The sequence below is a fragment of the Sulfitobacter sp. M22 genome (genome assembly GCF_021736025.1).
GTDB lineage: Bacteria > Pseudomonadota > Alphaproteobacteria > Rhodobacterales > Rhodobacteraceae > Sulfitobacter > Sulfitobacter litoralis.
In genome coordinates, this window is sequence record NZ_WMEC01000001.1 from 1,983,395 (window position 1) to 2,095,771 (window position 112,377).

At 59.8% G+C, this 112,377-nt stretch carries 114 protein-coding genes and 2 tRNA genes (2 of these 116 only partly in view); 57 read left to right on the plus strand and 59 right to left on the minus strand.

Going from position 1 to position 112,377, the window contains the following annotated elements; translation table 11 throughout:
- The 3 genes from GLP52_RS09735 to GLP52_RS09745 form a co-directional block, all read left to right on the plus strand.
- On the plus strand, nt 1–24 hold the 3' portion of the coding sequence (locus GLP52_RS09735) for a flavin reductase family protein (protein ID WP_237272288.1). Its footprint begins 1,029 nt before the window's first position; only the last 24 of its 1,053 coding nucleotides appear in the window; its start codon lies off the left edge, out of view; the stop codon is at nt 22–24.
- A gap of 14 nt (nt 25–38) precedes the next feature.
- Nucleotides 39–2,093, plus strand: coding sequence for an NADH:flavin oxidoreductase (locus tag GLP52_RS09740; protein ID WP_237272289.1), 2,055 nt, complete (start codon nt 39–41; stop codon nt 2,091–2,093).
- 202 nt (nt 2,094–2,295) lie between these two features.
- Entirely contained in the window at nt 2,296–2,610 is a 315-nt protein-coding gene (locus GLP52_RS09745; RefSeq protein ID WP_237273523.1) for a hypothetical protein, read from the plus strand.
- 333 nt (nt 2,611–2,943) lie between these two features.
- Here the strand turns inward: GLP52_RS09745 and GLP52_RS09750 are convergent.
- The 3 genes from GLP52_RS09750 to GLP52_RS09760 all read right to left on the minus strand — a co-directional run bounded on the left by GLP52_RS09750 (nt 2,944) and on the right by GLP52_RS09760 (nt 4,618).
- A tRNA-Ser gene (locus GLP52_RS09750) sits at nt 2,944–3,033 on the minus strand.
- 236 nt (nt 3,034–3,269) lie between these two features.
- Nucleotides 3,270–4,367 (minus strand): redox-regulated ATPase YchF, encoded by a 1,098-nt coding sequence (gene ychF, locus GLP52_RS09755; protein WP_237272291.1) that lies wholly within the window; start codon nt 4,365–4,367, stop codon nt 3,270–3,272.
- Between the two features lie 59 nt (nt 4,368–4,426).
- Complete coding sequence (locus GLP52_RS09760; protein WP_093731313.1) at nt 4,427–4,618, minus strand: hypothetical protein; 192 nt, start codon at nt 4,616–4,618, stop codon at nt 4,427–4,429.
- 177 nt (nt 4,619–4,795) lie between these two features.
- On the opposite strand from GLP52_RS09760, the gene trpA reads away from it, so the two are divergent.
- The 8 genes from trpA to GLP52_RS09800 all read left to right on the plus strand — a co-directional run bounded on the left by trpA (nt 4,796) and on the right by GLP52_RS09800 (nt 11,834).
- Nucleotides 4,796–5,587, plus strand: a complete 792-nt coding sequence (gene trpA / locus GLP52_RS09765; RefSeq protein WP_093731314.1) for a tryptophan synthase subunit alpha — start codon at nt 4,796–4,798, stop codon at nt 5,585–5,587.
- Nucleotides 5,588–5,684: 97 nt separating this feature from the next.
- On the plus strand, nt 5,685–6,851 hold the full coding sequence (locus tag GLP52_RS09770; RefSeq protein ID WP_237272292.1) for an alpha-hydroxy acid oxidase: 1,167 nt from the start codon (nt 5,685–5,687) through the stop codon (nt 6,849–6,851).
- A gap of 225 nt (nt 6,852–7,076) precedes the next feature.
- Entirely contained in the window at nt 7,077–7,721 is a 645-nt protein-coding gene (locus tag GLP52_RS09775) for a 50S ribosomal protein L25/general stress protein Ctc (RefSeq protein WP_093731316.1), read from the plus strand.
- 152 nt (nt 7,722–7,873) lie between these two features.
- The gene (pth, locus tag GLP52_RS09780) at nt 7,874–8,596 is read left to right on the plus strand and encodes an aminoacyl-tRNA hydrolase (RefSeq protein ID WP_093731317.1); all 723 of its coding nucleotides are present in this window, start codon (nt 7,874–7,876) and stop codon (nt 8,594–8,596) included.
- A complete protein-coding gene (locus GLP52_RS09785; protein WP_093731318.1) occupies nt 8,593–9,627 on the plus strand; it encodes a DUF2332 domain-containing protein in 1,035 nt (344 codons plus the stop codon). Before pth ends, GLP52_RS09785 begins: the two co-directional genes overlap by 4 nt.
- Nucleotides 9,628–9,694: 67 nt before the next feature.
- Nucleotides 9,695–10,867, plus strand: a complete 1,173-nt coding sequence (locus GLP52_RS09790; RefSeq protein ID WP_237272293.1) for a serine hydrolase domain-containing protein — start codon at nt 9,695–9,697, stop codon at nt 10,865–10,867.
- Nucleotides 10,864–11,253 (plus strand): DUF2237 family protein, encoded by a 390-nt coding sequence (locus tag GLP52_RS09795; protein WP_237272294.1) that lies wholly within the window; start codon nt 10,864–10,866, stop codon nt 11,251–11,253. The genes GLP52_RS09790 and GLP52_RS09795 overlap by 4 nt, the downstream gene beginning before the upstream one ends.
- Entirely contained in the window at nt 11,253–11,834 is a 582-nt protein-coding gene (locus GLP52_RS09800) for a DUF4893 domain-containing protein (protein WP_237272295.1), read from the plus strand. The genes GLP52_RS09795 and GLP52_RS09800 overlap by 1 nt, the downstream gene beginning before the upstream one ends.
- 75 nt (nt 11,835–11,909) lie before the next feature.
- On the opposite strand, the gene trpB is transcribed toward GLP52_RS09800, so the two are convergent.
- Nucleotides 11,910–13,136, minus strand: coding sequence for a tryptophan synthase subunit beta (gene trpB / locus GLP52_RS09805; RefSeq protein WP_237272296.1), 1,227 nt, complete (start codon nt 13,134–13,136; stop codon nt 11,910–11,912).
- Between the two features lie 159 nt (nt 13,137–13,295).
- Entirely contained in the window at nt 13,296–15,248 is a 1,953-nt protein-coding gene (locus GLP52_RS09810; RefSeq protein ID WP_093731323.1) for an AsmA family protein, read from the minus strand.
- 64 nt (nt 15,249–15,312) lie between these two features.
- Between GLP52_RS09810 and rimO the strand changes: the two genes are divergently transcribed.
- From rimO to trhA, 3 genes are all read left to right on the plus strand, one after another.
- Entirely contained in the window at nt 15,313–16,683 is a 1,371-nt protein-coding gene (rimO, locus tag GLP52_RS09815) for a 30S ribosomal protein S12 methylthiotransferase RimO (RefSeq protein WP_093731324.1), read from the plus strand.
- A gap of 215 nt (nt 16,684–16,898) precedes the next feature.
- Nucleotides 16,899–17,276 carry a hypothetical protein gene (locus tag GLP52_RS09820; RefSeq protein ID WP_237272297.1) on the plus strand — a complete coding sequence of 126 codons (378 nt, stop codon included), beginning with the start codon at nt 16,899–16,901 and terminating at the stop codon, nt 17,274–17,276.
- 124 nt (nt 17,277–17,400) lie between these two features.
- Nucleotides 17,401–18,021, plus strand: coding sequence for a PAQR family membrane homeostasis protein TrhA (trhA, locus tag GLP52_RS09825; RefSeq protein ID WP_237272298.1), 621 nt, complete (start codon nt 17,401–17,403; stop codon nt 18,019–18,021).
- Nucleotides 18,022–18,027: 6 nt separating this feature from the next.
- Here the strand turns inward: trhA and GLP52_RS09830 are convergent, their stop codons facing one another.
- Together GLP52_RS09830 and GLP52_RS09835 are read right to left on the minus strand one after the other, a co-directional pair.
- The gene (locus tag GLP52_RS09830; RefSeq protein WP_138924282.1) at nt 18,028–18,378 is read right to left on the minus strand and encodes a YigZ family protein; all 351 of its coding nucleotides are present in this window, start codon (nt 18,376–18,378) and stop codon (nt 18,028–18,030) included.
- Between the two features lie 9 nt (nt 18,379–18,387).
- Nucleotides 18,388–19,095: a M48 family metallopeptidase gene (locus tag GLP52_RS09835; protein WP_093731328.1), complete on the minus strand. Its 708-nt coding sequence runs from the start codon at nt 19,093–19,095 to the stop codon at nt 18,388–18,390.
- 124 nt (nt 19,096–19,219) lie between these two features.
- Between GLP52_RS09835 and GLP52_RS09840 the strand changes: the two genes are divergently transcribed.
- From GLP52_RS09840 to GLP52_RS09895, 12 genes are all read left to right on the plus strand, one after another.
- Nucleotides 19,220–19,456, plus strand: a complete 237-nt coding sequence (locus GLP52_RS09840) for a hypothetical protein (RefSeq protein WP_093731329.1) — start codon at nt 19,220–19,222, stop codon at nt 19,454–19,456.
- A 14-nt stretch (nt 19,457–19,470) separates the two neighbouring features.
- Nucleotides 19,471–20,337: a branched-chain amino acid aminotransferase gene (locus GLP52_RS09845; RefSeq protein WP_237272299.1), complete on the plus strand. Its 867-nt coding sequence runs from the start codon at nt 19,471–19,473 to the stop codon at nt 20,335–20,337.
- A 32-nt stretch (nt 20,338–20,369) separates the two neighbouring features.
- Entirely contained in the window at nt 20,370–20,828 is a 459-nt protein-coding gene (locus GLP52_RS09850; protein ID WP_093731331.1) for a universal stress protein, read from the plus strand.
- A 98-nt stretch (nt 20,829–20,926) separates the two neighbouring features.
- Complete coding sequence (locus tag GLP52_RS09855) at nt 20,927–21,487, plus strand: NifU family protein (RefSeq protein ID WP_093731332.1); 561 nt, start codon at nt 20,927–20,929, stop codon at nt 21,485–21,487.
- A complete protein-coding gene (gene tsaB, locus GLP52_RS09860; protein ID WP_093731333.1) occupies nt 21,480–22,136 on the plus strand; it encodes a tRNA (adenosine(37)-N6)-threonylcarbamoyltransferase complex dimerization subunit type 1 TsaB in 657 nt (218 codons plus the stop codon). Before GLP52_RS09855 ends, tsaB begins: the two co-directional genes overlap by 8 nt.
- The gene (locus GLP52_RS09865) at nt 22,133–22,549 is read left to right on the plus strand and encodes a GNAT family N-acetyltransferase (protein ID WP_237272300.1); all 417 of its coding nucleotides are present in this window, start codon (nt 22,133–22,135) and stop codon (nt 22,547–22,549) included. The genes tsaB and GLP52_RS09865 overlap by 4 nt, the downstream gene beginning before the upstream one ends.
- A gap of 160 nt (nt 22,550–22,709) precedes the next feature.
- Complete coding sequence (locus GLP52_RS09870; RefSeq protein ID WP_093731335.1) at nt 22,710–23,705, plus strand: BMP family lipoprotein; 996 nt, start codon at nt 22,710–22,712, stop codon at nt 23,703–23,705.
- Nucleotides 23,706–23,707: 2 nt separating this feature from the next.
- On the plus strand, nt 23,708–25,336 hold the full coding sequence (locus GLP52_RS09875; RefSeq protein WP_093731336.1) for an ABC transporter ATP-binding protein: 1,629 nt from the start codon (nt 23,708–23,710) through the stop codon (nt 25,334–25,336).
- Between the two features lies 1 nt (nt 25,337).
- Complete coding sequence (locus tag GLP52_RS09880; protein ID WP_237272301.1) at nt 25,338–26,468, plus strand: ABC transporter permease; 1,131 nt, start codon at nt 25,338–25,340, stop codon at nt 26,466–26,468.
- Nucleotides 26,468–27,436 (plus strand): ABC transporter permease, encoded by a 969-nt coding sequence (locus GLP52_RS09885; protein WP_093731338.1) that lies wholly within the window; start codon nt 26,468–26,470, stop codon nt 27,434–27,436. Before GLP52_RS09880 ends, GLP52_RS09885 begins: the two co-directional genes overlap by 1 nt.
- A gap of 79 nt (nt 27,437–27,515) precedes the next feature.
- A complete protein-coding gene (locus GLP52_RS09890) occupies nt 27,516–28,424 on the plus strand; it encodes a sulfite exporter TauE/SafE family protein (protein WP_093731339.1) in 909 nt (302 codons plus the stop codon).
- Nucleotides 28,421–29,191 carry a TIGR02186 family protein gene (locus GLP52_RS09895; RefSeq protein WP_093731340.1) on the plus strand — a complete coding sequence of 257 codons (771 nt, stop codon included), beginning with the start codon at nt 28,421–28,423 and terminating at the stop codon, nt 29,189–29,191. The genes GLP52_RS09890 and GLP52_RS09895 overlap by 4 nt, the downstream gene beginning before the upstream one ends.
- 32 nt (nt 29,192–29,223) lie before the next feature.
- Here GLP52_RS09895 and GLP52_RS09900 read toward each other — a convergent pair whose 3' ends face one another.
- From GLP52_RS09900 to GLP52_RS09910, 3 genes are all read right to left on the minus strand, one after another.
- Entirely contained in the window at nt 29,224–30,762 is a 1,539-nt protein-coding gene (locus GLP52_RS09900; RefSeq protein ID WP_237272302.1) for an ATP-dependent DNA helicase, read from the minus strand.
- A gap of 168 nt (nt 30,763–30,930) precedes the next feature.
- Entirely contained in the window at nt 30,931–32,211 is a 1,281-nt protein-coding gene (gene ccrA / locus GLP52_RS09905) for a crotonyl-CoA carboxylase/reductase (RefSeq protein WP_093731342.1), read from the minus strand.
- 152 nt (nt 32,212–32,363) lie between these two features.
- The gene (locus GLP52_RS09910; protein ID WP_237272303.1) at nt 32,364–33,710 is read right to left on the minus strand and encodes a 1-acyl-sn-glycerol-3-phosphate acyltransferase; all 1,347 of its coding nucleotides are present in this window, start codon (nt 33,708–33,710) and stop codon (nt 32,364–32,366) included.
- A gap of 204 nt (nt 33,711–33,914) precedes the next feature.
- Between GLP52_RS09910 and GLP52_RS09915 the strand changes: the two genes are divergently transcribed.
- From GLP52_RS09915 to deoD, 3 genes are all read left to right on the plus strand, one after another.
- Entirely contained in the window at nt 33,915–35,882 is a 1,968-nt protein-coding gene (locus GLP52_RS09915; RefSeq protein ID WP_237272304.1) for a protein meaA, read from the plus strand.
- Between the two features lie 84 nt (nt 35,883–35,966).
- Nucleotides 35,967–36,281, plus strand: coding sequence for an H-NS histone family protein (locus tag GLP52_RS09920; RefSeq protein WP_093731345.1), 315 nt, complete (start codon nt 35,967–35,969; stop codon nt 36,279–36,281).
- 82 nt (nt 36,282–36,363) lie between these two features.
- Nucleotides 36,364–37,074: a purine-nucleoside phosphorylase gene (gene deoD, locus GLP52_RS09925; RefSeq protein ID WP_237272305.1), complete on the plus strand. Its 711-nt coding sequence runs from the start codon at nt 36,364–36,366 to the stop codon at nt 37,072–37,074.
- 80 nt (nt 37,075–37,154) lie between these two features.
- Here deoD and GLP52_RS09930 read toward each other — a convergent pair whose 3' ends face one another.
- The 11 genes from GLP52_RS09930 to GLP52_RS09980 all read right to left on the minus strand — a co-directional run bounded on the left by GLP52_RS09930 (nt 37,155) and on the right by GLP52_RS09980 (nt 45,854).
- Nucleotides 37,155–37,997 (minus strand): urea carboxylase-associated family protein, encoded by an 843-nt coding sequence (locus GLP52_RS09930; protein WP_237273524.1) that lies wholly within the window; start codon nt 37,995–37,997, stop codon nt 37,155–37,157.
- 51 nt (nt 37,998–38,048) lie between these two features.
- Nucleotides 38,049–38,264, minus strand: a complete 216-nt coding sequence (locus tag GLP52_RS09935) for a hypothetical protein (RefSeq protein ID WP_093731348.1) — start codon at nt 38,262–38,264, stop codon at nt 38,049–38,051.
- Between the two features lie 61 nt (nt 38,265–38,325).
- Nucleotides 38,326–39,105, minus strand: coding sequence for a succinate dehydrogenase iron-sulfur subunit (locus tag GLP52_RS09940; RefSeq protein WP_237272306.1), 780 nt, complete (start codon nt 39,103–39,105; stop codon nt 38,326–38,328).
- A gap of 53 nt (nt 39,106–39,158) precedes the next feature.
- A complete protein-coding gene (locus GLP52_RS09945; protein WP_237272307.1) occupies nt 39,159–39,974 on the minus strand; it encodes an FkbM family methyltransferase in 816 nt (271 codons plus the stop codon).
- Nucleotides 39,974–40,309 carry a hypothetical protein gene (locus GLP52_RS09950; RefSeq protein ID WP_093731351.1) on the minus strand — a complete coding sequence of 112 codons (336 nt, stop codon included), beginning with the start codon at nt 40,307–40,309 and terminating at the stop codon, nt 39,974–39,976. Before GLP52_RS09950 ends, GLP52_RS09945 begins: the two co-directional genes overlap by 1 nt.
- Before the next feature lie 83 nt (nt 40,310–40,392).
- Nucleotides 40,393–42,198 (minus strand): succinate dehydrogenase flavoprotein subunit, encoded by a 1,806-nt coding sequence (sdhA, locus tag GLP52_RS09955; protein ID WP_093731352.1) that lies wholly within the window; start codon nt 42,196–42,198, stop codon nt 40,393–40,395.
- Between the two features lie 31 nt (nt 42,199–42,229).
- Nucleotides 42,230–42,601 (minus strand): succinate dehydrogenase, hydrophobic membrane anchor protein, encoded by a 372-nt coding sequence (gene sdhD, locus GLP52_RS09960; protein WP_009826051.1) that lies wholly within the window; start codon nt 42,599–42,601, stop codon nt 42,230–42,232.
- An 11-nt stretch (nt 42,602–42,612) separates the two neighbouring features.
- Nucleotides 42,613–42,996, minus strand: coding sequence for a succinate dehydrogenase, cytochrome b556 subunit (gene sdhC, locus GLP52_RS09965; RefSeq protein WP_093731353.1), 384 nt, complete (start codon nt 42,994–42,996; stop codon nt 42,613–42,615).
- A 374-nt stretch (nt 42,997–43,370) separates the two neighbouring features.
- Complete coding sequence (gene mdh, locus GLP52_RS09970) at nt 43,371–44,333, minus strand: malate dehydrogenase (RefSeq protein ID WP_093731354.1); 963 nt, start codon at nt 44,331–44,333, stop codon at nt 43,371–43,373.
- Between the two features lie 189 nt (nt 44,334–44,522).
- Nucleotides 44,523–45,566 (minus strand): PRC-barrel domain-containing protein, encoded by a 1,044-nt coding sequence (locus tag GLP52_RS09975; RefSeq protein WP_237272308.1) that lies wholly within the window; start codon nt 45,564–45,566, stop codon nt 44,523–44,525.
- 120 nt (nt 45,567–45,686) lie between these two features.
- Nucleotides 45,687–45,854, minus strand: coding sequence for a hypothetical protein (locus tag GLP52_RS09980; protein ID WP_167354496.1), 168 nt, complete (start codon nt 45,852–45,854; stop codon nt 45,687–45,689).
- A 183-nt stretch (nt 45,855–46,037) separates the two neighbouring features.
- On the opposite strand from GLP52_RS09980, the gene GLP52_RS09985 reads away from it, so the two are divergent.
- The 13 genes from GLP52_RS09985 (at nt 46,038) to lpdA (ending at nt 59,292) form a co-directional block, all read left to right on the plus strand.
- On the plus strand, nt 46,038–46,895 hold the full coding sequence (locus GLP52_RS09985; protein ID WP_093731356.1) for an HpcH/HpaI aldolase/citrate lyase family protein: 858 nt from the start codon (nt 46,038–46,040) through the stop codon (nt 46,893–46,895).
- Nucleotides 46,896–46,900: 5 nt separating this feature from the next.
- A complete protein-coding gene (locus GLP52_RS09990; RefSeq protein WP_237272309.1) occupies nt 46,901–47,458 on the plus strand; it encodes an NnrU family protein in 558 nt (185 codons plus the stop codon).
- A gap of 18 nt (nt 47,459–47,476) precedes the next feature.
- Nucleotides 47,477–47,680, plus strand: coding sequence for a DUF1737 domain-containing protein (locus GLP52_RS09995; RefSeq protein WP_237272310.1), 204 nt, complete (start codon nt 47,477–47,479; stop codon nt 47,678–47,680).
- The gene (locus GLP52_RS10000) at nt 47,680–48,717 is read left to right on the plus strand and encodes a MaoC family dehydratase (protein WP_093731358.1); all 1,038 of its coding nucleotides are present in this window, start codon (nt 47,680–47,682) and stop codon (nt 48,715–48,717) included. Before GLP52_RS09995 ends, GLP52_RS10000 begins: the two co-directional genes overlap by 1 nt.
- Nucleotides 48,718–48,998: 281 nt before the next feature.
- The gene (gene sucC / locus GLP52_RS10005) at nt 48,999–50,192 is read left to right on the plus strand and encodes an ADP-forming succinate--CoA ligase subunit beta (protein WP_093731359.1); all 1,194 of its coding nucleotides are present in this window, start codon (nt 48,999–49,001) and stop codon (nt 50,190–50,192) included.
- A 19-nt stretch (nt 50,193–50,211) separates the two neighbouring features.
- Complete coding sequence (locus GLP52_RS10010; protein WP_093731360.1) at nt 50,212–50,745, plus strand: succinyl-CoA synthetase subunit beta; 534 nt, start codon at nt 50,212–50,214, stop codon at nt 50,743–50,745.
- A complete protein-coding gene (locus GLP52_RS10015) occupies nt 50,742–51,428 on the plus strand; it encodes a hypothetical protein (RefSeq protein ID WP_093731361.1) in 687 nt (228 codons plus the stop codon). Before GLP52_RS10010 ends, GLP52_RS10015 begins: the two co-directional genes overlap by 4 nt.
- Nucleotides 51,429–51,471: 43 nt before the next feature.
- The gene (gene sucD, locus GLP52_RS10020; RefSeq protein ID WP_093731362.1) at nt 51,472–52,359 is read left to right on the plus strand and encodes a succinate--CoA ligase subunit alpha; all 888 of its coding nucleotides are present in this window, start codon (nt 51,472–51,474) and stop codon (nt 52,357–52,359) included.
- Nucleotides 52,360–52,435: 76 nt separating this feature from the next.
- On the plus strand, nt 52,436–55,405 hold the full coding sequence (locus GLP52_RS10025) for a 2-oxoglutarate dehydrogenase E1 component (protein WP_237272311.1): 2,970 nt from the start codon (nt 52,436–52,438) through the stop codon (nt 55,403–55,405).
- Entirely contained in the window at nt 55,402–56,931 is a 1,530-nt protein-coding gene (gene odhB / locus GLP52_RS10030; RefSeq protein ID WP_237272312.1) for a 2-oxoglutarate dehydrogenase complex dihydrolipoyllysine-residue succinyltransferase, read from the plus strand. Before GLP52_RS10025 ends, odhB begins: the two co-directional genes overlap by 4 nt.
- Nucleotides 56,932–56,961: 30 nt before the next feature.
- Complete coding sequence (locus GLP52_RS10035; protein WP_093731365.1) at nt 56,962–57,348, plus strand: MAPEG family protein; 387 nt, start codon at nt 56,962–56,964, stop codon at nt 57,346–57,348.
- A gap of 12 nt (nt 57,349–57,360) precedes the next feature.
- Nucleotides 57,361–57,756 carry an MAPEG family protein gene (locus GLP52_RS10040; protein WP_093731366.1) on the plus strand — a complete coding sequence of 132 codons (396 nt, stop codon included), beginning with the start codon at nt 57,361–57,363 and terminating at the stop codon, nt 57,754–57,756.
- Nucleotides 57,757–57,903: 147 nt separating this feature from the next.
- The gene (gene lpdA, locus GLP52_RS10045; protein WP_237272313.1) at nt 57,904–59,292 is read left to right on the plus strand and encodes a dihydrolipoyl dehydrogenase; all 1,389 of its coding nucleotides are present in this window, start codon (nt 57,904–57,906) and stop codon (nt 59,290–59,292) included.
- An 83-nt stretch (nt 59,293–59,375) separates the two neighbouring features.
- Here lpdA and GLP52_RS10050 read toward each other — a convergent pair whose 3' ends face one another.
- Genes GLP52_RS10050 through GLP52_RS10060 form a run of 3 tightly spaced genes read right to left on the minus strand, consistent with a single transcriptional unit; the run spans nt 59,376 to nt 61,686 of the window.
- Complete coding sequence (locus tag GLP52_RS10050; protein WP_237272314.1) at nt 59,376–60,107, minus strand: lysophospholipid acyltransferase family protein; 732 nt, start codon at nt 60,105–60,107, stop codon at nt 59,376–59,378.
- Nucleotides 60,107–61,012, minus strand: a complete 906-nt coding sequence (locus GLP52_RS10055) for a cell division protein FtsX (RefSeq protein ID WP_093731369.1) — start codon at nt 61,010–61,012, stop codon at nt 60,107–60,109. Before GLP52_RS10055 ends, GLP52_RS10050 begins: the two co-directional genes overlap by 1 nt.
- Nucleotides 61,009–61,686 (minus strand): cell division ATP-binding protein FtsE, encoded by a 678-nt coding sequence (locus tag GLP52_RS10060; protein WP_093731631.1) that lies wholly within the window; start codon nt 61,684–61,686, stop codon nt 61,009–61,011. The genes GLP52_RS10055 and GLP52_RS10060 overlap by 4 nt, the downstream gene beginning before the upstream one ends.
- 165 nt (nt 61,687–61,851) lie before the next feature.
- On the opposite strand from GLP52_RS10060, the gene GLP52_RS10065 reads away from it, so the two are divergent.
- Nucleotides 61,852–62,706, plus strand: a complete 855-nt coding sequence (locus GLP52_RS10065; RefSeq protein ID WP_237272315.1) for a zinc-ribbon domain-containing protein — start codon at nt 61,852–61,854, stop codon at nt 62,704–62,706.
- Between the two features lie 61 nt (nt 62,707–62,767).
- Here GLP52_RS10065 and GLP52_RS10070 read toward each other — a convergent pair whose 3' ends face one another.
- The 5 genes from GLP52_RS10070 to argH all read right to left on the minus strand — a co-directional run bounded on the left by GLP52_RS10070 (nt 62,768) and on the right by argH (nt 68,571).
- Nucleotides 62,768–65,350 carry a TIGR02302 family protein gene (locus tag GLP52_RS10070; RefSeq protein ID WP_237272316.1) on the minus strand — a complete coding sequence of 861 codons (2,583 nt, stop codon included), beginning with the start codon at nt 65,348–65,350 and terminating at the stop codon, nt 62,768–62,770.
- 39 nt (nt 65,351–65,389) lie between these two features.
- Entirely contained in the window at nt 65,390–66,655 is a 1,266-nt protein-coding gene (lysA, locus tag GLP52_RS10075; protein WP_237272317.1) for a diaminopimelate decarboxylase, read from the minus strand.
- 148 nt (nt 66,656–66,803) lie between these two features.
- Nucleotides 66,804–67,007, minus strand: a complete 204-nt coding sequence (locus GLP52_RS10080; protein ID WP_237273525.1) for a hypothetical protein — start codon at nt 67,005–67,007, stop codon at nt 66,804–66,806.
- On the minus strand, nt 67,004–67,183 hold the full coding sequence (locus GLP52_RS10085; protein ID WP_093731374.1) for a hypothetical protein: 180 nt from the start codon (nt 67,181–67,183) through the stop codon (nt 67,004–67,006). The genes GLP52_RS10080 and GLP52_RS10085 overlap by 4 nt, the downstream gene beginning before the upstream one ends.
- Complete coding sequence (gene argH, locus GLP52_RS10090; RefSeq protein WP_237272319.1) at nt 67,180–68,571, minus strand: argininosuccinate lyase; 1,392 nt, start codon at nt 68,569–68,571, stop codon at nt 67,180–67,182. Before argH ends, GLP52_RS10085 begins: the two co-directional genes overlap by 4 nt.
- Before the next feature lie 22 nt (nt 68,572–68,593).
- On the opposite strand from argH, the gene GLP52_RS10095 reads away from it, so the two are divergent.
- Nucleotides 68,594–69,163, plus strand: coding sequence for a TlpA disulfide reductase family protein (locus GLP52_RS10095; protein WP_093731376.1), 570 nt, complete (start codon nt 68,594–68,596; stop codon nt 69,161–69,163).
- A 20-nt stretch (nt 69,164–69,183) separates the two neighbouring features.
- Here GLP52_RS10095 and GLP52_RS10100 read toward each other — a convergent pair whose 3' ends face one another.
- Nucleotides 69,184–70,257, minus strand: a complete 1,074-nt coding sequence (locus GLP52_RS10100) for a Hint domain-containing protein (protein WP_237272320.1) — start codon at nt 70,255–70,257, stop codon at nt 69,184–69,186.
- Nucleotides 70,258–70,363: 106 nt separating this feature from the next.
- Nucleotides 70,364–71,281, minus strand: coding sequence for a lipid A-modifier LpxR family protein (locus GLP52_RS10105; protein ID WP_237272321.1), 918 nt, complete (start codon nt 71,279–71,281; stop codon nt 70,364–70,366).
- Nucleotides 71,282–71,465: 184 nt separating this feature from the next.
- Here GLP52_RS10105 and GLP52_RS10110 point away from each other — a divergent pair, with 184 nt between their 5' ends.
- Nucleotides 71,466–71,990, plus strand: a complete 525-nt coding sequence (locus GLP52_RS10110; protein WP_237272322.1) for a winged helix DNA-binding protein — start codon at nt 71,466–71,468, stop codon at nt 71,988–71,990.
- On the opposite strand, the gene eda is transcribed toward GLP52_RS10110, so the two are convergent.
- Together eda and edd are read right to left on the minus strand one after the other, a co-directional pair.
- Nucleotides 71,987–72,634, minus strand: a complete 648-nt coding sequence (gene eda / locus GLP52_RS10115) for a bifunctional 4-hydroxy-2-oxoglutarate aldolase/2-dehydro-3-deoxy-phosphogluconate aldolase (RefSeq protein ID WP_237272323.1) — start codon at nt 72,632–72,634, stop codon at nt 71,987–71,989. The two genes, GLP52_RS10110 and eda, sit on opposite strands and share 4 nt — an antisense overlap.
- 21 nt (nt 72,635–72,655) lie before the next feature.
- The gene (edd, locus tag GLP52_RS10120) at nt 72,656–74,455 is read right to left on the minus strand and encodes a phosphogluconate dehydratase (protein ID WP_237273526.1); all 1,800 of its coding nucleotides are present in this window, start codon (nt 74,453–74,455) and stop codon (nt 72,656–72,658) included.
- Nucleotides 74,456–74,628: 173 nt separating this feature from the next.
- On the opposite strand from edd, the gene GLP52_RS10125 reads away from it, so the two are divergent.
- Together GLP52_RS10125 and nagA are read left to right on the plus strand one after the other, a co-directional pair.
- A complete protein-coding gene (locus GLP52_RS10125) occupies nt 74,629–75,516 on the plus strand; it encodes a BadF/BadG/BcrA/BcrD ATPase family protein (protein WP_237272325.1) in 888 nt (295 codons plus the stop codon).
- On the plus strand, nt 75,513–76,631 hold the full coding sequence (nagA, locus tag GLP52_RS10130; RefSeq protein ID WP_237272326.1) for an N-acetylglucosamine-6-phosphate deacetylase: 1,119 nt from the start codon (nt 75,513–75,515) through the stop codon (nt 76,629–76,631). Before GLP52_RS10125 ends, nagA begins: the two co-directional genes overlap by 4 nt.
- A 69-nt stretch (nt 76,632–76,700) precedes the next feature.
- Here the strand turns inward: nagA and GLP52_RS19505 are convergent, their stop codons facing one another.
- The 7 genes from GLP52_RS19505 to GLP52_RS10170 form a co-directional block, all read right to left on the minus strand.
- Nucleotides 76,701–77,222, minus strand: a complete 522-nt coding sequence (locus GLP52_RS19505; protein ID WP_258182285.1) for a UGSC family (seleno)protein — start codon at nt 77,220–77,222, stop codon at nt 76,701–76,703.
- Between the two features lie 24 nt (nt 77,223–77,246).
- Nucleotides 77,247–78,836, minus strand: coding sequence for a TlpA family protein disulfide reductase (locus GLP52_RS10145; protein WP_237272327.1), 1,590 nt, complete (start codon nt 78,834–78,836; stop codon nt 77,247–77,249).
- A gap of 63 nt (nt 78,837–78,899) precedes the next feature.
- A tRNA-Sec gene (locus GLP52_RS10150) sits at nt 78,900–78,994 on the minus strand.
- A gap of 41 nt (nt 78,995–79,035) precedes the next feature.
- Nucleotides 79,036–80,907 (minus strand): selenocysteine-specific translation elongation factor, encoded by a 1,872-nt coding sequence (gene selB / locus GLP52_RS10155; RefSeq protein WP_237272328.1) that lies wholly within the window; start codon nt 80,905–80,907, stop codon nt 79,036–79,038.
- Nucleotides 80,904–82,295, minus strand: coding sequence for an L-seryl-tRNA(Sec) selenium transferase (gene selA / locus GLP52_RS10160; RefSeq protein ID WP_237272329.1), 1,392 nt, complete (start codon nt 82,293–82,295; stop codon nt 80,904–80,906). Before selA ends, selB begins: the two co-directional genes overlap by 4 nt.
- 140 nt (nt 82,296–82,435) lie before the next feature.
- Nucleotides 82,436–83,362 (minus strand): MYG1 family protein, encoded by a 927-nt coding sequence (locus GLP52_RS10165; protein ID WP_093731386.1) that lies wholly within the window; start codon nt 83,360–83,362, stop codon nt 82,436–82,438.
- A 131-nt stretch (nt 83,363–83,493) separates the two neighbouring features.
- Nucleotides 83,494–83,805 (minus strand): ETC complex I subunit, encoded by a 312-nt coding sequence (locus GLP52_RS10170; protein WP_093731387.1) that lies wholly within the window; start codon nt 83,803–83,805, stop codon nt 83,494–83,496.
- A gap of 140 nt (nt 83,806–83,945) precedes the next feature.
- On the opposite strand from GLP52_RS10170, the gene GLP52_RS10175 reads away from it, so the two are divergent.
- Together GLP52_RS10175 and uvrB are read left to right on the plus strand one after the other, a co-directional pair.
- On the plus strand, nt 83,946–84,230 hold the full coding sequence (locus GLP52_RS10175; RefSeq protein ID WP_093731388.1) for an antifreeze protein: 285 nt from the start codon (nt 83,946–83,948) through the stop codon (nt 84,228–84,230).
- A gap of 99 nt (nt 84,231–84,329) precedes the next feature.
- A complete protein-coding gene (gene uvrB / locus GLP52_RS10180) occupies nt 84,330–86,546 on the plus strand; it encodes an excinuclease ABC subunit UvrB (RefSeq protein ID WP_093731389.1) in 2,217 nt (738 codons plus the stop codon).
- Nucleotides 86,547–86,555: 9 nt separating this feature from the next.
- Here uvrB and GLP52_RS10185 read toward each other — a convergent pair whose 3' ends face one another.
- The gene (locus tag GLP52_RS10185; protein ID WP_093731390.1) at nt 86,556–86,741 is read right to left on the minus strand and encodes a DUF3008 family protein; all 186 of its coding nucleotides are present in this window, start codon (nt 86,739–86,741) and stop codon (nt 86,556–86,558) included.
- A 166-nt stretch (nt 86,742–86,907) separates the two neighbouring features.
- Between GLP52_RS10185 and GLP52_RS10190 the strand changes: the two genes are divergently transcribed.
- On the plus strand, nt 86,908–87,162 hold the full coding sequence (locus tag GLP52_RS10190) for a hypothetical protein (RefSeq protein WP_093731391.1): 255 nt from the start codon (nt 86,908–86,910) through the stop codon (nt 87,160–87,162).
- Nucleotides 87,163–87,237: 75 nt separating this feature from the next.
- Here GLP52_RS10190 and GLP52_RS10195 read toward each other — a convergent pair whose 3' ends face one another.
- A complete protein-coding gene (locus tag GLP52_RS10195; RefSeq protein WP_237272330.1) occupies nt 87,238–87,516 on the minus strand; it encodes a hypothetical protein in 279 nt (92 codons plus the stop codon).
- A gap of 156 nt (nt 87,517–87,672) precedes the next feature.
- Here GLP52_RS10195 and GLP52_RS10200 point away from each other — a divergent pair, with 156 nt between their 5' ends.
- Together GLP52_RS10200 and GLP52_RS10205 are read left to right on the plus strand one after the other, a co-directional pair.
- The gene (locus tag GLP52_RS10200) at nt 87,673–87,858 is read left to right on the plus strand and encodes a PLDc N-terminal domain-containing protein (RefSeq protein WP_138924341.1); all 186 of its coding nucleotides are present in this window, start codon (nt 87,673–87,675) and stop codon (nt 87,856–87,858) included.
- 140 nt (nt 87,859–87,998) lie between these two features.
- A complete protein-coding gene (locus GLP52_RS10205; protein WP_237272331.1) occupies nt 87,999–88,670 on the plus strand; it encodes a hypothetical protein in 672 nt (223 codons plus the stop codon).
- Here the strand turns inward: GLP52_RS10205 and GLP52_RS10210 are convergent.
- From GLP52_RS10210 to GLP52_RS10220, 3 genes are all read right to left on the minus strand, one after another.
- Nucleotides 88,667–90,955: a glycosyl hydrolase family 28-related protein gene (locus tag GLP52_RS10210; protein WP_237272332.1), complete on the minus strand. Its 2,289-nt coding sequence runs from the start codon at nt 90,953–90,955 to the stop codon at nt 88,667–88,669. The genes GLP52_RS10205 and GLP52_RS10210 overlap by 4 nt on opposite strands.
- Before the next feature lie 136 nt (nt 90,956–91,091).
- Nucleotides 91,092–91,505, minus strand: a complete 414-nt coding sequence (locus tag GLP52_RS10215) for a DUF4864 domain-containing protein (RefSeq protein ID WP_093731396.1) — start codon at nt 91,503–91,505, stop codon at nt 91,092–91,094.
- 62 nt (nt 91,506–91,567) lie between these two features.
- Complete coding sequence (locus tag GLP52_RS10220) at nt 91,568–93,148, minus strand: lysine--tRNA ligase (RefSeq protein WP_237272333.1); 1,581 nt, start codon at nt 93,146–93,148, stop codon at nt 91,568–91,570.
- A 119-nt stretch (nt 93,149–93,267) separates the two neighbouring features.
- Between GLP52_RS10220 and GLP52_RS10225 the strand changes: the two genes are divergently transcribed.
- A complete protein-coding gene (locus GLP52_RS10225) occupies nt 93,268–93,690 on the plus strand; it encodes a tellurite resistance TerB family protein (RefSeq protein WP_208595998.1) in 423 nt (140 codons plus the stop codon).
- A 22-nt stretch (nt 93,691–93,712) separates the two neighbouring features.
- Here the strand turns inward: GLP52_RS10225 and dacB are convergent, their stop codons facing one another.
- The 4 genes from dacB to GLP52_RS10245 all read right to left on the minus strand — a co-directional run bounded on the left by dacB (nt 93,713) and on the right by GLP52_RS10245 (nt 98,162).
- Nucleotides 93,713–95,224, minus strand: a complete 1,512-nt coding sequence (gene dacB, locus GLP52_RS10230) for a D-alanyl-D-alanine carboxypeptidase/D-alanyl-D-alanine endopeptidase (RefSeq protein WP_237272334.1) — start codon at nt 95,222–95,224, stop codon at nt 93,713–93,715.
- Between the two features lie 225 nt (nt 95,225–95,449).
- On the minus strand, nt 95,450–96,079 hold the full coding sequence (locus tag GLP52_RS10235) for a nicotinate-nucleotide adenylyltransferase (RefSeq protein WP_093731400.1): 630 nt from the start codon (nt 96,077–96,079) through the stop codon (nt 95,450–95,452).
- A 77-nt stretch (nt 96,080–96,156) separates the two neighbouring features.
- Entirely contained in the window at nt 96,157–97,710 is a 1,554-nt protein-coding gene (locus GLP52_RS10240) for an alanine/glycine:cation symporter family protein (protein WP_093731401.1), read from the minus strand.
- Nucleotides 97,711–97,721: 11 nt separating this feature from the next.
- Nucleotides 97,722–98,162, minus strand: coding sequence for a universal stress protein (locus GLP52_RS10245; RefSeq protein ID WP_093731402.1), 441 nt, complete (start codon nt 98,160–98,162; stop codon nt 97,722–97,724).
- Nucleotides 98,163–98,538: 376 nt separating this feature from the next.
- Here GLP52_RS10245 and ettA point away from each other — a divergent pair, with 376 nt between their 5' ends.
- Entirely contained in the window at nt 98,539–100,194 is a 1,656-nt protein-coding gene (ettA, locus tag GLP52_RS10250; RefSeq protein WP_093731403.1) for an energy-dependent translational throttle protein EttA, read from the plus strand.
- A 99-nt stretch (nt 100,195–100,293) separates the two neighbouring features.
- Here the strand turns inward: ettA and GLP52_RS10255 are convergent, their stop codons facing one another.
- Nucleotides 100,294–101,253, minus strand: coding sequence for a response regulator transcription factor (locus GLP52_RS10255; RefSeq protein ID WP_093731404.1), 960 nt, complete (start codon nt 101,251–101,253; stop codon nt 100,294–100,296).
- 397 nt (nt 101,254–101,650) lie between these two features.
- On the opposite strand from GLP52_RS10255, the gene GLP52_RS10260 reads away from it, so the two are divergent.
- Both GLP52_RS10260 and GLP52_RS10265 read left to right on the plus strand, forming a co-directional pair.
- Nucleotides 101,651–101,857, plus strand: a complete 207-nt coding sequence (locus tag GLP52_RS10260) for a cold-shock protein (RefSeq protein ID WP_005851393.1) — start codon at nt 101,651–101,653, stop codon at nt 101,855–101,857.
- A gap of 136 nt (nt 101,858–101,993) precedes the next feature.
- Nucleotides 101,994–102,545, plus strand: coding sequence for a L,D-transpeptidase (locus GLP52_RS10265; protein ID WP_093731405.1), 552 nt, complete (start codon nt 101,994–101,996; stop codon nt 102,543–102,545).
- A 95-nt stretch (nt 102,546–102,640) separates the two neighbouring features.
- On the opposite strand, the gene GLP52_RS10270 is transcribed toward GLP52_RS10265, so the two are convergent.
- The 7 genes from GLP52_RS10270 to GLP52_RS10300 all read right to left on the minus strand — a co-directional run bounded on the left by GLP52_RS10270 (nt 102,641) and on the right by GLP52_RS10300 (nt 109,695).
- Nucleotides 102,641–103,630, minus strand: coding sequence for an ABC transporter substrate-binding protein (locus GLP52_RS10270; protein WP_093731406.1), 990 nt, complete (start codon nt 103,628–103,630; stop codon nt 102,641–102,643).
- Between the two features lie 36 nt (nt 103,631–103,666).
- Entirely contained in the window at nt 103,667–104,506 is an 840-nt protein-coding gene (locus GLP52_RS10275; RefSeq protein ID WP_093731407.1) for an ABC transporter permease, read from the minus strand.
- Nucleotides 104,503–105,369 (minus strand): ABC transporter permease, encoded by an 867-nt coding sequence (locus tag GLP52_RS10280; protein ID WP_009826002.1) that lies wholly within the window; start codon nt 105,367–105,369, stop codon nt 104,503–104,505. The genes GLP52_RS10275 and GLP52_RS10280 overlap by 4 nt, the downstream gene beginning before the upstream one ends.
- A 69-nt stretch (nt 105,370–105,438) precedes the next feature.
- Nucleotides 105,439–106,215, minus strand: coding sequence for an ABC transporter ATP-binding protein (locus GLP52_RS10285; protein ID WP_093731409.1), 777 nt, complete (start codon nt 106,213–106,215; stop codon nt 105,439–105,441).
- Nucleotides 106,212–106,739 carry a hypothetical protein gene (locus GLP52_RS10290; protein WP_141135294.1) on the minus strand — a complete coding sequence of 176 codons (528 nt, stop codon included), beginning with the start codon at nt 106,737–106,739 and terminating at the stop codon, nt 106,212–106,214. The genes GLP52_RS10285 and GLP52_RS10290 overlap by 4 nt, the downstream gene beginning before the upstream one ends.
- Nucleotides 106,740–106,890: 151 nt before the next feature.
- Complete coding sequence (gene hydA / locus GLP52_RS10295; RefSeq protein WP_237272335.1) at nt 106,891–108,351, minus strand: dihydropyrimidinase; 1,461 nt, start codon at nt 108,349–108,351, stop codon at nt 106,891–106,893.
- A gap of 93 nt (nt 108,352–108,444) precedes the next feature.
- Nucleotides 108,445–109,695 (minus strand): Zn-dependent hydrolase, encoded by a 1,251-nt coding sequence (locus GLP52_RS10300; RefSeq protein WP_093731412.1) that lies wholly within the window; start codon nt 109,693–109,695, stop codon nt 108,445–108,447.
- A gap of 168 nt (nt 109,696–109,863) precedes the next feature.
- On the opposite strand from GLP52_RS10300, the gene GLP52_RS10305 reads away from it, so the two are divergent.
- Nucleotides 109,864–110,499 (plus strand): TetR family transcriptional regulator C-terminal domain-containing protein, encoded by a 636-nt coding sequence (locus GLP52_RS10305; protein ID WP_237272336.1) that lies wholly within the window; start codon nt 109,864–109,866, stop codon nt 110,497–110,499.
- 15 nt (nt 110,500–110,514) lie between these two features.
- On the opposite strand, the gene preA is transcribed toward GLP52_RS10305, so the two are convergent.
- Nucleotides 110,515–111,819 carry an NAD-dependent dihydropyrimidine dehydrogenase subunit PreA gene (preA, locus tag GLP52_RS10310; protein ID WP_237272337.1) on the minus strand — a complete coding sequence of 435 codons (1,305 nt, stop codon included), beginning with the start codon at nt 111,817–111,819 and terminating at the stop codon, nt 110,515–110,517.
- 20 nt (nt 111,820–111,839) lie between these two features.
- Nucleotides 111,840–112,377 carry the 3' portion of an NAD(P)-dependent oxidoreductase gene (locus GLP52_RS10315; protein ID WP_093731415.1) on the minus strand. Its footprint extends 785 nt past the window's final position, so 538 of the gene's 1,323 nt are visible here — the last part of the coding sequence; its start codon lies off the right edge, out of view; the stop codon is at nt 111,840–111,842.

Here is a 112,377-nt window from a genome sequence, read left to right on the forward strand (position 1 = left end):
ACCGACATCATCCTCGATTGCTAAAGAAAGTCCCCGCCATGAAAGACCACGTCACCACCGACCCGCTGCTTCAGCCCTATACGCTCAAGCATCTGACGCTGAAAAATCGGGTGATGACCACAAGCCACGAACCCGCCTACCCCGAGGACGGCATGCCAAAGGCCCGCTATCGCCGCTATCACGAGGAACGGGCGAAGGGCGGGGTGGCGCTGGCAATGACCGCTGGCTCCGCTGCCGTCAGCCGCGACAGCCCGCCGGTCTTTAACAATATCCTCGCCTATCGCGACGAGGTCGTGCCTTGGATCCGCGAGCTGACCGATGCCCTGCACGAACACGGCTGCGCGGCGATGATCCAGCTGACGCATCTGGGACGCCGCACCAACTGGAACAAGGGGGATTGGCTGCCTTCGATTTCGGCAGGCCCGGACCGTGAACCCGCACATCGCGCTTTTCCCAAGATGATGGAGGATTGGGATATCGAGCGCGTGATCGAAGACTATGCGACCGCCGCCGAACGAATGCAGGCCGGTGGCATGGACGGGATCGAAATTCAGGCCTACGGCCATCTGATGGACCAGTTCTGGTCCCCGCTGTCGAACAAGCTTAGCGGCCCTTATGGCGCGGATACGATGGAAAACCGGCTTCGCTTTACGACCGATGTGCTGGACGCCGTGCGCAAACGTGTCGGGCCGGAATTTATAGTTGGCATCCGCTATACCGCCGACGAAGTTCAGGCGGGCGGCATCACCGCCGAAGAAGGAATAGAAATTTCAAAACTGCTGCGGGATACAGGACAGGTCGATTTTCTGAATGTCATTCGGGGCCGTATCCATACCGATCCGGCGATGACGGATGTCATCCCGATCCAGGGCATGCCCTCGGCGCCGCATCTGGATTTCGCCGGAGAGGTCCGGCGCGCGACGGGCATGCCGACCTTCCATGCTGCCAAGATCCAGGATGTCGCGACCGCGCGGCACGCCATCGCCTCGGGCTTGCTGGACATGGTGGGCATGACCCGCGCGCATATGGCTGACCCCCATATTGTGCGCAAGATCGAGGAGGGCCGTGAACATGATATCCGCCCTTGCGTCGGGGCGAACTACTGCCTTGACCGGATCTATCAGGGGGGCGAAGCCCTGTGCATCCATAACCCTGCGACAGGCCGGGAGCTTTCCCTGCCCCACATCATCAACCCCGCTGCCAACCGCCGCAGAATCGTTATCGTCGGTGCGGGCCCTGCGGGGTTGGAAGCCGCACGCGTCGCCAGCGCGCGCGGGCATGGGGTTGTTGTGCTCGAGGCTGCCAACCGCGCCGGCGGGCAGGTCCTTTTGACGGCGCGCACAAAGCGACGAGCCGAGATGATGCAGATCATCGACTGGCGCGTAGCACAATGCGAAGCTAGCGGCGTTGACCTGCGCTATAATCTATATGCCGAGGCAGCGGATGTGCTGGCCGAAAGCCCTGACGTCGTGATCATTGCCACCGGCGGCATGGCCAACACCACCCTCTATGAAGGGGACACGCCAGAGCACGTCGTATCGGCCTGGGATATATTATCAGGTGATGTAAAACCGGCCGGATCCCTGTTGATCTACGACGAAGCGGGCGACCACAGCGGGCTGCAAGCCGCCGAGATGGCCGTTGACGCGGGCTGTACCGTCGAAATCATGACCCCAGACCGCACCTTTGCACCCGAAGTCATGGCGATGAACCTTGTGCCCTACATGCGCAATCTGCAACGCGAAGAGGTGACTTTCACCGTCACCAAACGGCTGCGCGGGGTTCTCAAAGATGGCAACCGGCTGCGCGCGATCATCGGGACCGATTATTCCGACAAACTGGCGCAGGCGGACTACGACCAGATTGTCGTGAACTATGGCACAATGCCGCTCGATACGCTTTACCACGAGCTGCGGCCCTCCTCGTCCAATGGCGGTGCGATCGATCAAGCGTCCTTTCTGGCGATCCAACCGCAGAAAATGGTCCGCAACCCGCAAGGCGCGTTCCAGCTTTTCCGCATCGGGGACGCCGTCTCTGCCCGCAACACCCACGCGGCGATCTACGACGCGCTCCGTTTGATGACCGCCGTTTAACTCCGAGGGCGACTGGGGACGTTCATTCAGAACCCGGCCTTGGCGAAGAAGGGACCGACCGAGCCTGCGTTAAGTTTGCACAGCAGATCAATGCGACGTAGGACTGCGACAGGCTGCGTCCATTGACAGCGGCCTCGGAAATCACGCCCCGTGAAAGGCTCTGATAATGCTACCACAACGTATTAGGGATCACCTGTGCAAGATGGCACAGGACGCGCGTCCCATCACGTATCAGGCACTCGCAAAGACCCTCGAGCTGTCGCCGCCAAATACCATCCACCAACTTACGGTAGCCCTCGAATGTCTGATAGCAGAGGATGTCGCCACCGGTCGCCCCTTGATCGCAGCACTGGTGATCAGCAAAGCAAGAGGTGGATTACCGGCCCCCGGCTTTTTCGAATGCGCCAAGCGCCATGGGCGTTTTGAAGGCGATCCGTCAGGACCCGAAGCATCCGACTTTTATGCGGCTGAATTCAAGGAAGCTATCAGATTTTGGCGCTCATCATCGGCCTATTGAACGGGCTCGTGCGGACCCTACCAAGAGAAAGGCCGCTACGGCGCAGGCTAACGAAAGCAAACGATAAACGGTCGCCCAGCTCGCGTCATTTCCCGCGGACAAAAGCAGCGCAGCTATGCCGGTCAGTCGTGCCAGACGAATGCGTTTGAGCTATGTATAAAGGGGATTAAGACAGTTCCGGGATGTACCGTCCCTCGGGACAGCGCCACATATATTCGCGATAGAGCGTTGTAGAAATCCAACTCGGGGATGCATCGGCACCCAGCATCCAGGGCACCCAGCATCCAGCCAACCAGTCCCAAGTATCTGAGGTATGTCAAAAATCTGGGTTGGTGGCGGAGACGAAGGGATTCGAACCCTCGAGACCCTTCCGGGCCTACTCCCTTAGCAGGGGAGCGCCTTCGACCACTCGGCCACGTCTCCGTCGACGCGTATATCCAAGAAAACCCATGGGGCACAAGCGGTAATCTGAGAAAATAGGACGAATGTGGTTAATGCCGGATGCGGCGGCTACCGTTGCTTGTGGGTACGCGCAGGGTGATGCGCCCACATGAGCGCCCTTGGGCTCGCTGACCTGCTCAGATGGTGCGTCAGGGGCTCTGCCAGCATCGCTTCGCAAGGATTCGGCGGGCCGTTTGTGACGGGCCCGCCGGTTTGGATCAGGTGTTGAACAGAAAGTGCAGGACGTCGCCGTCTTTGACGGTATAGCTTTTGCCTTCCGCGCGCATCTTGCCGGCCTCCTTGGCGGGGCCTTCGCCGCCCAGACCAACAAAATCGTCATAGGCGATGGTTTCAGCGCGGATAAAGCCTTTTTCGAAATCACCGTGAATCACACCAGCAGCTTTGGGCGCAGAGGTGCCGGCCTTGATCGTCCAGGCGCGGGCCTCTTTCGGACCGACGGTAAAGTATGTTTCCAGGTGCAGCAGATCGTAGCCCGCGCGGATCAACCGATCGAGCCCGGCTTCCTCAAGACCCATTTCTTCAAGGAACATGCTGGCTTCTTCGGGTTCCAGCTGGCTGATTTCCTCTTCGATCTGCGCCGAGATCACGACGTGGCTGTTGCCCTGCGCCGCGGCCATCTCGCCCACTTTGGCAGACAGCGCATTGCCTTCCGCGGCCTCGGATTCGCCAACGTTGCAGACGTAAAGCACCGGCTTGGAGGTCAGCAGCTGCAACATGCGCCAGGCTTTTGCGTCGTCCGCGTCCACGTCGACGGTGCGTGCGGGATTGCCGTTTTCGATGGCTTCTTGCGCGGCGGCCAGCAGGCGGTCTTGTTGCGCGGCATCCTTGTCGTTGCCCTTGATCTTGCGGACCAGACCAGCGCGGCGTTTTTCGATGCTTTCCAGATCGGCAAGCATCAGTTCGGTATCAATGGTTTCGGCGTCGGCCACGGGGTCCACGCGCCCTTCGACGTGGGTCACGTCGCCATCCTCAAAGCACCGCAGCACATGCGCAATAGCGTCTGTTTCGCGAATATTGGCAAGGAACTGGTTGCCCAGACCTTCGCCTTTGGACGCGCCTTTGACCAGGCCTGCAATGTCGACGAAGGTCATCCGCGTGGGGATGATCTGCTTGGAGCCCGCAATCGCGGCCAATTTATCAAGGCGCGCATCCGGCACCGCAACTTCGCCGACGTTCGGTTCGATTGTGCAGAACGGAAAATTGGCCGCCTGCGCTGCCGCTGTTTTGGTCAGCGCGTTGAAGAGGGTCGACTTGCCGACATTCGGCAGACCCACGATTCCCATCTTAAAGCCCATGACAAGCATCCTTTATAAGTTGGCGTTGTCCTAGGGTTTCAGCTGACTTTACGCAAGTCTTAGCGCATCTGCCGGTCCTGCCGCGTCTGATAAATCAGGATCCACGCAAGGATGATGAACATCGGATGGGTTAACCCGCCCGAAAAGATCACAGCCGGAATCCAGATCAGGAAAACGATAATCGCCGTGAAGATCCGTCCTGTCAGCAGGATGGAAAGCGGCGGCAACAGCAGGGCGAGTACATAATTCATAGCCTGAATGTAGGCGCGGGTGACATGATTTAAAGGTCCGCGCCACGTGTAGATGTATAAAAACAGCACCTTGCCGCTAAGTTTTTCAGAAAATCCCCCTCGCACGCCCGCGGAGTTGGATTGATTTCCCGCGATATATTCGGCATTGCAGCAGGGTAACGTAAAAAGGCCGCCCTCATGACACGTATCGACGCCAAATTCGCTGACCTGAAATCCCAAGGCAAGAAAGCCTTTGTGGCCTATGTGATGGCCGGCGATCCAGACTTTGATACATCGCTCGAGATTGTGCGCGGCCTGCCCGGCGCTGGCGTCGACGTGATCGAACTGGGTCTGCCTTTCACCGACCCAATGGCCGACGGTGCTGCCATTCAGCTGGCAGGGCAACGCGCCCTTGAAGGCGGGATGACACTCGATAAGACGCTGGCACTTGCCGCAGCTTTCCGCGAAAAGGATGACACGACACCAATCGTTTTGATGGGGTACTACAATCCGATCTACTCCAAGGGCGTGGATACCTTCCTTGAAGCCGCCAAAAAGGCCGGTGTCGATGGTTTGATCGTTGTCGATCTGCCTCCCGAAGAAGACAACGAGCTCTGTCTGCCAGCACAAGCCGCCGGTATGAATTTTATCCGGCTTGCCACGCCGACCACCGATGACAAGCGTCTGCCGCGTGTTGTGCAGAACACCTCGGGCTTTGTGTATTACGTGTCGATCACCGGCATCACCGGTTCTGCCGAAGCGGATGCAGGCGATGTTGCCCCCGAAGTTGTACGCATCCAGAAAGCCAGCGGCCTGCCCGTAATTGTCGGGTTCGGTGTAAACACCCCCGCCAAGGCCGAAGCCATTGCCGGTGTCGCAGATGGCGTCGTGGTCGGATCTGCTATCGTGTCCAAAATTGCAGACGGGTTGCCTGTCGAAGACGTGCTGAGCTTTGTCAAATCGCTCGCAGATGGTGCGCATCGGGCCTAAGGCCCCTGCCCACCACCCGATGCCGGGGCTTAAAGCAATTGATTTCAACGGGCCGAATTGGTTAGATCATCTGACCAATACATAGGAAATTGCCACCATGCCCGTGATCACGACCATCGATGACCTCAAGCGCCTGCATGAACGCCGTGTGCCGCGGATGTTCTATGACTACGCGGAATCGGGCAGCTGGACAGAGCAGACTTTCCGCGAGAACACCACCGATTTTGAACAGATCCGCCTGCGCCAGCGTGTCGCCGTGGACATGAGCGGCCGCAGCACCAAGACGCAGATGATCGGGCAGGATGTGGCGATGCCCGTGGCGCTCGCCCCCGTTGGGCTGACCGGCATGCAGCACGCCGACGGAGAGATCAAAGCCGCTCGCGCCGCCGAAGCCTTTGGCGTGCCCTTTACCCTGTCGACCATGTCGATCAATTCAATCGAGGACGTGGCAGAGGCGACGACGAAACCTTTTTGGTTCCAGCTATACACCATGCGCGACGAAGACTACGTTGCGCGGCTGATCCAGCGCGCCAAGGATGCGAAATGCTCGGCCCTTGTCATCACGCTTGATCTGCAAATCCTTGGCCAGCGCCACAAGGATCTGAAGAACGGCCTCTCTGCCCCGCCCAAGCTGACCGCCAAAACGCTCGCCAATCTGGCAACCAAATGGAGCTGGGGCATCGGCATGATGGGGGCCAAGAGGCGCAGCTTTGGGAACATCGTGGGCCACGTGCACGGCGTTGACGATACCGCAGATCTTGGCGCTTGGACGGCTGAGCAGTTCGACCCGACGCTCGACTGGGACAAAATCGCCAAGCTAAAAGAACAATGGGGCGGTAAGGTTATCCTCAAGGGCATTCTGGATGCGGACGATGCACGGATGGCGCTGAAAGTCGGGGCGGATGCGATCATCGTCAGCAACCACGGCGGGCGCCAGCTGGACGGCGCGATCAGCTCCATTCGGGCGCTACCATCGATCCTCGAGGCCGTGGGCGACCAGATCGAAGTCCATCTGGACAGTGGAATTAGGTCCGGTCAGGACGTGCTCAAGGCGATGGCGATGGGGGCCAAGGGCACCTATATCGGGCGTGCCTTTATCTACGGGCTTGGCGCAATGGGTCAGGCCGGTGTTACCTCAGCGTTAGAGGTGATCCACAAGGAACTCGACCTGTCCATGGCGCTTTGCGGTGAAACCTCTGTCGCGGGGTTGGGCAAGCATAACCTGCTTATTCCAAAAGGTTTTGAAGGCGACTGGCAGCCCTGAGCCTGCGACTTGTTCGCATGATCCGACCGCCTTGGCCTTTATGTCAGGGCGGGCGGAAACCATGCGCGCAGCCCCTGCCCCGCCTCACTAGGTCGCAAACCAAAGCCAACTTGCGCAAAATCGGCGTTTTAGCCTTTCCCAAACGCCCAAACCCGTCTATACGCGCGGCTTCACGCGGACATACAGCCTTGGAGGATGTCCGCCCTAAACATATTGGAGATTACAATGGCTGGAGAGATTCCTGATCTGGAAGCTTTCGAACGCACGGGGACAGGCAAGGGCGCCGCTCGTCAAGCACGCCGCGACGGCATGGTTCCTGGTATCGTATTCGGTGGTGACCTTGATCCGCTGCCGATCAACCTGGACTTTAACAAGCTGCTGACCAAATTGCGCGCAGGCCGCTTTAAGGCGACTCTGTTCAACCTAAAGGTTGAAGGCCAAGAAGACGTCCGCGTCATCTGCCGCGACGTTCAGCGTCACGTTGTTAAAGACCTGCCAACGCACGTTGACCTGATGCGTTTGAAGCGCACCACCAAAATCAACCTCTTCATCCAGGTTGAAGTCGAAGGCGAAGAAGTCAGCCCCGGCGTGAAAAAGGGTGGCGTTCTGTCGCTGGTCCGTCCCGAAGTCGAACTGGTTGTGACCGCAGGCGATATCCCTGATCACATCACAATCGACGTTTCCGAACTGGAAATCGGCGACAGCCTCACCATCTCGAGCGTCAAGCTGCCAGACGGCTCCAAGCCGGTCATCGACCGTGACTTCGTGATTGCCCAGATCTCCGCACCTTCCGGTCTGGCGAGCCAGGACGACGAAGACGAAGATGTTGCAGCAGACGAAGTGCCCGCAACAGAAGTCAAAGAAGACTGATACGACTATATCCCTCGCGCCAACGGGTGCGGCTGGGTCGAGACGGGGTCGCCATGGGCGGCCCCGTTTTTCGTTGGGGCGTTATTTCGTTTGGTTCTGCGGTCTGTTATCTTTGGCCGACCAAACGTTTACATCTAAGATAAGGGGTCCGCATGAAACTGATCGTAGGGCTTGGCAATCCAGGCGCGAAATACGCGGGCAACCGGCATAACATCGGCTTTATGGCGCTGGACCGCATCGCGCAGGACCACGGTTTTGCCGGATGGAAAACCAAACATAACGGGCTGACGGTCGAAGGACGCTTTGGCGCGGATCGTGTGGTCTTGCTCAAGCCCGAGACGTTCATGAACAACTCCGGCCAGTCCGTGCAATCGGCCATGCGGTTTCACAAGCTTGAACCCGCGGATGTGATTGTGCTGCATGACGAAATCGACCTCGCCCCCGGCAAGGTGAAATGCAAGACTGGCGGCGGGCATGCGGGGCACAATGGCTTGCGGTCGATCCATGCGCATATCGGCCCCGACTATGACCGCGTGCGCCTTGGCGTGGGGCACCCCGGCCACAAGGATGCCGTCCCCGGCTACGTGCTGCGCGACTTTGCCAAGGCAGATCAGGACTGGCTGGATGACGTTTTGCGCGGGATCAGTGACGGTGCCGCGGAACTTGCGCGCGGCGATACGGCCAAATTCATGAACGCCGTCGCCCTACGCGTCGCCCCACCACGATCCGGTACCGGCACGAAGAAACCTGCGGTTGCGCAAGCCAACCCCCAAGCTTCAGCGCCAAAGCCCCCACAACCAGCGGCACAGCCCGAGCCTGCCGCCAAATCAGACGAGCGCAACCCGATGCAAAAGCTACTGGACCGGTTCAAATGACACTGCAAGCCGCCTTTAAAGAGCAGGCAGAGCATTGCATCGCATTGGGGTCTCCCTTCATGGGGCAGCTGATGCGCGTGCTGGCGCGTGACTGGCCCGCAGACACAGCCCTTGGCCGTAAATTCGCGGCGTTTGAGGGCGATATCGGCCCGTCGGGCGCGTCGCTTCCCCTGCGCATCGCGGGCGGGCTGCATGCGCTGGTCCTGAAACGCAAAGCGCCTGCGCTGATGGCGGTTTACCCGCCCCATAAGGCCAGCGATGCCGCTTTGTCAGAGGCCGTGCGCGACGCGATCACCACGCACGAAGCCTTCTTGCTTGATTGGACCGACAGCGCGCCGCAAACGAACGAGGTCCGCCGCTCTGCCGCACTGATCGCCGGTGCCCGCGTCGCGGCGCAGCATTTCAATCTGCCGATCCGACTGTCCGAACTGGGGGCCAGCGGCGGGCTGAACCTGATGTGGGACCAATTCGTGCTCGAGATCGAAGGGCACCGGTACGGGTCGAATATGTCAACGATCCTGCTGTCGCCTGACTGGACCGGCAAACTGCCTCCGGCGAACAACCCGCAGGTCGAAAAACGTCGCGGCGTTGATCTGAACCCGCTTGACCCGACACGGCCCGATCATCTGCTGCGGCTGATGTCCTATATCTGGGCGGACCAACCCGACCGGCTGACGCTGACCCGCACCGCGGCGTCCGTCATGACGGCGCAGGTACAACGCGGCGATGCGATTGACTGGCTGGCGCGCACCCTACCCCAATCCCCCGAAGGCTGCCTGCACCTGATTCAGCACACCGTCGCGTGGCAGTATTTCCCCAAAGAGGCGCAGGTCCGCGGCAACGCGTTGATCGAGGCCGCCGGCAAACGCGCCACGCGCAACCGCCCCCTGGCATGGCTGTCGATGGAGCAGGACGGATCCGGCCTGAAAGGGGCCGCGCTGACGCTCAGGCTCTGGCCCGGTGACATCACCCTGCCCTTGGCGCGGGTCGATTTCCACGGCCGCTGGATCGATTGGACCTACACCGGCTGACGCCAAGTTTATCTGGCACCACCGCAGCCTTCGTGCTTGGGTATCTCCGCATATCAGGGAGGATTTCATGCGCACATTCGGGAAGTGGCTGGGCCGTATTTTACTGGCTCTTGTGGTGGCTGTGGTCGTTGTCGGCCTGTGGAAACGCGAAGAGATCACGCGGCTGCTGGCGGTGAATTCGCTCTTTGCCGAAGACAAGATCGTGCATAACTTCAGCCATATGGATGACGCCTTCCTGTCCAAGCCCCTGTCGCGCGGTGATGGCCCCACGGCAGAGCTGTCCTATGGTCCCGAATACGCGCCCCCGGCCACGGTCAACGACTGGATCGAAGCCCGTGATGTGACCGCCTTGGTTGTGCTGAAAGATGGTCAGATTGTCTATGAGAACTACTTTAAAGGCACCCAGCCCGATGATCTGCGGATCAGCTGGTCTGTCGCCAAAAGCTACCTTTCCGCGCTGGTGGGTATCTTGTTGGACGAGGGGGCGATTGCATCGCTTGACGATCCCGTCACGACCTATGCGCCCAAGCTGAAAGGCACCGCCTATGACGGGGCGACGCTGCGCAACGTGCTTAACATGGCCAGCGGGGTTACCTTTGACGAAGATTACCTCGACCCGGATTCCGACATCAACAAGATGGGCCGCGCTCTCGCCCTTGGCGGAGAGCTGGACGATTTCACCGCAAGCCTGAAAGACACTTTCACCACGCCCGGCAGCCAGTGGCAGTATGTGTCGATCGACACCCATGTCATCGGCATGGTCGTTCGGGGGGCAACAGGCCGGTCCGTCACCGATCTTTTGTCGGAAAAGATCATCACCCCCATGGGTCTGGAACACGCGCCCTATTACGTGACGGACGGCGCGGGTGTCGCCTTTGTCTTGGGCGGGTTGAACCTGACGACCCGTGATTACGCCCGCATGGGGCAGATGTTCCTGCAAAACGGTCGCTACAACGGTCAGCAGATTGTACCGGCAGACTGGATCGCCGCCTCTACCGCGCCATCGGCCCCGACGGCAGAGGGGCAGATCGGCTATGGCTATCAGTGGTGGATTCCCCAAGGCGCGACAGAGGGTGAATTCATGGCCCGCGGTGTGTATGGTCAGTATATCTACATCAACCGCGCTGACGGGGTGGTGATCGCGACCAATGCCGCCGACCGCAAGTTCCGCGAGGCCGGGGTCAGCGATCAGAACATCGCCATCTTCCGCCAGATCAGCGCAGCCTTGGGGGGCACATGACACCTGACGAAAGCATCAATATTCTGGGCGGCCCGCTGGCCGTCTGTGGCAGCGACCCCGTCACGGGGTTTTTCCGCGACGGGTCGTGCAATACCTGTGCCGCCGATCAGGGCAGCCACACCGTATGCGCGATCATGACGGCGGAATTTCTGGCCTATTCCAAATATGTTGGCAATGACCTGAGCACACCGCGCCCCGAATTCGGCTTTGCAGGACTGTCGGCGGGCGATCCGTGGTGTCTTTGTGCGGGGCGTTTCTTGCAAGCGGCGGACGAGGGCTGCGCGCCAAAGGTCCATCTAGAGGCAACCCATCAGCGCGCTTTGGATATCGTGCCGCTGAACATCCTGCAGGCCCATGCCTTGCGCCCCGACGGCGGGGAAGACTGATGCTGCGCCTGACTGCTGTCTTGACCGCAGTGCTCTGCGCCGCCCCAGCCATCGCCCAAGACGCCCTGCGCCCGCAAGAGCAGCTCCGCCTCGACCCGTTCGAGGCCACGGCGGGCGATGCCCTGCTGCAAGCGTTCCAAAGCGGCAGCGCGGATGACCTGGCCGCCCTGTCGCGGGCATTGTCCGGCACGCCGCAAGTCGCCTTTGACGAGGGGCTGGCCGGCGATTGGTCCTGCCGCACGATGAAACTGGGTGGCCTGCCCGCGCTGGTGGTCTATAGCCCGTTCAAATGCCGCCTGACCTTTCAAGGCAACGGCTATCTGTTCGAAAAGCTCAGCGGGTCGCAGCGCACCACGGGGGTCATCACGCTGCGAGACGGGCGCGCGGTCTATGCTGGCGTCGGCTATGTCGCGGGAGAGGTGCCGCCCGCTTACGACGCCCTGCCACCCGGTTTTACCGGAGATGGCACCCTGCAACCCGATGTGGCGGTATTCGAACGTGTCAGCAACCAGCGGGCGCGGCTGATGTTTCCCGCGCCGGTAGTCGAAAGCGACTTTGATATCCTAGAACTGACCCGATAGGGCCTGCGCCAAAAGAAAAGGGGGCGATGCGCCGCCCCCTTCGTGATCGTCAGTGTCTAAGCTTTCGTCTGATCCTCAGACCTTCATGTCAAAACCAAGCGCCTTGGCGACGGTGAAGATATCTTTGTCGCCGCGCCCACACATGTTCATGCAGATGATGTGATCCTTGGGCAGCTCTGGCGCGATCTTCATCACATGCGCCAGCGCGTGGCTGGGTTCGAGCGCAGGAATGATCCCTTCGAGCGCGCAGCTCAGCTGGAACGCCTCAAGCGCTTCTTTATCGGTGATCGACACATATTGCGCGCGGCCAATGTCGTGCAGCCAGGAATGTTCAGGCCCGATACCGGGGTAATCCAAACCCGCCGAGATAGAGAAGCCTTCGAGGATCTGACCGTCGTCGTCCTGCAGCAGATAGGTGCGGTTGCCGTGCAGCACGCCGGGGCGGCCACCGGTCAGCGACGCGCAATGCTCCATTTTTTCGTTCACACCCTTACCGCCGGCTTCGACGCCGATGATGTTCACATCTTTGTCGTCAAGAAACGGATAGAACAGCCCCATCGCGTTCGACCCGCCGCCAATCGCCGCAATCAGCGTATCGGGCAGACGGCCTTCGGCGGCATCCATCTGTTCGCGCACTTCCTTGCCGATGATCGACTGGAAATCGCGGACCATCGCGGGATAGGGGTGCGGGCCGGCAACTGTACCGATGCAATAGAAGGTATCGCGCACGTTGGTCACCCAATCGCGCAGCGCGTCGTTCATCGCGTCTTTCAGGGTCCCACGGCCCGAGGTTACGGGGATCACTTCGGCCCCCAGCAGACGCATGCGGAACACGTTGGGGGCCTGACGTTCAACGTCATGCGCGCCCATATAGACGACGCATTGCAGACCGAACTTGGCGCAGACCGTTGCCGTCGCCACACCGTGCTGGCCCGCACCAGTTTCCGCGATGATACGTTTCTTGCCCATGCGCCGCGCCAGAATGATCTGGCCCAACACGTTATTGATTTTATGCGCGCCGGTGTGGTTCAGCTCGTCGCGCTTCATGTAAACCTTGGCACCGCCCAGATGTTCGGTCAGACGCTCTGCGAAATACAGCGGGCTGGGGCGACCGACATAATGGGTCCACAGGTCGTCCATCTCGGCCCAAAAGCTGTCGTCCGTCTTGGCCTTTTCATATTCCGCCTCGAGTTCGAGGATGAGCGGCATCAGGGTTTCCGACACAAACCGTCCCCCGAAATCGCCAAAGCGGCCATTTTCATCAGGTCCGGTCATGAAAGAGTTGAAAAGATCATTGTCCATGGAGGTGCTCCTTGCGCTTGGCGACCAGCCTTAACGCCCCCGCCGCGACAGGTAAAGACGGGGCGGGGGCGGCGACGTATCTGCGCCGCCCGCCACCTTCAAAACGCCGCGGAAAAGCGCGTATCTCGTTGACGTGTCCGATCGCCGAGGCATCCGCCCCTAGTCGAAGAGCTTGAACAAGCCACGCCGCAGCTCGTCTTCGACTTTTTGCTTCAACGCATCCTCGACCGATTGCCCGTCCTGCCGCGACACGCCAAGCTCCTCCTCAAGCTTTTCGTTCAGCTTCTGACGGGCCTTTTCTTTTTCCTTGGCAAAGTTCATGTCGACCGCCGCCTGCAAGTCTGGTTTGATTTGCGGTGCGGCCCACGGCCCGAAGATGCGCACTGGAATGGCCAGACCGCGATCGCCGTTTACCTGCAGCGCCTTGGGCGTAACGGTATAATCCAGTGTCTGTGCCCCCAACCCCACCTGCCCCGTTCCCGTGGCGGTAAAGTTAGGCAGCTGCATCAACAGGTCATCATTGCGCAGCACGCCCTGATCCATGTCGAATGTCGCAGCAAGTGAATCAAACACGGTCGTCCCGCCCTCGACATCAAAATTTCCCATGAGCGCGTCCAGATCAATGCCGTCGATATGGCCACGCCCGACATTCACCGCCCCCGATCCGCTGAGCGAGCGCATGATCGCGTTCAACGACGCGCCAGAGCCAAGAAAGGACACTTCGGCATCGCCCGTCCCATGAAACCGGCCCAGCCCAGCGGTTTGCTGCAGCAACGGCTGCATGGCGATGGATTGCGCATTCAACGCGCCTCCCACAGACAGGCCGTTGCGGTTGTTGATCACGAACTCGCCGCTGATCACACCGGCATAGGCTCTGATCTCGCGCAGTTCGGCCACCAGTCGCGACCGGTCGTTGCGCAGCAGCACACGGGTTGCACCAAGCGACAGCGTGCCCAGATCAATGCTGTCCGCCCGCAGCGCGATTTCGCCGTTAAACCCCGCCAGCGCAGAGGCATCAATCGGCGCGGTTGACCAGCCCGACGACGATGCAGGCGCAGGTGCTGCGGTGCTCGATGCCGGCGCGGGACTGCCGCTGGTGTCGCTGCGTGCAAATCCGGTCAGGTCCAGCGTGCCCACGTTGAATTGCGCGTTCACATCCGGCGTGCCGTTCAGCGTAATATCTGCCGCACCTGTCAGCGCATTGCCGCCCAGATCAGCCACCACATCGCGCAGGGCCAAACGCCGGTCCGGCGTGAGCGTCAGGTCGAGCTTTATATCTGTCGTTTTTCCCAGGCCTTGCGGCAGCGCGATGGCACCTGCCCCCAAAGCAGCAAGGAAGCGCTCTGTATTCGACGTCTTGAACCACAAGTCACCTGCAACCGCCCCGCTCAACCCCGCCCGACCGGCCAGCGTGACGCCACCGCCTTTGGTGTCCACGCGGGCGCGCAGCGGGCGGATGTCGCCGTTGAGGAGTTGGTCAAAGCGGTCAATCTTCGCCTCGATCGTCACGCGATCCGCAGCAGGGCGCAGTGCGGCCTTGATCACCGCATCGCCCGCACGTTCAGGCCAATCGAGCGACAGGTCAACGCCTGCGAAACGCACCAGATCGGCACCTTCGGCATCATAGATCAACGTCGCGTCGGTGATATCAAGCCGCTGGATCGTCAGTGGGCGCGGGCTGCGGGCGGGGGCTGAGGGCGCGGTTTCAATTGACGCGGCACCGCCGCCATCGCTGAACTGCCAGCTCGCGCGGCCGTCGCGCCGCTGCTCAAGCCGGATCGTGGGGCTTTGGGCTTCGATGTTTGTGATCTTGATCTCGCCCCGGATCAGCGCCATCGCATCGACGCCAATCGCCGCATTGGCCGCAGACAACATTGCCCCGTCTTTGGCCCAATCTGCGTTGCCGACTTCAAGCCCGCCTGCGGTCACCCCCAGCACAGGCCAGAACGTCAGGCCTACATCGCCCGTAATCGTGACCTCGCGGCCGGTCAGGTTGTGCAGTTGATCCGCCGCGATTCGCGCAATGCGATCGGCAGGCAAAAGAAACAGCGACCCCACGGCCACCGCTAAAATCAGCAACAGAATGCCAATTGCCCGAATAATCCACTTCATTGCCCGTCTCCTTGCCCGATGCGAGGCCTTTCCCAGACCCTTTGCATGGCTTATAGCGCAGTTCATGAGCACAAACCCACCAAATCTACGCCCCGATCTTGCGCCCAAGGCACAGATCAGCAATCCGTCCCGCCCCGGCCAGCCGACCATCGGCATGGTATCGCTTGGCTGCCCCAAGGCGCTTGTCGACAGCGAACGTATTTTGACGCGCCTGCGCGCCGAAGGCTACGGCGTGTCGCCCGATTATGCCGGCGCAGATGCGGTGATTGTGAACACCTGCGGGTTCCTTGATTCCGCCAAGGCCGAAAGCCTTGATGCCATCGGCGAGGCGTTGAAGGAAAACGGCAAGGTGATCGTGACCGGCTGCCTCGGGGCCGAGCCGGATTATATCCGCGAACATCACCCCCGCATTCTGGCTGTCACCGGCCCGCACCAATACGAACAGGTGCTGGACGCGGTGCATGGAGCCGTGCCGCCTTCGCCCGATCCGTTTATCGATCTGCTGCCAGCGCAAGCCGTCAGCCTGACCCCGCGCCATTACAGCTACCTGAAGATTTCAGAAGGCTGTAATCACAAGTGCAAGTTCTGCATTATCCCCGACATGCGCGGCCGCCTGCAGTCACGCCCTGCGCACGCGATCCTGCGCGAGGCGGAAAAGCTGGTGCAGAACGGCGTGAACGAGCTGCTAGTGATCTCTCAGGATACCTCGGCGTATGGCGTCGATATTAAACACGCCGAAGACCGCGGCCACCGCGCGCATATCACCGATCTGGCGCGTGATCTGGGCTCGCTCGGGGCTTGGGTGCGGCTGCATTACGTCTACCCCTACCCCCATGTGCGCAACCTGATCCCGCTGATGGCCGAAGGCTTGGTGCTGCCCTATCTCGATATTCCATTCCAGCACGCGCATCCCGATGTGCTCAAACGCATGGCCCGCCCTGCGGCTGCGGCAAAAACGCTGGATGAGATCGCCGCGTGGCGCGACACCTGCCCTGACATCACCCTGCGGTCGACATTCATCGTTGGCTACCCGGGCGAGACTGAGGCCGAATTCCAGACCCTGCTGGACTGGCTCGACGAGGCACAGCTTGATCGTGTGGGCTGCTTTCAATACGAGAACGTCGCTGGGGCGCGGTCGAACGCATTGCCGGATCACGTGCCGGACGAGATTAAGCAGGACCGCTGGAACCGCTTTATGGAGAAGGCACAGGCCATCTCTGCCGCCAAGCTGGAAGCCAAGGTTGGCCGCCGCATGGATGTAATCATCGACGAGATCGACGACGAGGCCGCCACCTGCCGCACCAAGGCCGACGCGCCAGAGATTGATGGCAACCTGTTCATCGACGAAGGCTTCGAAAACCTGAGCGTTGGCCAGATCGTGACTGTCGAAGTCGAAGAAGCCGGCGAATACGATCTTTGGGGGCGCGTGGTCTAGGCCACCGCCCTTATCCCTGCACGATTGGAACAGACGAAGCGCTTTGACGCTCCTGTTGACGTTGCTACACCCCACCTCGACAGCACCCCATATTGTGGACAGCAAACCATATCACCCTATATATAGACAGGCAGCAGCGCAGAAAGGGCGTTGCCCTTGAAAAAGCATCAACGATGTTCTATATATGTTCCAACCAGAACAAGGGGGTCCACACGATGTCCTACCAACCGCAGTTTCCCGGCATGTTCGATCCCGGCCAAGGGGCCGTACCTGCCCATACAGAAGATTCACCCCGCGATGTGCGCGCAACATTGCCGCCAACTCAAAAGCAGATGCACTATGCCGCGTCGCTGAGCCTCAAGACTGGCGCACCAGTGCCAAGACAGGCACAAAAAGACCGCGCCGCATTGTCTGAGTGGATTGATGCGCATAAGCCCAAGCCGGTCGAAGGGCCGTTTTCGCAGTACCCGTCGTCAAAGCAGGTTGCCTTTGCCGAACGCATCGCACGGCTAAAGCGGCGCGATATCCCGCAGGAGTGTTTTCGCGACAAAACGATGATGTCGCGCTGGATCGACGGGAACAAACCCCGTTGAACCGGTGGCAGGCCGGATGCTCTTTAGCGTTGCCTATACCAAGGGATAGGCCGTGATACCAAAGCACCGAAATTTAGACGGGATCAAACATTGGAATGACATAATCCAGTGCTAGATTTGTATCATGGCTTATCCGCACCCAACCCCCGACACCCTCGCTGACGGCACGATCCACGTGCTGGGTTTGGGGTTTGCCATACCCGCAACGATCTTATTGACCACCGATGTCGCGGGTCAGGGTGGGGCGCTCACACCGATACTGATCTATGCGGCCTGCTTCGTCCTATCGCTTCTGGCATCTGCCATATACCATCTTGTGCCCTTTGACCGCCCGCGTGCCCTGTTGGGGCGGATCGATCATGCGGCGATCTATTTCAAGATCGCGGGCACCTATACCCCCCTCGTCGTGTTGATCGGGACAGGTTTTGCCTATGGCATCCTCGCCGTTGTCTGGGCGCTTGCCATTATCGGTGCCATCGCCAAACTGTCGTTCTGGAGCACGGAATCAAGAGCGTCGCTGTATCTCTACCTTGGCATGGGGTGGCTGTCTGTGCTGCTGGTCTGGCCGATGTGGCAAAGCCTGCCCCCAATGGCGCTGACGTTGATTGGCGCTGGCGGGTTGATCTATTCGCTGGGGACTGTGATTTTCGCCCACCCCGGCATGCGATTTCAGAATGCGATCTGGCACAGCTTTGTATTGACCGCGTCCATCTGCTTTTTCGCAGCGATCTCTATCAGCCTGTAGCCCGCCTTAAGCTGCATCCAGATAGGCGCGCACACAGGATTGCACATGACGAAAACGGTCGCCGCCGAGATGTTTGCCGCCATACCAGCGAGTGACCACAATCAAATGATCTTTCAGACCTTCGCGCTCCAACATGCGGATGATGACCATCCCCGCACCGGATTCCCCATCATCGCCTTTTAGCGGGCCGCCGTCTGACAGCAGCACCGCCCAGGTGTTATGGGTCGCTTTGGCATAGCTTTTATCGCGCTTAAGCTCTTTCAGCGCAGCATCCACCGCGGCGCGATCAGACGCAGGGCAGCCCGACACGGCATACTTGGACCCGCGGTCCGAAAGTATCTGGCCAAGCTGCCGCATCAAGTGTGGTTACATCCCTGCCGCTGTTCGGCGCACCGTATCCAGACGCGACGCATTGGGCGGGTGCGTGCCGAGGAAACGGTCGCCGGGATCGGGGATACGGGTAAAGAATTCGGCCCCCCGCAGCGGATTATAGCCGGCACGCGCAGTAATGATGGTGCCCAAGGCATCTGCCTCAAGCTCGAAATCCTTGGAATATCGCCGCGCCCCCACCTGTGCCCCAAGTCGTTGCGCCGATTCGACCGCAGTCGGATCGCCACCGCTGAGCGTGGCAAGACCGGCAAAGATCACGGCACCGGCCACCGCGTTTTGTTGCTGGCGCGCAATATGCCCTTCGATGTGATGGGCGGCTTCGTGCCCCATGACAAAGGCAAGCTCGTCTTCGTTCCGCGCATCCGCAATCAGCGCGAGGGTAAAGGCAATAACGGGACGCCCCGCCTTGTCTTCGGTCTGATAGGCGTTGGCGGGCTGGCCCGGACGGTCGTCTACCACAATGTTGAAATCGCAGTTGACTTGCGACGTGCGCGTCCGACATTCGCGTTCCGCGACGGGTTCGACGGTGCGCAACACGCGGATAAAGCTGCGGGCCGATTCATTGGCGGAAAAGCCTGCGGGCTGTCCCTGATCAGGCTGGGTGGTGACAGGCCCCGACAGTGTTGTCGGTTCACACGCGGCGATGAATGCCACTGCGGCCAGAGCAAAACAGTATCTCAACATTACGTAACGTATCCTCAAAAGGGCACCGAATAGAACAACTACCCGTTTAACGTGGCAGCACTGATTTGAACAGACGGTGCAGTGCTGCTCTTGCATTGGACCGCCGAAAGAATACTGTGCCGGCATGTTTACGATTGAACACGAATTCGATGCCAGTGTGATCACGCTGATCGACGAAGGCAAAGCACCCTTGCGTGAAGACGTGACGGTGCAAGCTTTTGCCAGCGTCATCACAATCGAGCAGTGGGACCCGCGCACCAACTCTGTCTCCAAAATCAGCCTCTCGCCAGAGCAGCTGAATGATCTGACAGCTGCGCTGAACCTGCCCGAAGGCATCTACCGCACCGCGCCCAAGCGGTAATTAAAGGAAAGAAAATGGCCACCGGCACACATATCAAGACGTACTTCGAAGGCAGTTGGCACGAGGGCGACATCTCTGTCATCAAGGCCGCGGACCACGGCGCATGGTTGGGCACAACCGTGTTCGACGGTGCCCGCCTGTTCGACGGACTGAGCCCGGATCTGGAGGCGCATTGCGCCCGGATCAACCGGTCTGCCAAGGCGCTGATGATCACCCCCACGGTCGAGACCGACGATATGGTCGCGATGGTGCGCGAGGGTCTGAAAAGCTACCCCAAGGACGCCGCCGTCTATATCCGCCCGATGTACTGGGCGCTGGCAGGCGATGAATTGGGCATCGTGCCGCTGAAAGACGCGACCGGTTTCGCCATCAGCCTTGAACAGATCCCCATGGCCGCACCCGATGCAGCCACCACCCTCACGCGGACCCGTTTCCGGCGTCCTGTGCTCGAAGATAACGTGGTGAACGCCAAGGCGGGATGTCTGTATCCGAATAACGCGCGTATGATGGTAGAAGCGCGCGCCAAAGGGTTTGGCAACGCGCTGGTGGCCGACGCGATGGGCAATGTCGCGGAGTCGGCGTCGGCCAACGTGTTTATGGTCAAGGATGGCGAGGTTTTCACCCCGATCCCCAACGGCACGTTTCTGGCAGGTATCACACGCGCACGGCACATGGCCAACATGCGCGCCGACGGGATCAAGGTCCATGAAACCGTCCTGAGCTTTGATGATTTTCACGCCGCAGACGAGGTGTTCTTGTCCGGCAACATGATGAAGGTTACGCCGGTAAAGGCCTTTGATGACACCCAGTACAACATCGGCCCCATGACCCGCCGCGTCCGCGAAATGTATTGGGATTGGGCGGCCTCTGACCGTGGCTGACCCCGTGCCCCGCTGCTTGGCAGGAGAAATCTATGCGTAAATTTATGGTCGTGCTGGATGACAGCCGCGAATGCCTGAACGCCATGCGATTTGCCGCGATGCGGGCGTCGAACTCTGGCGGCGGCGTCGTCGTGCTGTCGGTCATCCCGCCGGATGAATTCAACCACTGGATCGGCGTGGCCGAGGTCATGCGTGACGAGGCCCGCGAACGGATCGAGGTGCATTTCGAGGTCTTTGCGAAATGGATGCGGGACCGGCTGAACGTTGAACCCACTTTGGTCATTCGCGAAGGTGTGATCGTGGACGAAATCATCAACCAGCTTGACGAAGACCCCCAAGTCGGCGTGCTGGTGCTTGGCGCGGGTACGGACAAGAAATCCGGCCCCGGTCCCTTGGTCACCCAGCTGTCGCGCAACGCAGGCTCGCTGCCGGTGCCGATCACCATCGTTCCCGGCGACATGAGCAAAGAGCGCCTAGAGATGATTACCTAAGGCGGCACGGCAGGCCTCCGCCAACTTAGAATCGTTCCAAACCTTGACTTGGCCGCGTTCAAGTCGCATATCTGCATCAACCCTTTGAGGAGCATGTGATGTTTATTCAGACCGAATCCACGCCCAACCCCGCAACGTTGAAGTTCCTGCCCGGTCAGACCGTGCTGGAAATGGGCACTGCCGATTTCCCCGCCCCCGAAGCAGCAAGCGCATCGCCCTTGGCCACGCGTTTGTTCGCCGTCGAAGGTGTAACCGGCGTGTTCTTCGGCACTGATTTCGTGACCATCACCAAGGCCGACGGGATCGAGTGGGACCACCTGAAACCCGCCCTACTTGGCGCGATCATGGAACATTTCCAATCCGGCCAGTCCGTGATGGAAAAAGGCCATGACCACGCATCAGGCCACGCAGAACACACCGGCGAAGACGGTGCGATCGTGGGCCAAATCAAGGAACTTCTGGACAGCCGCGTGCGCCCAGCTGTTGCCCAAGATGGCGGCGACATCACGTTCCACGGCTTTGAGCGCGGCGTTGTATACCTGCACATGCAAGGGGCCTGCGCGGGCTGCCCATCGTCCACATTGACGTTGAAAATGGGCATCGAAAATCTGCTGCGTCACTACATCCCCGAAGTGACCGAGGTACGCCCGGTTGCCTAAGACGCCTCTTATCCTGGCGTTTGATACATCGGCCGCACATTGTGCGGCCGCTTTGCTGTCAGGCGACCAGATTATCGCCAGCATTCAGGAACCGATGAACAAGGGTCAGGGCGAACGTCTGCTTGGCCTCTGCGCCGAGGTTCTGACCAGCGCGGATGTGGCGTATAGCGACCTGACCGCGATCGGCGTCGGCGTCGGGCCGGGGAATTTCACTGGCATCCGCATTGCCGTGTCTGCCGCGCGCGGGCTGGCGCTTGGCCTTGGGGTGCCCGCGATAGGTGTCTCGCATCTTCAGGCGTTGGCCTATGGGCATGACGGTGTGGTCATCAGCAGCATCGATGCCCGTCAGGACAAGCTGTTCGTGCAGGTATTCGGGACGATGGACGACCGCGAACCGGTGATGTGCGGCCTTGATGATCTGCCCGCAGTGCCATCGCGTGCCGACCCGATCTGTGTCGGGCATCAGGCTGACCTGATCGCAGCGCTGTGCAATGGCACTGCCCTCCCCCCGCGCAGCCCCGTGGCAGAGGCAACGGCACATATCGCGAGGGCCCGCTTGGGCATGCAAAACCCGCGACCTGCTCCGCTATATCTACGCCCGGCCGATGCCGCCCCCGCCCGCGACAAGCCGCCAACGATCCTTGCATGACCCAGCAAACCATGGCGCAGATCCATGCCGCCGCTTTCATCCATGACCGCAGCTGGGGCGCGCAAGAGTTTGCTGATCTGCTCAGCTCCCCGTTTGTGGATCATCTGGCAGAGCCGCACGGCTTTGCCCTGACCCGCCTGATTGCGGGCGAAGCAGAGCTTTTGACCCTCGCCGTTGATCCCGCGGCACAGCGTCAGGGCATTGGTCGTAGGCTGTTACAACGCTGGCTAGAAGGGCTCGAGGGACGAGCAGAAACCGCCTTTCTTGAGGTGGCCGCAGATAACGCTGCCGCCATCGCGCTATATACGGCGGCGGGGTTTAGCCAAACGGCCAGCCGACGCGGGTATTATCTGCGTAAAGATACGCCGCCAGTTGATGCGTTGATCCTTTCGCGGTGCTTTACGCAGGGTTAACGCCTAATATCATCTGCCCCCGCTTGAGAATCCGGTTGACCCCACCGATGGGCTACGCAGTATCGTACATCTGATCAACGGAGCCGTGCACAAGTGCGGACCTGCGACCGGGCAAAGGCTCCTTGCTTGCGCCCCAACACAATAAACCGGGAGACACTCCATGACCCTTATGACCAAATTCCTCGGCGCCGCTGCGGCAACCGCGCTTAGCGCCGGTGCTGCTTTGGCCGAACCTGCCCTGATCTTCGACCTTGGCGGCAAATTCGACAAATCCTTCAACGAAGCCGCCTTTGCCGGCGCGCAACGCTGGGCCGAAGAAACCGGCGAAAGCTTCCGCGAGATCGAACTGCAGTCCGAAGCGCAGCGTGAACAGGCCCTGCGCCGTTTCGCCGAAGCAGGCTCCAATCCTATCGTGATGACCGGCTTTGCCTTTGGTGATGCGCTTGGTCAGGTGGCCGGCGATTACCCTGATACCGACTTTGTCATCATCGACATGGTTGTGGATGCGCCGAACGTTCGTTCCGTGGTCTTCAACGAGCACGAAGGGTCCTATCTGGTTGGCATGATGGCGGCGATGGCGTCCGAATCCAACACGGTCGGCTTTATCGGTGGCATGGATATCCCCCTGATCCGCAAATTCGCCTGTGGCTATGCCCAAGGTGTTCTGGCAGTGAACCCCGACGCGACCGTGATCTCGAACATGACCGGTTCGACTCCTGCCGCTTGGAACGACCCCGTAAAAGGGTCCGAACTGACCAAAGCGCAAATCAGCCAAGGCGCTGACGTTGTGTACGCGGCCGCTGGCGGCACAGGCGTCGGTGTTCTGCAAACCGCTGCTGACGAAGACATCCTGTCGATCGGCGTGGATAGCAACCAAAACCACCTGCACGCAGGCAAGGTCCTGACTTCGATGATCAAACGCGTGGACAACGCTGTGTTTGACGCGATGTCCGACGGTCCCGGCATGGAAAAAGGCTTTAACGTCATGGGCGTGGGCAACGAAGGCGTGGGCGTCGCAATCGATGAGCACAACAAAGCGCTGATCACAGCTGAAATGCAAGCCGCTGTCGACGAAGCTTCGACCAAGATCGCAGACGGGTCGCTTGAGGTACATGATTACATGTCCGACGACAGCTGCCCGAGCCTGAGCTTCTAAGCGTGAGCACTGCAACACAGACGGAGCGGCAGGAAACTGCCGCTCCGGCGATCGAGCTGAAAGGCATTTCCAAGGCCTTTGGCCCGGTACAGGCCAACAAAGACATCTCAATCCGCGTCATGCCCGGTACAATCCACGGGATTATCGGTGAAAACGGTGCGGGCAAATCGACGCTGATGTCGATCCTTTACGGATTCTACAAAGCGGACAAAGGCGACATTTTTATCGCCGGCAAAAAGACCGATATCCCTGACAGCCAGGCCGCGATTGCCGCAGGCATCGGGATGGTGTTCCAGCACTTTAAACTGGTTGAAAATTTTACGGTTCTGGAAAATATCATTCTGGGGGCCGAAGACGGACGGCTGCTGAAACCGTCGCTCGCCAAGGCGCGCAAGTCGCTGTTGAAACTGGCGGATGATTACGGGCTCAAGGTCGATCCCGATGCGCTGGTACAAGACATCGGCGTGGGCATGCAGCAACGCGTAGAGATCCTCAAGGCGCTGTATCGTCAGGCAGATATTCTCATTCTGGATGAACCCACCGGCGTGTTGACCCCTGCCGAAGCGGATCAATTGTTCCGCATCCTCGGGCGTCTGCGCTCTGAGGGAAAGACGATCATCCTGATCACCCACAAGCTGCGCGAGATCATGGAAACGACCGACACCGTATCCGTCATGCGCCGTGGCCAGATGACCGCCACCGTCAAAACCGCAGAGACCTCGCCCGCCGAACTGGCCGAGCTGATGGTCGGCCGCAAGGTCCTGCTGCGTGTGGACAAAAAACCCGCCGCCCCCGGCCCTGTCATTCTGGATATCGAAGGCTTGCGCGTCGTTGATGAAAAAGGCGTAGAGCGTCTACGCGGCATTGATCTGCAAGTCCGTGCGGGCGAAATCCTTGGCGTCGCTGGCGTGGCCGGCAACGGGCAATCCGAGCTGCTTGAGGTTCTGGGCGGCTATCGGACCGGCAAGGGCAGCGTGCGCGTCAATGGCACGGCGCTGGACCTCACCGGCAACAAGTCCGACGGCCAATCCCGCCGCAATCATGGCATCGCCCACGTCCCCGAAGACCGCCAGCGCGAAGGTCTGATCATGGACTATCAGGCGTGGGAAAACACCGCGTTTGGCTATCACAAAGACCCTGCCTATCGCAGCGGCCTGCTGATGGATAACGCCGCGATCAAGGCCGACACCGTTGAAAAGATGGAACGTTTCGACGTGCGCCCGCCCAACCCCAAACTGGCGGCCAAGAACTTTTCGGGCGGCAACCAGCAAAAGATTGTTCTGGCCCGCGAGATCGAACGCAACCCGGACCTGCTGCTGATCGGTCAACCGACCCGTGGCGTCGACATCGGTGCGATCGAATTCATCCACGAACAGATCGTCGCCCTGCGCGATCAGGGCAAGGCCATCCTGCTGGTCTCGGTCGAGCTGGAAGAGATTCTCGCACTCAGTGACCGTGTGGCTGTCATGTTCGACGGTCAGGTCATGGGCATCCGCGACGCCAGCCAAACCGATGAAAAAGAACTGGGCTTGCTGATGGCCGGCATCACCGATACCGATGCGCCCCATTCCATCGAAGAGATCGAAGACAATCTGGCCCATGCGGGCGGCGATCCGCATAAGGAAGTGTGACATGGACGTAATGCCAAAATGGGCCGAGGTCGTCCTCGTGCCTTTGATATCGCTTTTACTGGCAGCGATCCTCTCGGCGCTGGTCATTCTGGGCATCGGTGAAGACCCCGTTGCCGCCGTCAAACTGATGGTGTCCGGCGCTTTGGGCAGCACCTATGGGTGGGGCTATACGCTGTATTACGCGACCAACTTTATGTTCACCGGCCTGTGCGTCGCCATCGCCTTTCACGCGCGACTGTTCAACATCGGCGGCGAAGGTCAGGCAATGCTGGGCGGTTTGGGTGTGGCGCTCGCCTGTTTGTATATCCCGTGGCCCCACTGGTCGCTGGCGCTCTTTGGTGCCGCTGCGATGGCGGCTGTCTTTGGGGCCGCTTGGGCCGCGATCCCCGCGTTCCTGCAAGCCAAGCGCGGCAGCCATATCGTGATCACAACGATCATGTTCAACTTTATCGCCGCCGCAGCGCTGAACTATATTCTGGTCAACATGCTACGCCCCCAAGGCAGCATGGACCCCGCAACGGCGCGCTTTCCTGACGCGACAAAGCTGCCAACGTTGCACGATCTTCTGGCCCCGCTCGGGATCGAATTTTCCAAGGCGGCACCGGCCAATATCTCGCTTTTGGTGGCGGTTGCGGCCTGTATCTTCTTGTGGGTGCTGATCTGGCGCACGCGGCTTGGCTATGAAATCCGCGCCTATGGCCATTCGGAATCGGCGGCGAAATACGCCGGTATCTCTCCGGTCAAGATCACCATGATCGCGATGACCATCTCGGGTGGTCTGGCGGGGATGATGGCGATTAACAACGTCATGGGCGAAGCCGAACGACTGGTGCTGAACGCCACGGAAGGCGCGGGCTTTATCGGCATCGCTGTCGCATTAATGGGGCGTAGCCATCCTTTGGGCGTGTTTCTTGCCGCGATCCTTTTCGGGTTCCTCTATCAGGGCGGTGCTGAACTGGCGCTCTGGACCTCGATCCCGCGCGAGCTGATCGTCGTGATCCAGGCGCTGGTGATCCTCTTTACCGGAGCCTTGGACAACATGGTGCGTATGCCGCTCGAGAAAATCTTTTTGGCGCTGCGCGCCGCACGGGCCCCCAAGCCCGAACGCAAACCGGTGGAGCCTGCTGAATAATGGATTACATCACGCTCATCCAACTGTTCGACAGCACCGTGCGTCTTGCGACACCATTGCTGCTGGCCTGCCTTGCCGGTCTGTTTTCCGAACGCGCAGGCATTTTCGACATCGGACTTGATGGTAAGATGCTGGCGGCGGCGTTCTTTTCGGCGGCGGTGGCGTCACTGACGGGGAATGTCTGGCTGGGGCTGTTGGCGGGGATCGCCGCGTCGATGGCGCTGAGCCTGCTGCACGGGCTTGCGTCGATCACCTTTCGCGGCAACCAACTGATTTCAGGCGTTGCGATCAACTTTCTCGCGGCGGGGCTGACCGTTCTGATCGCGCAAGACTGGTTTCAGCAAGGTGGGCGTACGCCGTCGCTGATCGGCGGGGCGCGGTTTAGCCCGATCACCCTGCCTTTCGCTGACGACGTTGCTCAGACACCCATCATCGGACCGCTTTACGCCGAACTGATCTCGGGTCACTCGATCCTTGTCTATCTGGCGTTCCTTGCGGTGCCTGCGACGTGGTGGCTGCTTTATCGCACACGTTTCGGCCTGCGCCTGCGCGCGGTGGGTGAAAACCCTGCGGCAGTCGATACGGCGGGGGTTTCCGTCGTTGGCCTACGCTATGCGGCGGTGTTGATCTGTGGCGTGCTTTGCGGCGTTGCGGGTGCGTATCTTAGCACGGCGCTTCAGGCCGGCTTTATCAAGGACATGTCCGCAGGCCGTGGCTATATCGCATTGGCGGCGCTGATCTTTGCGAAATGGCGACCGTGGTACGCGCTATGGGCGACGCTGCTGTTCGGCCTGTTCGGTGCGCTTGAAACCCGCCCCGACGTGATCGAGGCGCTGGTGAACTTCAAGGTTCAGGGGCAGTTGCTCGCGGCCCTTCCCTATGTGATGACCGTGATCATTCTGGCGGGCTTTGTCGGCAAGGCGATCCCGCCGCGTGCCGGTGGCGAGCCCTACGTGAAAGAACGCTAACTCTCGTTGCGCCGTTGCAAATTGCGGCGGCGCAGCATCCACGATTGATTTCAACCTTTCGATCGGACTAACTGCGTCTATGCAAATTTATCTGCCCATTGCCGAATTGTCGGTCAACGCGTTCCTCCTTTTGGGGTTGGGCGGGATTGTGGGCGTTCTATCCGGCATGTTCGGCGTCGGAGGCGGATTTTTGATCACGCCCCTGCTGTTTTTTATCGGCATCCCCCCAGCGGTGGCCGTGGCCACAGGCGCAAACCAGATTGTGGCGTCGTCGTTCTCGGCGCTGCTGGTGCATCTTAAACGCAAGACGGTTGATCTGCGCATGGGCAGCGTCTTGCTGGCGGGCGGTCTGGTCGGGGCTGCGGCAGGGGTCACGATCTTTAACTACCTCAAATCGCTGGGTCAGGTCGATCTGCTGGTAAACCTTTGCTACGTCGTTTTTCTGGGGATCATCGGCGGGCTGATGTTGGTTGAATCGCTGAACGCGATGTACAAGACGCGCACCGGAAAACGCCCCCCGCGCAAGAAACACACGTGGATACAAAAGCTGCCATTCAAGATGCGTTTTCGGGTTACGGGGCTTTATATCTCGGTCATTCCGCCACTGCTGGTCGGGGCCTTTGTCGGGCTTCTGGCCGCGATCATGGGCGTTGGCGGCGGCTTTATCATGGTGCCCGCGATGATCTATCTGCTGGGGATGCCGACCAAAGTCGTTGTCGGCACGTCGCTGTTCCAGATCATCTTTGTCGCAGCATTTACCACGATGTTGCATGCCACGACCAACTATACTGTCGATATCGTGCTGGCCGTGCTGCTGCTGATCGGTGGCGTCATTGGCGCACAGTTCGGCACCACCCTTGGGACCAAGCTCAAGGCGGAACAGCTGCGCATCCTGTTGGCGCTTTTGGTGCTGATTGTCTGCGGCAAGCTGGCGCTCGACCTGCTCTTGCAACCGGCCGAGCTTTACTCCGTCGGGTTCAAATCATGATCCGGTTTCGTGTTTTAATCGCGGCGGTCTTGACCTGCATCGCGTTCTCTGCGCTCGCCGAAGAAGCAATCGTTTTGGGGCTGAACCAAAGCGAAGTATCTATCTCGACCAACTTTAACGGGTCCGAGATCATCATTTTTGGCGCGGTTAAACGCGAGGAGCCCATCCCAGAGGGCCCCGAGCTTGAGGTCGTGGTTACCGTTTCTGGCCCGTCTGCCCCCGTGACAGTCCGGCGCAAGGAAAAGACCTTTGGCATCTGGGTGAATACCGCTGCCGTAGAGGTGGACCGCGCCCCCAGCTTTTACGCCGTCGCCACCAGCGGCCCACTCCAAGACGTCCTGAGCCGTACCGAAGACCTGCGCTATAAAATCTCTGTACCCCGTGCCATCCGATCTGTCGGGGCCCCGATGGATATTAAAGATTCGGCGGCTTTTTCAGATGCGCTGATCCGTATCCGCAGCGATGCAAACCAGTACCAGCTGGACGAGGCAGGCGTGAGCGTTGACGAACAAACCCTGTTCAGAGCGACGGTACAGCTGCCCGCCTCGTTGATAGAGGGCGATTATAACACCCGCATTTTCCTGACCCGTGGCGGATCGGTCGTGGCCCAATACGGGACGCTCATCGATGTGCGCAAGGTCGGGTTGGAACGCTGGCTTTACAATCTGTCACGCGAAAACGCGCTGCTTTACGGGCTGATGTCACTCGCCATCGCTATTGCTGCAGGGTGGGGTGCATCCGCCATCTTTAGTGCACTGCGCCGCTAAGTGGCGGTGCAGGGAGTAGCCAAAAACAGCCTTTATGCGGCGGGGTCATCCGTCTGCACTTCGAGGTTAAGCGGTGCCGCTGGGGCCGCACGCAGGTCATCCACCCGCAACACCCCCGACGGTTTCGACAGACGGTTACGCACCACCCAAATCAGGCGCTCTTGCGCACGGGTGATCGCCACGTAGGCGAGGCGCTTCCACAGGGGTTGCCCCGCCTCAGACCGGCCCATACGCGCCGCTGCGAACAGATCGGGTGCAAACACCTGCACTGCATCCCACTGGCTGCCCTGCGCCTTGTGGATGGTGACGGCAGCCCCGTGCAGGAAGGTGGCCCCCATACGCGCGGCAAAGGGGATGAACGGCTCTTCCTCGTCCGGCTTTTCGATCTTTACGATGGACGCGGCAGAGATCTGAGGGTCTTCGGCCCCCATCACATGCAGGCGGCTAAAGCCCGGCTTGCGACCATTGCCCAGATAGACAACCTGCGCGCCTTTGATCAGGCCGCGTGCTTCGAGGTCGAGCCGTTTCTTGCGGTGTTTCAGTGGCAGCTCGATCCCGTCACATATCAGCGGCTCACCTTCAAGCAGCGCGTCTTCAGGTGCCCCATAAACCGACCGGAATGCGTTGATCAGCCGGATACGCGTCGCGTTGCGCCAGACCAGCACAGGCGAACGCGCCATCAGGTCAACCTCTACCCGCTGGCCCCAGACCACGCGGTCGTCTTTCTTTGACGCATCTTCAATCATGCGTTCAAACTGCTCGAATGTCAGCGCCGGATCGGCAAGCGCATGCGCAAGATCAAGGATCGGGTTGTCGGCCTGCTGCCGGTGGATACGGCTCAGGTTCAACACGCGTTCTTTCGGTAGCTTTTCGAAAACCATCGTGCCGGACTGCCCCACAGGGGCCAGCTGTGCCGGATCGCCAAACAGCAGTAATGTCGGGAAAATCTCTTTCAGATCCTCGAACTGCTTGTCATCCAACATAGAGCTTTCATCGACGAAACCGATGTCCAGCGGTTCTTCGCGGCGCTTCCATCCGGTGATGAAATCACTGCCGCGCAGACCCGCTGCAGCCAACGCGCCGGGGATGGATTTGTTGTTCTGATAGAACGCCAATGCCCGATCCAAGGCAATCTCGTTCATCCCCTCGATCACCGGACGGTCGCCGTTGCCTGCCAGCCACTCTGCGATGCGTTCATATTCGGGATCATACACGGGGGTATAGAGGATGCGGTGGATCGTGGTCGCCGGCACACCGCGCAAGCGCAGGACCGAGGCCGCCTTGTTCGTGGGGGCAAGGATCGCCAGCGTCCGTTTGTCTTTCTTCTTGCGTTCATAGTCACCCGACACGATGTCGACGCCTGCGTTTTCCAATGCCTTGTACAGCTCTGCCAACAGCAGTGTCTTGCCCGACCCCGCCTTGCCGGTCACCGCCAGCACCTGATCTGCACCGCCCGCAGGCGGCATCAGCAAGTTGTCATCAAGATCAATGCCTGCATGGCGCAGCATTTCGGCTACGCTATCAAAGGCAGCCGCCTGATCGTCGGAATATGTAAGGGCAGGTACTGTCATGGCGCGACCCTAATTGAGCGCCGCGCCGGGGGCCAGATGGCATCACGGTTATTCGCACATTCAGCTTGCGCCACAACGCCCCTGCGAGGCCCAAAACGCAGAACACCCGCGCGCCGGGATGCGGCGCACGGGTGTCTGGTCAGTACTCCCACAAAGCGGGCTGTCTGATTATTTTTTCGCGTCCAGAGCGTCTTCGAGCGTGCGCAGGCCGGTTTTGGGCGACTGCACCAGCACCGACATGTTGCCGGGCTTGTGTTCGTTGGCCAGCATCTTCATGTGCGCGTCAGGCAGATCAGCCCAGGTAAACACTTCGGACATGCACGGATCAAGACGGCGTTCGACCATCAGCTTGTTCGCCGCCGACGCCTGCTTGAGGTGGGCAAAGTGGCTGCCCTGCAAGCGCTTCTGGTGCATCCACATATAGCGCACGTCGAACGTCAGGTTGAACCCCGAGGTCCCCGCGCAGATCACAACCATGCCGCCCTTTTTGCAGACAAAGGTGGATACAGGGAATGTTGCCTCGCCAGGGTGTTCAAACACCATGTCGACGTTCACACCCTTGCCGGTGATCTCCCAGATTGCGGCACCGAATTTGCGGGCCTCTTTGAACCACGTGGCGTATTCGGGCGTGTTCACTGTGGGCATCTGGCCCCAGCAATTGAAGTCCTTGCGGTTCAACACGCCTTTGGCGCCCAGATCCATCACAAAGTCACGCTTGGATTCGTCCGAGATCACACCGATCGCATTGGCACCTGCGGTATTGATCAACTGAATCGCATAGGACCCCAGACCACCCGATGCGCCCCAGACCAGTACGTTCTGGCCAGGTTTCAGGTCGTGCGGCTCGTGGCCGAACAGCATGCGGTACGCAGTGGCCAGCGTCAGCGTGTAACACGCCGCCTCTTCCCATGTCAGGTGCTTGGGGCGTGGCATAAGCTGCTGCGCCTGAACGTTGGTGAACTGCGCAAACGACCCGTCGGGTGTCTCGTAGCCCCAGATGCGCTGGCTCGGGGAATACATCGGATCGCCGCCGTTGCACTCTTCGTCGTCGCCGTCATCCTGGTTGCAGTGGATCACGACCTCGTCGCCGATCTTCCAGCGTTTGACCTTGTCACCGACGGCCCAGACGATGCCGGACGCATCCGAACCGGCAATGTGGAAAGGCTGCTTGTGCCCGTCAAACGGGCTAATCGGCTTGCCCAACGCAGCCCAGACACCGTTATAGTTCACACCCGCTGCCATCACGAGGACAAGCACTTCGTTACTGTCGAGCGTCGGCACGTCTACGACTTCTTCGAGCATCGCCGTATTGGGATTCCCGTGACGTTCCTTGCGGATGGTCCAGGCGTACATCTGCTTGGGAACATAGCCCATCGGAGGAATTTCCCCGATTTCGTAAAGGTCTTTTTCCGGAGCGTCATATTGCGCGATATTCGTGTCCAAGGCCATGTCGGTCTCCACAGTCAGAATAGGTTTGTGCCGCAGTGCAGAATCGCGGCGTCTACAGGTGGAATATGATCCTTGACGCAACAATGCAACACCAATTGCCCTTCAATTGTAACTTTATGACTTTGCAGTCGCAGCAATTTCAGCTGTTTGACCTAGCGATCGAAGAAATGCGCGATCGAGTTCGCATAAAAGCGCAGTACCGACCGCTGAGTGTCAGCAGGGCGATATCCCCGCTCTACCGCTGCGATTATCCCGCGCTGCAACAGATGTTGGCGTGCCTTGACCACATTGGCACCAAAGCCTTCGTCCCCTTCGAACATATTGACCGGAGCAAGGGCCGCCATACGGGCCATCTCTTGTTCCAGCGCGACACCGTCCAGCGGCTTCTCTGCTAACAACAATACCCGTGCCAGCAAGGGAACGAACAACAATGGCATCTCGTTTTCGATCCGACCCATCAGATCCTGCGCCAGCCCGTCGACATCGGGGGTGCTGCCATAGTCGCGCAGACGCACCGGCGTGCCAAACACCACCACGGCCTCTCCGAAGCGCAGGAACTTGCCGCGCAGACGCAACCAGACCTTGCGCACGATAAACTTCAGAATGACCGAGATTTGCGCGTCGAACCGCCGCGTGCCCGCCTCATCTGCCGAGATCAGAACGCGATCCTCCAGCACCCGATCATAGTTGATCGCCACGGGCACAAAGACGACATCGCGGTCCTTCAGGTCGGCCTCCAGCACATAGCCGAGCAGACCCATTTTGGGTGGCATCAGCTTGCCATTCAGGCTCAGCCCGCCCTCGGGGAAGATCGCTTGGGTTACGCCGCCTTCGGTCGCCATCTGCACATAGCGCGCCAGCACCTTTCGATAGAGCGCACCACGTGATTTACGCCGGATGAAATACGCCCCCATCGACCGGATCAACCGGCTAAGCGGCCAGACCCGCGCCCATTCCCCCACGGCATAGCTCAGCGCAGATGCCTCCCCCGCGAGGTAGGTGACCAGCACGTAATCCATATTGCTGCGGTGGTTCATGATAAAGATGACGGTGGCGTCTGGCGGGATACCTTCGATCACGGCGTCATTTTGGGTACCCGTGCGCACATCATAAAGCGCGTTCGCCAGAAACCGCGCCAGCCGGATGCCAAAGCTGAAATAGGCAAAGGCGCTAAAGCTCGGGACAATTTCGCGGGCATAGCGGCGCGCCTGTTCTGAGGCGACGTTCTCGGGGATACCTTCGGCGCGGGCGTGATCCACGATCGCCTGACTGATCTGCGGGTCATAGATCAGCCGCTGGATCATATCGTGACGCCGCGCAAGCTTGAACGGTTCAATCGGGCGCGTCAGCCGTGTGTTCAGCTGAGCGACAGCTTTTTCCAGCCGTCTGCGAAAGAACCACCTGACCGAGGGCAGCAAAAAGTGGCTCAGCGCAGTCACCGCGGCGAAAAGCAGGATCACGGCGAAAAGCCAGATGGGAAGTTCAATTGTTTGCGTCATTGCCCAACCCTTGCAGGAGGTGCACAGTCTGGGCAACACAAAACGGTCGACCCCCGATCGGGTCCCCTAATAAAGGCACCCGCTGTCGTAACGCAGCGGCTTTCGCCCATGCCGCGATGCAGCGAATTGACAGCGCCCGATTGTTTCACGTATCAATCGACCAGCGCAAGAATATTACCCATTCGATTCACGAAAGGCCGCCCCATGTCGCAACCGCAAAAAGACCGCCCTTGGCTGATCCGCACCTATGCCGGACACTCCACCGCCGAGGCATCCAATGCGCTGTACCGCGCGAACCTTTTGAAAGGGCAGACCGGCCTGTCGGTCGCCTTCGACCTGCCCACCCAGACCGGATATGACAGCGATCACATCCTGTCGCGCGGCGAAGTCGGCAAAGTGGGCGTGCCCGTGGCGCATTTGGGCGATATGCGCAGCCTGTTCAAGGATATCCCGCTTGAGCAGATGAACACCTCGATGACGATCAACGCCACCGCGCCGTGGCTGCTGGCGCTGTATATTGCTGTGGCCGAGGAACAGGGCGCAGATGTGTCCAAGCTGCAAGGCACCGTGCAGAACGACCTGATCAAGGAATACCTGTCGCGTGGCACCTATATCTGCCCGCCTGCCCCATCTCTCAAGATGATCGCGGATGTGGCCGAGTATTGTTATACCAACGTGCCCAAATGGAACCCGATGAACGTCTGTTCCTATCACTTGCAAGAAGCAGGAGCGACGCCCGAACAAGAGCTGGCCTTTGCCCTTGCCACTGCGACTGCCGTCTTGGACGCCCTGCGCCCCCGCGTGCCGGAAGAAGATTTCCCCATGCTGGTGGGCCGCATTTCGTTCTTTGTGAACGCGGGCATCCGTTTCGTCACCGAAATGTGCAAGATGCGCGCCTTTGGGGATCTATGGGACGAGATTTGCCTTGAACGCTATGGTGTCGAAGACCCGAAATACCGCCGCTTCCGCTATGGTGTTCAGGTAAACTCGCTGGGACTGACCGAACAGCAGCCCGAAAACAACGTCTACCGCATCCTGATCGAAATGCTAGCTGTGACCCTGTCAAAGAACGCGCGCGCACGCGCCGTGCAGCTGCCTGCGTGGAACGAAGCGCTTGGCCTGCCGCGTCCGTGGGATCAGCAATGGTCAATGCGGATGCAGCAGATCATGGCCTACGAGACCGACCTGCTGGAGTTTGACGACCTGTTCGACGGCAACCCGGCTGTGGACCGCAAGGTCGAAGCGCTGAAAGAAGGCGCACGGGCCGAGCTGGCGAACCTTGACGATATGGGCGGCGCGATTTCAGCGATTGATTACATGAAGTCCCGTCTGGTCGAAAGCAACGCCGACCGTCTGGGCCGCATCGAAGCGGGCGAGACGATCGTGGTGGGCGTCAACAAGTGGCAGCAGGGCGAACCCTCGCCGCTGATGACCGGCGATGGTGGCATCATGGTCGTGGACCCTGCGGTCGAGGCCGACCAGATCAACCGTCTGAATGCTTGGCGCGACAGCCGCGATCAAGCGGCCGTAGACAAAGCCCTTGCCGATCTACGCGCCGCCGCCGCCGAGGGGCGCAATGTGATGGAACCGTCGATCGCAGCTGCCAAAGCGGGCGTCACCACTGGTGAATGGGCGGAACAGATGCGCAGCGTGCACGGCGAATACCGCGGGCCTACAGGCGTCGCATCAGGCCGGTCGAACAAGACCGAGGGCCTCGACGATCTGCGCGACGCCGTTGACGCCGTCAGCACCCGTCTGGGCCGCCGCCTAAGCTTTCTGGTGGGCAAGCCGGGCCTCGACGGTCATTCCAACGGTGCCGAACAGATCGCCGTGCGCGCGCGCGATTGCGGCATGGAAATCGCCTACGAGGGTATTCGGCTTACCCCGTCCGAAATTGTTTCCGCCGCTCTGGAGGGAGAGCATCACGTCGTCGGACTTTCCATTCTTTCAGGGTCGCATATTCCATTGGTCGAGGATTTGATGAAACAAATGCGCGACGCCGGATTGGCACATATTCCGGTAATCGTAGGTGGAATTATTCCAGAAGAAGACGCCAAAAGATTGCGCGCCATGGGCGTTGCCCGCGTTTACACGCCCAAAGATTTTGAATTGAATACGATTATGGCAGACATCGTCACGCTGGCAGATCCTGAAACAGTGGCCGCGGAATAAAAGCGGCCAATTCAATAAATACTTTTTTTGTTCATTCTTTTGGAGTAAAGCAACGAATGGCTTTTCGACAAAGGAATGAGCGAAATGAGTATTGATCTGAACACAATGTCCCACAAAGAGCTGGAACAGCATTTGGAAGACGTGAAGATGGCGATTAAAAACGCATATGAACGCGACCGTGTAGAAGCCCGCAAAGCAGCTGAAAAAGCGGCCGCTGAATACGGCTTTTCGCTGGACGAAGTTTCCAGTGGCGCGAAAAAAGGCAAAGCTGCAAAAGCGGCCGCGAAATACGCCAACCCCGAAGATCCCAGCCAGACATGGACCGGCAAAGGCCGCCAGCCCAATTGGTTCCGCAATCTTGTATCCGATGGCACAGCACCGGAATCCCTGGAACTGTAAATAGACCTGGACGTCGCATCCCTTGCGATGTCTATGCCCCCCTCGGCGCATCCCCTTGGCTTTGGAAATAGACGAGCATCCTATGACAATTCATATCGGCGCAAATCCCGGCGACATCGCGGAAACCGTTCTCATGCCGGGCGACCCTTATCGCGCGAAATGGGCTGCGGAAACATTTCTTAAAGATGTAAAACTCATCAACGAAGTCCGTGGTATGTTGGGTTTCACTGGTACATGGAATGGCAACCGCGTCACTATTCAAGGCTCGGGCATGGGGATGCCGTCGCTGTCGATCTATGCGAATGAATTGATTTCCGAATTTAATGCACAAACCCTAATTCGGATTGGCTCTTGTGGCGGAATGCAACCGCACGTTGATATTCGCGATGTGATTATTGCCATGACGGCGACGACAATTACCTCGCCCTCGTCCGGTATCTTCCGCGAGATGAATTACGCCCCTTGCGCCGATTGGTCCCTGCTGCGTGCCGCGGTGAATGCTGCCGAAGCAAAAGGCACCAAGACCCATGTCGGCGGCATCTATTCCTCGGATGTATTTTATGCCGAACGCCCTGATCTGGACGAACAGATGACCCGCCACGGCATTCTGGGCGTCGAGATGGAAGCAGCGGAACTCTATACGCTTGCCGCGCGTCACAAGCGCCGTGCGCTGGCGGTGCTGACCGTGAGTGACCACTTGCAAACCGGCGAGGCGCTGCCTGCGGAAGAACGTGAGAAGTCGTTTGGCGATATGGTAGAGATCGCCCTGCAGGCAGCATTCCCCAGCAGCTGATACGTCTTGATCCCCCGTCGGACGCTCCGCGGGGGATATATTGCCATTTGGAAGTATCGGGCCGTACAAGGGCCTAACCGTCAGCCTCCGTGGCTGCGGTCGTATCCGTTGGGCTGCGGGCTTTGCCAGCCGTTAAGCGTGCCACTGGCGGGGGCAAAAACCTCTACCAGCAGCGGATAGCAAGCGGCGGTATCAGCCGAATGCTTCGACGAACAGTCGCCCCCCGGACAGGCGCTGAGCACGCCAAGCAGGTTGATCTCGGCAAAAAACTCGAGGTAATCACCGGGGCGCACCGGGCTGGCTTTCATGAAATACTGGCCCGTGTCGCGGGTAAAGCCGGTGCACATAAAGACGTTCAGCACATCATGCACGTAAGGTTCTGCCTCGGCGTAGGATATACCCTGATGGTCTGCCAGTGCGCGGATCAGGTTTGAATGGCAGCAATGATGATACTGCCCGCCGGATAAAAGCTGGTTGGTGTAAGGATCGCAGCGCGTGCCGATCACATCATGCACCGAGCCGCCAAAATCATCCATACCGTACCATCCCAGCGTATCATGGGTCAGGGTCGCCATGGGACGCAGCGTGGGAAAGCTGGACCACATGCGCTGGCCTGTGGTGATATGCGTGCCATGCAGTGCGCGCGTCTTGCCGGAATAGAACCGTTCAGACAGATCGTTTTGGGCCCAAAGGTTCAAATCTCCGACCTGTGGCCCCTCGACCGAAGTGATGCGAAAGAAATGACCCGCCGGCACGGTAAAGCAGCTGGCATCACGGGGGGCGACGGTGACTTCGTCCACTTTGGTCAGCGTTTCGCGGGCACGGCCATAAAGCGTCATGTCAGGCGCAGGCAGCGTTTCCACGGGGTAGCAGATCACGGGCGCAACAGCGCGGCGGGCGTCGGCATCATTGGGCATTGTCATCGCGGAAACTCCTGACTGTTGGGTCCGATCCTAAGGCCACCGCCTGCAGCGTTAGAGAGGCCGGCCGCCGACATTGGCCTTGCAGTCGCGGGGCGGACCTTGGGTGCTGGTATAAGCCTCTGCCCCGCAGGCGACGCAGTGATAGAACTGAAGGCTGCCTTTGTCGCGGTTGCTGTCCTTGCGCCAGCGGCATCCACGCACCGCTTTATCACGGTAGGCGAAATAGGCGACGATCGCAAAAGCGATAACAAAGGCAATGATGATCATAGGGGGCACTTGTCACGCCCCCCGCGCCAAAGGGCGGCGGGGGCCGTGGGTTGCGATGGGATCAAACTGTGCGTTCGACCATCATCTTTTTGATATTGGCAATGGCTGCGGCAGGGTTCAGGCCCTTGGGGCAGGTTTTGGCGCAGTTCATGATGGTGTGGCAGCGGTACAGTTTGAATGGATCCTCAAGATCGTCCAGACGCTCGCCTGTGGCTTCATCGCGGCTGTCGATGATCCAGCGGTAGGCGTGCAGCAGCGCTGCTGGACCGAGGTAGCGATCGCCATTCCACCAGTAGCTGGGGCAGGATGTTGAGCAGCAGGCGCACATAATGCACTCATAAAGCCCATCCAGCTTGGCGCGGTCATCGATTGACTGCTTCCATTCCTTGGCAGGTTCCGCCGTCTTGGTTTCAAGCCACGGCTGGATGGATGCGTGCTGCGCATAAAAGTGCGTTAGATCGGGGATCAGATCCTTGACCACGGGCATGTGGGGCAGCGGATAGATCTTCACCGCGCCGTTCACCTCGTCCACGCCATAGGTACAGGCCAGCGTATTGATCCCGTCAATGTTCATCGCGCAAGACCCGCAGATGCCCTCGCGGCAGGACCGACGGAAGGTCAGGGTCGGGTCGATCTCGTTCTTGATCTTGATCAGCGCGTCCAAAATCATCGGGCCGCAGGTGTCCATATCGACGAAATACGTGTCGATCGCCGGGTTTTTCCCGTCATCGGGGTTCCAGCGGTACACCTGAAACTGCCGCAGGTTTTTGGCACCTTCGGGTTTTGGCCATGTTTTACCGGTCGTCATCCGGGAGTTCTTGGGGAGCGTGAGTTGAACCATATCGCTTCTCCTGGTCTGTCGGGCAGTTGCCCAGTTCGTTTCAATTCTGGCGCTTACGTCTTTCGGATGTAAAGCGCATTTCCTTCGGCGCGCAGGGTTTGGCGGTACCCGCAGGCCAGTATTTCTGCACAAAGATCGCCGTCCCACTGATCCGCGTGGCGGACCTCTATCAAGATCGCATCGGGCAGCCAGCCACCGGATTTGCCCTGCGCGAGGATGGGGTTCAGCACGACTTCTTCGGCCCCTTCGACATCGATCTTGAGGATCGTGCCATCGTGGTGCCGTGCGGCGTGTGTAAAGGCGGACAAGGGCCGTGTGGGCACCAGCACGCCGCCGTTTTGTTGCTTGCCCTCGATCGGGAGCAGCGATGCCTGACCGTAGTTGTGCCCACGGAAGTTCAGCATTGCCTCGCCGTCACGGTCACATAGCGCGCAGCCTTCGATACGGACGCGGTCGGTCAGATTGTTAAGCGCGATGTTCATGCCAAGGCGGCCAATCATCAGCGGGTTGGGTTCGAACGCAACGACGCGCGACCCTTCGCCGGCAGCCATGGCCAGCGGGATCGAATACGCACCGCAGTTCGCGCCGATGTCAAAAACCAACACGTTGCGATCTTCGACCAGTTCAACCAAGGCGACCAGCGATTTGATCTCTGGCGGGTATTCGTTCAGCCAAATGCAGGTTTCAGTGTAGTTATCGCGCGGGTCCACGACCATGCGGATGTCGGCGAACTCAACCTCTGTGGGGCCTAGCTGTGATTTGATACGGGTGCGCACATGGGAATCGCCCTCTCGGAATTGCGCGCGCAGATCGGCCATATGGCCCGCGTCTACGACGTCCGCATCTGAGGTGGTAATCGGGTGACCCATTAGCCCAGAAGCCCCGGGACGCCGCTGGCAGAGCGCGACAGACATTGCACAGTTTCAGGACGCGACAGAACCGCGCGCACGGTGGCGACGGTGGTATCATCCACGCCGATCACAGCGGATTTGGCGAAAACACGTACCTCTAGGGCGTCGGCGTTGTCGACGATGCAATTGGTAAACGGTGTAATCAGCTGCTTGGGCACCTGCGGAAAGCGGGTGGCAAGGGTTTCGGTGATGACCCCTTTGGCGGCTTCGCGGCCGATGCTGTCAACCTGCTGCGTTGCTTGCGCACAAGAAGACGCGGCCAGGATCATGGTCATAGCGATAAACTGTTTCATGTCGCCTGCCCTCCGCCTGCAGGATGGGGGCAAGAGCCCCCAGTTTGGTCCCCTGCCCCCAAAAGCGGGAGCAGGGTTTAAGATCAATACACCCGTGCTTTGGGTGCGATCTTTTTCATATCGATGCCGCCTTCGGCCTCTGTCGTCAGCGGATCAAGGTGCACACCACGGTAGCTGAGCGTGGCATTGTTGCCGTCGAAATACGCGAGGCTGTGCTTGCGCCAGTTTGCGTCGTCACGATCAGGGTAATCCTCGTGCGCGTGGGCACCGCGGCTTTCCTTGCGTGCGGCAGCGGCGGTGATGGTGGCCACGGCGTTCGGCATCAGGTTGGTCAGCTCGAGCGTTTCCATCAGGTCGGAATTCCAGACCAGCGATGTATCGGTCACGTGCAAATCCGCGATCTTGGCCGCGACTTCGTCCATCTTGGCCTTGCCTTCGTTCAGCGTCTTGTCGGTGCGGAAAACGGCGGCGTCGGCCTGCATGGTTTTCTGCATCTCGAGGCGCAGCTCGGCTGTTGTGGTCTGACCCTTGGCATAGCGCAGGCTGTCAAAGCGTTCAAACGCGGCGTCGACCGACTTCTGGTTCGGCGTTGGCACGGGGGCCTCTGCGTCGACGACATCTTTTGCGCGGATCGCAGCGGCGCGGCCAAAGACCACAAGGTCGATGAGAGAGTTCGAGCCCAAACGGTTCGCGCCGTGCACCGAAGCACAGCCCGCTTCGCCCACGGCCATCAGGCCCGGTGCCACGCGGTCCGGTGCGTCTTCGGTTGGTGCCAGCACTTCGCCCCAATAGTTAGTAGGGATGCCGCCCATGTTGTAGTGCACGGTCGGCAGAACCGGGATCGGTTCTTTGGTCAGGTCCACCCCGGCAAAGATGCGCGCGGATTCAGAGATCCCCGGCAGACGCAGGTCTAGCGTTTCTTTGGGCAAGTGGTTCAGGTGCAGGTGGATGTGGTCTTTGTTCTCGCCCACACCGCGGCCTTCGCGGATTTCCATCGTCATACAGCGCGAAACAACGTCGCGGCTGGCAAGGTCTTTGTAGGTCGGGGCGTACCGCTCCATAAAGCGTTCGCCTTCGGAGTTGGTCAGATACCCGCCTTCGCCACGTGCGCCTTCGGTGATCAGGCAACCCGCGCCGTAAATGCCGGTGGGGTGAAACTGCACGAATTCCATATCCTGCAAGGGCAGGCCTGCACGTGCCGCCATACCGCCGCCGTCACCAGTGCAGGTGTGCGCCGATGTCGCCGAGAAATAGGCACGGCCATAGCCACCTGTCGCCAGAACAACCATCTTGGCGCTGAACAGGTGCATGGTGCCGTCGTCCAGCTTCCAGCACAGCACACCCTGACACACACCGTCATCCGACATGATCAGATCAATGGCGAAATATTCGATGTAGAATTCAGCGTTATGCTTCAGCGACTGACCATAAAGCGTGTGCAGGATCGCGTGGCCGGTCCGGTCGGCTGCAGCACAGGTGCGCTGCACGGGGGGACCTTCGCCAAATTCGGTGGTGTGGCCACCAAATGGACGCTGGTAGATTTTACCCGCTTCGGTCCGCGAGAAAGGCACACCGTAGTGCTCAAGCTCGTACACGGCCTTGGGGGCTTCGCGCGCGAGGTATTCCATCGCATCCGTGTCGCCCAGCCAGTCCGACCCCTTAACGGTGTCATACATATGCCACTGCCAGTTGTCGGGGCCCATATTGGACAAGGACGCCGCGATGCCGCCCTGCGCCGCAACTGTGTGCGAACGGGTCGGGAAAACTTTGGTGACGCAGGCTGTCTTCAGCCCTTGCTCTGCCATGCCAAGTGTCGCACGCAAGCCAGCACCGCCAGCCCCCACGACAACGACATCATATTCATGCGTTTCATATTCATATGCAGCCATGTCTCGGTCTCCGGTATAGCGTAGGCGTGTGTTAAAGCGCGATGCGGGCGATGGCGAAAACGCCAACTGCGGCCGCACCATAGCTGAGGCAAGTCATCAGGATGATCGCAACTTTCTGCGACAGCCCGTGGACGTAATCCTCGATCAGCACTTGGACACCGTCATTAAAATGTTTGAAGCCAACGATCAGCGTCAGGGCGGCGACGATCGCGGGGAAGGGCCTGCTGTAGTAGGCGATGATCTCTTCGTAGGTGCCCCCCAGGGCGGACCCGAAGGTAAAGACGAAAAGCGGGATCAGGATCAGCAGCGCAACAGAGCTGACTTTCATCGCCCAGAAATGTGCAGTGCCCGATTTAGCCGAGCCCAAGCCCATAGCGCGTTTGCGGTCTGTCAAATAAGCCATGTGTCTATTCCTCAGATGATCAGCGCGGTGATGATGGTCAAAACGACGGAACCGATCAGCGCGGCCCAGCCCAGCTTTTCAGCCGTCGGGATGTCCAGCGCATAGCCGTTGTCCCATATCAGGTGCCGGATGCCGGCGAGCGTGTGATACCACAGGCCCAGCAGCGACAGGAACATGATCAGGTCACCGAACCAGCTGGTGATGAAACCGTTTGCAAAGTCGAAATATTCCGCCGACGTCGCAGCGGCCAAGAACCACCATACGATCAGCAGCGCGGCGATCAGCATTGCGTTGCCGGTGATGCGCGTCAGGATCGACGTCATGGAGGTCAGTTGCGGGCGATAGATCGTCAGGTGGGGTGACAGCGGGCGGTTGCCCCGGTTCACATCTGCCATGATGGATTCCTTTTCTCGTCAGGTTACGGTCATAGATAACGGTATTTTTGGGACTGTCACGTCCAGAGGCGTGAATTTGAAGCGGTTTATTGGCGCAGTTGCCCAAACCCTTCGGTTAGCGCCGGACATTGAGGGGGTTTGTGATCACTAATTTTGAAAGTGTGATCACAAATCCGGAAGGCCGCGAATATCGCCGGGCTGAATGCCAGCAAATGATCCGGAAACTCTGAGAAGCGGTTGGGTCAACAGCGGCATCTACGCCGCGTGGCAGAGCAATTCGGGCACCGGTGGTCCCGGCGGCTCTGTCATCGAAAAACGGACGCAGCGGGTGGTACTGGAGGATATTAGGCCCCCACCCGCTGCGCCTGGTCGTATTACTTCAGCGATTCATCGATGCCTTTGCACGCATCGACCAGACCTTTGACGGCGTTGACAGAGTTGTCGAACATCGTCTGCTCGTCTTTGTTCATCGAAATCTCGACAACACGCTCTACGCCGCCGGCACCGATCACGGTGGGCACGCCGACATAGAAACCGTCCAGACCGTAAGCACCGTCAACATAGGCGGCACAGGGCAGAACGCGCTTTTGGTCTTTCAGATAGGCTTCGGCCATTTCGATTGCCGACGTCGCAGGCGCGTAGAACGCCGAACCGGTCTTCAGCAGACCAACGATTTCGGCACCGCCATCACGGGTCCGCTGAACGATCGCGTCCAGTTTGTCCTGTGTGGTCCAGCCCATCTTCACCAGATCAGGCAATGGGATACCCGCAACGGTGGAATAGCGCGTCAGCGGTACCATGGTGTCGCCGTGGCCGCCCAGAACGAAGGCTGTTACGTCTTTCATGGACACATTGAATTCCGACGCGAGGAAGTGACGGAAGCGCGCCGAATCAAGAACGCCAGCCATGCCACATACCTTGTGGTGCGGCAGACCGGAGAATTCGCGCAGCGCCCAAACCATAGCGTCCAGTGGGTTGGTGATGCAGATAACGAATGCGTCTGGCGCGTGGGCAGCGATGCCTTCGCCAACGGATTTCATGACCTTCAGGTTGATTCCCAGCAGGTCATCACGGCTCATGCCGGGCTTACGCGCAACACCGGCAGTCACGATGCAAACGTCTGCGCCAGCGATTTCGGAATAGTCGTTCGCGCCGGTCATCGTCGCGTCGAATTTGGCGGAGGGGCCTGATTCTGCGATATCGAGGGCTTTACCCTGTGGGATGCCTTCGGCGATGTCGAACAGGACAACGTCGCCCAGTTCTTTGATTGCTGCGAGGTGGGCAAGCGTGCCCCCGATTTGCCCTGCGCCGATAAGCGCGATCTTGGGTCTGGCCATGTGGTATACTCCGACAGGGTTACATTTCGCTTCGGGATACCGAAATGCGGCGGACCGTGCAAGTTGCGCTTGGTCCGGCGTCACGTCACACCGCGCAGAGCCATAAAAAACGGGACCGTTTCTTTCGAAACGATCCCGTCTTGGTCAGCTTTTCAGCAAGCTATTGCCGAATTTGACTTAGCGTTAAGCTTAGCCTTGGTATTCGGGCTGTGCTTCCAGCGCTTCTTCGCTGCTGTCGATGTAGATGCGGAAGTCGTCGCCTTCAGCGTTCTTCATGATCTGCAGTTCGTCCCAAGTTACGGCAACTGGCTTTTCGCCAATGCCCAGGAAACCACCGACGTTGATCACAACTTGGCCGACTTCGCCGTCGTCACCCATGACAAGGGCACCGATTTCACCGACTGTTTCGTCGTTGGCACCGTAAACATAGGACCCTTCCAGGTCTTCTGCGGTCAGCGCGGCAACTTCGTCAGTTGTGGCGTTGGCATAGCCTTCACGCTCAACCGCTGGGGCTGTCAGCATGGGGCGTTCCATGTCGCTTTCGACTTCATTGGCTTCTTCGGTCATTTCCGTGGTCGCTTCATCAACGGCCTGCTCTGTTTCAGCCGCTGCTTCTTCGGCTTCCATTTCAGCTTCGTTTGCCAGTGCTTCGGCATCCGCTTCCATTGCTTCTGCGTCCGCTTCCATTTCGGTCTCTGTGTCGACCTCAGCTTCGGCGTTCATGTCGGTCGCTGCCATGTCTGTGTCAGCGTTCATGTCGGCGTTGGCGTCCATGTTTGCTTCGGTTTCCATGTCAGCTTCGTCGTCCATACGCTCGAACGCTGGGGCTTTTTCAAGCATCTCTTTGCTTGTGTTCACCACGAGGAAACGGTCGTCGCTGTCACCTTCTTCGGTCACGATGCGAATCTCGTCCATGTTGACGCTTACGTCACGCTCACCCATGCCGAGGAAACCGCCAATGCCGAGGATAACGGCCTTAACGTTGCCTTCGGAATCTAGCAGGACGTCGTTGATTTCGCCGATGTCGTCCCATTCCTTTTCGCCGTCAGCGGCGATGGTGGAATTTGCTTCAACTTCTGTCTCGGAATTGTAGATACGCATGCCGATCAGGTCGGACGCGAAGAAGTCAGTTTCTTGCGCTGTCACGGTACCAAAACCAGCTGCATGTGCATCTGCAAATGCGGGACCAGTCAAGCTCAGGATGATTGCGGTTGTGCCAAGAATACGTTTCATTGTTGATACTCCTTTAGAAGTTCCGGGTGATAATCACTCGGTTGTGATATCAACGATGATGTGGCGATTGCGTTCCGGCGATCTGCATCTTTTTTCGCCGCTTTTATATTCTATGACATATCAAATAGGTCCTGCCTCCTTAGTTTGTTGATCCTGCGGCGGGTGCGAAATTTGTGCAGAAACCTCGTGGCTCCAGTCACAACCTGCGGTTCGCGTGCCCGCCGCGACATCCTGCGTCAGTGCGACCACCGCCGCCGCGGCAGTCGCCAGCCCGATCAGGTTAAACATCTTCACCATTCCACACCTCTTACACTTACACACGCCCCAAGACGCCTTTCCTTCTGGCAGCAAAACCTGAAGGCCGCGTTAAAGCCGCAAACTATCTGACGCTGCGCTGCGGCGCGTTTACGCTTGAGGTTTTCGTCTAAAAATGCAGACCTGCACGCAACATTATTTCTTGGAGAGTCGCAAATGTCGAAAATCACCCGCCCCCTGCGTTCCGTTTTATATATCCCCGGCTCCAAGGACCGCGCGTTAGACAAAGCCCGCGGACTGCCGGCCGATGCGATTATCTTTGACCTCGAAGACGCTGTGATCCCGGAAGAGAAAACCGCAGCACGGGAAACGCTTGCCACGGCGCTGAAAGACGGCGGCTATGGCAGCCGGTATAAGGTGATCCGCATTAACGGGCTGGACACCGAATGGGGTGCCGACGATGCCCGCGCCGCGGCAAAAATGGACTGCGACGCCATTTTGCTGCCCAAAGTCGGCAGCCCCGCCGATCTCGACGCTTTGGCCGAGATCACGGGCGACATCCCGCTTTGGGCGATGATGGAGACCCCCGGTGCCATGCTGAACGCCGCCGCGATTGGCGCGCATCCCAAGCTGCAATGCATGGTAATGGGCACTAACGATCTGAACAAAGACCTGCAAACCCGCGTGCGCGCCGACCGCCTGCCCCTGATGACCGGGCTTGGCCTATGCGTACTGGCAGCCAAGGCCAACGGCATCGCGATTGTCGATGGCGTTTATAATGCGTTCAAGGATGACGAAGGCCACCGCGTTGAATGTGACCAAGGCCGCGACATGGGCTTTGACGGCAAAACCTTGATCCACCCCGCGCAGCTGGACGTCGCGAACGAGGCATTCTCCCCCTCCGAGGCCGAAGCCGATCTGGCCCGCCGCCAGATCGCAGCGTTTGACGAAATGCAGGCGACAGGTCAGGGTGTGGCCGTTGTGGACGGGCGCATCGTCGAAAACCTGCATGTCGCCACCGCACGCGAAACATTGGCAAAGCTGGACGCAATCGCGGCCCTGCAAACGGAGTAAACCTGATGATGGCACTTTTGATCCTTGGTCTGATCTTATGGGTCGGTGCCCATTATTCCCGTCGCTTTATGCCGGACCAACGCGCCGCCATGGGCAAAAAGGGCAAAGGCATCATCGCCGTCGCCATCGTGGCGGCGCTGGTCATGATCATTATCGGATACCGCGGGGCCGAGTTTATCCCCGTCTGGACGCCCCCGCCCTTCCTGACGCATCTGAACAACCTGCTGATGGTGCTGGCATTCTGGGTCTACGGGTCCAGTGCAGCCAAAGGGGCCAAGGCTTGGCCCGCCTATAAAACCCGCCACCCGCAGCTGATGGCCGTTAAAATATGGGCGGTCGCGCATTTGCTGGTGAACGGTGATCTCGCCTCTATTCTGCTGTTCGGCTCTATGCTGGCTTGGGCGGTCGGTTCCGTGATCCTGATCAACCGCGCCGAACCCAACTGGACACCCCCTGCCCCCGCGGGCAAGGCCACCTATATCCGCCTTGCGGTGATCACGCTGGTGATGCTGGTCGTTGTGACCGCGATCCATACCCTGCTTGGCGTCTCTCCCTTTTCCTGAGTTACTGAAAGAACCCCCATGAAACTCTATCGTTTCCTGTCCGAAGAGGACACTTCCGCCTTTTGCCACAAGGTCACCGACGCGCTGAACAAGGGGTGGGAGCTTTACGGCACGCCCACACAAACATGGGATGCCAAGACAAATGTCATGCGCTGCGGTCAAGCCGTGACCAAGGAAGTCGAAGGCACCTATACGCCCGACACCAAGCTGGGGGCGCATTGATGGCACAGGCAAAGACCAACAAGGGCCGTTTCTTCGAGGACTATAAAGTAGGCGAGACGCTGCATCATGCTGTGCCGCGCACCGTCAAGGATGGTGAACGCGCGCTGTACCACGCGCTGTATCCCGCACGTCATGCGCTCTATTCCTCCGATCAATTCGCGCAAAGCTGCGGCCTGCCTGCCAGCCCGCTGGACGATATGATTACCTTTCACATCGTGTTCGGCAAAACCGTGCCGGATGTATCGCTGAACGCCGTGGCCAACCTTGGCTACGCGCAGGGACGCTGGCTGGCACCGGTCTGGCCCGGCGATACGCTGCGGTCTGAATCCGAGGTGATCGGGCTCAAGCAAAACTCGAACGGGAAAACCGGCGTTGTCTATGTACGCACCACCGGCTTCAACCAGAACGACACCAAAGTGCTGGAGTATGTCCGCTGGGTGATGGTGCGCAAACGCGATGTCGATGCCCTCGCACCCGAAACTGTCGTGCCCGATCTGCCCAAGGCGCTGACGGTTGACGATCTGTCGATCCCCGAAACGCTCGATTTCAGCAATTATGACTTTACCCTCGCGGGCGAGGCGCATCGCTGGGGCGATTATTCCGTGGGCGAGATGATCGACCACGTGGATGGCGTCACCGTCGAAGAGGCGGAGCATATGATGGCCACCCGCCTGTGGCAGAACACGGCAAAAGTGCACTTTGACACCTCCGCCCGCCCTGACGGGTCGCGACTGATTTATGGCGGGCACGTGATCTCGATGGCCCGTGCGTTGTCGTTCAACGGGCTGGCCAATGCGCAGATGATCGTCGGGCTGAACGGCGGGGCGCACGCAAACCCCTGCCTGTCCGGCGACACCATCCGGGCTTGGACCGAGGTTCTGGACAAAGCCGATACCGACAAACCTGGTGTCGGCGCGCTGCGCTTGCGCTTGGTCGCCACCAAAGGCGGGGAGCCGTTCAAGCTGAAGGGCGAAGACGGCAAATATCTGCCCGATGTCTTGCTTGACCTCGATTACTGGGCACTGATTCCCAAGTAAAACTCCCCCTTGACGACACCTGATCGGTCGCAAAATAGACAACTATATGTCGCGTTCGGCCCTTAAAACTTGGGGTTTCCGAGCGCGACAGCCGCTGCGTCGGCAACATTCCGCAGATTTTCCACCGTTAGCGCTATTTTGTGATCACACGCCAAATTCGTGTGATCACAAATGTCGCTTTTCTCTGGATAACCCTGTATTTCTCCGAAAAACTGTTTACCGAGTATCAAGACTCAATCGTATACCGCGATTAGACTGGAACAAAGACGGGACCGTTTTTTATGAACATCCATGAATATCAGGCAAAAGCCCTTTTGCGTAGCTACGGCGCGCCAGTATCCGAAGGCCGGGTCGTGCTGAAAGCCGAAGATGCGAAAACCGCCGCCGGCGAGATGGACGGACCTCTTTGGGTCGTCAAGGCACAGATCCACGCAGGTGGCCGCGGCAAGGGTTCTTTCAAAGAAGCCGACGCTGGCGACAAAGGCGGTGTACGCCTGACCAAATCGGTTGAAGAAGCCGCCGAAGAAGCCAAGAAAATGCTGGGCCGTACCTTGGTCACGCACCAGACCGGCCCAGCGGGCAAACAGGTCAACCGCATCTACATCGAAGACGGTTCGGGCATCGAAACCGAATTGTACCTCGCGCTGCTGGTGGATCGCCAGACGTCGCGCATCGGGTTCGTCTGCTCCACCGAGGGCGGCATGGACATCGAAGAAGTGGCCGAATCTACTCCTGAAAAAATCATCAGCTTTTCTGTAGACCCAGCCGCGGGCTTCCAACCCTACCACGGCCGTCGCGTTGCTTTCGCCCTTGGGCTTGAAGGCAAGCAGGTCAAACAGTGCGTCACCCTGATGGGCCAGCTGTTCAAAGCCTTCGTTGAAAAAGACATGGAGATGCTTGAAATCAACCCGCTGATCGTCACCGACGGCGGCGACCTGAAAGTGCTGGACGCCAAAGTCAGCTTTGACGGCAACGCAATGTATCGCCACGGCGATATTGCCGACCTGCGCGACACCACCGAAGAAGATCCCAAAGAGCTCGAGGCGTCCAAGTACGACCTGAACTACATCGCTCTGGACGGTGAAATCGGCTGCATGGTGAACGGTGCCGGTCTGGCGATGGCCACAATGGACATCATCAAGCTTTACGGTGCCGAGCCCGCGAACTTCCTTGATGTTGGTGGCGGTGCGACCAAAGAGAAAGTGACCGAAGCGTTCAAGATCATCACCTCCGACCCGCAGGTCAAAGGTATTCTGGTCAACATCTTCGGCGGCATCATGCGCTGTGACGTCATCGCCGAAGGCGTAGTTGCAGCCGTGAAAGAAGTCGGTCTGAAGGTTCCGCTGGTTGTCCGTCTGGAAGGCACGAACGTTGAAGAAGGCAAAGCCATCATCAACAACTCCGGCCTGGACGTGATCGCTGCGGACAACCTGAAAGATGGCGCGCAGAAGATCGTGAAAGCGGTCAAAGGCTAAAACTGGCTGGAAAGCTTGGATGATGCATCGTCTCGCCTTTTGTTTTTCCATTGCCGCGCTGGCTGTCCCTTTCGGGGCGGCCAGTAACGCTATGGCACAGACGACCCGCGCGGCGGACATCGCCCAATCCTTTGCAGACCATTGTTTCAGCCCGCGACTGACGGCACAGTCGGCGCAGGCACAGCTTGGTACGGCGGGGGCACGGGTCGATTTCTATGACCTGCGTCCCTTTACCTCGGCACCTCAGTCTCCGGTGACGGGCGCGGCTGCAACGGCGGGCACGGACCGTCGCTGCGAAGTGTCCTTTGACGGGGCTGAACCGCAAATTGCGCAACAAGGGATCATTACCGGATTGGCTCAAGAACAGCTGATTGATCTGGTAGATGTCCCCGCAGGGTTCCCCACTACAACGGGGGCCACCTATCGCGCCGCCGTCATGTTGAACCCCAACCGCATCGCTGTGGTACAATCGGGGGTTCGTGACGGGGCACAAGGCGTCGAAACCTTTGCACGGGTCGAACGTTTGATCCCGCTGAACGAGGCGAACCAATGACTGCAACCCCGCAAAACACCGTCTTGGGTGGGAAAACCATCGTCCTTGGGATGACCCTTCTGGTTTTCGCAATGATGGCGGTTGTCGCGCAGCTGCCCTTGCCAATGCAGGGCTCCCTGCTGGCCGAAGGCGGCCCGTTCGAGACGCTGTCTGTGGTCGGCTATGGCCTGTGCATCTTGATGATGTTCGCGCTGTGGCCAAAGGCATCTGTTGCACGTCGGTGGTACTTTGCGGTGTTCATGGCCCTGTTCGCAGCCCGCGAGCTGGACCTCGACAAAAAGCCGTTCACCGAAGGCCTGCTGAAAGCGCGGCAATTTTCCAGCGATGGCGTCAGCCTGATGGAAAAGGGCATTGCCGGCATCATCCTGCTGACAATTATCGTGGCGGGTCTGATCCTGTTGCGTCGCAAAACGCGGGGCTTCATCCGTGGGGTCGTAAAAGGCGCGGCACCGCAGCTGGCCGTCCTGATCGGCCTGCTGTTCATCGTCGTCTACAAGCTGACCGACGGGCTGGCCCGCAAGCTGGAACCCTTTGGCATCACGCTCGGCCGCGAACAGATCGACCTTGCCTACGTCATCGAGGAAGTCGGCGAACTGGGCATCCCGCTGATGTTCGCCGTTGCGATTTATCTGACATACCGACTGCCGCGCATTGCGGCGGCGGCCCCTTCCACCGCGCCCTGAGACCGGCGCCACCTGAATTGAACTTGAGAAGAAAGCACATAACATGGCCGTACTCGTAAACGAAAACACCAAAGTGATCTGTCAGGGCCTCACCGGCTCGCAGGGCACGTTCCACACCGAACAGGCCATCGCCTATGGTACCAAAATGGTCGGCGGTGTGACCCCCGGCAAAGGCGGCCAGACCCACCTTGACCTGCCCGTGTTCAACTCTGTCCACGAAGCCCGCCACGTCACCGAAGCCAACGCGACCGTGATCTACGTACCGCCTCCCTTCGCAGCAGATTCGATCCTCGAGGCGATCGACGCCGAGATGGAACTGATCATCTGCATCACCGAAGGCATCCCGGTTCTGGACATGATGCGCGTCAAGCGCGCGCTCGAAGGGTCCAAGTCGCGCCTCATCGGGCCAAACTGCCCCGGCGTGATCACGCCTGACGCCTGCAAAATCGGCATCATGCCCGGCCACATCCACAAGCGCGGCACCGTCGGGGTTGTCTCGCGCTCGGGCACGCTTACGTACGAAGCTGTGAAACAGACATCCGATCTTGGCCTCGGCCAATCCACTGCGGTTGGTATCGGCGGCGACCCCATCAAAGGGTCCGAGCATATCGATATCCTCGAGATGTTCCTGGCCGATCCAGAGACACAGTCGATCATCATGATCGGTGAAATCGGCGGGTCCGCCGAAGAAGAAGCGGCACAGTTCCTGGCCGACGAAAAGAAAAAAGGCCGTTGGAAGCCAACAGCCGGTTTCATCGCGGGCCGTACAGCCCCTCCCGGCCGCCGCATGGGCCACGCCGGTGCGATCGTCGCAGGCGGCAAAGGTGACGCGGAATCCAAGATCGCAGCTATGAAAGAAGCAGGCATCGTCGTTGCGGACAGCCCCGCAACTTTGGGCGAAGCCGTTCAGGAAGCCATCAACAACGGCTAATGCCAGATGGTGGGGCCTGACCTTTCAGGCCCCACCGCTCTTACTTAAACGTCGCGCTCTCATCAGAGGTATCGCCATGACAGACCAACCGAAAAACGACCAGTTCCACGATACCTCCTTTCTTGAGGGGCAGAACGGCGAATACCTAGAGGCAATGTATGCCCGCTATGCAGACGACCCCAATGCGGTTGATGGCGCATGGCAGGCATTCTTCGAAGCGATGGATGACGACCACGCCGACGTGAAGGCCGAGGCCGCTGGCCCGTCCTGGGCACGCAGCGACTGGCCGCCCATGCCACAAGACGACCTGACAGCGGCGCTGACCGGTCAATGGCCCGTCCCGACCGAAGCAAAAGCTGCCGGTCAGAAGATTACTGAAAAAGCGTCTTCCAAGGGGATCGAACTGTCTGATGCGCAGGTGCAACGTGCCGTGCTCGACAGTATCCGCGCGTTGATGCTGATCCGCGCCTACCGTATCCGTGGCCACTTGGCCGCAGACCTTGATCCGCTTGGCATGCGCGACAGCGACACCCACCCTGAACTGGACCCGGCCGCCTATGGCTTCGGGCCCAAGGACATGGATCGCCCGATCTTTATCGACAACGTGCTTGGCCTTGAGATCGCGACGATGAAACAGATCGTCGATATCGTCAAAAGCACCTACTGCGGCACCTTCGCGCTGCAATACATGCACATCTCTGATCCCGAACAGGCCGCGTGGCTGAAAGAGCGGATCGAGGGCTACGGCAAGGAAATCCAGTTCACCCGTAATGGCCGAAAAGCCATCCTGAACAAGCTGGTAGAGGCCGAAGGCTTCGAGAAATTCCTGCACGTCAAGTACATGGGTACCAAGCGCTTTGGCCTTGATGGGGGCGAAAGCCTGATCCCCGCGATGGAACAGATCATCAAGCGCGGTGGTCAGCTGGGCATTCAGGACGTTGTCATCGGTATGCCGCACCGCGGCCGTCTGTCCGTGCTGGCAAACGTCATGCAGAAACCCTATCGCGCGATCTTTAACGAATTTCAGGGTGGCAGCTTTAAACCCGATGATGTCGACGGGTCCGGCGATGTGAAATATCACCTTGGCGCGTCTTCTGACCGTGAATTCGACGGCAACACTGTCCACCTGTCGTTGACCGCCAACCCTTCGCACCTTGAGGCCGTGAACCCCGTTGTTCTGGGCAAGGTTCGCGCCAAGCAGGACCAGTTGAACGACAAGGAACGCACCTCCGTTCTTCCCATATTGCTGCACGGCGATGCCGCGTTTGCCGGTCAGGGTGTTGTCGCCGAATGTTTCGCGCTGTCGGGTCTGCGCGGTCACCGCACCGGCGGGACCATGCATATCGTGGTGAACAACCAGATCGGCTTTACCACCGCGCCGCATTTCAGTCGCTCCAGCCCCTACCCCACCGACAACGCTCTGGTGGTCGAGGCACCGATTTTCCACGTCAACGGCGACGATCCCGAAGCGGTCGTGCACGCGGCCCGCGTGGCGACGGAATTCCGCCAGAAGTTCAAGAAAGACGTGGTTATCGACCTGATCTGCTACCGCCGCTTTGGTCACAACGAAGGCGACGAGCCGATGTTCACCAACCCGGTGATGTACAAGAAGATCAAGAAGCAAAAGACCACGCTGACGCTCTATACCGAGCGGCTGGTCAAGGACGGCCTGATCCCCGAGGGCGAGATCGAGGATATGAAGGCCGCCTTCCAAGAAAAGATGAACACCGAATTCGAGGCCGGCAAAGAATACCGCCCCAACAAGGCCGACTGGCTGGATGGCAAGTGGTCGCACCTCGATAAGGCGAAAGAAAAGAAATATCAGCGCGGCAAGACAGCCATCGCGCCCGAAACCATGACCGATGTCGGCAAGGCGCTGTCCACCGCGCCCGACGGGTTCCCGCTGCACAAAACTGTCGCGCGCCTGCTGGACGCCAAAGCCGAGATGTTCAAGTCCGGCAAAGGCTTTGACTGGGCGACTGCCGAGGCGCTGGCCTTTGGGTCCTTGTTGACCGAAGGGTACAAGGTGCGTCTGTCCGGACAGGACTCCGCCCGTGGCACGTTCTCTCAGCGTCACTCGGCCCTGATCAATCAGGAAAACGAAGACCGCTATTACCCGCTGAACCACATCCGCGAAGGTCAGGCAGAATACGAAGTCATCGACTCCATGCTGTCGGAATACGCGGTATTGGGCTTTGAATACGGCTACTCGCTGGCTGAGCCCAACGCGCTGACCCTGTGGGAAGCGCAGTTCGGCGATTTTGCCAACGGCGCGCAGATCATGTTCGACCAGTTCATCAGCTCGGGCGAAAGCAAATGGCTGCGCATGTCCGGCCTCGTTTGCCTGATGCCGCACGGCTACGAAGGCCAGGGGCCCGAACACTCTTCTGCCCGTCTGGAACGGTTCCTGACCATGTGTGGCGGCGATAACTGGATCGTGGCGAACTGCACCACGCCTGCGAACTACTTCCACCTGCTGCGCCGCCAGTTGCACCGCAGCTACCGCAAGCCGCTGATGCTGATGACGCCGAAATCGCTACTGCGCCACAAACTGGCTGTCAGCAAGGCCGAGGAATTCACCACCGGTTCCTCGTTCCACCGCGTGCTGTGGGACGATGCACAACAGGGCAATTCGGACACGACGCTGGCCGCAGACGACAAGATTAAGCGCGTCGTCATGTGTTCGGGCAAGGTCTATTACGACCTGCTGGAAGAACGCGACGCGCGTGGCATCAACGACATCTACCTTCTGCGTTTTGAACAATTCTACCCGTTCCCGGCACAATCCGCGGTAAAAGAGCTAGAACGCTTTAAGAATGCGGAAATGGTATGGTGTCAGGAAGAGCCCAAGAACCAAGGGGCCTGGACCTTTATCGAACCCAACATCGAATGGGTTCTGGGCCGCATTGACGCCACCCACACCCGTCCGACCTATGTCGGCCGCGCCACCTCGGCCTCGCCTGCAACCGGCCTTGCCTCCCAACACAAAGCACAACAAGCAGCCCTCGTTGACGATGCGCTGACCATCGAAGGAAAACAACCATGACAAGCGAAGTACGCGTCCCTACTCTGGGTGAATCCGTGACCGAAGCGACCGTGGCGACATGGTTCAAAAAGCCGGGCGATAGCGTCGCAGTTGACGAAATGCTCTGCGAGCTCGAGACGGATAAGGTCACCGTCGAAGTGCCCTCTCCCGTGGCGGGCACTCTGGCCGATATCGTTGCTGCCGAAGGCGAAACCGTTGGCGTTGATGCGCTGCTGGCCAATATCTCCGAAGGGGACGCCGCACCGGTCAAGAATGACGCGCCGAAATCCGTCGATGCCGGTGCCGAAGACGTCAAACCCCGCGATGCCGCGGATGATGTCGATGTGATGGTCCCCACGCTTGGCGAATCCGTCTCCGAGGCAACCGTAAGCACTTGGTTCAAAAACGTCGGCGATCACGTCGAAGCAGACGAAATGCTGTGCGAGCTGGAAACCGACAAAGTCAGCGTCGAAGTCCCTGCGCCGGCCTCTGGCACCTTGACCCAGATCATCGCCGAAGAAGGCAGCACCGTCGAAGCAAACGGCAAGCTTGCGGTGATCAGCCAAGGCGAAGGCAGCAGCGCAAGCAAGCCCGCCGACGATACCGCTGAACCCAAAGCGGGCGGGCAGGTTCCCGCCCCCGGCAACGCGCCCTCGGGCGATGTCGAAGACGCGCCTTCCGCCAAGAAAGCCATGGCCGAAGCCGGCATCAGCCGTGATCAGGTCACCGGCACAGGCCGCGACGGACGTGTGATGAAGGAAGACGTGGCCAAGGCCGTCGCCGCGGGGAACAACGCGGCAAAACCCGCAGCAGCCGCGCCACGCGCGCCCTCCGCCCCCCAAGACGCCTCCCGCGAGGAGCGCGTCAAGATGACCCGTCTGCGCCAGACCATCGCGAAGCGTCTGAAAGAAAGCCAGAACACCGCCGCGATGCTGACGACCTACAACGAGGTCGACATGACAGAGATCATGGCCCTGCGGAACGAATACAAAGACCTGTTCTTGAAAAAGCACGGCGTGAAACTCGGCTTCATGTCCTTCTTCACCAAGGCCTGTATCCACGCCCTGAACGAAGTCCCCGAAGTGAACGCCGAAATCGACGGCACCGATGTGGTTTACAAAAACTACGTCAATATGGGCATCGCGGCAGGGACACCAACCGGTCTGGTGGTGCCTGTGGTCAAGGACGCGCAAGCAATGTCCTTTGCCGACATCGAAAAGGAAATTGGTGAACTGGGGTCCAAGGCCCGCGACGGCAAACTGTCGATGGCCGACATGCAGGGCGGCACGTTCACCATCTCCAACGGCGGGGTCTACGGCTCGCTGATGTCGTCACCCATCCTGAACCCGCCACAGTCGGGTATCTTGGGGATGCACAAGATCCAGGACCGCCCCATGGCGATCAATGGTCAGGTTGTGATCCGTCCGATGATGTATCTGGCGCTGAGCTATGACCACCGTATCGTTGACGGCAAAGGTGCTGTAACCTTCCTTGTGCGCGTCAAAGAAGCGCTCGAAGACCCACGCCGCCTGCTGATGGACCTGTAATCCACGCATTCCACCGCCCAGAAAGGACATATGATGACAGAGACCACGATCCTTGCCGCCTACGGCCTGCTCGTTATGCTGACAATCTTGCTTCAGGTTCTGGGCGGTGTGCAACAACTCAGCTTGGGCTATCTGATCTCGTCGCGCGACGAAGACCGGTCGATGACCGGTATGACGGCCCGGGTGAAACGCGCGCTCGACAACTCCGTCGTGGCGCTCGCCCTTTTCGCGCCCGCGATCCTGATGCTTGAACTGCTGGACCGGACGAATGCAACGTCTTTGCTGGCGGCGCAGGTCTTCTTGCTTGCGCGGATCATCTACCTGCCGGTCTATGCCCTCGGCGTGCCGGCAATCCGTACCCTCGCTTGGCTGGCAGGCTTTGCGGCCACCGCCATTCTCTATTTCCTCGCTCTATAGCGGAACGCCACTATGACACCCGAACTCACTGTTCTGACTCTCGCGGCGCTGCTTCAGGTCGTGACCTTTGTCGCCTATGCGATCCCCGCCAACCGCGAGCTTGGCCCCGGCTACACCATGTCCGCGCGCGACCGTGAACCATCAAAGGCGCTGTCCGACAGCACCGCCCGTCTGGGCCGCGCGTTCAACAATATGTTCGAAGCGTTGGCGCTTTTCGCGGTCGCCGTCGTGGTGCTGCACCTGTCTGGCCAAAACACGACCTACACCGCAATCCTCGCGTGGGTCTTCCTTGCGGCCCGCGTCGCTTACGTGCCGGCCTATGCATTTGGCCTGCGCCCCGGACGCTCGCTGATCTGGGCAGTCGGCCTTGGCGCGACAGTGCTGATGCTGCTGGCCGCGCTCTTTTGATCTTCCAATTGGCTTAGATCCCGGGGGCGTGCGCTTGCGCACGGGGGCAGCGCCCCCTAGCCTTGGCCGCATCACACCCCGCCCATCTATGCCTTAACACCACACGATCTTATCTACCCCCATTCCCGACCACCAAGGAGACCTTCCATGTCCAGCTACGATGTCATCATCATCGGCTCCGGCCCCGGCGGCTATGTGTCCGCGATCCGCTGTGCCCAACTGGGCCTCAAAACCGCCTGTGTCGAAGGGCGCGAGACGTTGGGCGGCACGTGCCTGAACGTCGGCTGTATCCCTTCCAAGGCGCTGCTGCATGCCACCCATATGCTGCACGAAGCCGAACATAACTTTGCCGACATGGGCCTCAAGGGCAAAAGCCCGTCGGTCGACTGGGCGCAGATGCAGACCTACAAGCAGAACACGATCGACACCAACACCAAGGGTATCGAGTTCCTGTTCAAGAAGAACAAGATCGATTGGATCAAAGGCTGGGCCACTATCCCCGAGGCCGGCAAGGTCAAAGTCGGTGACGAGGTCCACGAGGCCAAGAACATCATCATCGCCACGGGCTCCGAGCCTGCCTCCCTCCCCGGCGTCGAGGTCGACGAGACTGTCGTCGTGACCTCGACCGGTGCGCTGTCACTGAACAAAGTGCCAAAGAAGCTCGTCGTGATCGGCGCAGGCGTGATCGGGCTCGAGCTTGGGTCCGTCTACGCGCGTCTCGGGACCGAAGTTACCGTCGTTGAATACCTTGACGCGATCACCCCCGGCATGGACGGCGAAGTCCAAAAGAACTTCATGCGCATCCTGAAAAAGCAAGGCGTCAACTTTGTCATGGGCGCAGCGGTGCAGGGCACCGAAGCGAGCAAAACCAAAGCCAAAGTGACCTACAAACTGCGCAAGGATGACAGCGAACACACGCTGGACGCCGACGTTGTACTGGTATCGACAGGCCGCAAGCCGTTCCACGACGGGCTGGGCCTTGAAAGTCTGGGCGTCGAACTGACCAAACGCGGCCAGATCGCGGTGAATGACACGTGGGAAACCTCGGTCAAAGGCATCTACGCCATCGGTGACGTCATCGAAGGCCCGATGCTGGCCCACAAAGCCGAAGACGAAGGCATGGCCGCCGCAGAGGTCGTGGCGGGCAAACATGGTCACGTGAACTATGGCGTGATCCCCGGCGTGATCTACACCCACCCCGAAGTGGCCAACGTCGGTGCCACCGAAGAACAGCTGAAAGAAGAAGGCCGCGCCTACAAGGTCGGCAAGTTCAGCTTTATGGGCAACGCCCGTGCCAAGGCCGTCTTTGCGGGCGAAGGTTTCGTCAAGCTGATCGCCGACAAGGAAACCGACCGTATCCTTGGCGCACATATCATCGGCCCCGGCGCCGGCGATCTGATCCACGAGGTCTGTGTCGCGATGGAATTCGGGGCCTCTGCCGAAGATTTGGCGATGACCTGCCACGCGCACCCGACCTATTCCGAGGCAGTCCGTGAAGCCGCACTGGCCTGCGGCGACGGTCCGATCCACATGTAAGGCAGCCGCCTGCCGTGAAACGACAAAGGGTGGACCGCGAGGCCCACCCTTTTTTATTGCGTGCTGCACTGCATCGGTGCGGGCTAGACTGGCAAAGTGGCCTTGAACCCTGCCTCTGCCAGTAGCGCGTCTGAATGGGCTTCTACCGTTTTCTCCAGTGTCGCCATAAACGCGGCGCGTTCCATCCCCGGTGCGATCGGGGTCAGGAATTCGACCACAGCCACCCCCGGTCGCCGGTACAGCCCACGCCGTGGCCAGAAGTAACCGGCGTTCGTCGCTACAGGCACACAAGGCTGGCGCATCTGTTCATACAGTGCTGCAGTCCCCTTTTTATAGGGCACCGACAGACCAGGTGCGACACGTGTGCCTTGCGAATAGATCACCAATTGGCCGGGTTCGGCCTCGCCTGCTTTGACGTCGGCCAGCATCTTTGAAATCGCCGCGCCGCGTTTGCCCCGATTAACCGCGATCATCTGCATACGTTTTGCATATTGCCCGATCACTGGCATCATCAGGATCTCGCGCTTCATTATGAATTTAGCCCGTGGCAGCGCGTGAAAGATCATCAGGATATCAAGAAACGACTGATGCTTCGCGGCAACCAACACGGCCCCCTCCGGCACCTCGCCACGAACCTCGCATCGCATCCCCACGACGACCCGTGCCATCCACATGGTTCCCGCAGAATATGCCTTGCACGCAGCATAGGCTCCCCGCCGCGAAAACATCGCCCAAGGGGCGTAAAACACCCCGATCATGGGCATATAGACCGTGGCCAGCACGATGAAGGTAATCGATCGTATCCACTGCAACATCACGCAAGGTCCTTTAGTGTGCGGCGCGCCGCGGCCCCTGTGGCGACAAAGGCGACACCACCAGAGAGAAACGGGATCACCAGCGGCACAATCCAGTGCCAGCCCTGAAAGCCCAAGCCCGTCAGAAAGCCCCCCGCATCAGCGGTGCTTGGCAGAAGCAGAATAGCAAGCAGTCCCAGCCCCGTACCCGCCGCAGCGCCAGTCAGAGCGCGCAGGGTGAAACGCCGGATAAATGCCTGTGCGATATAGCTGTCGGTCGCGCCCACCAGACGTAGCACAGCGATGACCTGAGCATTGGCCGACAGCGCGGCATTGGCGGCGAGTGTCACCATCGCGGCGAGGGTCGCGATGATCAGGGTCATGGACACCCAGCCCAGAAGCTTCAGCCGCGATGCCGCTTTGACCAGCGGCGCACGCCAGCGGCTGTGATTGTCCAGCACGGCCCCCGGCACCTCTGCCGCAAGACGCAAGCGCAGACCGTCCGCATCCATGCCGTCGTCTTCCTCGATAATCTCGATCAGGCGCGGCACCGGTAGGGCGTCAATCGCCAGCTCTGGTCCGAACCAAGGGGCCAGCAGGGATTGCTGTTCTTCATCGGTCAACGCCCGCGCCGTGGCGACGCCTTTGGTCGTCTCGAGGATGCGCAGCGCGGCGTCGGTCTGGGCGCTGCGTTGGTCAATGGGGGCCACAACACGGATCGTTGCGGTACGTGCCAGCTCTTGCCCCCAGATATGCGCCAACCGCCCCGACGCGAGCGACAGCGCCAGCGCAAATACCGCCAGAAACGCCATTGTTGCGGCGGCAAACAAGGTAAGCTGCGCGGTAAATCCTGACGGTGGCACCACACGGTCCGCTTGACGGTCGCCGTTCCACAGCGACGCCAGCGCGATGCGCAACATCTTCATAGATCTGCCCCCGCCAACTGGATTCGGCGGTTCGCAATGCGCAACACCCGCGCCTGCACCTGCGCCTTGGTGGCGCGGATAAGTCCCAGATCATGGGTCGCGATCAGCACCGTCTTGCCCATGCGGTTGAGCTCGACCAGCAAGCGCAGTAGCCGCTGCGACATCTCCCAGTCGACGTTACCAGTGGGTTCATCCGCAAGCACCACATCGGGCGACATGATCACCGCACGCGCCAGTGCGGCCCGCTGGCGTTCACCGCCCGACAGTTCTGGTGGCAGCGCATCGGCACGGCTGCTGAGCCCGACCCACGACAGCAGCTCTTGCAGGTCTTCACCGCCGGTTTCTGCATGACGGCCCGACACGGTCAGCGGCAGCCCGATGTTTTCGGCAACCGGCAGATGGTTCAGGAACTGACAGTCCTGATGCACCACGCCCACACGCCGCCGGATCATCGCGATGTCGTCGCGTTCCATTGTGCGCACGTCTTTGCCAAACAGCGACACATGCCCTGCCGTCGGCAGCAGCGCACCATAGCACAGTTTCATCAAGGTGGTTTTGCCAGAGCCGGACGGACCCGTCAGAAAATGGAACGATCCCGGCGCCAACTTGACCGAGATATCGGACAAAAGCTCGCCTCCGCCATAGCTGTAAGCCACGTTTTCAAACTCGATCACACGCATATCCCGCTTGGTTTGAACTGTTGTGCCCCAGCACCGCTTGGGTTTCAATGCACCCCGGCGCAGGCATTGCATGAAGATTGCACTTTTCCTACGGTTTTCTAGGACATAAGGTTGATCTGACGTGAAAACAAAGAGGTTTCCAATGGTTCGGTGCGCAACATGAGACTAATCTGTCCCAATTGCGATGCGCAGTACGAAGTACCGGACGAGGTGATGCCCTTGTCCGGGCGTGATGTGCAATGTTCCAACTGCGGCCAGACTTGGTTCCAGCATCACCCCGATTTCATGCCCCTCGACGAAGAGGACGGCGGCCGGCTTAGCACTGTCACCGCCGCCGTGTCGCAGCCCGATCAGGATACCCCCAAGGTAAACGCAGCCCCCGCTGACACGCCCGCAGAGCCGGAACAGGCACAGCCCGAACCAGCCCCACCTGCCGCGCCGCCTCGTAAGCAGCTTGACCCGTCGGTCGCTGATATTTTGCGTCAAGAGGCCGAAGCCGAACAGGAAGCCCGCCGTCGCCGTCAGGCAGATCCGCTGGAAAGCCAGCCCGATCTGGGCCTGCAAGAAGCCGATCACCCAAGCGAGAGCGACCGTGCTCAGCAGGCCAAGGTCCGCATGTCACGTCTGCGCGGCGAGGCGCAACCCAGCGTGGCCGAAACCAATGCCGCTGCGGCGGCTGTCGCATCGCGCCGCGAATTGCTGCCCGACATCGAAGAAATTAATTCGACGCTGCGCACCGGATCAGAGCGACGCACCATCCCCAATGCCGGTGGTGACGCTGCGCAGCCTGATCCGCAAAAGCGCAGCGGCTTCAGCCGCGGGTTCGTGCTGATCGTGCTCCTCGCGTCGGTGCTGGTGCTGCTCTATGTCTTTTCGCCGCAGATTTCAGAGGCTGTGCCTGCGTTGCGCCCTTATCTGGCCAGCTATGTGGCGCAGGTGGATGACGGACGCCAATGGCTTGACGGGGCATTGCAGGCGGCGCTGCAATGGCTCGACTCGCGGGCATCCCAGTGAGGCAGCTAAAACGGATCGGGCCCGCCCTTTTGCCGGCCCCGTCCTCACCTACTTGCCCGTATCAGAACCGGTCCAGCAGACGGCGCAGGTAATCGCGCTCGACCTCTGGCCGCGTCTCCTCGCCCGAGCGACGGCGGATTTCGTCCAGCAGTTCGCGTGCGCGGCCATAGGCATCATTATCCAGCGCAAGGTCGCCCTCTGACCCCTGTGCGCCATTGGCCCCCTGTTCACGCCCCAAAGGGTCCGTGTTCTCGGCACGGCGGTTGCCTTGGGCTGTGCCCTGCCCCGGTTCGGACGCCTGCTGGTCCTGGTCCATCGCCTCGCCCAAGGCACGCATCCCCTCGCGCAGCGCTTCCATTGCCTGCGACTGGTTATCGATCGCGTCGGCCAGATCATCGCGGCGCAGCGCCTCTTCGGCACCGTCCATGGCACGACCGGCGCGGTCCAGTGCATCGCGGGCAGCGTCGCCTTCGGGGGTGCCGCCACCGGGCAGACGCCCCTCTTGGCGGCGCAGCTCATCGCGCAGCGCCTGCTGACGGTCAGCAATTGATCCTTGCCCCTGTCCGGGTTCGCCTTGGCCATTGTTCTGACCGGGTTGTTGCCCGGGCTGGCCCGGCTGGTTCCCGTCCTGCGGCGGGCCGGGCTGTTGGCCCTGGTCCTGCCCCTGCTGCTGACCCTCATCCGCGTTCGGGTTGAACCGGTCCTGCAAATCGCGAAACGCCTGATCGCTCAGCTCTTGCTGTTCGCGCAGACTGTCGGCGAGCCCCTCCATCGCTTGCTCACCCTCGGATTGCCCACCTTCGCCCGGCTGGCCTTGGGTGACGCGCATGTTTTCCATCATCTCTTGCAGCTCGCGCAGCGCCTGTTCGGCCTCGGCCATGCGGCCCTGCTCCATCAGCTCCTGAATCCGATCCATCATGCGTTGCAGGTCGTCCTGCGTCATCTGCATGGTCTCGCCTTGCTGCTCCTCGCCGCTCTGCTCTTCTTGCGCCTGCTGGCGTTGCAGCTGACGCATGTAGTCGTCAGTGGCGCGGCGCAGCTCTTCCATCAGCTCTGCGATCTCTGCATCCGAGGCACCGTTCTTCATCGCCTCTTGCAGACGTTCCTGCGCGCGGCGCATCCGGTCCAGCGCGTCGGCCAGAACGCCTTCTTCCAGTTCAATCGCCAAATCCCACAGATCATCCGCGATCTCGGTCTGCACCTCGTCGGCCAATCCATAGCGGGCGCGAATTTCGATCCGTTCAATCAGCCGCCGCAAACGCAGCGCTGCCGTGTCAGAGCGGAACACATCCGCAGGGCGATAGGACACCGCCCGCAACACCTGCGCGAGACTGTCGGCGTTGCCCTTGGCCCACAGCAGATCACGCCGCTGCTCAATCACCGCCGCCGCCAGCGGATCGAAAAAGCGCCGCCCCGGCAGGATCATTTGCGTCGGTGGGGTGGTCGCCTGCTGCTCTGACGCGTCCAGCACGCTCAGCGTGACCGTGACCGGCAGGTTGGCCCAAGGGTGTTTCGAAAAATCGTCGATCAGGTTTTCTTCGAAATCGCGGCGATCCCCTGCAATGGGCAGCGACAAAGGTACGATCATCTCGGCCCGCGGGTCAGGATCGATAGCCAGCCCATAGCGCCGGTCCACAGCCGCCAGATCCAGATCGATCCGCGCCTCGCCCGCTTCAACGCCATAGTCATCACGCGCCACGAACGGCAGCTGCATCTCGCCAAGCGCGGTCACGTCCGGCGGGCCGGTAATTTCAATCTGCGGCTTGGCATCGGGCAGCATCGTCACGTCCCACGCGCGCCCGTTCGGCCCGTCGATGGCGATCTGCCCGCTTTGGCTGACTTTGAAATCCTGTACGATGGCGGGGGTGTCATCCACACGCTGGGGCTGGCCCGAAACGGTCTCGGAAACAGACAACGCCCCCACTTCGCCATACATGCGCAAGGTGATGAGCGTGCCCGCAGGCAAGTTCAGCGGCCCTTCGGCAAGGTCCGAGAGGTACAGTGTCGGCTTGCCGGTATAGCGCGGCGGCTCCGCCCAGCCTTCCCAGACCGGCCCCGAGGCCAAAGCCCCCCCGCCGGCCGTCAGACCCGCAACCGACCCGATGCGCAGCACAGACCCAAAGACCAGCGCCGTGACAAAAGCCAGCAGCGCGACATAGCGCAGGGCAAAGGGATCACGGCGCGCAATGCGCAAGTCCGCGGGCACCGCCTGCGCAGCGGCGGCACGGGCGGCCATGCGGCGCTGATGCGCCCGCCACACCGCAGCAGAGGCATCATCCCCCGTGCCGATCGCCTGCACATCCATCAGCGCCTGAATGGGGCGTCCGGGCAGGCTGGCGTCAAGGCGGGTCAGCGCCTCTATCCGGCGGGGAAACCGCAGGTGGCGCAGCGCATAAACCAGCGCCCCGACTGCGGCCAGCGTCACGGCAACAACAACGCCCGTTACGACGGACATCGCAGCGTTATCAAGCAGCCCCAGCATCAGCACCGCCAGCACAGCCAGCACCAAGGCGATCAGAGGCCAGAAAGCCTGCACCAATACCTCGGCCCAGATACCGGCCCACGTCAGACGCAAGGGCCAACGGATCGACTTGAGACCCTGCTCGGGCGAGTGGTCGTCATCCTTGGCGGTGAAAAGCGTCATGCGGGCCCTGCTTTCAAAAGCCGGACACGCAAGGCGCGGTCACAGCCATTCAGGAATGGTATCGCGATTTATCATTTCGTCAAAGGTCGGGCGTCGGCGGATAACCGCAAATTGATCGCCATGGACCAGCACCTCGGGGATCAGCGCACGAGAGTTGTATTCGCTGGCCATCACCGCGCCATAGGCACCTGCGCTGCGAAACGCCACCAAATCGCCTGCAACCAGCTTTGGCATCATGCGCTGTTTGGCAAAGGTATCACCGGATTCGCAGACCGGCCCGACGATGTCATAGGGTTGCTGCTCTGCCCCCGCCTCGGCTTCGACGACGGGCACGATGTCGTGGTAGGCGTCGTACATGGCGGGGCGGATCAGGTCGTTCATCGCGCCGTCGATGATCAGGAAATCACGGCCCTCGCCGGATTTGACATAGATCACCTCGCTCACCATCAGGCCGGCGTTGCCTGCGATCAGGCGGCCCGGTTCGATCTCGATTTCGCAGTCTAGATGACCAAGCGTCTTTTGCACCATCGCACCATAGTCTGTGGGCAGTGGCGGGGCGGCATTGCTCCGTTCATAAGGGATGCCCAGACCTCCGCCCAAATCCAGACGGCGGATTGTATGCCCGTCGGCGCGCAGCTGTTCCGTCAGCTCCGCAACCTTCTGGTACGCCAGTTCGAACGGCGTCAGATCGGTAAGCTGGCTGCCGATGTGCACGTCGATGCCCACGACCTCTAGCCCCGGCATGGCGGCGGCCATGCGGTAGACTTCGCGCGCGCGGGCGATGGGGATGCCGAACTTGTTCTCGGACTTGCCGGTGGCAATCTTGGCGTGTGTTTTGGCGTCGACATCGGGGTTCACACGAATGGTGATCGGCGCGACCTTGTCCATCGACCGTGCGACGGCGTCCAGCACCTCCATCTCGGGTTCGGATTCGACGTTGAACTGCCGGATGCCGCCCTCAAGCGCGAGCCGGATTTCCGAGACGGTCTTGCCCACACCCGAGAACACGATCTTGTCACCCGGTACGCCTGCCGCCTTGGCGCGGAGGTATTCCCCGGCGGACACGACATCCATCCCCGCACCCGCCTGCGCCAGTGTCTTCAGCACCGCTTGGTTCGAATTCGCTTTCATCGCGTAGCAGACCAAATGGTCCATCCCATCGAGCGCATCATCGAACGCCTTGAAGTGACGCAAAAGCGTGGCGGTTGAATAGACGTAAAAAGGCGTGCCGACCGCGGCTGCGATTTCGGAGATGGCGACATCTTCGGCGAACAACGCGCCATCACGGTACAGGAAATGATCCATGTTTTCGGGCTCCTAAGCTTTTCCCGCCGAAAGCTGCCGGCGATATTTTAAAGGCGGCGGACCGCAGGAAAAAAGACAGCGGCGGACCATTGCCTACCCCAATATCAAAGGGCGCGGGAATGGCAATCAGCGCCAGTCGCCCCAAAGGTCAGAACGTCTTGGAAACACCGACATCCACATGCCCCGAGACATGCACCCCCGGTTGGTAATTGCTGCGGTTCTTGCGGGTGCTGGTGTCCGTCGCGCGCGGATAGGCGCGGCTGTCATAGGCAGATGGCGCATGGGCTTGCGGGCCGTCACAGCCCGCCAACACCGACACCGCTACCACGGCCAGAACCGCCGCGCGGATCATAGCGCCGCCCCCAGACCCAACCGGAACGGGCCGCGGCCAAGGGTGACAGCCGTTCCGACCGACATGCCCGACGACGACAGCGTCACCGTGCTATTGACCTGCGGCGGCACGGGTTCCCCGTCCACACCACAGGCGGCGAGGGTCAGCAACAAGGCAATAACGGCGACGGGTTTCATCCGATGATCCCTTTCCAGCGGGCCACCTGCGCGCGCACTTGGGCAGGTGCGGTCCCACCATAAGACATACGCGAATTGACGGAATTTTCCACGCCCAAAACGTCAAAGACATCCGCCGTGATGTCGCCATGCGCCGATTGCATCTGTTCCAGCGTCAGGTCCGGCAGGTCGCAGCCGTTCTGTTCGGCCAGTGCTACCAACGATCCGGTGATGTGATGCGCATCGCGGAACGGCAGCCCCAGCATGCGGACCAGCCAGTCGGCCAGATCCGTCGCGGTGGAAAAGCCCGACCCCGCCGCTGCCGCAAGGCTTTCGCGGTTGGCGGACATATCCTTGACCATGCCTTCCATCGCGGCCAGCGCCAGCATCAGGTTGTCAGCGGCGTCAAAGACCTGTTCCTTGTCTTCCTGCATGTCTTTGGAATAGGCCAGCGGCAGCCCCTTCATCACCATCATCAGCGCCACATTGGCCCCCATGATGCGACCGATCTTGGCGCGGATCAGCTCTGCCGCGTCGGGGTTCTTTTTCTGCGGCATGATGCTGGACCCGGTCGAGAAACGGTCCGACAGCGTCACAAAACGGAATTGCGCCGACGACCAGATCACCAGTTCTTCGGCGAAACGGCTCAGGTGCATGGCGCAGATCGACGCCGCGCCTAGGAAATCCAACGCAAAATCACGATCACTAACCGCATCGAGCGAGTTGGCCGACGGGCGGTCAAAGCCAAGCGCCTGCGCCGTCATGTCGCGGTCGATCGGAAAGGACGTGCCAGCCAGTGCCGCAGCGCCCAAAGGCGATTCATTCATCCGTGTCCGTGCGTCCCGCATCCGGCTCAGATCGCGGCCAAACATCTCCACATAGGCCATCATATGATGGCCCCAAGTGACCGGCTGCGCGGTTTGCAAATGGGTAAAACCGGGCATAACCCAATCGGCCCCGGCCTCTGCCTGATCTAGCAACGCCTTGATCAACGCCAACAATCCGCTTTCGGCGGCGTCGAACTGGTCGCGGGTCCACAGCTTGAAATCTGTCGCCACCTGATCGTTGCGCGACCGGCCCGTGTGCAGACGCCCTGCCGGTTCGCCGATGACTTCTTTCAAGCGCGCCTCGACGTTCATGTGAATGTCCTCCAGCGCGGCCGAATACGCGAAGGTGCCGCCCTCGATCTCTGACAACACCGTGAGCAGGCCTTTTCGAATGGCGTCGGCATCGCTATCACTAATGATGTCTTGTGCAGCCAACATGGCGGCATGGGCACGCGACCCGGCAATGTCCTGGGCGGCCATACGCTGGTCAAACGAGATCGAGGCGTTGATCGCCTCCATGATCGCGTCCGGTCCGGCGGCAAAACGGCCACCCCACATTTTGTTCGAAGTCGTATCAGTCATCAGGCAACCCCTCGGAGGGAAAATGAAAAAGATTATGCTCGCGCTCGTTTATACGGCCCTTGCCCTTGGTGCAAACCCCAGCTTTGCGCAAAGCGCCGACATCAAGCCCCTGCGCGACGGCGATATGAAGAAACTGGTCGTCCACGGTTCCCCTGTTGCCACCTCCTCTGTCGCATTCCAGCTTGAGGATGACGGCGGCGAAACCACACTTGAGGCGTGGCAGGGCAAATATGTGTTGATCAACTTCTGGGCCACATGGTGCGCGCCGTGCCGCAAGGAAATGCCGCAACTGAACGCGCTGCAAAAGGAATTCGGCGGGGATGATTTCGAGGTGCTGACAATTGCGACAGGCCGCAATACGCCTGACGGGATCAAACGGTTCTTCGCGGATGCCGGTGTCGACAGCCTACCCCGTCACCAAGACCCCAAACAGGCGTTGGCCAGCCAGATGGGCATTTTTGGGCTACCGATCACCGTGGTGATGGACCCTGAAGGCCGCGAGATTGCCCGCCTGCGCGGCGATGCGGATTGGTCAAGCGACAGTGCAAAAGCCATCGTTCAGGCGTTGATCGCGGGCAAGACAGACAGCTAACCCTACCGCAAAGCAGGCGGTCAGGCGGCGTGCGCCAGGATCGCCGCTTCGGACATCGACAGGTTGCGCCGGGCATAGCCGCCATAGGTATGCGGATCGGACCCGATCTGGGGGAACTGGTCCAGCAGACGCGCACGGTCGGCGGTGTCCAATGCTTCCAGCGCGGCAGAGGCCGGGTGAAAGCTTTCCGTCTCGACGCCATTGGCCCAAAGCACCTCGTGGAAATCAAGCAGCAGGTGGATATAGGTCACCTCGCGCGCGTGGGCATCGATGGTGACACTGCGCCCGTTCACCAGATCACGCGCGGTGACAAGCACCTCGTCGGTGTTAAACAGCGCGTGCGCGACGGGCCCTTTCACCAGCATCCGGTGGCTGGGCGACACCAGCAAATCCGCGTCAGGCCGCGCAGCCCCCAAAGCATTGGCGCGAAAGCGGACAGGCCGCAGCTGAGGCATGGCGAACAGACGTGCGCCGCTCATCCGGCGGCTGCCAATCCAGCGCACGGGTTGCAGGCCGTTGTCCTTCGTCTGGATCAAATCATCTTCGCGCAGATGCTCGATGAGACGGGCACCGTCGGCGGTGCGGATCATCGTACCGGGGGTAAAGCAGATCACTCCGCTGCTATACTGCGCCGCGCGATCTGCAGCGGCTGTATTCAGCGTATGTGAAACCACCCACAAATCAGTGTTACGCGGCGGCAGTGCGTCAAGGAACATCAGCAGCGGCTGGCTGCCCTGCCCGACTTCGATCACCGTCACCAGATAGCTTTGCGCACCGTCGGTTACGGTAAAGCTGTTGTCCATTAACGGGGTGTCGCGGTCGCTGGCAAAGGTCCGGTGTGGTGGCACGGTACCGTCCAACGCAGTCCCCACCAAACGATGCACCATCCGCGCAGCCCGTCTGCGCAGATCACCTGCCTCGTCTGCCTGATCCAGTCGCAACACGTCATTCGGCCCGTCAACGCGAAGTGAATCGCCCCGCCACGCCCAAGCTGCCCCCACCTTCAGGGATTGCACCGGTGCGGCGTCCAGCCCGTCTATTTCTGTCTGCGACCAGCTTATGACAAACGTGCCTCGAAAGCCCGTTTTGACCACTGCTCTGATGCCTCGTCGACTTATTTCGTATTATTATTGACGCAACGGTATCAAAGCCATCGCCAGCTGGAAAGAACGAATCAACGTGCGGGCCGCGCTTTGAGGGTCAGAATGCCAGTTTGAGGCGCACAGAGCCGACCAGCTGGTTGTCGGGCTGCGTCTCGTATTCCTTGCCCAGCCACGTCAGACCATAGAAGGCCGACGCACGCCTGCCCTGCCAATGCACCCCCGCACGCACACGATCCCGGCGCGGTGTCAGGTCATAGCCACGGTCCGACGGCAGGAACACACTGTCGCTGACCCGCGCCATATCCGCCCCGATAACAAAGCCGAACCCTGTCGCGTCGGTGTTCTGCACCACGCGGTAACGGTGGCCCGTGGTGCTGTCGCGCACCAAAAGCTCGCCCCGCGTGATATCGCCAAAGGTCAGATCAAAGCCCACGCGCATGAATGTCTCTATCCCCGCCTGCCCTTCGACAAAGGGGCGCAACGTTGTCCGCGCGCCAATCGGAAAGCTGCGAGCCGTCTCGACCAGAACCGTGGGGTGAAAGCCGTTTTCGATCTGGTTATCCAGCACCCGATCCGAGGGCGAGGTCGCGTCGATTAGATCGTGAAGCCCCCGTTGCAGGTCATCCAGATGGGTCTGCGGACCTGTGGCATAGATCGCGGCCCCGACCGAATATTCGACGCTGTCACGTTCGAAATGCGTGTGCACCCCGGCAGACAACGCACCGGCCCAAGGGCGCGATCCAGGTCGCGGGCGACGCAGGCTCGCGGGGGCCAGCAGCTCTACCCCCAAACGTAGCTCGATCAACTGCCCAAAGCGGTCTGGCAAGCGACCTGTCCATTCTGGCCCCCAGACACGCGAGGACACGTAGGAACCGGTCCGCTCGCGATCGCGGAACTCTGCGATGGCGTCATTGGTGATCAGACGGCCATAGCCGAGGCGCATCCGCTCTGTCGCTTGTGCATCCATTGGCAGAAGCAAAAGTGCCGCCAGAACCGGCACAAGAAATCGCAGCATCGTCTATCCTATCGCGGGGGCCTCGGGGGCAGTTACCATCTGCCCCCTTGCTACCGCGCCCCGTCGCGCCACGCCATCCTTGGTACATTTTTCTCGGGCAGGCGTGTCCTTGGCGCACAGACTGATTGCACCATACCGGCAATTCGCTAACATAACGACAGTGAAAACCAGCCCTGAGGCCCCGATGTCAGACCCAAAATCGCACCCATCCCGCCGTATCGTATCGTCCCGTCACCTTGCCGAGGGCGAAGGATGGGAGGCGTCCGAGCTCGAATATGGGATGATCATCGCCTACAATGCCTTTTCGCGCTGGATGTCGCGCTGCATGGCGGCGGCGGGCAATGCCGATCTGACGCCGCTGGAAATTCTGGTGCTGCACAACACCAACCACCGCGACCGTGAAAAGCGGCTGACAGACATCTGCTTTTTGCTGAACATCGAAGACACGCATACGGTGAACTATGCGCTGCGCAAACTGCTGAAATCCGGCCTGCTAGAGGCCGAAAAACGCGGCAAAGAGGTGTTCTATCGCACCTCCGCCAGCGGGGCCGAGCTGATAGATACCTACCGCGCGGTGCGCAACACCTGCCTGATCGACAGCATGGGGCGCACCGATATCAAGGGCGACGACCTGCGCGAGATCGCGGCGCAGCTGCGCGCGATCTCGGGGCAATATGATCAGGCCAGTCGCGCCGCGGCGTCGCTTTAACCACGGCTGCCAAGGGTGCTGGCGGCGCGGGCCAACTCGGTGATCGCCGCCCAATCGCCTTTGCGCATCAGGTTGTCCGGCGCGACCCAGCTGCCGCCCGCGCAAACCACATTGGGCAGCGACAGATAGCTTTCCGCATTCGCGGGGCTCACGCCGCCCGTGGGGCAGAACCGCACCTGAGGCAGCGGCGAGGATAGCGATTTCAGGAAGGGTGCCCCACCCGCAGCTTCGGCGGGGAAGAACTTGAGCATATCATAGCCGCGTTCATAAAGACGCATCGCCTCTGACGCGGTGGCAGCACCGGGCAACATCGGCAAATCCAGATCTTCGGCCGCCTGAAGCAGTTTATCCGTGGCACCGGGGGACACACCGAATGTCGCGCCCGCATCCACCGCACGCTTGACGTCATCAGGCGTCAACAACGTGCCCGCCCCCACAATGCCGCCTTCAACCTTTGCCATTTCGGCAATGACCTCAAGCGCGGCATCCGTGCGCAGCGTTACCTCTAGCGCGGGCAAACCGCCGGCGACCAAAGCTTCGGCCAAGGGACGGGCGTGCAGCACGTCATGCACCACCAATACCGGCACGATGGGCGCACGTTTACAGATGGCATAGGCAGCAGCGCTGGCGTCTTGCGGGGTCATCGGATCATCCTTTGGTCAGGTTCAAATACTGCTGGCGCCGGTATCGGCCGTGCCAACTGTGTTGCGGAAAGTGGCAAACAGCTCGCGCCCCTGCCCGTATTCATTGCCCGACAGATCAGCCGTGGCGACCGGACGCTCCATCGCGCCGGGGGTCAGGACCGTCAGCTGCCCGTCGCGGGCATCGACGCGCACGATATCACCGTCTTGCAAACGTGCAATCGGTCCGCCGTCCACCGCTTCGGGGCAGACGTGGATCGCGCTCAGCACCTTGCCCGACGCGCCGGACATGCGCCCGTCGGTGACCAGCGCCACTTTCAGCCCCCGCGCCTGCAGGTTTGCCAGCACCGGCGTCAGGCTGTGCAGTTCGGGCATGCCGTTGGCTTTGGGCCCCTGAAAGCGCACGACGACGATGACATCCTCGTTGAACTCACCATTGCGATAGGCGTCTTTCACGCTTTCCTGATCATGGAACACGCGGACCGGCGCTTCGACGATGTGATGCTCCGGCTTCACGGCAGAGACTTTGGTGACCGCATTGCCCAGATTGCCCGCCAGACGTTTCAACCCGCCTGTGGGCTGGAAGGGATCGCCGATGGGGCGCACGATCTTTTCATTGAGCGTCTTGGTCGGCCCCGCCACCCATTCGACAGCGCCGTCTTTGAGCTTGGGATCTTGGGTATAGCGCGACAGCCCCTCGCCCGCGATGGTCCTGACGTCGTCATGCAGCAAGCCGCCCGACATCAGCTGCCCGATCATAAAGCCCAAGCCCCCCGCCGCGTGGAAGTGGTTCACGTCAGCCAAGCCGTTCGGATAGACCCGCGCCAGCAGCGGCGTGACATCAGCAAGGTCCGAGAAATCCTGCCAGTCCAACACGATACCACCGGCCCGCGCCATGGCGACAAGGTGGATCAGAAGGTTGGTCGACCCGCCCGTCGCATTCAGCCCAACGATGCCGTTCACATAGGCTTTTTCGTTCAGCACATCGCAGACAGGCGTATATTCATTGCCCAGATGACTGACAGCCAAAGCCCGCTGCGTGCCCGCCACCGTCAGCGCATCGCGCAGGGGCGTATTGGGGTTCACGAAAGACGCGCCGGGCAGGTGCAGGCCCATGAACTCCATCAACATCTGATTGGTGTTGGCCGTGCCATAGAAGGTACAGGTGCCCGGCCCGTGATAGGCCGCCATTTCCGAGGCCATCAGCTCTTCGCGGGTGGCTTCGCCTGCGGCAAACTTCTGGCGGACGATCGCTTTGTCATCGTTGGAAACACCCGATGTCATTGGCCCCGCTGGCAGGAAGATCGCAGGCAGATGACCAAACGCCTGCGCGGCGATGACCAATCCCGGTACGATCTTGTCGCAAACCCCCAGATAGATCGCGGAATCAAAAGTGTTGTGGCTCAGCCCGACCCCCGCTGCCATGGCGATGATATCGCGTGAAAACAGGCTCAGCTCCATCCCCGGGGTGCCTTGGGTCACGCCGTCACACATGGCAGGCACACCGCCGGCAACCTGCGCCGTCCCGCCCGCCGCGCGCGCGGTGTCGCGGATCAGGGTCGGAAAGCGTTCAAACGGCTGGTGCGCCGACAGCATGTCATTATAAGTCGTGATAATCCCGATATTGCCCGTCGATTGCGTCGCCAGTGCCGCCTGATCCTGCCCCGCACCGGCATAGGCATGTGCCTGCCCGCTGCACGACAGATGCGCCCGCGCGGGCCCGTCTTCGGCGGCGCGACGCATCCGCGCAAGATAGGCATCACGGCTTGGCGCGCTGCGTTTGATGATCCGGTCGGTGACGCGGGCTACGGTCTCGTTCAACATCAGGCTTCCCTTCGCGGCGGGGGTTGGCCCTAGGGGCTTCCCAGCAAATACGTAAGTATGTTAGCGCTAACTTATCACACCGGAGTGCCGTTTGCAAACCCGTTGCCGCCGCTGGCAAACCGAAGGGTGAAAATTGCCTTTCCCCGCCAAAACAGGTGGCCTACACCAATCAAATGACACAAATTGATCCTCCCTTTCTGATCGGCGTCGATGGCGGCGGCACCGGATGCCGCGTCGCTGTTGCCACCCCCGATGGCCGCATCCTTGCCGAAGCCACAGGGGGTCGCGCGAATGTCAGCACAGACTGCGCCGCCGCAATCGATAACATCCTGACCGCCACCCGCGAGGCAGTTGCGCAGGCGGGTCTGGACCTGTCCCATATGTCCCGCGCCGTGGCACATCTGGGGCTCGCAGGGTACACAGCGCCCGAATGGGGCCCGCGCGTGCAGGCCGGTCTGCCCTTTGCCAAATCCGTCGTGACCGAAGACACCACCACCACCCTCGTCGGTGCCGTGGGTGCGCAAGACTGCTATCTGATCGCGCTTGGCACAGGCACCATTGTGGGCCGCCAGAGGGCAGGTGTGCAAACCTGCATCGGCGGCTGGGGCTATCAGGTGTCGGATCAGGCCTCTGGCGCGTGGCTAGGGCACGGGGTGCTTGAACAGACGCTATTGGTCGTTGACGGGATCACCCCCGCCAGCCCGCTTTCACAACAGATGCTGGATAGGTTCGGCGGCGGCACGGGCATCGTCCAGTTCAGCCTCAAGGCGCGACCCGGCGACTTCGCCACCCTCGCCCCTGATGTGGTACAGGCCGCCACAAAGGGCGACAGCATCGGGCGGGCGCTGATGACACGCGGGGCTGACTACCTGACTCGCGCCCTCATCGCGCTGGATCACCAGCCCGACGACCATCTGTGTCTGACCGGAGGGGTCGGCCCGCATTACGCCGCCTATCTGCCCGAAACCCAGACCGCCCATCTTATTGCTGCCAAGGGCCGTGCACTGGATGGGGCAATCGCGCTGGCCCTGCGCGCAGCCCACGAAGGAAGTCACCCATGATCGCCTATACCGGAGCCCGTGTTTTCAACGGCCAGACGCTGCTGGTCGATCATGCGCTGGTGGTCGATGCCGGCGGCGCGACCAACATCATGCCACAGGCCGAGCTGCCACAGCGCACCAAGACACATCCGCTTGCAGGCGGCATCCTGTCGCCCGGTTTTGTTGATCTGCAAGTGAATGGCGGCGGCGGGGTGATGCTGAACAGCGCCCCTGATCTGGCCACGCTGCGTATCATGGCCACAGCGCACCGGCGGCTTGGCACCCATGCGCTCCTGCCCACGCTGATCACCGATACGCCCGCCCACAGCCGCGCCGCCATCGCCGCCGTGACCGAGGCGCTGCGCCAAGGCATTCCCGGCATCGCGGGCCTCCACCTTGAGGGGCCGCATCTGTCCGTTGCCCGTAAAGGCGCCCATGACGGCAGCCTGATCCGCCCCCTGTCTGACGATGATATGGCGATGCTGACTGATGCCGTGGCCCAGATCCCGAACCTGATGATGACCCTCGCCCCCGAAAACGCCACCCCCGATCAGATCGCGGCGCTGACGCAAGCGGGCGTGCTGGTGTCGCTGGGCCATAGCGATTGCGACTATGACACCGCCATGCGCGCCTTTGACGCCGGCGCCCGCATGGCGACGCATCTGTTCAACGCCATGAGCCAAGCCAATGCGCGCAGTCCCGGGCTGGTGGGCGCGGCGCTTGATCATCCGCGCGTGGCGTCGGGGCTGATTGCCGATGGGGTGCATGTGCATCCGGTCATGATCCGCGCCACCCTTGCCGCCAATCGCGGCGCGGCAGAGGTGTTTCTGGTGACCGACGCGATGGCGACTGGCGGCTCTGATATCACGAGCTTCACCCTGAACGACCGCGAGATTTTGCGCCGCGAGGGACGGCTGACGCTGGCCGACGGAACGCTGGCAGGGGCCGACCTGAGCCTGCTGCAAGCCGTGCGGTACATGCATAAGACAGTGGGTGAACCGTTAGAGCGATCCCTTGCCCGCGCCACGGTGATCCCTGCCGGCATGCTGCCGAAACCTCCGGAACTGGACCACGCCACAGCGATGATCTGGATCAAGGATGATCTGTCAGAGCTGCACTGGCTAACCGAGCTGTAGCCCGCACACCCCATGCCCACGAAAAAGGCGGCGCAGGCCTCCCCGCGCCGCCCCATATTTTTGCGTCAGTCACGCATCGCGCAACGCCCCGATGATCTGATCGAACGCCTCGCGGGCCTTGGCCCGCATTTCGTCGTCCGTGGCATCCTGAATAGGATGCGGCACCAGCACATAACGCGCGCCCTCCATGCCTAACGCCTTGCGCTGCGTTTCAGCGGCTTGGCCAAACACGCTCGAAGCGATGGAAACAGACGGGATCCCCTGGATTTCAAACCAGACTGTATCGTGCATACTGCACGTGGTACATGATCCTCAGTCCGCCAGCCCTTCGACCAGAAAATCGCATTCATCGCGGATCTGGTGGCGCAGCGTGTCGGGGCACGGTTTGGCGAAAGTCGGCTTTGTATAATGCCGGATCTCAACGCCGGGTGCGTTTTCGGTCAGCAACCTGTCCAGTTCATCCAGCAGGATATTGCCACGTGGCTTGCTGATATTCAGCAGCCCGACAACCCCCTGCACCGAACCGGAACGTTCGCTGATCTGACGCGCGACGGGGACACGTTCGTCCGTCGGGTCAAGAATTATTGTCATTCACGTCCTCCTCTGCTGTGAAACCTAGCCCAGATCGATCTTTCTGGAAACGGAAATCGACCCCACTTCGCCCGTGGCCCACCCGTGGAACGCGGAGGAAAATTTGCCCGCATCCCCACCAGCCACGACGATATGGATGTATTCCTTACCCGCGAATTTGGGGGCAAGCTGCGCCAGTTTTTCCGGCCCCATGCGTTCGGCATCCGCCACGGGGATACCCGCACCCGAATGGTCATCCTGCACCATCTCGGACAGCGGGCGCGCGGTGACCTGCTGAATGCGGTCGCGCAGCCGGTCCTTGGAATAGGGGCCATCGACGGTCAGCGTGTTGATATGTTCCGGGCAGACCACCAGCAGCGCGTCAATCGGCAGGTTGTGCATCTTGGGCAGGAAAACTCCTTCAAGCCCCTGCCCCAACGACCCTGCAATCTGATCCGGCCTGCGCGAGGTCTGGTCCACCAGATGCACCGGCCCGCCGGTCATGGCAAAGACGGTCACGACCGAATCCTCCGCCTTGAAACCACGCTCCACATGCAGCGGCTCCCAGGGGGAGCGTTCTTCGTTCTCGGCAAAGCACATGGTGTATTTCATCGGATTGCCCAAAACCGACCGTTCGACGCCGCCCGTAGTCGCGCCGCCGACATTGCGGATGATCAGCCGCAGCGCGCGCCCGATGGTGGCGTTGGCACGGTTCCCCGCGCCCAAAGCCCCCAAGCCGCCGTTCAACCCGATCTTGTCCACGATCGGCCCGTTCACCACCATAACCGTCGCCGCGCCCATGGTTGTCGCGGTGACCCCGTGGATGTTGAATTCATCCGTGCAGACGGCTTCGACGGCTGCGATCACCACGGGCAGATATTCAGGCTTACATCCCGCCATCACGGCGTTAATCGCGATCTTTTCGACCGTAGCGGGCCCCATATTCGGCGGCACTGTGGCGATCACATCCTGCGGATCACGATGCGTCCCCTCAAGCATGCGGATCACCCGTTCGGGCGTCGGCGGGACCAAGGGCAACCCGTCCGAGAACCCTTGATCGAACATGAATTCAGCCATGTCATCGCCGCTGGCGACCTCGACCTTGCGGGCGCGCAGACGGCTGCCTTCGGCCTCTGCCCGCAGCGCGTCGTACACCTCTGGGTCAAAGTGTTTCGACCCGCATCCGGGACGCCAAGCGGGCAAGCTGTCCCAATCGACCTGGGCGGCAGCTTTGCCGGTGGCACTGGCCATCTGGTCGGACAATGCCTGCCAGTCATCGCGCACAAACCCTTCGAAGTGGGTAACAACAGCACCGCTTTCATCAATCCAGTAAAGCGCGGGCACGATCTCGAAATCCCAGCTGAACGAGGTCTTGCAGCCCGCATCCTCAAGCACCGGCATGGTCAGCCCGTGACGCTGTGCGAAATCGGCGTTCTTCTCGCCGGACTGCCCCGGCACCAGAAACCGCACCGCATCGCCATAGGCCTGCGACAGCGCCTGCAGCACCGGCCCCGCGATATTGCAGGTCTCGCAATCCTCTTTCACGAAACAGACCAGCGCAGGGCCCGTGCCGTCAAAATGATGGGCTGCCCCTTGCAGATCCTTCAGGATAAATTCCGGTTTCTGATCGCTCATGTCGCCCCCTCCCAAGTATGCCGCTGCATACTGTGGGGGATCGTCAGGCATGTCCAGACGGGTTGGCGGAGACGGATGGGAATCGAACCCACCACACGCCGTATCGACGCGTCCATGGTTTTGAAGACCAGGGAAGCCACCAGACTCCGGTCGTCTCCGCGTTGTCACACCGTAGCCCTGCCGCAGGGCAAGCGAAAGCCTAATGCGTCTGCGGCGCGATCTGCCGCGTGTCACCAATCCGCAGGGTAATGCCTTGGGCGTCCAGATGCTCAAGCAGCGGCACGATGAACTTGCGGCTGGTGCCCAAAGCTGTGCGCGCCTCGCTGGTGGTAAAGGCCGTGGGCGGCGGGAAGGCCGCCGCGAGGGTCCGCTGCGCTTGGCCGATGGTCATTTCGTGAAACACGACCTGCTGTTTCAGCGCAATATTCGACAGCGGTACCAGCCGCCCCTGCGCCACCATCAGCGCGATCAGATCCGCGTCATCAGGCGCATCGAACTGCCGCAGATCAGGGGGCGTGTTGCAGCCCGCGCGAATACTCTCTTCAATCTCCGTCAGGCGCGCGACCTGATGCGGAGCAAGCGCTGCGAAGGGATCATGCCGTGCAAGGCTGACCAAACCGTCGCACAACACGACCTCTCCCGCCTTGACCAGCGCGGCTTGGGCAAAGGGCACCAAGCCCCGTAGCGGCGTCACCTGTTGCAGCAACGCAGGCGCGGCCCCCTGCTTGATTGGATGATCGGTGTGAAAGCGCTGCAAAACCTCCGCCACCGCCGCCTGCACCGCGTTGAGGTCGTCGGCCAGCGCGATATGTTCCGGCGATAACCGCATAACGCCCGTGGGCAGCGCAGCCGTCGCATCGCAGCGCGCCAACCGCACAAGATCGGACCACAGCGCCACCCCGCGCCCCTGCGCACAAAGCGCGGCGGCAAGCGCCGTACCATCCTGCTGCTGTGCCGCCTGCATCACCGCCAACCGCCGTCTGTCGCCCGCCCCGACTGCGGTGGCCTGCGGGTCAAGGATCACCGCACCCGCCAACGTCGCCGCAGGCGAAAGCTGACGCAACACCGCCGCCTGTCCGGCAAACCCCACCACCGGACGTGTGAACCGCACCTGCCCCAACCCCGCGCAACCCGGCGCGATCTGGCCACCGCCCATCAGCCTCAGGGTCGCGACCTCGTGCGCGGTGCCCCAAAGCACGCGCAGCTCTTGCATATGTTTGACCGGTCGCGGTGCCGTGTCAGAAACGGTTAACGATACATCCATACAGAGCGTTGCCGCCTGCCCGCCCGCACTGATCACATCGCCGCGGGCAATATCCTCTAGCGCGATACCGCGCAGGTTCACCGCGACCCGCTCGCCCGCCTCGACCATCGCCCGCGCCGCGCCGCGAGATTGCAGCCCGCGCACGACCGTCGCAGCACCGCTTGGCTGCACGGTCAGCGCCTCCCCAACCGCCAACGCTCCACCAAGCAGCGTACCCGTCACCACCGTCCCGCGCCCCGCCAGTGTGAACGCGCGGTCCACCGGCAAGAACGCCCCTGTCGGTGCGGCCCGCGTTGGCAAAGCGATGAACCGCCGCGCCAAGACCTGCCGCAGATGATCCGTCCCGCCAGCAGTCGTGGCCGAACAGGGCACCACGTCGGCCCCCGTAACGCCCTGCGCGGCAAGGGTATCCTCAATTTCCGCCAAACGGGCGGGCAGCGCTGCTTCGGGGAGCAAATCGGCCTTGGACACCGCGACCACCGCCACAGGCACCTGCAACAGCCTTGCAATCTGCACATGCTCGCGCGTTTGCGCAGCGACGCCATCCACGGCAGAAACCACCAGCAGCGCGCCCTGCGCCCCGCTTGCGCCAGACACCATCGTGCGCATGAAATCCTCGTGTCCCGGTGCGTCAATCAGATCAAGCGTACCGCCTGCCATCTCGCAATGCGCAAAGCCCAGCGCTATCGACAGACCACGGGCTTTTTCCTCGGCCAGCCGGTCCGTCTCCATCCCAGTGAGGGCGCGCACCAGCGCCGTCTTGCCATGATCCACATGGCCGATCACGATGACGCAGGCCGAGGTCATGAGGTGGCTATCGCGCCCAGCGCCGCAACGATATCGGGCAGCTCGTCATCCGTTACCGTGCGCATGTCCAACCACAGCTTTCCGTGATGGATGCGCCCGATAATCGGCACCACCCCCCCGCGCAGCCTGTCGCCCAGCGCTTCCGGGGAAAGGGCATCACAGACCACCACGACGCTCACACTTTCCAAGTCCTGCTGGGGCAACGATCCACCACCGACATAGGCAGCGGACGGGGTGACCGATGCTGTGACGCCATTCATAACCTCTAGCGACGCCGCCAGTTTCTGCGCCCGCACCTCGACCTCCGCCAGGGGCTGCGAGAGCGCGCGCAAGACCGGCACCCGCGCCAACGGATCATGGGGCGGCAGGTACAGTCGCAAGGTTGCCTCAAGTGCGGCGAGGGACAGCTTGTCGATCCGCAAAGCCCGCAGCAGCGGATGCTTGCGCAACCCCGCAATAATGTCGGCTCGCCCCGCGATGATCCCCGCCTGTGGCCCGCCGAGCAGCTTGTCGCCCGAAAACATGACCAGATCGACGCCTGCTTTCAAAATATCCGCCACCACTGGTTCGTCCCGCAGACCGAAGGGCGACAGGTCAATCAGCACGCCGCTGCCCAGATCTTCCATCAGGATCAGGTCCCGCTCTGCTGCCAATTGCGCCAAAGCCGTGCGTGACGGGGCAGAGGTAAACCCGACAATGCGAAAATTGCTGGTATGGCTTTTCAACAGAACCGCCGTGTCCTCATCCACCGCGTCGGCATAATCGCTAAGCCGGGTTTTGTTCGTGGCGCCGACTTCTTTCAGGACTGCCCCGCTTTGAGCGATGACGTCAGGCAGGCGGAATGATCCGCCAATTTCGATCAGCTCCCCCCGCGACGCGATCACCTTGCGCCCCGACGCGGTTCCCATCAACGCCAGCACCACCGCCGCGGCACAGTTATTCACGATCAACGCCGCCTCTGCACCCGTCAACTGACAGATCAACGCCTCGGCATGGTCATACCGCGATCCACGCTTGCCGGTAGCAAGGTTCAGTTCAAGGTTCGACGGACGCGCACCGATGTCGCGCATCGCTTGCAAGGCTTCGGGCGCAAGGCGGGCACGGCCAAGATTGGTGTGGATGATGATACCCGTCGCGTTGATCACGGGACGCAGGTTCGGCTCGCGAACCACCTCAATCCGATCTGCAAGGGTGCGGGCAAAACCGTCGCTGGTAAAATCAGGCAGATCGACAGCCGCGCCGCTCAGGATATCGCCGCGCAGCGCGTCCAGTGTCAGCCGCAAGGCGCTGCGCACTTCCTCGTGGCTATAGGCGGCGACCACTTTGGCAATCGGTGGCTGCTGCAACAACGTATTGATCTGTGGCAAATGTCTTAGCTGGCTGTTCACGCAGTGCCCCCCGATGGCTGGAGGTGCAGTGTATTCACGCCCGCCCGGGGGGCAAGCGAGATCGGTCACCGCATCTGCGTCGCATGTGACAGCAACACACCACCACCACCGGCAAACCGCAGCCCATTACATCGCCAATGCTAAGCCGCCGTGGCCTCGCGCACAGCGATATCGGCCATTTTCAAGATCGCCTCACGGCTGTCGGCAACCGCGATAAAACGACCGTTGTGACAGAACTTGGCCCCCTGTACGCCGGACGCCTCTTCAAGCGCGGCGTCTTTCAGGCCCGCCCATGCGACCGGCAGATCCGCACGGTTTTCAAAGGTATCATCCCCCGACCGGATCGTCGTCAGCGTCCATTCAGACCCACGTGGGTGGATGACAAACAGCAGGTGGTCTGCACCCGCCTTGATCACCGGCCCCCGAAACGGCATGCCCATCGGCAGGTCCAGCACATGCCCATCACCCGCAGCGTCAATCGCGGCCAATACCATCGCTTCGGCACGGAACTTGGCGGCCTTTCGGCGGATGGAGGCTTCGACAAAGGCGCGCGCAATGGGCAAGGCGGCGGCGAAGGCACGGTCGTCCACACCCTCTTCGCGGTCATCGAACACGGGCTTGAGGCTTTCCAGCAGTGCCGGCAGGGTAAGACCGGCAAACAGTGGCCCCGCCTCTGACGCGTTGACGGCACCATTGTCCAGCAGGTCGATCGGCAGGACAAACCCGCGATCAAAGCTGTCGTGAATGGCGTTTACATCCGCCTCTGGCACATCAAGCGCGCGCAGATAATCGTGCCCATAATGCGCCCAGATCAGCCCGAATGAACTGTAGGGCTGGCCGTCTTCACGCAGTGGATTGGGACGTTGGTGGTGGTCAAATATCCCTGCCTCAGCATCAAAATCGCCGCCCACATCATAGATGATGCGCCCTGCTGCGGGCGTGATCAGCGCCATCTCGCGGCTGCGCAAGATCGTTGCATCGGGGAACAGCCGTGTCAGGATGACTGACGACAATAGCTCGTCCGCATGAAAGCCGCCGGAGTGGGTCACGAGTTGGGTGATCGTCATGAGTTGGTACCTTTGCGCGTCTGTTCATCGATCGAAAAAGAAAACGGGCGACCTTGGAAGGGGCCGCCCTGTGTATTGCGTCTCGCTCACACCGCCCGCCTCGGGCCTAGCATGAGAAAAAGTAGAAAGTGTTAATGCGTCCAGGCCCCGCGGCGCGCTGTGGCAAAGTTTTCGCCATAGCCACCAGCGCGCACATTCGCGCGGCGCTTGTTGGGATCTTGGACCATCGCGTCGATATTGTGGTCACGGGCGTATTCGACCGCTTCTTCCTTGGTCGCGAACTGCAAGCGCACCTGAGTTTGCGTGTCTTTCGACGAGGTCCAGCCCATCAACGGGTCAATTTCGCGCGCGTGCTCGGGGTCAAACTCAAGCAACCAAACGCGGGTTTTGGCAGTGCCAGAGGACATGGCAGTTCGGGAAGGCTGATAAATACGCGCGCGCATCGCTAAATCTCCGCTGTGATTGGGCGGTTTATCAGCCAAATACAGCCAAGGATCAAGGCATCACAGTGAATTGTGACAAATTCGGGTTACATATGCTGCGACGCAGCATAAGCTGATCCCATGCAATCGGAGCACATCCCATGAACCCTCTTACCCTAATGACGCTAAATACCAACCTCGCCAAGCTGATGATCGACACCCAAGCTGTTATGACGCTTAGGCTTTTGGCGATGGCCGGTGCCCTACCACAGTCCCGCGGAGAGAACGCCCGCATGGTCAATGAAAAGGGACCTGCCATGGCAAAAGCCTATGAGGCGGCCACCAAAGCCGCCTTTGCCGGGGGCACACCTGATCAGATTCTCTCGGCCGCGATGGCACCGGTAAGCAAAAAGGTCAGCGCCAACCGCAAGCGCCTGACCAAATAAGCCTGCGACGAAAGCGACATATGCGCGTCGCGCAGGGCTCCGCCCCTTGAACCCGCGCAAAAACATGACACCTTAGGGGCACCCCCAAAGGACGATGTTATGGCCTACGCCCACTCTGATAGTTTGCCCGAGCGCAAAGACGCCTATCTTGCCAACCCCGCGCCCAATGTGCGCGACCGCCCCAAACTTGAGGGCGGCAAGAAGTTCAAGCTTTCGACCGAATTTGAACCCGCAGGCGACCAGCCCACCGCAATCAAGGAACTGTCCGAAGGGGTGCGGTCGGGCGAACGCGATCAGGTGCTGCTGGGGGCCACGGGGACGGGCAAGACGTTCACGATGGCCAAAGTGATCGAGGAAACGCAGCGCCCCGCCATCATCCTCGCGCCGAACAAGACGCTGGCGGCGCAACTTTATGGCGAATTCAAAGGGTTCTTCCCCGACAACGCGGTGGAATATTTCGTCAGCTACTACGACTACTACCAGCCCGAAGCCTATGTCGCGCGGTCTGACACCTTCATCGAGAAGGAAAGCCAGATCAACGAACAGATCGACCGGATGCGCCACTCTGCCACGCGGGCGCTGCTGGAACGCGATGACGTGATCATCATCGCCTCTGTCTCGTGCATCTACGGTATCGGCTCTGTCGAGACCTACGGCGCGATGACACAGGATTTGAAAACCGGCAGCTCTTACGACCAGCGTCAGGTGATCGCAGACCTGATCGCGCAGGCGTATAAACGCAACGACGCCGCCTTTCAGCGCGGCACCTTTCGTGTGCGCGGTGATAGCCTCGAAATTTTCCCCGCTCACCTTGAAGACCGCGCATGGCGTCTGTCTTTCTTTGGCGAAGAGCTGGAAAGCATCACTGAATTCGACCCTCTTACGGGCGAGAAAACCGGTAACTTCGACCAGATCCGCGTCTACGCCAACAGCCACTATGTGACGCCTAAACCAACGATGAATCAGGCGGTGATCGGCATCAAGAAAGAGCTGCGTATGCGGCTTGATCAATTGGTGGGCGAAGGCAAACTGCTGGAGGCGCAACGGCTTGAACAGCGCTGCAACTTTGACATCGAAATGCTCGAAGCCACAGGCGTGTGCAACGGGATCGAGAACTACTCGCGCTATCTGACGGGCCGCGCCCCCGGGGAGCCGCCCCCCACCCTGTTCGAATTCATCCCGGACAACGCTATTGTTTTTGCAGACGAATCTCACGTGTCGGTCCCGCAGATCGGCGGGATGTACAAGGGTGACTTTAGACGCAAGATGACGCTGGCCGAACATGGGTTCCGCCTGCCCTCTTGTATGGACAACCGTCCTTTGAAGTTCGAGGAATGGGACGCCATGCGCCCGCAATCGGTGTTCGTCTCGGCGACGCCGGCAGCATGGGAGATCGAACAAACCGGCGGTGTTTTCACCGAACAGATCATTCGCCCCACCGGCCTGATCGACCCCAAGATCGAAATTCGCCCTGTGGAAATGCAGGTCGATGATTTGCTGGACGAGGTGCGCAAGGTCGCCGCTGATGGCTTTCGCACGCTGTGCACCGTGCTGACCAAACGCATGGCAGAAGACCTGACAGAATACATGCACGAACAGGGCATCCGCGTGCGCTATATGCACAGCGATATCGACACGATTGAACGGATCGAGATTCTGCGCGACTTGCGGCTCGGCGCGTTTGACGTGCTGATCGGGATCAACTTGCTGCGCGAAGGCTTGGATATTCCTGAATGTGGTCTTGTCGCAATTCTCGACGCGGATAAAGAGGGCTTCCTGCGCTCTGAAACCTCGCTGATCCAGACCATCGGTCGTGCCGCGCGGAATGCCGAAGGCCGCGTGATCATGTACGCCGACCGCATCACCGGCTCGATGGAACGCGCCATGGGCGAAACCGACCGCCGTCGCGCCAAGCAAGTCGCCTATAACGAAGAGCACGGGATTACGCCGACCACGGTGAAAAAGAACGTCGATGACATCCTTGCCGGTCTCTATAAAGGCGATGTCGACATGAGCCGCGTCACCGCCAGGATCGACAACCCATTGGCGGGCGGCAACCTGCAAACCGTGCTCGACGGGTTGCGCACCGACATGCGCAAAGCGGCCGAGAACCTCGAATTCGAAGAAGCCGCACGTCTGCGTGACGAGGTCAAACGACTTGAAGCCGTCGATCTCGCCATCGCCGATGATCCGATGGCCCGCCAGTATGCGGTGGATAAAGCCGTTGACGACGCGCAAAAAGCATCGGGCCGGTCAACTGGTGGCCGCGGCGGAATGCGCGGCGGAAAATCCCGCTACGGTGGCAAAAAACGCTAAGAGGCGCGCCTAGTCTTCGACCTCGTCCGGCAATCCATCATGTTCGGTCGAGGCCATTTCCTCCAGCTCATCCTCTGACATGCTGTCGTACATATCCTTCGACGCGCCTTGCAGATCGTTCACCTTGGTCTCGCCCCGTTTTGCAGACAGGGCCGCGCCAGCGGCACGTTGCTGGGATTTTGATTGGGCTTTCATCGCTCTCTCCTTTCGGCTGGATGTAGCGGCACAACACGTCGAACAGTCCGCAGTTCCCCGACATTATATGACGCATAATTATTTTCATGCACCCGTTGTCAGGTGATTGCTTTGCATCCGCGTCCACCCCACATTCGGAGTCTGCGCTTTATCCGGAGGATCCCAAATGCGCCTGATTGCCCTTGCCACCCTGAGCCTAACTGCCCTCTCTGCCCCCGCCTTTGCCGACGAAACAACCGGCACGATCCTGGCCTACGATCGCTTGGCCAATATCATTGTTCTGCAAGACAAATCATCGTGGACCTTGGATGCAAAAACCCTTGTGCCGTCTGATCTGATGGCAGGCGACAAGGTCACGCTCACCTTTACATCTGACGGGGACAACGGCGCGAAACCTGCGTCTAAACTCACCCGAAACTGAGACCAACCAGACATAAAAAAACGCCCCCTGACCAAGTCAGGGGGCGTTTTTTTTCGTTGAAACTGATGAATATTATCAGTCGTTCGACGGCGGTGTCACTTCAACACCGGGAACGGTGAGAGTTTTTTCTTCGGTGGTGATTTCAACGTCAGGAACTTCAACATCAACCTCTTCTTCGGTCACGTTAACCGAACCGGTTTCAGCGTCGAATTTAGGAAGGTTCCCCCCTTCAACAGAGACGTCGACATCAGGCAGCGAACCTTCTTCTGTCTGGTCAATATCGATGAAAAAGATTGCAAATGCGATCACCAGGATTGCGGCGAGCCCTGCGATTACTGCTGTAGAGGTCTTCATAGTATTTCCTTCAAATTACACTGTCCCGTCAGGGCTATTGGAAGAGCAACTCGGTTGATCACGAAATAGTTCCAATAACATTTTCGGGAACATCTATCAAAGATACGAAGTTGTGACCCCAGACAGTAATTCAGATTACAACTCAGGAGCTTTACAATGGAATTCGGCATTCTCGGACTAATCATCCTGATCGCAGACATTTACGCGATCTACCAAATCTTCACCTCCGGCGCTTCGGGCCTTGCGAAAATCCTCTGGATTCTCGGCGTCCTGATCTTCCCCGTCGTTGGCTTTATCGTATGGCTGATTGCTGGCCCACGTGGCAGCAGCGTCAAAGTCTAACCGGCCCTGCATGATCTAACGAAAAGGCCCGCAGCAATGCTGCGGGCCTTTTTGCATGCCGTCGTCACCGCATCCCTGCCCTCAGCTATAAGTAATTTATTAAGCATGAAGCGCCAAGCTGCCCGCCGAAAGGGTACCCGATGCGCTTATGGTCAATCCTCCTTATCCTCCTGACGGCCCCAGTCACCGCCTACAGCGGCGCTTGGTTGCGCGAAAAAGGCAAAGGTTTCAGCTCAAACACTGTCAGTGTCACGCAAAATTATGACATCTCGGAAAGCACGTTCCTCGAATACGGCGTGCGCGATGATCTCACCCTCGGGGCAGAGGTCAGTTTTCTCGCCAGCTCTTATGGGCTGCAATCGGGGTCCGCCACGTTATTCTTACGCCGCCCGTTGGGCCGACAGGGTCGGCCAAACGTTTGGTCCGCTGAACTGGGCATCGGCGCGGCGTGGGTGGGGGATGTGGTCACGCCGAATGTAAAAGCGGGGCTGTCATGGGGCCGCGGCTTCACGCTCGCGGAGAAAAACGGCTGGATCACCATCGACAGTTCGCTTTCGTGGGACGTGTACCTTCAAGAGCATCTCGCCAAAGTGGACAGTACCGTCGGGATCAACCTTGGCGAAAGGTTTTCAGGGATGCTGCAAATCTTCCACGCGTCGACCTCCACCACCACCGCCACCTCTATCGCGCCCTCCATCATTGTACGTCCGATCAAAAGCCGCCCTGATATTCGCCTTCAAATCGGGGCCGAAACGCTGATCACCGACAGTTCCAACCCCGCGCTAAAACTATCGATCTGGCGCGAATTCTAGCGTTTATCCATCCGCGCCTGCATAAAGATCGATCCTTTGACGCTGGTGCTCCAGACCAGATGCAACAGATCACGCTCCGTTCCTTGGTCCGTCAACACATAGGGCACGCTGTACTGCGCCACATTCGATCCGTCGCGCACCGGCCCGTCCATCGTGATGCTATCTACCGCAATCGCCCACCCGCCGAACGGAAAGCGGTCGGCAATATCCACCACCCAGGTCTTGGCCAAACTGCTTTCGGTATGTTCGACCTGCACGGGATTAGAGACCGGATTGCTGATGCCGTGAAACGAATTGCCGGTCATCTCTATGTTGCGCATGCGCGAGAAATCCATATCGGCAAAGCTGGTGTCGATCCGTTCGACCCGATCAATGAACCCGTTGATGCTGCGAAACCGATTGTCGTTGATCGTCAGCCCGTTGATCACATGACCCGCCCCATGGGGTTTGATCACGATATAGCTGAACCACGGGGCGACTTCGCCCGACAGAAAAATATTGCCGCTGATCGACAGGGAGCTGAAAGAATACTCGCTGCTGTATTCCGGCGCGGGGTCTTGTTCGTTGGTCCATTCGACGAAACAATTGTCGATGTAATTTCCGCTCACCACGCTCGCCGTGTGCTGCGCCGCAAGGATCAACCCAGCAGAGCGGACGCCGTTCTTGACCGTATCCCCCTGAAAGAAGTGGTTCCCCGTGACGATATTATTCTGTCCCGCAAGCAGCGCAAAATGGCGAAAGCGCGTGGCACGGTTGTCGCGGATCTTGACGTCATTGGCGTTGCAGTTGATCGCGATCGTGGTCCGGTCCGGCACGTCCAGCGCATCCTCGGCGGACAGGAACTGGCAACGGTCCACGAACATCCCCTGACAGCCGCCGCCAATCGACGTGATCCCCCGATCCTTTGGTCGCGAGATAAAGCAATCGCGCATATGAAAAATCGTCCCCGACGGCGCAAGGTTGATCGCGCTGGCCACGTTGTTGCACTGGAATTCGATGTCATCCAGAACGAACTTGCTCAGCTGGCTGTAGTTGCTGAAATCCAGCAGATACTGGAACCGCGCAAAGGTAAAATTCTGCGTCCCCGCCGCGTCATACAGCGGCGCGTTCAGCGTGATCTCTTGTGTGGCGACGTTCTTGGCCCGCACATAGATCTCGCGCCCCACCCCGTTGCCGGTGATCAACGCCCCCACAGGCACATTCGCGACGTTCACGACATTCGTCAGCTTGCGCGCATCCGAGGGCGAATAGCTGGCCTGCGAGGTCACCGTGACAGTATCCCAATCACCATTCGTGGCCGCTTCAAGCTGGCCGTTGCGGATCACCCGCCGCGTGGCATAGCTGCTGCGTTCAGGCGTCGCGGCCTGCATATCGATCGGGCCGGTCACGTTGACCTTGCGCCCACCCAGATCCAGCGATTCATGATCCGCGTTGTTCAGCAACGCCTGAAACGCCTTGCGAAAGGCGATCTCTTCATTCCCGAAAGCCTCGATATAATTTGGCAGATCAAAGTTGCGGCGCAGCAGCAGGATCGCGCTGGCGGGCATGGTCACCGTCCCTTCAAACCGCGTCGGCGCGTCAAAGGTCACGTCCCCGTTCAGCAGATACGTCCCACGCGGGATCAACACGCTGCGCCCCTGCGCATCCGCATTCGCCGCCACAAAGGCCGCGGTATCATCGGTGCTGCCATCCCCCACCGCGCCATAATCCCGCACGTCCACCTGTGCCAGCATGTCGCGCAGAAAGACACCCGTCACATCCTCGATTTGCAAGTCATCAATGCGAACGACCCCGCCATTCTGCCCCGTCAGGTCCAGCCCGAAATGCCCATAGACCGGCGCGTTGCCCCAGACCATATCGACCCCGCCGCGCAGCCCCGAACCGACAATCGCGCTGACCTCGACCACGTCGCCATAGCTCGTAAGCGCCACCGCCGGCCCTACTTCGACCAGCCCCCCGACACGGTTGCCATTGCCAAGCGCCGGATACCCCGCGATCCGCACCGAGGGTAAATTCCCACTAATCGCCTTCACCCGCGCCGTGATCCGCAGATAGCATCCCGGCAAAAGCGGTGTCTGCCCCATGTATCGCAGCTTCTGCGTCGATTGCGTCTTGATCAGCTCAAGCGCCCCGCCAAAGTCCTGATCCGCAGGGATAAACGCCGCATTGATCGCATTGGCATAGGTATCAGACCCCGCCGTGCCATCCCCGCTTGAATACACATCCAAGCCTTGTGCAAAAGCCGCAGGTGTCAGCAGCAGACCATCTGTGATTGCCTTGTTCATCGTCATCCCCTTCGCCGAGGGTGCAATGTCGCCCCCCATGAATTGCAAAACTCCGACGCTTGGCCGGCAGGGGGATAGAAATATTCACAAGTGGTTAATCACGTCTAACCGCAGCGTACGGCGCTCGGGGGCAATGTTACGCCGAAACGCTTGGCGCATCCAGCAACTGAACAGAGGCAATGCGCCAACCCTCGGGCGTCTCAACCATCTGATAATCCAGCAAATAGGTGAAACCCTTCAGGTCCGTCACCTGCACCTTTTGCCACTGTGCGCCCGCGATCTCGCGTAGGTCCAGAAACCGCACGTCGGTGTTTTTCCAAACCATCGGATAGCCCGAGGTTACCATACGTTTAAAATTTTCGGTGGACTGAAACATCATCTGCAGATTGGGGCTCGCATATGCGAACGCCCCCTCGAAATCATCTGCCTTAAAGGCCTCGAACTGGCCTGTGATCGTGCTTTCGATATCCGCCTGCTGCGCCGTGGCACCAAACGCCGTCGCAAAGGTCAAAACCATCCCGAAAAATGCCGAAAGAACCGCGCCACGCATGAGAATGCTCCCTATGATGTATTGGACTTAACCTAATCCACGCACACCATAGAGCAATAGTTTCACGCTGTGGTCAGCTTGCCTGCCAGCGCGTCGTCGATCAGTGCGACAGTCTCATCCACACCATAAAGCGCGATGAAGCCACCGAAACGCGGGCCTTGGCTCGCGCCCAACAACACTTCGTAAAGCGCGGTAAACCAGTCACGCAGCGGGTCGAAACGTTCTTTCCCGACAGCGAAAACCATCGTTTGCAACGCCTCGGCATCCAGCCCGCCGTCCCATGTTTTCAACTGGTTGCGCAGATCCTCCAGCGCTTCCCGCTCCAGATCAGAGGGGGCGCGGAACACTTTGGCGGGCTTCACGAAATCGTTGTAATAGCGCACCGCATGTTCGGCCGCCGCATCCATACCGGGGTTGCCTTCGGGCGTCGCATCCGGCGCATAACGCTGGATAAAGCCCCACAGCTGCGACTTTTCCTCGGCCGACGAAACAGACGCAAGGTTCAGCAGCATCGAATACGGCACGATCATATCCGACTTGGGCACATCGCCCCCGTGGATATGCCAAACGGGGTTGTTCAACTTGCCCTTGTCGTCCTGCGTCTCGAACGCGCGCAGCTGTTGGTGGTATTCATCAACCGCCTTGGGGATCACGTCGAAATACATGCGCTTGGCCGTCTTCGGCTTGAGGTACATAAAGTACGACAGCGATTCCGCACTGGCATAGGTCAGCCATTCGTCGATGGTCAGCCCGTTGCCGGATGACTTGGAAATCTTGTGCCCGTCCTGATCCAGGAACAGCTCGTAGGTGAAATGCTCGGGCGGACGGTTGCCCAGAATGCGGCAAATTTTGTCATAGATCGGCGTGTTGGTGCTATGGTCCTTGCCGTACATCTCAAAATCGACATCAAGCGCTGCCCAACGGGCGCCAAAGTCAGGCTTCCACTGCAATTTCACGTTGCCACCGGTCAGCGGCAGGGTCATCTCGGTGCCGTCTTCGTCGTCGAAAGTGATCGTGCCGTCCTTGGCGTTGACCTCTTTCATGGGCACATACATCACGCGCCCCGTTTCAGGGTGGATCGGCAGGAAGATCGAATAGGTCTGACGCCGCTCTTCGCGCAGCGACTTCAGCATCACCTCCATGATCTCGTCATACTTCTCGGCGGCGCGCAAAAGCACCTCGTCGAACTTGCCCGACCCGTAAAATTCGGTGGCCGAGATGAATTCATATTCGAACCCGAATGTATCAAGGAACCGGCGCAGCATCGCGTTGTTATGTGCGCCAAAGCTGTCGTGCGTGCCGAAAGGATCGGGCACAGATGTCAGCGGTCTTTGCAGATGTTCGGCCAAGGCTTCGGGATCCGGCACGTTGCTCGGCACTTTGCGCATTCCGTCCAGATCGTCCGAAAAGCACACTAACCGCGTCGGAATGTCGCTGATCAGCTCAAAAGCGCGGCGGATCATCGTCGTGCGCGCAACTTCGCCGAAGGTCCCGATATGCGGCAGACCCGACGGGCCATAGCCGGTCTCGAACAAGACATGCCCCTTCTCGGGAGCCTTATTTGCATAGCGTTTCAACACCCGACGTGCTTCCTCGAACGGCCACGCTTTGCTGGTTAGGGCTGCTTCACGCATCTGCGACATGTCATCAATTCCATCATTTTCACCCCGCACCCAATGCGCGCAGGCAGGCTGTACCTATTGCGTCCCTGTAGGCCCGTCAATAATCTGCAGATCAATGCAATAACCGAACGGAAATGCGCATGAATGACGACACCTCACTTAGCTTAAGCGCGCAAGACTGCCTTGTCGCCATTATGATCGCGGTCTCCGCGTCAGACGAGGACATCCGCACCACGGAACTGCTCAAGATTCAGTCGGCAGTGAATATGCTGCCCGTGTTCTCCGGTTATGATCTGGACCGCATCAGCACTGTCAGTTCCATGGTCTTTGATCTGTTCGAACAAGAGGACGGGCTGGATGCCCTGTTCGGGCTGGTCAAAGCCGCGATGCCTGACCGCCTAAACGAGACGGCATATGCCTTGGCCTGTGACGTGGCCGCAGCCGACGGCACCCTCGAAGAGGCAGAGCTGCGCCTGCTCGAAGAAATCCGCTACGAGCTGGATCTGGACCGTCTGCACGCGGCCGCCATCGAACGCGGTGCCCGTGCGCGCCACGTAAAATAAGCCAGTTGGTCGGGCTAATCCGCTAAAGCGCGGCTGTATCCTTGGTCTGATGAAACGCCCCCCAGCGTTCAATCAGCCCCTGCTGCAGCCGTTTGGCCCGCCCATTCCAGGCCCGCCCCCCGTCAGGGCGTTCGCGTTGCGCCCGCGTTAGGGTCGCGCGACGGGGCATGTCGGCGGTGAACACAGCAAACGCCATCACCCGCCCGTCCGGTGCCGTCAGGTATCCTGCCAGCGCCGAGACAAAGTTCAGCGTACCGGTTTTGGCCTCGACCTTGATCGGATGATTTTGCACGGGGCGGCCTTTGGAATCGCGCAAGGTAATCGACTTGAGCAAGGGTTTTAGGATGCCAGACCCGTGGATCCTGACCAGCGCTGTCACCATGTCCTGCGACGACACGCGGCTGTCTTCCCCCAGACCGGAATGATCCACCAGCGCGGGCGCATTCATGCCCAGATTGGCCTTGGCCCAAACGTTCATTTCTGCCGCCGAGGCCCGCAAGGAAACCGGCGTTCCGGTGCGATAGACCGTGGCAGAAAGCCCCGCCATCTCGGCGATCAGGTTATTGGAATACTTCAACATATCGCGCAGGATATCGCGCAACGGCGCACTTTTTCGGGCCACCAGAACCTCGCCCTCGGGCAGACTGGTGATCAGGCTCATGTCGCGCAGGCGGATGCCTTGTGATCCAGCCAACGTCTTGAATATGTCGCCCGCATAAAGCCCCGGTTTGCGCACAGGCAACCACCGCGACCCGCCATTCCCCAAGGCGCTTTGGGCAACGCTCCAATCATCGCGCGTGCCTGCGTCACGATAGGTAAACACCGGCGCGCTGCGGTCGCTGATCTCCATCGCCGCCATCGCCACATCAGGGCGATAAGACCCCGACCGTCCGTCCATTGTGACCGCATAGCCGCCGTTCTCGCGCTTCCATTCGAAATGCACGCGGTTAAAGTTCAGCGCCAGCCCCGACACTGCCGGATTATAGCCAACGTGATCCGGCTGGTCTGCATCAATTAACGCGAACATCGGCAGGCTGTGTTCATAGACTTTCAGCTCGCCTTTGACGCCTATGATCCCGGCCGCTTTCAGGTCGTCCACCAGCCGCGCGAGCCCGGCGGTATCCAGCGTCGGATCGCCCCCGCCCACAAGGATCAGATCGCCCTGCACTTCGCCGCCCACGACACCGCCGGTCGCCATGATCCGCGTCTCGAACTGATGCGCCGCGCCTAGCGTGTCCAGCGCGTACAGCGCGGTTATCGCCTTGGTTACGCTGGCAGGGGGCATGCCCTCAAGCGGGCCATGTTGTTCAAGCACCGCACCGGTTTCGGCGTCTGCCAGACTAAAGGTCACCATTCCGTCGAGCTTGGCTTTGTCGATCAGCTCTTGCGCAGAGGGGATCGACTGCCGGAACAGATCATCCCCGCGCAACACAGGGCGCAGCGATTCAGTCGGCGGGGCCGCAAACGCAGCCGGCGCGATTATGCCCGCCGCAGCGGACCCCAGAAAGAAACGACGTGATAAAACAGTTTTCATAAGGCGACTTAAACCTGACAGGACCCAGTGACACAAGCAGGAGCAAATCACATTTTCATGGGCGACGGGGCCAGGCAAACGGACGGGACACGCAACGCGCCATTTTGATCATGTTTGACGCTTCTCCCCCGCGTCCCGCAGGCGATTTCCTGCCAATAGCGCTTGGCGCGGGTCCAACATCTGCGCCGAAGTCCCTTTTTACCTTGGGCAGGGCGGGACACGATTCTAGGCTTTGGCGTCGCCTTTTGCAGACTGCGCTGACCATTTGCCCGCAGCGCGGATCGCGCTTGAACTGACATCGACCATCGGCACATTCACAAAACACCACGCCGGTGCCTGCGCGCGCCCCAAAAGTTGGCTGTGCCGTCCCGAAATCCGGTAGGGCGCATAAAGCGTCGCCGCGCGGCTCATCCGCGCCGAGATCCGCTGGCCAGGTCGCGCAAGAACACCCAAGGGCACCGTTTCTATGATCTGCTGCCAGTCTTGCCACAGGTGGAACTGCGCCAGATTATCCGCGCCCATCAGCCAGACGAACCGCACGCCGGGATAGCGCGCGCGCAGCGCGGCAAGGGTCTGCGCGGTATAGCGCGTGCCTAGATGGGCCTCGATGTCCGTGACCTCGACCCGCGGATGCTGCATCACCTGCTGCGCCATCGCCAGACGCTGCGCCATCGGGGCTGGACCTTGTGCCTTCAACGGGTTGCCGGGGCTCAGCATCCACCACACGCGATCCAGCCCGAAACGCTTTATCGCTTCGCGGGTGATATGCGCGTGCCCCTCGTGAGCCGGATCAAACGACCCGCCTAGCAGTCCGATCACCTGCCCCGGGGGCGCATATGGAAATGGATAACCCAACGAAAACGGCCCCCGATATACATCAGGGGCCGAAAGAAGGGCAGCAACGCCCCTTTGTCAATCGCGTAGTCCGTGCGTTAATCGACGAACTTCTTGATCTCGCCGGATTTAAGCCGTGCGAAATAGCTCTTCATCTCGCGTTTGACGATTGGCATCAGGAAGTACAGCGCCGTGATGTTCACAACCGCCATGGCAAAGATCATCGCATCAGAAAAGTCGATGACCGCCCCAAGATTGGCGGCAGCCCCCACAACGATGAACAGGCAGAAGATCACCTTGAACACGATCTCTTTGGTTTTGCCTTCGCCAAACAGATAGGTCCACGCTTTCAGCCCGTAGTAAGACCAGCTGATCATCGTGGAAAAGGCGAACAAGATCACCGCCAGCGCCAGCACATAGGGGAACCAGCTGAACCCGGTCGCAAAGGCGGCGGATGTCAGTTGCACACCGCTGGACCCGTCAACGGTCTGGATCGCGGTGCCTGCCTCGTTCAGGATGAAACGCCCTGTTTCGGGGTCCATAACCAACACGCCAGAGATGGTGATCACCAAAGCCGTCATCGTACAGATCACAACGGTATCGATGAACGGCTCAAGCAGGGAAACCACACCTTCGGTCACCGGCTCTTTGGTGCGGACGGCAGAGTGTGCGATCGCAGCCGATCCCACACCCGCTTCGTTAGAGAAAGCCGCCCGTTTAAAGCCCTGAATCAACGCACCGACCAGACCGCCTGCAACACCCAGACCGCTGAATGCACCTTCGAATATCTGACCAAAGGCCCAACCGATCTTGTCGTATTCAACGATCAGGATAATCAACGCAGCCCCGACATAGATCACACCCATCAGCGGTACGATCTTTTCAGTCACGTTGGCGATGGATTTGATCCCGCCCACGATGACCGAAAACACCACGGCGGCAAACACGATGCCCGTGATCCATCCGGGATAATCCCCGATGATACCGGCCAACTGCGCATGTGCCTGGTTGGCTTGGAACATGTTCCCGCCGCCCAAGGCACCGCCGATGGTAAAGATCGAAAAGACAATCGCCAGAAAGCCGCCCAACGGCAGGCCGCGTTCCTTAAAGCCCTTTGTCATATAGTACATCGGACCACCGGAAACGGTGCCATCGGCGTATTCATTGCGGTATTTCACACCCAGCGTACATTCGGTGAACTTAGATGCCATGCCCAGCAAACCGGCCAAGATCATCCAGAAGGTTGCGCCCGGCCCACCGATGCCCACGGCCACCGCGACGCCCGCGATGTTCCCCAGACCGACAGTCCCCGACAGCGCCGTCGTCAGCGCCTGAAAGTGGCTGACCTCACCCGAGTCGTCGGGATCGGAATAATCACCTTTGACCAGCGATATCGCATGCCAGAACGCCTTGATCTGAATAAAGCCAAAGTACAGCGTAAACACAGACGCCGCGACCACCAGCCACAGCACGATCCATGGGAAGTTTGTGCCCGGCAGCGACATGAAGATCAGGTTGACGAACCAGCCCGTCGAACCGGCAAAGATATCGTTGATGCGTTGATCCATGCCTACGGCCTCTTGTGCAGAGGCAACCATCGGCAAGGCAGAGGCAGCAGCAGCCCCCACACCCGTTGTCAGAAAATTTTTCATGATATGACCTTTCAAGGAATGATCGTCAAAGGCACGCGGGAGGCGACGGCCAAACGGCCCGTCACGCCACCGAACATACGCTCTTTCAAACCGCGCAGACCGACACGACCCACGACGATCTGCTGTGCGCCATGCTTTTTGGCCAGATCATCCAAAATATCGGCAACATCGCCGTGCTTTACGATGCCCTGAACCGTTACGCCCTTATCGCCGGCCTTTTTCACCGCCGGATCGACGATGCGTTCACGGGCAAGCGCCAGCTCCTCTTCGCGGCGTTTGTGGCGCTGGTCATTTTCCTCGGAGGTCTGGAAACTGAACGGAGACCATTCGATCACATACACGAGCTTAAGCTCGCAATCCCCGATCAATCTGGCCTGGGTCATCGCGAAATCCAAAGCGCGCGCTCCGGCCTCTCCCCCGTCCAGACCAACTATAATAGTCGAAGCTGTCATGTATTTATCCCTATGTTGAGACACGGTCTTTTTGCGGCCGCGTTGAATCGGGGCGCTGAACGCACCCGAGTCTGCAGAATATAAACGAGGTCGGAAATTTTTTTCGACTGAATTTCGTATAAAATGCGGTCGATCGTCCCCATTTACTTGGCTTTGCTCGGTTAAAACGGAAAGCTGCTGCCGAAACGCCGTCGATGGGACGTCGGGCCACGACCCAGAGCCAAGCACGCACCCTAAAAGCGGTCCATCGGCGGCGGGTCTTCAAAACCGCACGTGATGCCTTATATACGTCCCTAATATATTGAACGTTTGCTCTTGCCCGCCAGTGGCGATATTGCACGCTCCAAATCGTATTCAGCTTACCCGAGGATTCTCAATGGCCGCCTTCCAATATGTCTACCACATGTCCGGTGTCTCAAAGACTTATCCGGGCGGTAAGAAATGTTTCGACAACATTAACCTGAACTTCCTGCCCGGTGTGAAAATCGGTGTGGTCGGGATCAACGGTTCGGGTAAATCGACGTTGATGCGGATTATGGCCGGTCAGGACAAAGACTTTTCGGGCGAAGCATGGGTCGCAGAGGGCGCCAAGGTTGGCTACCTCGAGCAAGAACCCTACCTCGACCCCGCTTTGACCGTGCGTGAGAATGTCATGCTGGGCGTCAAAAAGAAAAAAGATATTCTGGATCGCTATAACGAACTGGCGATGAACTATTCCGACGAAACCGCAGACGAGATGGCCGCGTTGCAAGACCAGATCGACGCAGAGAACCTGTGGGATCTCGACAGCCAGATCGACGTATCGATGGAAGCCCTGCGCTGCCCCCCTGATGATGCGGATGTCACAACCCTTTCTGGTGGTGAAGCCCGCCGTGTTGCCCTGTGCAAACTGCTGCTTGAAGCGCCTGAAATGCTGCTCCTCGATGAACCGACCAACCACTTGGACGCGGAAACCATTGCTTGGCTGCAGCAGCACTTGATCGACTATAAGGGCACGATCCTGATCGTGACCCACGACCGTTATTTCTTGGATAACATCACCAGCTGGATTCTCGAGTTGGACCGCGGCAATGGCATCCCTTACGAAGGGAACTATTCCAACTGGATCGACCAGAAAGCCAAACGGCTTGAGCAAGAAGCCCGCGAGGACAAGTCCAAGCAAAAGACGCTGTCGCGCGAACTTGAATGGATGCGTCAGGGGGCCAAGGCCCGTCAGGCGAAATCCAAGGCACGTATTAACGCCTACAACGAAATGGCCGACAGCTCAGAGCGCGAACGCCTGACGCGCGCCCAGATCGTTATCCCCAACGGCCCACGTCTGGGCAACAAGGTGCTTGAGGTCGAAGGCCTGTCCAAGGCTATGGGCGATAAGCTGTTGATCGAAAAGCTGGACTTTACCTTGCCACCGGGCGGAATCGTCGGCGTGATCGGGCCCAACGGCGCGGGTAAATCGACCCTGTTCAAAATGATCACCGGCCACGAACAACCCGACACCGGCACGATCGAGCTGGGGAACACCGTTGATCTTTCCTATGTCGACCAGTCGCGCGATGACCTGAACCCGGATGACAACGTCTGGCAGGCCATCTCGGGCGGGGCCGAGATCATCAAACTGGGCGATGCCGAGGTAAACTCACGCGCCTATTGCGGTGCGTTCAACTTCAAGGGCGGCGACCAACAGAAGAAAGTCGGCCTGCTGTCAGGTGGTGAACGCAACCGTGTGCACATGGCGCGTCTGCTAAAAGAAGGCGGCAACGTCCTGCTGCTCGATGAACCGACCAACGATTTGGACGTCGAAACGCTCCGTGCACTCGAAGACGCGCTGGTCGATTTCGCGGGCTGCGCCGTGGTCATCTCGCACGACCGTTTCTTCCTTGACCGGATCTGTACGCACATCCTCGCCTTTGAAGGCGACGCACATGTCGAATGGTTTGAAGGTGGCTTCTCTGATTACGAAGAAGACAAGAAACGCCGTTTGGGCGAAGACGCCATGGAACCCAAGCGCATGAAGCACAAGAAATTCTCGCGCTGATCTAGGCGAAAGTTCTAAAGAAAAGGCCCCCGCAGGAAACTGCGGGGGCCTTTTTATTTGACGGTCTACGCGCCGAGGCGACGCAGCAAGGGTTTCCCGTTACAGCCCGTCGGCCAGTTCGGCATACCCATCGGTGCGGTCGGTGCTGGCGCTGTCGGGCACGGTTTCACGGCCCAAAAAGTCGCGCAGCGTGTTGCAGGCAGACAGCCCCGACCACAGCCGCTGGTTCGACACGAGCTTTACGGTTACATCGGCGCTGAAGTCCCCCCCGATCCGCACCGCAGTGCCGTCATGGGAGAGGATATTCTCGATATCTTTCTGAATTTCATCCGGCTTGATCCGGTGGCGTCCAATCACGGTGCCCACGATGATTCCGTCGCCGGCATAGCCCATATAGCATTTCTCGTGCACCAGCGCCGCGACCGTGGCCTGCGCAACCAAACCCATCTGGCGACAAAATTCAGCGGGGCTTGCCGCGTCAAAGATATTGCGGATTTGTGGGAGTTTCACCGCGAAAAGGTTCATGGCATAGCAGCCCTCGGGCAGGCGCAGCATGTGGTTCTCGAACCCGTGCAAATCATCCACACCCACGACATTCAGATCAAAGCTTTCGTCCACACGGACCTTCATCAAGCCAGACAGTTCCGCCAACGTATGTGCCGCCTCGCGTTCGCGGCGCAGGCTGTCGCTGAGCATCCCCGCCATGTTGATCCGCGCGCCCAGCTCGATACCGTTGAGCGGTTTGAAGATAAAATCGGTCGCCCCTGCACGGAATGCTGTGTCCATCAGATCGTGTTTGCGGCTTCCGGTAATCATAATAATCGGCGCGCTTTTATAGGCCTGCATGGTGCGAATATCGTCACACAGTGTGATGCCATCGACGCCGGGCAACATGATATCCAACAAGAAGCAGTCAAAACTCGCCCCGTGCTCTTCGATCTTGGCCATCCCATCCTCGGCCGAGTCGGCACAAATCAGATCAAACCCAAGCGACGGCGTCAGGCAGTCGCGCAGCAGGTCAAGGATGGTAGGGTCGTCATCTACGGCAAGGATTTTCATAAAGGGGCTCACTCGTTGTCGGGTTACCAAAAAGGGGGAATCATTAAGTTTGCGATACGGCTCGGAGCAAAATCGCAAATGAATCTGTCAGCAGTGGGGCGAATTGACCCAAAGCGTTAACCGTTTAGAGGTTGCAAACGGTCAACATCTATTGGTGAAAAATGCCTTCGCCGACGGAACTGAGGCAAGAATGTGCCGAAATAAGCAATGATCGGCCTGTTTTTTAAGGCCCATTGACAGCCCCTTGCGCGAATCTCTGCGACCTGCCATATCAAAGGAGCTAACGTTATTCTTTTTCGACCAACTGTCTCCCTCATACGGCGTTCAGACTTCGATCCAGACCGACAACGCCAAGCCATCGCACGACGCGGATGGCATACTAGAGGAGACTACGGATATGGCCACTGGCACCGTAAAATGGTTCAACACAACTAAAGGCTTCGGCTTTATCGCACCCGATGGCGGCAGCAAAGATGTATTCGTACACATCTCCGCTGTTGAGCGCGCAGGCCTGACCGGTCTGGCCGACAACCAGAAAGTGACATTCGACATCGAAGCTGGCCGTGACGGCCGCGAATCCGCGTCGAACATCGCACTGGCATAAGCCTTGCAGGGCCTTAGGCCCGCACCATGAATTTGCCGGCTGACCCTCACGGGACAGCCGGTTTTTTTATGTCCTAAAGGTTGCAAAACACACCCCAAGGGGCAAAATACCGCATCACATCCTAAAGGAGCCCTCCATGCGCCGCCGTCAATTTATTGCAGGTTCTTTGGCCGCCCTCGCCTTTCCGCACGCGCTGTTCGCCGCTGGTGCCGCCTATGACCCCACGCCGCAAATGGTGTCGATCAAACCGCAGTATGCCGTGGGTGAACTGCTGATCCTGCCCCGCAGCCATTACCTGTATCTGGTGACCGCCCCCGGTCAGGCCATGCGATACGGCGTGGGCGTCGGCAAAGCGGGTCTGGAATTCACCGGCACCGCGACAATCGACGTCAAAAAGGAATGGCCCACCTGGCGCCCCACGGACGAGATGATCGAACGCGAACCCAAATCCTATGCAAGGTTCATCGGGAACACCGACGCGCAGCCGGGTGGCCCCAGCAACCCACTGGGCGCGCGCGCACTGTACCTGTTCCAGAACGGCAAAGACACGTATTTCCGCATCCATGGCACCACCCAACCCAGCAGCATCGGGCGCTCTGTCTCGAATGGCTGCATCCGGATGCTGAACACACACGTCAAGGACCTGTACCAGCGCGTGCCCATCGGCACCAAGGTTACCGTCCTTTAAGCAACAGACTTACAACGTAAAAGGGGCTGGCATCACTGCCAGCCCCTTCGCATTTCTGCACTGTGTCGGGGACGTATCCCTTAGTTCAGCGCCCCTCAGTTCAAGGCTTTGTCGGTGATCGCATGGGTCCAGGCACCCGACGGCTCTGCCGTGATGACGGGGTCCGACCCACCAGACAGCAGCGATTGTACCGTCCGCTCATAGTCTGCTTCGTCCAGCGCGCCGTTGCTGCCTGCGGTCAGCTTGGCCACTTCGCCCATCATGCGTTTCTGATGCTCTTCGGTCTGGGCACCGGAAGCGTCATTGTCCAAGACGATTTCCGCGGCTTCATCAGGATTTTGCTCGGCGTATTTCCAGCCCTTCATCGACGCCCGCACAAAGCGCACCATCTTTTCCTCGAACGCCGGATCGGCAAGGTTCTCTTCCAGTGCGTACAGCCCGTCTTCCAATGTGGCGACGCCCTGCTCTTCGTATTTGAACACGTTCAGATCATCTGGCGTCAGACCTGCGTCGATCACCTGCCAGTATTCGTTATAGGTCATGGTCGACACACACGCGGCCTGATTTTGCAGCAGCGGGTCCACGTTAAAGCCTTGTTTCAGCACGGTGACACCATCTTCGCCGCCTTCGGTGGGCAGCTCAAGCTTGTTCATCCAGCTGAGGAAGGGGAATTCGTTGCCAAAGAACCAGACGCCCAGTGTCTTGCCCTTAAAGTCATCCGTGGTCTCGATCCCGGCGTCCTTGCGGCAAGTCAGCATCATGCCCGAGGATTTGAACGGTTGCGCGATGTTCACCATCGGCAGGCCCTTCTCGCGCGCGGCCAAAGCGGCGGGCATCCATTCAACGGCAACGTCCGCTCCGCCACCGGCCAGAACCTGGGTCGGCGCGATATCCGGACCGCCCGGTTTGATCGTGACGTTCAGGTCTTCTTCTTCATAGAACCCCTTATCTTGCGCCACATAATAGCCCGCGAACTGCGCTTGTGTGACCCACTTCAGTTGTAGCGTCACATCATCCGCAGCTTGCGCCATGGTCCCCATCAGGCCCACAGCGGCCCCGGCGACATATGTTGATAGTTTTTTCATTATTATATCTCCCTCTTGGTTGGTTGGTCGTCTTGGTTAGTTCCGCTGGCTCGGGTGCCAAAAGGTCACCCGCCGTTCAAACAAGGACATCGCGCCATAGAAGGCGGAGCCGGCAATCGCCGCGACAACAATCTCGGCCCAGACCAGATCAAGCGCAAGCTGACCGACCGAGGTAGAGATGCGAAACCCCATTCCCCGCACGGGAGAGCCGAAAAATTCAGCAACAATAGCCCCGATCAACGCCAAGGTCGTGCCGATCTTGAGGCCATTGAACACGAAAGGCATCGCAGCAGGCAAGCGCAGCTTGAACAACGTCGCCCAATAACTGGCTGCATAGGTCCGCATCAGGTCGCGCTGCATCGTATCCGTCGCTTGCAGGCCCTGCACGGTGTTCACCAGCATCGGAAAGAACACCATGACGACCACCACGGCGGCCTTTGACTGCCAATCAAACCCGAACCACATGACCAGAATAGGCGCCATGCCGATCACCGGAAGTGCCGCGACAAAGTTCCCAACCGGCAATAGCCCGCGTTGCAAAAACGGAAACCGGTCAATCGCAATGGCGATCAGGAAGGCCGCACCGCAGCCCAAAACATAGCCCGACAGCGCGCCCTTTAACACGGTCTGCACGAAATCCACCCATAGGATATCGACCGACGACACCAACCGCAGCGCGATCAGCGACGGCGCAGGCAGCAAGACCTGCGAAATCTCGAGCCCCCGCACGATGCCTTCCCACACGGCGATCAACGTCGCGCCAAAGACCAACGGTGCGGCCAACGACACCCAGCGTGCCGGCCGCAATCGCGCCAGCCGGATGTTGACCCACATGCCAAAGGCCCATGCCACTGCTGCAAAAACCAGCCAGATCATCGCGCCATCCCCATCCGTTTCAATGTCACACGCTGGATCAAGCCAATAATCCCCACCAGCAACGCAGCTAGGGCCGCCGCCATGATCAGCGCGCTCCAGATCTGGATCGTCTGGCCATAATAGCTGCCAGCCAACAACCGCGCGCCCAGACCCGCAACGGCACCCGTTGGCAGCTCACCAATGATGGCCCCCACCAGCGACGCCGCCATCGCGATCTTGAGCGAGGTAAAGAAATACGGCATCGACGCAGGCAACCGCAGTTTCCAGAAGGTCTGACCCGCGCTCGCATGCCAGGTGCGCATCTGGTCCAGCTGCATCTGGTCAGGGCTGCGCAGCCCTTTGACCATGCCCACAACCACGGGGAAGAAGGACAGATACATGCTGATCATCGCTTTCGGCAGCAGCCCCGACACGCCCACGGCGTTCAGCACCACAATGATCATCGGCGCAATCGCCAGAATGGGAATGGTCTGGCTGGCGATCACCCAAGGCATCACCGACATATCCATCACACGGTTGAACACGATCCCCACCGCCAACAACACCCCCAGCAAAGTCCCCATGCCAAAGCCCAGCAGGGTCGCGCTGAGCGTGATCCAGGAATGATAGACCAAGGACCGCTTCGACGTGACTTTCTTCATCACCGTCGTGTCCCAGATCTCTGACGCGACCTGATGCGGCGCGGGCAGTTTGGGCTTTTTCTGCGCCCAGGTATCCGCGACCAGTGACGTGGCGGTCACCGTCTCGCCCGACCGTGTGGCCTTGTCATAGGTCCAGTCCGCATTCAGCCAGACCGCCGCCGCATACCACAGCGCAAACAAGACCCCGACCACAGTCAGGACAGGCAGGAAGCTCGACCTCATCGCGCGCCCCCCTGCTTCCAAATGGTCCGAAAATCCTCCCCGAAGGGCCGGGCTGCAGCAAGCGCGCGATCAGTCATCCGCATGCCCTGCCCGCAACCCTTCGCGCACCCGATGCGCGATCTCCAGAAACTCGGGCGTTTCGCGAATATCCAAGGGGCGCTCTTTCGGCAGAGGGCTTTCAATGACATCTGCAATCCGTCCGGGACGCGGGCTCATCACCACGATCTTGGTGCTCAGATACACCGCCTCGGGGATAGAGTGGGTGACAAAGGCAATCGTCTTTTCGGTGCGCGCCCACAGACGCAACAGCTGTTCGTTCAAATGGTCGCGCACGATCTCGTCCAGCGCACCAAAGGGTTCGTCCATCAGCAAGATATCCGCGTCAAACGCCAAGGCCCGCGCGATAGAGGCCCTCTGCTGCATCCCGCCCGACAGCTGCCAAGGGAACTTGCGCTCGAACCCTGCCAGCTCGACCAGCTCCAACACTTGGCTAACCCGCTTCGCCTGATCGGCTTTGGAATACCCCATAATTTCGAGCGGCAGACGGATGTTGCCGCCAATCGTCCGCCACGGATACAGCCCCGCCGCCTGAAACACATAGCCATACGCTCGCGCCCGCCGCGCCTCGGCAGCGCTCACGCCATTGACAGTGATCTCGCCACCCGTTGGCTGCTCAAGGTCCGCCATACAGCGCAGAAACGTCGTCTTACCGCAGCCCGATGGCCCGATAAAGCTGACAAAATCGCCCTTTTCAATATTAAGCGACACATCTTTCAGCGCATGCACAGGGCCGTCGTTGGTTTCAAATGTCAGGGATAGGTTCTGGGCGCTAATCACTGTTTTCAAGCTTCTTCTTCCTTGTTTAACCTATATGAGCCATTTTGAATGCGAATATACCCTGCATTTAGCATCTTCTCATGATGGAGGTCGTATATTTCTCTGACCAGTGCATTTGGGGTTCGATGCACCTCCATTTCATTCCAAGCGACTGTTCCGTGGGAAATACTTTGAATTATCAGTTCCATAACCAACATGAGACCTGCTAGCTCGGAGTTAATCCTCGCAAGCGTCTCAAACTTCATTTCCGTGTTCTGATATGTAGCACTATGCGTCTTACTAGGCTCGATCCTCTTTAGCTTGAACCTTTGAAACACTATTTCTCTTTCGCTAACCATAGAGACCTGCCCGTGAGCAACTGCGTTTCGAAACTCAAAGGTTTCTGAGACTAGAACACCTATTTGAGGCCAACCACCCAAGTCTAAGATGGCGCGTTCCGGTTTGGCTACTAAGTCAGAGTCTATCAGCTTTCTCACAAACTTGAACTTGTCTTGAAAAGACTTTGGTACATCCTTTGAGAATGCGTAAATCACTGACCGATCTAGGCCGCTGTGCGCTTGCCATGCAATTTCATCTAAAAGAGTTTCTAGGCATCCAAACTTGACGATGAAATCCCCAATAGCTGGAGACCAAAGGCTATAGAAGATCTGCGGTTGTCGGCTTTGCTGTTCATACATTATAGCCTCAGATCCCCGCAGGGATGTTCAACGGATCGCGTTTGATCAGTTTCGGCGCAGTCAACTCTTTCCACTTGCTCAGCGCAAGGTTGGCTGACGGGAAAGCAGGCCGCGGCACAAAGCGTCCGCGTCCGGGGTTGGGCTGCGAATTCTGCCCCCAGGCCCAGATGACCTCGCCGCGACTGAGGGTATAGCGTGCCTGCGCCTTGACCTCAAAGCCTTCAAAGACGTTGTAATCCAGAATGGAATGGTGGTTCGCCGTCGAAATCGTCTTGCTGATTTTTGGATCCCAAACCACGATATCCGCATCGGCCCCTTCGACGATGGCCCCTTTGCGCGGGTAGATGTTCAGGATCTTCGCCACGTTGGTCGAGGTCGCCGCGACGAATTCATTGGGTGTCAGCCGGCCCGTCTCGACGCCTTCGGTCCAGAGCACCGCCAGACGCTCTTCCAGCCCGTTCGACCCGTTGGGGATGATGCGGAAATCGTCCTTGCCCGCGCGTTTTTGCTCGGTCGAGAACGCGGCGTGGTCCGTCGCAACCACCTGCAACGATCCCGACTGCAAGCCCGCCCAAAGGCTGTCCTGATGGTCCTTGGACCGGAACGGCGGCGACATGACACGGCGCGCGGCATGGTCCCAATCTTTGTTGAAATATTCGCTTTCGTCCAGAGTCAGGAACTGGATCAATGGCTCGCCATAGACCCGCATCCCCTTTTGCCGCGCACGGCGGATCGCCTCGTGGGTCTGCTCGCAAGAGACATGCACGATATAAAGCGGCACGCCGGCGGCATCTGCGATGGTGATCGCGCGGTTCGCGGCTTCGCCTTCCAGCTCGGGCGGACGGGAATAGGCGTGACCCTCCGGCCCCGTGATCCCCTGATTAAAATACTTCTCCTGCAGGGCCGCGACCAGATCGCCGTTTTCGGCATGCACCATCGGCAGCGCACCCAGTTCGGCACAACGCTGGAAGGACGCGAACATCTCGTCATCCTCGACCATCAAGGCCCCTTTATAGGCCATGAAGTGCTTGAACGAATTCACCCCCATGTCGACGGCGTCTTTCATCTCGTCAAAGACATTCTCGTTCCAACCGGTGATCGCCATGTGATAGCCGATATCCGAACAGATTTGCGGTGCGGATTTGCGATGCCATTCATTGATCGCGTTCTTGATCGACCCATCCGCACCCGGCAGACAGAAATCCACAATCATCGTGGTCCCGCCCACAGCCGCGGCCCAAGTCCCCGTCTCGAAGGTTTCGGCCGCCGTGGTCCCCATAAAAGGCATCTCGAGGTGGGTGTGCGGATCAATACCCCCGGGAATGACATAGGCCCCTTCGGCGTCGATATATTCGTCGCCCACCAGATCCTCGCCGATCTGCTTGATGATCTCGCCATCGATCAACACATCCGCTTTCCAGGTCCGATCCGCCGTGCAGACCATGCCGCCCTTGATAACCTTGCTCATCTGTTCTCTCCCCTGTCTGTCTTCCAAATGGTCCAAATCCCGGGGGTCTGGGGGCTGGCCCCCAGGGCGCGCCCGCTCAGGCCCCCGACGGGTTCAGCCCACAATCTCTGCCGTTTCCAGCACCGCATGCAGCAAAACATCGGCACCCGCTTTGGCCCAGTCTTTGGTGATCTCTTCGGCCTCGTTATGGCTTAGCCCATCGACGCAGGGGCACATGACCATCGCGGTCGGGGCCACCCCGTTGATCCAGCAGGCATCGTGACCGGCCCCCGAGATGACATCCATATGACTATACCCCAACCGCTCTGCTGCAGAACGGATGGCCGAGACGCAGCCCTCGTCAAACGTCACGGGATCAAAGCCGCCGACTTTTTCAAAGGCGACCTCAAGCCCCATGTCATTGGCGATCTTCTGGCCTTCGACGCGCAGACGCTTTTCCATATCTTCGATCACGCTCAGATCGGGCGACCGGAAATCGACGGTAAAGATCACTTGACCCGGAATGACATTGCGCGAATTCGGGTAGACCTCGAAATGCCCTGCGGCACCAACCGCGTGGGGCGCGTGGGACCATGCGATCTGGTCCACGGCCTCAAGCATGCGCGCCATGCCAAGCCCTGCGTTCTTGCGCATGGGCATCGGGGTCGATCCGGTGTGTGCATCCTTGCCGGTGACGGTGACTTGGGTCCACGACAGCCCCTGCCCGTGGGTGACGACACCGATATCCTTGCCTTCGGTCTCAAGGATCGGGCCCTGTTCAATGTGCAGCTCGAAAAAGGCGTGCATCTTGCGGGCGCCGACCTCTTCGTCGCCTTGCCAGCCAATCCGCTTGAGCTCATCACCAAAGCTCAGGCCCTCGGCGTCGGTCTTGGCATAGGCCCATTCTTGCGTGTGGATGCCGGCAAAGACACCGGACGACAGCATGGCGGGGGCATAGCGGGTGCCTTCTTCGTTGGTCCAGTTGGTCACGACCACGGGGTGCTTTGTCTTGATCCCCAGATCGTTCATCGTGCGCAGCAATTCCAACCCGCCAAGCACGCCCAATACGCCGTCATATTTCCCGCCCGTAGGCTGCGTATCCAGATGCGACCCGACATAGACCGGCAGTGCATCGGGGTCAGTGCCATCGCGCTGCGCAAACATGTTGCCCATCGTGTCGAGACCCATGGTGCAGCCGGCCTCCTCGCACCATTTCTGGAACAGGGCGCGGCCTTCGGCGTCTTCGTCGGTCAGCGTCTGGCGGTTATTCCCACCTGCCACACCGGGGCCGATCTGGGCCATCTCCATCAGACTGTCCCACAGACGATCAGGGTTGATCTTCAGGTTTTCACCGGGCGCGGCCATAGCGGTTTCCTTTGCGTTTTCTACCTTGTGCAAGGCGTAAATTTTTACCATTTGGTAAATCCACGATTGCGGCTAGGGTTAAGTCTGTCAAGAAATGCTTTCCTTGGGGCGACCCGTCACTGGCGGACTGCCGCATTTTCAGGCACTTACACCGGAAGGGACCGCGCCATGCCCGACGCCACCGCCAAGAAAAAGCCCAGCCGAATCCAAAGGCGCAACCGGCGTGTCATCTTGGACGCCGCGCTGGATGTGTTTTCCAGCTACGGGTTTCGGGGTGCCACGCTGGATCAGATTGCCACAGAGGCCGGGCTCAGCAAACCAAATATATTGTATTATTTCAGTGGCAAAGAAGAAATTCATGCGACCCTTCTCAGCCAGCTTATGGAAACATGGCTGGACCCTCTGGTAGAGCTCGACGCCCAGGGTGACCCGCGCACAGAGCTGTTGGATTACGTGCAGCGCAAGCTGGATATGGCGCGGGATTTGCCCCGCGAGAGCCGGCTGTTCGCTGGTGAAATTTTACGCGGTGCGCCGCATATGGGCCCTCGATTGCAAAGCGATCTTAAGCCGCTCTTTGATGAAAAATGCGCCGTCATTGCAGCCTGGATGGGCGCAGGAAAGATCGCACGCATGGACCCGCGGCATCTGATATTCTCGATCTGGTCCACAACGCAGCACTACGCGGATTTCGCCCCGCAGGTGGCGCTGTTGCTTGAGGGCGACGCCGATCAACATCAACAGGCGTCAGATCATCTACGGCTGATGTTCTCTACGTTGCTGACCCCCGCCGCACCTGAACAGTAGCGGCGGAGGCAAGGGTCACTCTGCCGCCGTGGCAGAGGGGTTGTTCGGGTGCGTCGTCCAGTTGGCATACGCCGCTTCGACCGTTTTTCCGGTACGCGGGTCCGTGGTGCCCGTGGCCAATTCCACCATAGAGATGCAATCCTCGACGGGGCAGACATTGACGCAGAGGTTGCAGGCCACGCATTCATCGTCGATCACGCTGAACGTCCGGTCTTCGGACATGGCAATCGCCTGGTGCGACGTGTCTTCGCAGGCTGCAAAACATCGCCCGCACGAGATGCACAAATCCTGATCAATCTTGGCCTTGGCGACATAGTTCAGGTTCAGCTGGTTCCAGTCGGTCACATTCGGCACCGCGCGGCGCACCAGTTGATCGACCGAGGTCATCCCCTTGTCGTCCATATATTCCGACAGGCCGCTGATCATTTCCTCGACGACCTTAAAGCCATAGGTCATCACGGCGGTACAGACCTGCACGTTCCCCGCCCCAAGTGCGAGAAACTCTGCCGCGTCGCGCCATGTGGTCACGCCGCCGATACCACTGATCGGCATATCAGCCGTGGCAGGGTTGCGGGCAATCTCGGCCACCATGTTCAGCGCAATTGGTTTCACTGCCGGTCCGCAATAACCGCCATGGGTGCCTTTACCGTCGATTGTCGGTTCGGGCGCGAACAGATCCAGATCGACCGAGGTGATAGAGTTGATCGTGTTGATCAGGCTCACCGCATCCGCACCACCGCGTTTCGCGGCCTCGGCGGGATAAAGCACATTGGTGATGTTCGGCGTCAGCTTCACGATCACCGGCATGCGCGTGTATTGCTTGCACCAGCGGGTGACCATTTCAATGTATTCCGGCACCTGCCCCACGGCCGATCCCATGCCGCGTTCCGCCATGCCGTGCGGGCAGCCGAAGTTGAGCTCGATCCCGTCGGCACCGGTTTCCTCCACATGCGGCAGGATCGCTTTCCACGCCTCTTCCTCGCACGGAACCATGATTGACGCGATCAGCGCACGGTCAGGGTAATCACGTTTCACCGCCTTCATCTCGCGCAGGTTCACTTCAAGCGGACGGTCGGTGATCAGCTCGATGTTATTGAGCCCCAGCAGCCGCCGGTCCGCCCCATAGATGGCACCGTAGCGCGGGCCGTTGACGTTGACGACCGGCGGGCCCTCCATGCCGAGCGTTTTCCACACGACACCACCCCACCCCGCCTCAAAGGCGCGGCGGACGTTGTATTCTTTGTCCGTTGGCGGCGCGGATGCCAGCCAGAACGGGTTCGGGCTTTTGATGCCCACGAAGTCGCTTCTTAGATCAGCCATTTGCGTTCTCCTGTAGGGGCTTAGCCCATCAATACCATGTGAATGTCCATCGCCGCGTCGCGCCCTTCGGCAACGGCTGTCACGGTCAGATCATCGCCGCCGCTGGCGCAATCGCCGCCGGCCCAGACCCCGTCGACACTGGTACGTCCGGTGCCATCGACCTTGATCTTGCGCGCCTCAAGCGTGGGCAGCGCGTCGCCCTGCAATGTCTGGCCGATGGCCTTGAACACTTGATCCGCAGCAAGGCGCAGGGTCTGACCTGTGCCCTGCATCTGGTCGTCCACATACTCGAATTCGATCTCGCGCACGGCACCGTTGCCGATCACGGCGACCGGCGTGGCATGGGTCACGATCCGCACGCCCTTAGAGGCCGCGAGATCCTGTTCGAACACGCTGGCGTTCATCCGGTCCCGCCCGCGGCGATAGACCAGCGTCACATTCAACGCCCCCAGCAGCTTCGCCTGAATAGCCGCGTCAATCGCGGTCATCCCGCCGCCGATCACCACCACGTCACGACCGATCGGGACCGCAGCCACATCGCTCGCCTGACGCAGATCG

Excerpts from the sequence above, each read along its gene's own strand:
- GLP52_RS09740 (WP_237272289.1), top strand. The coding sequence starts at position 39 with ATGAAAGACCACGTCACCACCGACCCGCTGCTTCAGCCCTATACGCTC.
- GLP52_RS09745 (WP_237273523.1), top strand. The coding sequence starts at position 2,296 with ATGGCACAGGACGCGCGTCCCATCACGTATCAGGCACTCGCAAAGACC.
- ychF (WP_237272291.1), bottom strand. The coding sequence starts at position 4,367 with ATGGGCTTTAAGATGGGAATCGTGGGTCTGCCGAATGTCGGCAAGTCG.
- GLP52_RS09760 (WP_093731313.1), bottom strand. The coding sequence starts at position 4,618 with ATGAATTATGTACTCGCCCTGCTGTTGCCGCCGCTTTCCATCCTGCTG.
- trpA (WP_093731314.1), top strand. The coding sequence starts at position 4,796 with ATGACACGTATCGACGCCAAATTCGCTGACCTGAAATCCCAAGGCAAG.
- GLP52_RS09770 (WP_237272292.1), top strand. The coding sequence starts at position 5,685 with ATGCCCGTGATCACGACCATCGATGACCTCAAGCGCCTGCATGAACGC.
- GLP52_RS09775 (WP_093731316.1), top strand. The coding sequence starts at position 7,077 with ATGGCTGGAGAGATTCCTGATCTGGAAGCTTTCGAACGCACGGGGACA.
- pth (WP_093731317.1), top strand. The coding sequence starts at position 7,874 with ATGAAACTGATCGTAGGGCTTGGCAATCCAGGCGCGAAATACGCGGGC.
- GLP52_RS09785 (WP_093731318.1), top strand. The coding sequence starts at position 8,593 with ATGACACTGCAAGCCGCCTTTAAAGAGCAGGCAGAGCATTGCATCGCA.
- GLP52_RS09790 (WP_237272293.1), top strand. The coding sequence starts at position 9,695 with ATGCGCACATTCGGGAAGTGGCTGGGCCGTATTTTACTGGCTCTTGTG.
- GLP52_RS09795 (WP_237272294.1), top strand. The coding sequence starts at position 10,864 with ATGACACCTGACGAAAGCATCAATATTCTGGGCGGCCCGCTGGCCGTC.
- GLP52_RS09800 (WP_237272295.1), top strand. The coding sequence starts at position 11,253 with ATGCTGCGCCTGACTGCTGTCTTGACCGCAGTGCTCTGCGCCGCCCCA.
- trpB (WP_237272296.1), bottom strand. The coding sequence starts at position 13,136 with ATGGACAATGATCTTTTCAACTCTTTCATGACCGGACCTGATGAAAAT.
- GLP52_RS09810 (WP_093731323.1), bottom strand. The coding sequence starts at position 15,248 with ATGAAGTGGATTATTCGGGCAATTGGCATTCTGTTGCTGATTTTAGCG.
- rimO (WP_093731324.1), top strand. The coding sequence starts at position 15,313 with ATGAGCACAAACCCACCAAATCTACGCCCCGATCTTGCGCCCAAGGCA.
- GLP52_RS09820 (WP_237272297.1), top strand. The coding sequence starts at position 16,899 with ATGTCCTACCAACCGCAGTTTCCCGGCATGTTCGATCCCGGCCAAGGG.
- trhA (WP_237272298.1), top strand. The coding sequence starts at position 17,401 with ATGGCTTATCCGCACCCAACCCCCGACACCCTCGCTGACGGCACGATC.
- GLP52_RS09830 (WP_138924282.1), bottom strand. The coding sequence starts at position 18,378 with ATGCGGCAGCTTGGCCAGATACTTTCGGACCGCGGGTCCAAGTATGCC.
- GLP52_RS09835 (WP_093731328.1), bottom strand. The coding sequence starts at position 19,095 with ATGTTGAGATACTGTTTTGCTCTGGCCGCAGTGGCATTCATCGCCGCG.
- GLP52_RS09840 (WP_093731329.1), top strand. The coding sequence starts at position 19,220 with ATGTTTACGATTGAACACGAATTCGATGCCAGTGTGATCACGCTGATC.
- GLP52_RS09845 (WP_237272299.1), top strand. The coding sequence starts at position 19,471 with ATGGCCACCGGCACACATATCAAGACGTACTTCGAAGGCAGTTGGCAC.
- GLP52_RS09850 (WP_093731331.1), top strand. The coding sequence starts at position 20,370 with ATGCGTAAATTTATGGTCGTGCTGGATGACAGCCGCGAATGCCTGAAC.
- GLP52_RS09855 (WP_093731332.1), top strand. The coding sequence starts at position 20,927 with ATGTTTATTCAGACCGAATCCACGCCCAACCCCGCAACGTTGAAGTTC.
- GLP52_RS09865 (WP_237272300.1), top strand. The coding sequence starts at position 22,133 with ATGACCCAGCAAACCATGGCGCAGATCCATGCCGCCGCTTTCATCCAT.
- GLP52_RS09870 (WP_093731335.1), top strand. The coding sequence starts at position 22,710 with ATGACCCTTATGACCAAATTCCTCGGCGCCGCTGCGGCAACCGCGCTT.
- GLP52_RS09880 (WP_237272301.1), top strand. The coding sequence starts at position 25,338 with ATGGACGTAATGCCAAAATGGGCCGAGGTCGTCCTCGTGCCTTTGATA.
- GLP52_RS09885 (WP_093731338.1), top strand. The coding sequence starts at position 26,468 with ATGGATTACATCACGCTCATCCAACTGTTCGACAGCACCGTGCGTCTT.
- GLP52_RS09890 (WP_093731339.1), top strand. The coding sequence starts at position 27,516 with ATGCAAATTTATCTGCCCATTGCCGAATTGTCGGTCAACGCGTTCCTC.
- GLP52_RS09895 (WP_093731340.1), top strand. The coding sequence starts at position 28,421 with ATGATCCGGTTTCGTGTTTTAATCGCGGCGGTCTTGACCTGCATCGCG.
- GLP52_RS09900 (WP_237272302.1), bottom strand. The coding sequence starts at position 30,762 with ATGACAGTACCTGCCCTTACATATTCCGACGATCAGGCGGCTGCCTTT.
- ccrA (WP_093731342.1), bottom strand. The coding sequence starts at position 32,211 with ATGGCCTTGGACACGAATATCGCGCAATATGACGCTCCGGAAAAAGAC.
- GLP52_RS09910 (WP_237272303.1), bottom strand. The coding sequence starts at position 33,710 with ATGACGCAAACAATTGAACTTCCCATCTGGCTTTTCGCCGTGATCCTG.
- GLP52_RS09915 (WP_237272304.1), top strand. The coding sequence starts at position 33,915 with ATGTCGCAACCGCAAAAAGACCGCCCTTGGCTGATCCGCACCTATGCC.
- GLP52_RS09920 (WP_093731345.1), top strand. The coding sequence starts at position 35,967 with ATGAGTATTGATCTGAACACAATGTCCCACAAAGAGCTGGAACAGCAT.
- deoD (WP_237272305.1), top strand. The coding sequence starts at position 36,364 with ATGACAATTCATATCGGCGCAAATCCCGGCGACATCGCGGAAACCGTT.
- GLP52_RS09930 (WP_237273524.1), bottom strand. The coding sequence starts at position 37,997 with ATGACAATGCCCAATGATGCCGACGCCCGCCGCGCTGTTGCGCCCGTG.
- GLP52_RS09935 (WP_093731348.1), bottom strand. The coding sequence starts at position 38,264 with ATGATCATCATTGCCTTTGTTATCGCTTTTGCGATCGTCGCCTATTTC.
- GLP52_RS09940 (WP_237272306.1), bottom strand. The coding sequence starts at position 39,105 with ATGGTTCAACTCACGCTCCCCAAGAACTCCCGGATGACGACCGGTAAA.
- GLP52_RS09945 (WP_237272307.1), bottom strand. The coding sequence starts at position 39,974 with ATGGGTCACCCGATTACCACCTCAGATGCGGACGTCGTAGACGCGGGC.
- GLP52_RS09950 (WP_093731351.1), bottom strand. The coding sequence starts at position 40,309 with ATGAAACAGTTTATCGCTATGACCATGATCCTGGCCGCGTCTTCTTGT.
- sdhA (WP_093731352.1), bottom strand. The coding sequence starts at position 42,198 with ATGGCTGCATATGAATATGAAACGCATGAATATGATGTCGTTGTCGTG.
- sdhD (WP_009826051.1), bottom strand. The coding sequence starts at position 42,601 with ATGGCTTATTTGACAGACCGCAAACGCGCTATGGGCTTGGGCTCGGCT.
- sdhC (WP_093731353.1), bottom strand. The coding sequence starts at position 42,996 with ATGGCAGATGTGAACCGGGGCAACCGCCCGCTGTCACCCCACCTGACG.
- mdh (WP_093731354.1), bottom strand. The coding sequence starts at position 44,333 with ATGGCCAGACCCAAGATCGCGCTTATCGGCGCAGGGCAAATCGGGGGC.
- GLP52_RS09975 (WP_237272308.1), bottom strand. The coding sequence starts at position 45,566 with ATGAAACGTATTCTTGGCACAACCGCAATCATCCTGAGCTTGACTGGT.
- GLP52_RS09980 (WP_167354496.1), bottom strand. The coding sequence starts at position 45,854 with ATGTTTAACCTGATCGGGCTGGCGACTGCCGCGGCGGCGGTGGTCGCA.
- GLP52_RS09985 (WP_093731356.1), top strand. The coding sequence starts at position 46,038 with ATGTCGAAAATCACCCGCCCCCTGCGTTCCGTTTTATATATCCCCGGC.
- GLP52_RS09990 (WP_237272309.1), top strand. The coding sequence starts at position 46,901 with ATGATGGCACTTTTGATCCTTGGTCTGATCTTATGGGTCGGTGCCCAT.
- GLP52_RS09995 (WP_237272310.1), top strand. The coding sequence starts at position 47,477 with ATGAAACTCTATCGTTTCCTGTCCGAAGAGGACACTTCCGCCTTTTGC.
- GLP52_RS10000 (WP_093731358.1), top strand. The coding sequence starts at position 47,680 with ATGGCACAGGCAAAGACCAACAAGGGCCGTTTCTTCGAGGACTATAAA.
- sucC (WP_093731359.1), top strand. The coding sequence starts at position 48,999 with ATGAACATCCATGAATATCAGGCAAAAGCCCTTTTGCGTAGCTACGGC.
- GLP52_RS10010 (WP_093731360.1), top strand. The coding sequence starts at position 50,212 with ATGATGCATCGTCTCGCCTTTTGTTTTTCCATTGCCGCGCTGGCTGTC.
- GLP52_RS10015 (WP_093731361.1), top strand. The coding sequence starts at position 50,742 with ATGACTGCAACCCCGCAAAACACCGTCTTGGGTGGGAAAACCATCGTC.
- sucD (WP_093731362.1), top strand. The coding sequence starts at position 51,472 with ATGGCCGTACTCGTAAACGAAAACACCAAAGTGATCTGTCAGGGCCTC.
- GLP52_RS10025 (WP_237272311.1), top strand. The coding sequence starts at position 52,436 with ATGACAGACCAACCGAAAAACGACCAGTTCCACGATACCTCCTTTCTT.
- odhB (WP_237272312.1), top strand. The coding sequence starts at position 55,402 with ATGACAAGCGAAGTACGCGTCCCTACTCTGGGTGAATCCGTGACCGAA.
- GLP52_RS10035 (WP_093731365.1), top strand. The coding sequence starts at position 56,962 with ATGATGACAGAGACCACGATCCTTGCCGCCTACGGCCTGCTCGTTATG.
- GLP52_RS10040 (WP_093731366.1), top strand. The coding sequence starts at position 57,361 with ATGACACCCGAACTCACTGTTCTGACTCTCGCGGCGCTGCTTCAGGTC.
- lpdA (WP_237272313.1), top strand. The coding sequence starts at position 57,904 with ATGTCCAGCTACGATGTCATCATCATCGGCTCCGGCCCCGGCGGCTAT.
- GLP52_RS10050 (WP_237272314.1), bottom strand. The coding sequence starts at position 60,107 with ATGTTGCAGTGGATACGATCGATTACCTTCATCGTGCTGGCCACGGTC.
- GLP52_RS10055 (WP_093731369.1), bottom strand. The coding sequence starts at position 61,012 with ATGAAGATGTTGCGCATCGCGCTGGCGTCGCTGTGGAACGGCGACCGT.
- GLP52_RS10065 (WP_237272315.1), top strand. The coding sequence starts at position 61,852 with ATGAGACTAATCTGTCCCAATTGCGATGCGCAGTACGAAGTACCGGAC.
- GLP52_RS10070 (WP_237272316.1), bottom strand. The coding sequence starts at position 65,350 with ATGACGCTTTTCACCGCCAAGGATGACGACCACTCGCCCGAGCAGGGT.
- lysA (WP_237272317.1), bottom strand. The coding sequence starts at position 66,655 with ATGGATCATTTCCTGTACCGTGATGGCGCGTTGTTCGCCGAAGATGTC.
- GLP52_RS10080 (WP_237273525.1), bottom strand. The coding sequence starts at position 67,007 with ATGATCCGCGCGGCGGTTCTGGCCGTGGTAGCGGTGTCGGTGTTGGCG.
- GLP52_RS10085 (WP_093731374.1), bottom strand. The coding sequence starts at position 67,183 with ATGAAACCCGTCGCCGTTATTGCCTTGTTGCTGACCCTCGCCGCCTGT.
- argH (WP_237272319.1), bottom strand. The coding sequence starts at position 68,571 with ATGACTGATACGACTTCGAACAAAATGTGGGGTGGCCGTTTTGCCGCC.
- GLP52_RS10095 (WP_093731376.1), top strand. The coding sequence starts at position 68,594 with ATGAAAAAGATTATGCTCGCGCTCGTTTATACGGCCCTTGCCCTTGGT.
- GLP52_RS10105 (WP_237272321.1), bottom strand. The coding sequence starts at position 71,281 with ATGCTGCGATTTCTTGTGCCGGTTCTGGCGGCACTTTTGCTTCTGCCA.
- GLP52_RS10110 (WP_237272322.1), top strand. The coding sequence starts at position 71,466 with ATGTCAGACCCAAAATCGCACCCATCCCGCCGTATCGTATCGTCCCGT.
- eda (WP_237272323.1), bottom strand. The coding sequence starts at position 72,634 with ATGACCCCGCAAGACGCCAGCGCTGCTGCCTATGCCATCTGTAAACGT.
- edd (WP_237273526.1), bottom strand. The coding sequence starts at position 74,455 with ATGTTGAACGAGACCGTAGCCCGCGTCACCGACCGGATCATCAAACGC.
- GLP52_RS10125 (WP_237272325.1), top strand. The coding sequence starts at position 74,629 with ATGACACAAATTGATCCTCCCTTTCTGATCGGCGTCGATGGCGGCGGC.
- nagA (WP_237272326.1), top strand. The coding sequence starts at position 75,513 with ATGATCGCCTATACCGGAGCCCGTGTTTTCAACGGCCAGACGCTGCTG.
- GLP52_RS10145 (WP_237272327.1), bottom strand. The coding sequence starts at position 78,836 with ATGAGCGATCAGAAACCGGAATTTATCCTGAAGGATCTGCAAGGGGCA.
- selB (WP_237272328.1), bottom strand. The coding sequence starts at position 80,907 with ATGACCTCGGCCTGCGTCATCGTGATCGGCCATGTGGATCATGGCAAG.
- GLP52_RS10165 (WP_093731386.1), bottom strand. The coding sequence starts at position 83,362 with ATGACGATCACCCAACTCGTGACCCACTCCGGCGGCTTTCATGCGGAC.
- GLP52_RS10170 (WP_093731387.1), bottom strand. The coding sequence starts at position 83,805 with ATGCGCGCGCGTATTTATCAGCCTTCCCGAACTGCCATGTCCTCTGGC.
- GLP52_RS10175 (WP_093731388.1), top strand. The coding sequence starts at position 83,946 with ATGAACCCTCTTACCCTAATGACGCTAAATACCAACCTCGCCAAGCTG.
- uvrB (WP_093731389.1), top strand. The coding sequence starts at position 84,330 with ATGGCCTACGCCCACTCTGATAGTTTGCCCGAGCGCAAAGACGCCTAT.
- GLP52_RS10185 (WP_093731390.1), bottom strand. The coding sequence starts at position 86,741 with ATGAAAGCCCAATCAAAATCCCAGCAACGTGCCGCTGGCGCGGCCCTG.
- GLP52_RS10190 (WP_093731391.1), top strand. The coding sequence starts at position 86,908 with ATGCGCCTGATTGCCCTTGCCACCCTGAGCCTAACTGCCCTCTCTGCC.
- GLP52_RS10195 (WP_237272330.1), bottom strand. The coding sequence starts at position 87,516 with ATGAAGACCTCTACAGCAGTAATCGCAGGGCTCGCCGCAATCCTGGTG.
- GLP52_RS10200 (WP_138924341.1), top strand. The coding sequence starts at position 87,673 with ATGGAATTCGGCATTCTCGGACTAATCATCCTGATCGCAGACATTTAC.
- GLP52_RS10205 (WP_237272331.1), top strand. The coding sequence starts at position 87,999 with ATGCGCTTATGGTCAATCCTCCTTATCCTCCTGACGGCCCCAGTCACC.
- GLP52_RS10210 (WP_237272332.1), bottom strand. The coding sequence starts at position 90,955 with ATGAACAAGGCAATCACAGATGGTCTGCTGCTGACACCTGCGGCTTTT.
- GLP52_RS10215 (WP_093731396.1), bottom strand. The coding sequence starts at position 91,505 with ATGCGTGGCGCGGTTCTTTCGGCATTTTTCGGGATGGTTTTGACCTTT.
- GLP52_RS10220 (WP_237272333.1), bottom strand. The coding sequence starts at position 93,148 with ATGTCGCAGATGCGTGAAGCAGCCCTAACCAGCAAAGCGTGGCCGTTC.
- GLP52_RS10225 (WP_208595998.1), top strand. The coding sequence starts at position 93,268 with ATGAATGACGACACCTCACTTAGCTTAAGCGCGCAAGACTGCCTTGTC.
- dacB (WP_237272334.1), bottom strand. The coding sequence starts at position 95,224 with ATGAAAACTGTTTTATCACGTCGTTTCTTTCTGGGGTCCGCTGCGGCG.
- GLP52_RS10240 (WP_093731401.1), bottom strand. The coding sequence starts at position 97,710 with ATGAAAAATTTTCTGACAACGGGTGTGGGGGCTGCTGCTGCCTCTGCC.
- GLP52_RS10245 (WP_093731402.1), bottom strand. The coding sequence starts at position 98,162 with ATGACAGCTTCGACTATTATAGTTGGTCTGGACGGGGGAGAGGCCGGA.
- ettA (WP_093731403.1), top strand. The coding sequence starts at position 98,539 with ATGGCCGCCTTCCAATATGTCTACCACATGTCCGGTGTCTCAAAGACT.
- GLP52_RS10255 (WP_093731404.1), bottom strand. The coding sequence starts at position 101,253 with ATGAAAATCCTTGCCGTAGATGACGACCCTACCATCCTTGACCTGCTG.
- GLP52_RS10260 (WP_005851393.1), top strand. The coding sequence starts at position 101,651 with ATGGCCACTGGCACCGTAAAATGGTTCAACACAACTAAAGGCTTCGGC.
- GLP52_RS10265 (WP_093731405.1), top strand. The coding sequence starts at position 101,994 with ATGCGCCGCCGTCAATTTATTGCAGGTTCTTTGGCCGCCCTCGCCTTT.
- GLP52_RS10270 (WP_093731406.1), bottom strand. The coding sequence starts at position 103,630 with ATGAAAAAACTATCAACATATGTCGCCGGGGCCGCTGTGGGCCTGATG.
- GLP52_RS10275 (WP_093731407.1), bottom strand. The coding sequence starts at position 104,506 with ATGATCTGGCTGGTTTTTGCAGCAGTGGCATGGGCCTTTGGCATGTGG.
- GLP52_RS10280 (WP_009826002.1), bottom strand. The coding sequence starts at position 105,369 with ATGAGGTCGAGCTTCCTGCCTGTCCTGACTGTGGTCGGGGTCTTGTTT.
- hydA (WP_237272335.1), bottom strand. The coding sequence starts at position 108,351 with ATGAGCAAGGTTATCAAGGGCGGCATGGTCTGCACGGCGGATCGGACC.
- GLP52_RS10300 (WP_093731412.1), bottom strand. The coding sequence starts at position 109,695 with ATGGCCGCGCCCGGTGAAAACCTGAAGATCAACCCTGATCGTCTGTGG.
- GLP52_RS10305 (WP_237272336.1), top strand. The coding sequence starts at position 109,864 with ATGCCCGACGCCACCGCCAAGAAAAAGCCCAGCCGAATCCAAAGGCGC.
- preA (WP_237272337.1), bottom strand. The coding sequence starts at position 111,819 with ATGGCTGATCTAAGAAGCGACTTCGTGGGCATCAAAAGCCCGAACCCG.